This is a genomic window from Nocardioides sp. JCM 18998 (assembly GCF_055391535.1).
The window spans coordinates 2,092,296-2,207,175 of record NZ_AP043886.1; the positions used below are offsets into that span (position 1 = coordinate 2,092,296).

The 114,880-nt window shown below is 71.1% G+C and carries 97 protein-coding genes, 1 tRNA gene and 1 pseudogene (2 of these 99 only partly in view); 76 read left to right on the plus strand and 23 right to left on the minus strand.

Annotated elements, in window-relative coordinates:
• The 4 genes from ACZ5L9_RS09810 to ACZ5L9_RS09825 form a co-directional block, all read left to right on the plus strand.
• A protein-coding gene (locus tag ACZ5L9_RS09810) for a ubiquitin-like domain-containing protein (RefSeq protein WP_464536633.1) crosses the window boundary here: on the plus strand, positions 1 to 499 show its end. The gene continues 632 nt to the left of window position 1, outside the view; only the last 499 of its 1,131 coding nucleotides appear in the window; the start codon falls outside the window, past its left edge; the stop codon is at positions 497 to 499.
• Between the two features lie 294 nt (positions 500 to 793).
• A complete protein-coding gene (rsmA, locus tag ACZ5L9_RS09815; protein WP_464536635.1) occupies positions 794 to 1,645 on the plus strand; it encodes a 16S rRNA (adenine(1518)-N(6)/adenine(1519)-N(6))-dimethyltransferase RsmA in 852 nt (283 codons plus the stop codon).
• Positions 1,642 to 2,571, plus strand: coding sequence for a 4-(cytidine 5'-diphospho)-2-C-methyl-D-erythritol kinase (locus ACZ5L9_RS09820; protein ID WP_464536637.1), 930 nt, complete (start codon positions 1,642 to 1,644; stop codon positions 2,569 to 2,571). The genes rsmA and ACZ5L9_RS09820 overlap by 4 nt, the downstream gene beginning before the upstream one ends.
• Positions 2,572 to 2,631: 60 nt before the next feature.
• Entirely contained in the window at positions 2,632 to 4,446 is a 1,815-nt protein-coding gene (locus ACZ5L9_RS09825; RefSeq protein WP_464536639.1) for an ABC-F family ATP-binding cassette domain-containing protein, read from the plus strand.
• 153 nt (positions 4,447 to 4,599) lie between these two features.
• On the opposite strand, the gene ACZ5L9_RS09830 is transcribed toward ACZ5L9_RS09825, so the two are convergent.
• Entirely contained in the window at positions 4,600 to 5,085 is a 486-nt protein-coding gene (locus ACZ5L9_RS09830; protein WP_464536641.1) for a MarR family winged helix-turn-helix transcriptional regulator, read from the minus strand.
• A gap of 90 nt (positions 5,086 to 5,175) precedes the next feature.
• On the opposite strand from ACZ5L9_RS09830, the gene ACZ5L9_RS09835 reads away from it, so the two are divergent.
• The 11 genes from ACZ5L9_RS09835 to ACZ5L9_RS09885 all read left to right on the plus strand — a co-directional run bounded on the left by ACZ5L9_RS09835 (position 5,176) and on the right by ACZ5L9_RS09885 (position 17,777).
• Positions 5,176 to 5,451, plus strand: a complete 276-nt coding sequence (locus ACZ5L9_RS09835; RefSeq protein WP_464536643.1) for a metal-sensitive transcriptional regulator — start codon at positions 5,176 to 5,178, stop codon at positions 5,449 to 5,451.
• A 29-nt stretch (positions 5,452 to 5,480) separates the two neighbouring features.
• Positions 5,481 to 5,945: a hotdog fold domain-containing protein gene (locus ACZ5L9_RS09840; protein WP_464536645.1), complete on the plus strand. Its 465-nt coding sequence runs from the start codon at positions 5,481 to 5,483 to the stop codon at positions 5,943 to 5,945.
• A gap of 213 nt (positions 5,946 to 6,158) precedes the next feature.
• On the plus strand, positions 6,159 to 7,154 hold the full coding sequence (gene pstC, locus ACZ5L9_RS09845) for a phosphate ABC transporter permease subunit PstC (protein WP_464536647.1): 996 nt from the start codon (positions 6,159 to 6,161) through the stop codon (positions 7,152 to 7,154).
• The gene (gene pstA / locus ACZ5L9_RS09850; RefSeq protein ID WP_464536649.1) at positions 7,151 to 8,260 is read left to right on the plus strand and encodes a phosphate ABC transporter permease PstA; all 1,110 of its coding nucleotides are present in this window, start codon (positions 7,151 to 7,153) and stop codon (positions 8,258 to 8,260) included. Before pstC ends, pstA begins: the two co-directional genes overlap by 4 nt.
• The gene (locus ACZ5L9_RS09855; RefSeq protein ID WP_464536651.1) at positions 8,257 to 9,945 is read left to right on the plus strand and encodes a substrate-binding domain-containing protein; all 1,689 of its coding nucleotides are present in this window, start codon (positions 8,257 to 8,259) and stop codon (positions 9,943 to 9,945) included. The genes pstA and ACZ5L9_RS09855 overlap by 4 nt, the downstream gene beginning before the upstream one ends.
• Complete coding sequence (locus ACZ5L9_RS09860) at positions 9,942 to 12,941, plus strand: hypothetical protein (protein WP_464536653.1); 3,000 nt, start codon at positions 9,942 to 9,944, stop codon at positions 12,939 to 12,941. The genes ACZ5L9_RS09855 and ACZ5L9_RS09860 overlap by 4 nt, the downstream gene beginning before the upstream one ends.
• A complete protein-coding gene (locus ACZ5L9_RS09865) occupies positions 12,938 to 13,840 on the plus strand; it encodes a sortase domain-containing protein (protein ID WP_464536655.1) in 903 nt (300 codons plus the stop codon). The genes ACZ5L9_RS09860 and ACZ5L9_RS09865 overlap by 4 nt, the downstream gene beginning before the upstream one ends.
• Before the next feature lie 149 nt (positions 13,841 to 13,989).
• On the plus strand, positions 13,990 to 15,240 hold the full coding sequence (locus ACZ5L9_RS09870) for a hypothetical protein (RefSeq protein ID WP_464536657.1): 1,251 nt from the start codon (positions 13,990 to 13,992) through the stop codon (positions 15,238 to 15,240).
• A gap of 49 nt (positions 15,241 to 15,289) precedes the next feature.
• Entirely contained in the window at positions 15,290 to 15,925 is a 636-nt protein-coding gene (locus ACZ5L9_RS09875; protein ID WP_464536659.1) for a hypothetical protein, read from the plus strand.
• 54 nt (positions 15,926 to 15,979) lie between these two features.
• Positions 15,980 to 16,825 (plus strand): Ig-like domain-containing protein, encoded by an 846-nt coding sequence (locus tag ACZ5L9_RS09880; protein WP_464536661.1) that lies wholly within the window; start codon positions 15,980 to 15,982, stop codon positions 16,823 to 16,825.
• A gap of 88 nt (positions 16,826 to 16,913) precedes the next feature.
• Positions 16,914 to 17,777, plus strand: coding sequence for a phosphate ABC transporter ATP-binding protein (locus ACZ5L9_RS09885; protein ID WP_464536663.1), 864 nt, complete (start codon positions 16,914 to 16,916; stop codon positions 17,775 to 17,777).
• A 58-nt stretch (positions 17,778 to 17,835) separates the two neighbouring features.
• Here ACZ5L9_RS09885 and ACZ5L9_RS09890 read toward each other — a convergent pair whose 3' ends face one another.
• Entirely contained in the window at positions 17,836 to 18,198 is a 363-nt protein-coding gene (locus tag ACZ5L9_RS09890) for a hypothetical protein (protein WP_464536666.1), read from the minus strand.
• 57 nt (positions 18,199 to 18,255) lie between these two features.
• On the opposite strand from ACZ5L9_RS09890, the gene miaB reads away from it, so the two are divergent.
• Positions 18,256 to 19,740, plus strand: a complete 1,485-nt coding sequence (gene miaB, locus ACZ5L9_RS09895) for a tRNA (N6-isopentenyl adenosine(37)-C2)-methylthiotransferase MiaB (RefSeq protein ID WP_464536668.1) — start codon at positions 18,256 to 18,258, stop codon at positions 19,738 to 19,740.
• A 364-nt stretch (positions 19,741 to 20,104) separates the two neighbouring features.
• Here the strand turns inward: miaB and ACZ5L9_RS09900 are convergent, their stop codons facing one another.
• Positions 20,105 to 21,346 carry a multidrug effflux MFS transporter gene (locus ACZ5L9_RS09900; protein ID WP_464536670.1) on the minus strand — a complete coding sequence of 414 codons (1,242 nt, stop codon included), beginning with the start codon at positions 21,344 to 21,346 and terminating at the stop codon, positions 20,105 to 20,107.
• 136 nt (positions 21,347 to 21,482) lie between these two features.
• Between ACZ5L9_RS09900 and miaA the strand changes: the two genes are divergently transcribed.
• The 9 genes from miaA (at position 21,483) to ACZ5L9_RS09945 (ending at position 29,428) form a co-directional block, all read left to right on the plus strand.
• Positions 21,483 to 22,442, plus strand: coding sequence for a tRNA (adenosine(37)-N6)-dimethylallyltransferase MiaA (miaA, locus tag ACZ5L9_RS09905; RefSeq protein ID WP_464536672.1), 960 nt, complete (start codon positions 21,483 to 21,485; stop codon positions 22,440 to 22,442).
• Positions 22,439 to 23,056 (plus strand): pyridoxamine 5'-phosphate oxidase family protein, encoded by a 618-nt coding sequence (locus tag ACZ5L9_RS09910; protein WP_464536674.1) that lies wholly within the window; start codon positions 22,439 to 22,441, stop codon positions 23,054 to 23,056. Before miaA ends, ACZ5L9_RS09910 begins: the two co-directional genes overlap by 4 nt.
• On the plus strand, positions 23,056 to 23,892 hold the full coding sequence (gene dapF / locus ACZ5L9_RS09915) for a diaminopimelate epimerase (protein WP_464536676.1): 837 nt from the start codon (positions 23,056 to 23,058) through the stop codon (positions 23,890 to 23,892). The genes ACZ5L9_RS09910 and dapF overlap by 1 nt, the downstream gene beginning before the upstream one ends.
• A gap of 55 nt (positions 23,893 to 23,947) precedes the next feature.
• Positions 23,948 to 24,724 (plus strand): SDR family NAD(P)-dependent oxidoreductase, encoded by a 777-nt coding sequence (locus ACZ5L9_RS09920; RefSeq protein WP_464536678.1) that lies wholly within the window; start codon positions 23,948 to 23,950, stop codon positions 24,722 to 24,724.
• 137 nt (positions 24,725 to 24,861) lie between these two features.
• Complete coding sequence (hflX, locus tag ACZ5L9_RS09925) at positions 24,862 to 26,352, plus strand: GTPase HflX (RefSeq protein WP_464536680.1); 1,491 nt, start codon at positions 24,862 to 24,864, stop codon at positions 26,350 to 26,352.
• 43 nt (positions 26,353 to 26,395) lie between these two features.
• Positions 26,396 to 27,103, plus strand: a complete 708-nt coding sequence (locus tag ACZ5L9_RS09930) for an SGNH/GDSL hydrolase family protein (protein ID WP_464536683.1) — start codon at positions 26,396 to 26,398, stop codon at positions 27,101 to 27,103.
• 59 nt (positions 27,104 to 27,162) lie between these two features.
• Positions 27,163 to 28,152 carry an aldo/keto reductase gene (locus ACZ5L9_RS09935; RefSeq protein WP_464536685.1) on the plus strand — a complete coding sequence of 330 codons (990 nt, stop codon included), beginning with the start codon at positions 27,163 to 27,165 and terminating at the stop codon, positions 28,150 to 28,152.
• Complete coding sequence (locus tag ACZ5L9_RS09940) at positions 28,152 to 28,841, plus strand: class E sortase (RefSeq protein ID WP_464536687.1); 690 nt, start codon at positions 28,152 to 28,154, stop codon at positions 28,839 to 28,841. Before ACZ5L9_RS09935 ends, ACZ5L9_RS09940 begins: the two co-directional genes overlap by 1 nt.
• Positions 28,838 to 29,428 (plus strand): mismatch-specific DNA-glycosylase, encoded by a 591-nt coding sequence (locus tag ACZ5L9_RS09945; protein ID WP_464536689.1) that lies wholly within the window; start codon positions 28,838 to 28,840, stop codon positions 29,426 to 29,428. The genes ACZ5L9_RS09940 and ACZ5L9_RS09945 overlap by 4 nt, the downstream gene beginning before the upstream one ends.
• A 49-nt stretch (positions 29,429 to 29,477) precedes the next feature.
• Here the strand turns inward: ACZ5L9_RS09945 and ACZ5L9_RS09950 are convergent, their stop codons facing one another.
• A complete protein-coding gene (locus tag ACZ5L9_RS09950) occupies positions 29,478 to 30,218 on the minus strand; it encodes a matrixin family metalloprotease (protein ID WP_464536691.1) in 741 nt (246 codons plus the stop codon).
• Positions 30,219 to 30,293: 75 nt separating this feature from the next.
• On the opposite strand from ACZ5L9_RS09950, the gene ACZ5L9_RS09955 reads away from it, so the two are divergent.
• Entirely contained in the window at positions 30,294 to 31,493 is a 1,200-nt protein-coding gene (locus tag ACZ5L9_RS09955) for a site-specific DNA-methyltransferase (RefSeq protein WP_464536693.1), read from the plus strand.
• The gene (locus ACZ5L9_RS09960; RefSeq protein WP_464536695.1) at positions 31,490 to 32,578 is read left to right on the plus strand and encodes an FUSC family protein; all 1,089 of its coding nucleotides are present in this window, start codon (positions 31,490 to 31,492) and stop codon (positions 32,576 to 32,578) included. Before ACZ5L9_RS09955 ends, ACZ5L9_RS09960 begins: the two co-directional genes overlap by 4 nt.
• A 128-nt stretch (positions 32,579 to 32,706) precedes the next feature.
• On the opposite strand, the gene ACZ5L9_RS09965 is transcribed toward ACZ5L9_RS09960, so the two are convergent.
• Together ACZ5L9_RS09965 and ACZ5L9_RS09970 are read right to left on the minus strand one after the other, a co-directional pair.
• Positions 32,707 to 33,555, minus strand: a complete 849-nt coding sequence (locus tag ACZ5L9_RS09965; RefSeq protein WP_464536698.1) for an SDR family NAD(P)-dependent oxidoreductase — start codon at positions 33,553 to 33,555, stop codon at positions 32,707 to 32,709.
• Complete coding sequence (locus ACZ5L9_RS09970; protein ID WP_464536700.1) at positions 33,552 to 35,249, minus strand: flavin-containing monooxygenase; 1,698 nt, start codon at positions 35,247 to 35,249, stop codon at positions 33,552 to 33,554. The genes ACZ5L9_RS09965 and ACZ5L9_RS09970 overlap by 4 nt, the downstream gene beginning before the upstream one ends.
• Before the next feature lie 57 nt (positions 35,250 to 35,306).
• Here ACZ5L9_RS09970 and ACZ5L9_RS09975 point away from each other — a divergent pair, with 57 nt between their 5' ends.
• The 4 genes from ACZ5L9_RS09975 to ACZ5L9_RS09990 all read left to right on the plus strand — a co-directional run bounded on the left by ACZ5L9_RS09975 (position 35,307) and on the right by ACZ5L9_RS09990 (position 42,061).
• The gene (locus ACZ5L9_RS09975; RefSeq protein WP_464536702.1) at positions 35,307 to 35,888 is read left to right on the plus strand and encodes a TetR/AcrR family transcriptional regulator; all 582 of its coding nucleotides are present in this window, start codon (positions 35,307 to 35,309) and stop codon (positions 35,886 to 35,888) included.
• A 35-nt stretch (positions 35,889 to 35,923) separates the two neighbouring features.
• The gene (hrpA, locus tag ACZ5L9_RS09980) at positions 35,924 to 39,904 is read left to right on the plus strand and encodes an ATP-dependent RNA helicase HrpA (RefSeq protein ID WP_464536704.1); all 3,981 of its coding nucleotides are present in this window, start codon (positions 35,924 to 35,926) and stop codon (positions 39,902 to 39,904) included.
• Positions 39,905 to 39,953: 49 nt separating this feature from the next.
• Positions 39,954 to 40,544, plus strand: a complete 591-nt coding sequence (locus ACZ5L9_RS09985; protein WP_464536706.1) for a hypothetical protein — start codon at positions 39,954 to 39,956, stop codon at positions 40,542 to 40,544.
• Positions 40,545 to 40,741: 197 nt separating this feature from the next.
• Positions 40,742 to 42,061: an extracellular solute-binding protein gene (locus tag ACZ5L9_RS09990; protein WP_464536708.1), complete on the plus strand. Its 1,320-nt coding sequence runs from the start codon at positions 40,742 to 40,744 to the stop codon at positions 42,059 to 42,061.
• A gap of 91 nt (positions 42,062 to 42,152) precedes the next feature.
• On the opposite strand, the gene ACZ5L9_RS09995 is transcribed toward ACZ5L9_RS09990, so the two are convergent.
• Together ACZ5L9_RS09995 and ACZ5L9_RS10000 are read right to left on the minus strand one after the other, a co-directional pair.
• Positions 42,153 to 43,478 (minus strand): HRDC domain-containing protein, encoded by a 1,326-nt coding sequence (locus ACZ5L9_RS09995; RefSeq protein ID WP_464536710.1) that lies wholly within the window; start codon positions 43,476 to 43,478, stop codon positions 42,153 to 42,155.
• A complete protein-coding gene (locus tag ACZ5L9_RS10000) occupies positions 43,475 to 44,056 on the minus strand; it encodes a DUF3000 domain-containing protein (protein WP_464536713.1) in 582 nt (193 codons plus the stop codon). Before ACZ5L9_RS10000 ends, ACZ5L9_RS09995 begins: the two co-directional genes overlap by 4 nt.
• 163 nt (positions 44,057 to 44,219) lie before the next feature.
• Here ACZ5L9_RS10000 and hemE point away from each other — a divergent pair, with 163 nt between their 5' ends.
• From hemE to ACZ5L9_RS10095, 19 genes are all read left to right on the plus strand, one after another.
• Positions 44,220 to 45,242, plus strand: coding sequence for a uroporphyrinogen decarboxylase (gene hemE, locus ACZ5L9_RS10005; protein ID WP_464536715.1), 1,023 nt, complete (start codon positions 44,220 to 44,222; stop codon positions 45,240 to 45,242).
• 194 nt (positions 45,243 to 45,436) lie between these two features.
• Positions 45,437 to 46,342: a TauD/TfdA dioxygenase family protein gene (locus ACZ5L9_RS10010; RefSeq protein ID WP_464536717.1), complete on the plus strand. Its 906-nt coding sequence runs from the start codon at positions 45,437 to 45,439 to the stop codon at positions 46,340 to 46,342.
• A 196-nt stretch (positions 46,343 to 46,538) separates the two neighbouring features.
• Positions 46,539 to 47,630, plus strand: coding sequence for an ABC transporter substrate-binding protein (locus ACZ5L9_RS10015; RefSeq protein ID WP_464536719.1), 1,092 nt, complete (start codon positions 46,539 to 46,541; stop codon positions 47,628 to 47,630).
• Positions 47,631 to 47,758: 128 nt separating this feature from the next.
• Entirely contained in the window at positions 47,759 to 48,880 is a 1,122-nt protein-coding gene (locus tag ACZ5L9_RS10020; RefSeq protein ID WP_464536721.1) for an ABC transporter substrate-binding protein, read from the plus strand.
• Positions 48,877 to 49,719, plus strand: a complete 843-nt coding sequence (locus ACZ5L9_RS10025; RefSeq protein WP_464536723.1) for an ABC transporter ATP-binding protein — start codon at positions 48,877 to 48,879, stop codon at positions 49,717 to 49,719. Before ACZ5L9_RS10020 ends, ACZ5L9_RS10025 begins: the two co-directional genes overlap by 4 nt.
• Positions 49,712 to 50,623, plus strand: coding sequence for an ABC transporter permease (locus ACZ5L9_RS10030; protein WP_464536725.1), 912 nt, complete (start codon positions 49,712 to 49,714; stop codon positions 50,621 to 50,623). The genes ACZ5L9_RS10025 and ACZ5L9_RS10030 overlap by 8 nt, the downstream gene beginning before the upstream one ends.
• A gap of 11 nt (positions 50,624 to 50,634) precedes the next feature.
• Positions 50,635 to 51,996 carry an LLM class flavin-dependent oxidoreductase gene (locus ACZ5L9_RS10035; protein ID WP_464536727.1) on the plus strand — a complete coding sequence of 454 codons (1,362 nt, stop codon included), beginning with the start codon at positions 50,635 to 50,637 and terminating at the stop codon, positions 51,994 to 51,996.
• A gap of 26 nt (positions 51,997 to 52,022) precedes the next feature.
• Positions 52,023 to 53,390 (plus strand): LLM class flavin-dependent oxidoreductase, encoded by a 1,368-nt coding sequence (locus ACZ5L9_RS10040; protein ID WP_464536729.1) that lies wholly within the window; start codon positions 52,023 to 52,025, stop codon positions 53,388 to 53,390.
• Positions 53,391 to 53,427: 37 nt separating this feature from the next.
• A complete protein-coding gene (locus tag ACZ5L9_RS10045) occupies positions 53,428 to 54,795 on the plus strand; it encodes an LLM class flavin-dependent oxidoreductase (protein WP_464536731.1) in 1,368 nt (455 codons plus the stop codon).
• A 9-nt stretch (positions 54,796 to 54,804) separates the two neighbouring features.
• On the plus strand, positions 54,805 to 56,172 hold the full coding sequence (locus tag ACZ5L9_RS10050; protein WP_464536733.1) for an LLM class flavin-dependent oxidoreductase: 1,368 nt from the start codon (positions 54,805 to 54,807) through the stop codon (positions 56,170 to 56,172).
• The gene (locus ACZ5L9_RS10055) at positions 56,172 to 57,419 is read left to right on the plus strand and encodes a multidrug effflux MFS transporter (protein ID WP_464536735.1); all 1,248 of its coding nucleotides are present in this window, start codon (positions 56,172 to 56,174) and stop codon (positions 57,417 to 57,419) included. Before ACZ5L9_RS10050 ends, ACZ5L9_RS10055 begins: the two co-directional genes overlap by 1 nt.
• A 13-nt stretch (positions 57,420 to 57,432) precedes the next feature.
• Entirely contained in the window at positions 57,433 to 57,939 is a 507-nt protein-coding gene (locus tag ACZ5L9_RS10060; protein ID WP_464536737.1) for an NADPH-dependent FMN reductase, read from the plus strand.
• Entirely contained in the window at positions 57,936 to 58,445 is a 510-nt protein-coding gene (locus tag ACZ5L9_RS10065; protein WP_464536739.1) for a flavin reductase family protein, read from the plus strand. Before ACZ5L9_RS10060 ends, ACZ5L9_RS10065 begins: the two co-directional genes overlap by 4 nt.
• Positions 58,446 to 58,541: 96 nt before the next feature.
• A complete protein-coding gene (locus tag ACZ5L9_RS10070; protein WP_464536741.1) occupies positions 58,542 to 59,870 on the plus strand; it encodes a protoporphyrinogen/coproporphyrinogen oxidase in 1,329 nt (442 codons plus the stop codon).
• A gap of 78 nt (positions 59,871 to 59,948) precedes the next feature.
• Positions 59,949 to 60,689: a hydrogen peroxide-dependent heme synthase gene (hemQ, locus tag ACZ5L9_RS10075; RefSeq protein ID WP_464536743.1), complete on the plus strand. Its 741-nt coding sequence runs from the start codon at positions 59,949 to 59,951 to the stop codon at positions 60,687 to 60,689.
• A gap of 127 nt (positions 60,690 to 60,816) precedes the next feature.
• Positions 60,817 to 63,030 (plus strand): methyl-accepting chemotaxis protein, encoded by a 2,214-nt coding sequence (locus ACZ5L9_RS10080; protein ID WP_464536745.1) that lies wholly within the window; start codon positions 60,817 to 60,819, stop codon positions 63,028 to 63,030.
• A gap of 166 nt (positions 63,031 to 63,196) precedes the next feature.
• Complete coding sequence (locus tag ACZ5L9_RS10085) at positions 63,197 to 65,356, plus strand: methyl-accepting chemotaxis protein (protein WP_464536747.1); 2,160 nt, start codon at positions 63,197 to 63,199, stop codon at positions 65,354 to 65,356.
• Positions 65,357 to 65,483: 127 nt separating this feature from the next.
• Positions 65,484 to 67,694 (plus strand): methyl-accepting chemotaxis protein, encoded by a 2,211-nt coding sequence (locus ACZ5L9_RS10090; protein ID WP_464536749.1) that lies wholly within the window; start codon positions 65,484 to 65,486, stop codon positions 67,692 to 67,694.
• 185 nt (positions 67,695 to 67,879) lie between these two features.
• A complete protein-coding gene (locus tag ACZ5L9_RS10095) occupies positions 67,880 to 70,078 on the plus strand; it encodes a methyl-accepting chemotaxis protein (RefSeq protein WP_464536751.1) in 2,199 nt (732 codons plus the stop codon).
• A gap of 78 nt (positions 70,079 to 70,156) precedes the next feature.
• On the opposite strand, the gene ACZ5L9_RS10100 is transcribed toward ACZ5L9_RS10095, so the two are convergent.
• From ACZ5L9_RS10100 to ACZ5L9_RS10110, 3 genes are all read right to left on the minus strand, one after another.
• Positions 70,157 to 71,422 carry a uracil-xanthine permease family protein gene (locus tag ACZ5L9_RS10100; RefSeq protein ID WP_464536754.1) on the minus strand — a complete coding sequence of 422 codons (1,266 nt, stop codon included), beginning with the start codon at positions 71,420 to 71,422 and terminating at the stop codon, positions 70,157 to 70,159.
• A gap of 93 nt (positions 71,423 to 71,515) precedes the next feature.
• The gene (gene msrB / locus ACZ5L9_RS10105) at positions 71,516 to 71,917 is read right to left on the minus strand and encodes a peptide-methionine (R)-S-oxide reductase MsrB (RefSeq protein ID WP_464536756.1); all 402 of its coding nucleotides are present in this window, start codon (positions 71,915 to 71,917) and stop codon (positions 71,516 to 71,518) included.
• 77 nt (positions 71,918 to 71,994) lie between these two features.
• Positions 71,995 to 73,497, minus strand: a complete 1,503-nt coding sequence (locus ACZ5L9_RS10110) for a tyrosine-protein phosphatase (protein ID WP_464536758.1) — start codon at positions 73,495 to 73,497, stop codon at positions 71,995 to 71,997.
• A gap of 126 nt (positions 73,498 to 73,623) precedes the next feature.
• Here ACZ5L9_RS10110 and ACZ5L9_RS10115 point away from each other — a divergent pair, with 126 nt between their 5' ends.
• Entirely contained in the window at positions 73,624 to 74,706 is a 1,083-nt protein-coding gene (locus ACZ5L9_RS10115; RefSeq protein WP_464536760.1) for a DNA polymerase domain-containing protein, read from the plus strand.
• Here ACZ5L9_RS10115 and ACZ5L9_RS10120 read toward each other — a convergent pair.
• A complete protein-coding gene (locus ACZ5L9_RS10120) occupies positions 74,703 to 75,629 on the minus strand; it encodes a LysR family transcriptional regulator (protein ID WP_464536762.1) in 927 nt (308 codons plus the stop codon). The genes ACZ5L9_RS10115 and ACZ5L9_RS10120 overlap by 4 nt on opposite strands.
• Before the next feature lie 136 nt (positions 75,630 to 75,765).
• Here ACZ5L9_RS10120 and ACZ5L9_RS10125 point away from each other — a divergent pair, with 136 nt between their 5' ends.
• From ACZ5L9_RS10125 to ACZ5L9_RS10140, 4 genes are read left to right on the plus strand one after another with little or no spacing between them, the layout of a single operon-like run.
• The gene (locus ACZ5L9_RS10125) at positions 75,766 to 76,866 is read left to right on the plus strand and encodes an LLM class flavin-dependent oxidoreductase (protein ID WP_464536764.1); all 1,101 of its coding nucleotides are present in this window, start codon (positions 75,766 to 75,768) and stop codon (positions 76,864 to 76,866) included.
• The gene (locus tag ACZ5L9_RS10130) at positions 76,863 to 77,741 is read left to right on the plus strand and encodes an ABC transporter permease (RefSeq protein WP_464536766.1); all 879 of its coding nucleotides are present in this window, start codon (positions 76,863 to 76,865) and stop codon (positions 77,739 to 77,741) included. Before ACZ5L9_RS10125 ends, ACZ5L9_RS10130 begins: the two co-directional genes overlap by 4 nt.
• Before the next feature lie 44 nt (positions 77,742 to 77,785).
• On the plus strand, positions 77,786 to 78,829 hold the full coding sequence (locus tag ACZ5L9_RS10135) for a taurine ABC transporter substrate-binding protein (protein WP_464536768.1): 1,044 nt from the start codon (positions 77,786 to 77,788) through the stop codon (positions 78,827 to 78,829).
• Entirely contained in the window at positions 78,826 to 79,641 is an 816-nt protein-coding gene (locus tag ACZ5L9_RS10140) for an ABC transporter ATP-binding protein (RefSeq protein ID WP_464536770.1), read from the plus strand. Before ACZ5L9_RS10135 ends, ACZ5L9_RS10140 begins: the two co-directional genes overlap by 4 nt.
• 319 nt (positions 79,642 to 79,960) lie before the next feature.
• On the opposite strand, the gene ACZ5L9_RS10145 is transcribed toward ACZ5L9_RS10140, so the two are convergent.
• The 3 genes from ACZ5L9_RS10145 to ACZ5L9_RS10155 form a co-directional block, all read right to left on the minus strand.
• On the minus strand, positions 79,961 to 80,548 hold the full coding sequence (locus ACZ5L9_RS10145) for a hypothetical protein (RefSeq protein WP_464527280.1): 588 nt from the start codon (positions 80,546 to 80,548) through the stop codon (positions 79,961 to 79,963).
• 21 nt (positions 80,549 to 80,569) lie between these two features.
• Complete coding sequence (locus ACZ5L9_RS10150; RefSeq protein ID WP_464527282.1) at positions 80,570 to 81,661, minus strand: ATP-dependent DNA ligase; 1,092 nt, start codon at positions 81,659 to 81,661, stop codon at positions 80,570 to 80,572.
• Between the two features lie 105 nt (positions 81,662 to 81,766).
• The gene (locus ACZ5L9_RS10155; RefSeq protein ID WP_464527284.1) at positions 81,767 to 82,807 is read right to left on the minus strand and encodes a LacI family DNA-binding transcriptional regulator; all 1,041 of its coding nucleotides are present in this window, start codon (positions 82,805 to 82,807) and stop codon (positions 81,767 to 81,769) included.
• 90 nt (positions 82,808 to 82,897) lie between these two features.
• On the opposite strand from ACZ5L9_RS10155, the gene ACZ5L9_RS10160 reads away from it, so the two are divergent.
• Together ACZ5L9_RS10160 and ACZ5L9_RS10165 are read left to right on the plus strand one after the other, a co-directional pair.
• Positions 82,898 to 84,358, plus strand: a complete 1,461-nt coding sequence (locus ACZ5L9_RS10160) for a purine-cytosine permease family protein (RefSeq protein ID WP_464527285.1) — start codon at positions 82,898 to 82,900, stop codon at positions 84,356 to 84,358.
• Complete coding sequence (locus ACZ5L9_RS10165) at positions 84,355 to 85,968, plus strand: amidohydrolase (RefSeq protein WP_464527286.1); 1,614 nt, start codon at positions 84,355 to 84,357, stop codon at positions 85,966 to 85,968. Before ACZ5L9_RS10160 ends, ACZ5L9_RS10165 begins: the two co-directional genes overlap by 4 nt.
• A gap of 6 nt (positions 85,969 to 85,974) precedes the next feature.
• Here the strand turns inward: ACZ5L9_RS10165 and ACZ5L9_RS10170 are convergent, their stop codons facing one another.
• Positions 85,975 to 87,732, minus strand: a complete 1,758-nt coding sequence (locus tag ACZ5L9_RS10170; RefSeq protein WP_464527288.1) for a chorismate-binding protein — start codon at positions 87,730 to 87,732, stop codon at positions 85,975 to 85,977.
• Between the two features lie 92 nt (positions 87,733 to 87,824).
• Between ACZ5L9_RS10170 and ACZ5L9_RS10175 the strand changes: the two genes are divergently transcribed.
• The 4 genes from ACZ5L9_RS10175 (at position 87,825) to ACZ5L9_RS10190 (ending at position 90,175) form a co-directional block, all read left to right on the plus strand.
• Entirely contained in the window at positions 87,825 to 88,256 is a 432-nt protein-coding gene (locus ACZ5L9_RS10175; protein ID WP_464527290.1) for an FAD synthase family protein, read from the plus strand.
• Positions 88,253 to 89,854, plus strand: a complete 1,602-nt coding sequence (locus tag ACZ5L9_RS10180) for a methyltransferase domain-containing protein (protein WP_464527292.1) — start codon at positions 88,253 to 88,255, stop codon at positions 89,852 to 89,854. Before ACZ5L9_RS10175 ends, ACZ5L9_RS10180 begins: the two co-directional genes overlap by 4 nt.
• The gene (locus ACZ5L9_RS10185) at positions 89,851 to 90,078 is read left to right on the plus strand and encodes a DUF6752 domain-containing protein (protein ID WP_464527294.1); all 228 of its coding nucleotides are present in this window, start codon (positions 89,851 to 89,853) and stop codon (positions 90,076 to 90,078) included. Before ACZ5L9_RS10180 ends, ACZ5L9_RS10185 begins: the two co-directional genes overlap by 4 nt.
• Before the next feature lie 18 nt (positions 90,079 to 90,096).
• Positions 90,097 to 90,175, plus strand: a tRNA-Gln gene (locus ACZ5L9_RS10190).
• Positions 90,176 to 90,189: 14 nt separating this feature from the next.
• Here ACZ5L9_RS10190 and ACZ5L9_RS10195 read toward each other — a convergent pair.
• Positions 90,190 to 90,627 (minus strand): SRPBCC family protein, encoded by a 438-nt coding sequence (locus ACZ5L9_RS10195; protein WP_464527296.1) that lies wholly within the window; start codon positions 90,625 to 90,627, stop codon positions 90,190 to 90,192.
• A 141-nt stretch (positions 90,628 to 90,768) separates the two neighbouring features.
• Between ACZ5L9_RS10195 and glmU the strand changes: the two genes are divergently transcribed.
• From glmU to pth, 4 genes are all read left to right on the plus strand, one after another.
• Positions 90,769 to 92,289 carry a bifunctional UDP-N-acetylglucosamine diphosphorylase/glucosamine-1-phosphate N-acetyltransferase GlmU gene (glmU, locus tag ACZ5L9_RS10200; RefSeq protein WP_464527299.1) on the plus strand — a complete coding sequence of 507 codons (1,521 nt, stop codon included), beginning with the start codon at positions 90,769 to 90,771 and terminating at the stop codon, positions 92,287 to 92,289.
• Positions 92,290 to 92,333: 44 nt separating this feature from the next.
• The gene (locus tag ACZ5L9_RS10205) at positions 92,334 to 93,317 is read left to right on the plus strand and encodes a ribose-phosphate diphosphokinase (protein WP_464527301.1); all 984 of its coding nucleotides are present in this window, start codon (positions 92,334 to 92,336) and stop codon (positions 93,315 to 93,317) included.
• Positions 93,318 to 93,548: 231 nt separating this feature from the next.
• A complete protein-coding gene (locus tag ACZ5L9_RS10210) occupies positions 93,549 to 94,193 on the plus strand; it encodes a 50S ribosomal protein L25/general stress protein Ctc (protein ID WP_464527302.1) in 645 nt (214 codons plus the stop codon).
• Between the two features lie 7 nt (positions 94,194 to 94,200).
• A complete protein-coding gene (pth, locus tag ACZ5L9_RS10215) occupies positions 94,201 to 94,782 on the plus strand; it encodes an aminoacyl-tRNA hydrolase (RefSeq protein ID WP_464527304.1) in 582 nt (193 codons plus the stop codon).
• On the opposite strand, the gene ACZ5L9_RS10220 is transcribed toward pth, so the two are convergent.
• The gene (locus ACZ5L9_RS10220) at positions 94,772 to 95,455 is read right to left on the minus strand and encodes a helix-turn-helix transcriptional regulator (RefSeq protein WP_464527306.1); all 684 of its coding nucleotides are present in this window, start codon (positions 95,453 to 95,455) and stop codon (positions 94,772 to 94,774) included. The two genes, pth and ACZ5L9_RS10220, sit on opposite strands and share 11 nt — an antisense overlap.
• Before the next feature lie 598 nt (positions 95,456 to 96,053).
• Between ACZ5L9_RS10220 and ACZ5L9_RS10225 the strand changes: the two genes are divergently transcribed.
• From ACZ5L9_RS10225 to ACZ5L9_RS10235, 3 genes are all read left to right on the plus strand, one after another.
• Positions 96,054 to 97,355: a sensor histidine kinase gene (locus ACZ5L9_RS10225; RefSeq protein WP_464527307.1), complete on the plus strand. Its 1,302-nt coding sequence runs from the start codon at positions 96,054 to 96,056 to the stop codon at positions 97,353 to 97,355.
• Positions 97,333 to 98,046 (plus strand): LuxR C-terminal-related transcriptional regulator, encoded by a 714-nt coding sequence (locus ACZ5L9_RS10230; RefSeq protein ID WP_464527308.1) that lies wholly within the window; start codon positions 97,333 to 97,335, stop codon positions 98,044 to 98,046. Before ACZ5L9_RS10225 ends, ACZ5L9_RS10230 begins: the two co-directional genes overlap by 23 nt.
• Positions 98,047 to 98,139: 93 nt before the next feature.
• A complete protein-coding gene (locus ACZ5L9_RS10235; protein ID WP_464527309.1) occupies positions 98,140 to 98,793 on the plus strand; it encodes a sugar transferase in 654 nt (217 codons plus the stop codon).
• 212 nt (positions 98,794 to 99,005) lie between these two features.
• On the opposite strand, the pseudogene ACZ5L9_RS10240 reads toward ACZ5L9_RS10235, so the two are convergent.
• From ACZ5L9_RS10240 to ACZ5L9_RS10260, 5 genes and pseudogenes are all read right to left on the minus strand, one after another.
• Positions 99,006 to 99,515 (minus strand): annotated as a pseudogene (locus tag ACZ5L9_RS10240) (acyltransferase); the annotation flags it as partial.
• 71 nt (positions 99,516 to 99,586) lie between these two features.
• The gene (locus tag ACZ5L9_RS10245) at positions 99,587 to 100,612 is read right to left on the minus strand and encodes a TolB family protein (protein WP_464527311.1); all 1,026 of its coding nucleotides are present in this window, start codon (positions 100,610 to 100,612) and stop codon (positions 99,587 to 99,589) included.
• Complete coding sequence (locus tag ACZ5L9_RS10250; protein WP_464527312.1) at positions 100,609 to 101,874, minus strand: MFS transporter; 1,266 nt, start codon at positions 101,872 to 101,874, stop codon at positions 100,609 to 100,611. The genes ACZ5L9_RS10245 and ACZ5L9_RS10250 overlap by 4 nt, the downstream gene beginning before the upstream one ends.
• 1 nt (position 101,875) lies before the next feature.
• Positions 101,876 to 102,589, minus strand: a complete 714-nt coding sequence (locus ACZ5L9_RS10255) for a hypothetical protein (protein WP_464527314.1) — start codon at positions 102,587 to 102,589, stop codon at positions 101,876 to 101,878.
• A 145-nt stretch (positions 102,590 to 102,734) separates the two neighbouring features.
• A complete protein-coding gene (locus ACZ5L9_RS10260) occupies positions 102,735 to 103,877 on the minus strand; it encodes an LCP family protein (protein WP_464527315.1) in 1,143 nt (380 codons plus the stop codon).
• Between the two features lie 120 nt (positions 103,878 to 103,997).
• Here ACZ5L9_RS10260 and ACZ5L9_RS10265 point away from each other — a divergent pair, with 120 nt between their 5' ends.
• From ACZ5L9_RS10265 to ACZ5L9_RS10300, 8 genes are all read left to right on the plus strand, one after another.
• Complete coding sequence (locus tag ACZ5L9_RS10265; RefSeq protein ID WP_464527317.1) at positions 103,998 to 104,858, plus strand: glycosyltransferase family 2 protein; 861 nt, start codon at positions 103,998 to 104,000, stop codon at positions 104,856 to 104,858.
• 11 nt (positions 104,859 to 104,869) lie between these two features.
• Positions 104,870 to 109,303, plus strand: coding sequence for a DUF4082 domain-containing protein (locus tag ACZ5L9_RS10270; RefSeq protein ID WP_464527319.1), 4,434 nt, complete (start codon positions 104,870 to 104,872; stop codon positions 109,301 to 109,303).
• 72 nt (positions 109,304 to 109,375) lie between these two features.
• Positions 109,376 to 110,452 (plus strand): Gfo/Idh/MocA family protein, encoded by a 1,077-nt coding sequence (locus tag ACZ5L9_RS10275; protein ID WP_464527320.1) that lies wholly within the window; start codon positions 109,376 to 109,378, stop codon positions 110,450 to 110,452.
• Positions 110,449 to 111,498 (plus strand): NAD-dependent epimerase/dehydratase family protein, encoded by a 1,050-nt coding sequence (locus ACZ5L9_RS10280; RefSeq protein ID WP_464527321.1) that lies wholly within the window; start codon positions 110,449 to 110,451, stop codon positions 111,496 to 111,498. Before ACZ5L9_RS10275 ends, ACZ5L9_RS10280 begins: the two co-directional genes overlap by 4 nt.
• Entirely contained in the window at positions 111,495 to 112,619 is a 1,125-nt protein-coding gene (locus tag ACZ5L9_RS10285) for a DegT/DnrJ/EryC1/StrS family aminotransferase (protein ID WP_464527323.1), read from the plus strand. The genes ACZ5L9_RS10280 and ACZ5L9_RS10285 overlap by 4 nt, the downstream gene beginning before the upstream one ends.
• Entirely contained in the window at positions 112,616 to 113,260 is a 645-nt protein-coding gene (locus ACZ5L9_RS10290) for a NeuD/PglB/VioB family sugar acetyltransferase (RefSeq protein WP_464527325.1), read from the plus strand. Before ACZ5L9_RS10285 ends, ACZ5L9_RS10290 begins: the two co-directional genes overlap by 4 nt.
• A complete protein-coding gene (locus ACZ5L9_RS10295; protein ID WP_464527327.1) occupies positions 113,257 to 114,381 on the plus strand; it encodes a DegT/DnrJ/EryC1/StrS family aminotransferase in 1,125 nt (374 codons plus the stop codon). Before ACZ5L9_RS10290 ends, ACZ5L9_RS10295 begins: the two co-directional genes overlap by 4 nt.
• Position 114,382: 1 nt before the next feature.
• A protein-coding gene (locus ACZ5L9_RS10300; RefSeq protein ID WP_464527329.1) for a glycosyltransferase family 2 protein crosses the window boundary here: on the plus strand, positions 114,383 to 114,880 show its start. 570 nt of this gene lie beyond the right edge of the window; 498 of the gene's 1,068 nt are visible here — the first part of the coding sequence; it begins with the start codon at positions 114,383 to 114,385; its stop codon lies off the right edge, out of view.

Below are 114,880 nucleotides of genomic sequence, written 5' to 3' on the forward strand. Positions count from 1 at the left end.
CACCGACTACTCCACCAAGACCCAGTCGGTCACCGGCGAGACCATCGACGCGCCGGTCGTCGAGCACGACGACTCCTCGCTCGACGAGGGCGTCCGCAAGGTCACCAGCACGGGCAGGGACGGCAAGCGCAACGTCACCTACCAGCTGACGTACAAGAACGGCGACCTGATCAAGAAGAGCGTCGTCAGCCAGAACGTCGTGGTCGCGCCGAAGGCCGAGCACGTCACCGTCGGCACGAAGGTCGCAGCCCCGAACTACGCCAGCGGCGACAGCGCGTGGGACCGGATCGCGCAGTGCGAATCCGGCGGCAACTGGGCTGCCAACACCGGCAACGGCTACTACGGCGGCCTGCAGTTCAGCCTCGGCACCTGGCAGGCCAACGGCGGCAGCGGCCTGCCGTCCAACGCCTCCCGGGAGCAGCAGATCGCGATCGCGACCAAGGTCCGCGACGCCTCCGGCGGGTACGGCGCCTGGCCGGTCTGCGGCCGCCTCGCCTGATCGCAGCGGCACCCGGACGTCGAGGCTGTCGAGACGTCTCGACAGGCTCGACGTGCGGGCATGACGTCTCGACAGGCTCGACGTGCGGGCATGACGTCTCGACAGGCTCGACGTGCGGGCATGACGTCTCGACAGGCTCGACGTGCGGGCATGACGTCTCGACAGGCTCGACGTCCGCTGGGCTGATCGCTGGGGTGGGGTAACACGGTGTTACAGGTGGGTAGCAGCCTGACGCAACGGGCTGCTACCGCTGCGAACAACGTGTTACCCCACCCCACCGATAGCCTGTCCCTCATGCCCGATCTGCGTCTGCTCGGTCCCACCGAGGTCCGAGCGCTGGCCGCCGAGCTCGATCTGCGGCCCACCAAGCAGCGCGGGCAGAACTTCGTCATCGACGCCAACACCGTGCGCCGGATCGTGCGGGAGTCGGGCGTCACGGCCGACGACGTGGTGGTCGAGGTCGGCCCCGGCCTGGGCAGCCTGACGCTGGCGATCCTGGAGACCGGCGCCGAGGTGACCGCCATCGAGATCGATCCGCTGCTCGCCGGCCGGCTGCCGCAGACGATCGCCGAGTTCGCACCGGCCTTCGCGGACAGGTTCCGGCTGGTCCATCAGGACGCCCTTCGGGTCACCGAGGTGCCGGGCCCGGCCCCGACCGCGCTGGTCGCCAACCTCCCGTACAACGTCTCCGTCCCGGTCCTGCTCCACCTGATGGCGCTGCTGCCGTCGCTGAAGAAGGGCCTGGTCATGGTCCAGGCCGAGGTCGCCGACCGACTCGCCGCGAAGCCCGGCTCCAAGGTCTACGGCGTCCCGTCGGTCAAGGCGGCCTGGTACGCCGACGTCCGCCGGGCCGGCGCGATCGGACGCAACGTCTTCTGGCCGGCTCCCAACGTCGACTCCGGACTCGTCTACTGGGAGCACCTCCCGCCGCGCGAGACGAAGGTGACGCGCGAACAGGTCTTCGCCGTCGTCGACGCCGCCTTCGCCCAGCGCCGCAAGGCGCTGCGCGGGGTGCTCAAGGGGATCGCCGGCTCCGGTGAGGCGGCCGAGGCGGCGCTCGTGGCCGCCGGGATCGACCCGATGGCCCGGGGCGAGGCCCTCGGGGTCGAGGCGTTCATCGCGCTGGCCGAGCGGCTGTACGCATGACCGCTCGCGTCACCGTCCGCGCCGCCGCCAAGATCAACCTCCACCTCGGAGTCGGTGCCGTCCGACCAGACGGCTTCCACCCCCTCGCCACCGTCTACCAGGCGATCGGGCTCTACGAGGACGTCACCGCGACCGAGGCCGCGACCTGGGAGGTGCACACGATCGCCGACGACGGCATCGATCTGACCGCCGTCCCGGTCGATGCGAGCAACATCGCGATCCGGGCAGGGCAGGCGCTCGCCGCCCACCACGGACTCGGCGCACGCTGCGCTCACCTGGAGATCCACAAGGGCATCCCGGTCGCCGGCGGCATGGCGGGCGGCTCCGCCGACGCCGCCGCCGCACTGGTCGCGCTCGACCGCCTCTGGGGCGCCGAGACCACCGACGAGGACCTCCTCGCGATCGCGGCCACCCTCGGATCCGACGTGCCGTTCGCCCTGCTCGGCGGCACCGCCATCGGCGGCGGTCGCGGCGAGCTCGTCCAGCCCCTCGCGGACAACACCGACCTGTGGTGGCTGGTGGTGCCGAGCGAGATCGGCCTCTCCACGCCGCTCGTCTTCCGCGCGTACGACGACCGTACGACCGCGGGCTCCGACGAGGAGCCGATGGGCGAGACCCATCCCGCCGAGCTGGTCGCCGCCCTCGCCTCGGGTCACCCCGACGCGGTGATCGCCGCGCTGCACAACGACCTCACCGCGCCCGCGTACGCCCTGCGTCCGGACCTCGCCGTCCGGGCGGGCCGGCTGGTGGAGCTCCTCGGCCCGGAGACCCGTGTCCTGCTCTCCGGATCGGGTCCGACCCAGCTGGTGGCGTTCGCCGGCGTCGACGAGGCCCGCGAAGCCGCCGCGCTGCTCGGCGGGGCCGGGATCGCGCACTGGCTCGCCCCGGCACCAGTCGCGGGCGTGCACGTGGTCGACTACGCCTGAGCGTCAGCCTGCCCCGACGACTCCGCGATCTCAGGGCACCCCTGAGAGGATGGGCGCGCCATGGCGAACCTCCTCAATCTCGAGCACGTCTCCAAGTCCTACGGCATCCGCCCGCTGCTCGCCGATGTCTCCCTCGGCATCGGCGTGGGGGAGCGGATCGGGATCGTCGGCCGCAACGGCGACGGCAAGTCCACCCTGCTGGAGGTGATGACCGGCCTCGAGGAGCCCGACGAGGGCCGCGTCTCGATGACCCGCGGCACCGAGATCGGCTACCTCCACCAGGGCGACAGGCTCGACGACACCCACACCGTCCGCGAGGCGGTGCTCGGCGGCCTCGCCGACCACGAGTGGGCCGCCAACCAGCGCAGCCGCGGCATCGTCGAGGTGCTGCTCGCCGGGATCAGCCTCGACCGGATCGTCGACGGCCTCTCCGGCGGCGAGCGCCGCCGCTGCGCCCTCGCCCAGCTGCTCATCGGCGAGCACGACCTGATCGTCCTCGACGAGCCGACCAACCACCTCGACGTCGAGGCGGTCTCCTGGCTCGCCGAGCACCTCGTCAAGCGCAGCTCCGCGCTCGTCGTGGTCACCCACGACCGCTGGTTCCTCGACGCGGTCTGCCAGTGGACCTGGGAGGTCCACGACGGCCAGGTCGACGCGTACGAGGGTGGCTACGCCGCCTTCGTCCTGGCCAAGGCCGAGCGCGGTCGCCAGGCGGCCGCCACCGAGCAGCGCCGGCAGAACCTCGCGCGCAAGGAGCTCGCCTGGCTGCGCCGCGGCGCCCCCGCCCGTACGTCCAAGCCCAAGTTCCGCATCGACGCCGCCAACGCGCTGATCGAGGACGTGCCGGAGCCGCGCGATCGCTTCGAGCTGCAGCGGTTCGCCGCCCAGCGTCTCGGCAAGGACGTCATCGACGTCGAGGACGTCGACATGTTCCGCGGCGAGCGCCAGCTGCTCGCGCACGCCACCTGGCGGCTCGGCCCCGGCGACCGGATCGGCATCGTCGGCGTCAACGGAGCCGGCAAGACCTCCATGCTCTCCCTGCTCGACGGCTCGCTCGCGCCCACGGTCGGCAAGGTCAAGCACGGCCGTACGGTGGCGCTCAAGCACCTCACCCAGCAGCTCGACGACCTCGACCCCGAGGCGCGGGTGCTGCCGACGGTGGAGTCGGTGCGCAAGCTGACCAAGACGCTCGACGGCCAGGAGCTGACCGCCACCTCGATGCTGGAGCGGTTCGGGTTCACCGGCGACAAGCTGGTCACCCGCATCGGCGACCTCTCCGGTGGTGAGCGCCGCCGCCTCCAGCTGCTGATGCTGCTGCTCACCGAGCCCAACGTGCTGCTGCTCGACGAGCCCACCAACGACCTCGACATCGAGACGCTCAACATCCTCGAGGACTTCCTGGACGGCTGGCCGGGCACCCTCGTCGTGGTCTCCCACGACCGGTACTTCCTGGAGCGGGTCACCGACTCGATCTGGGCGCTGCTCGGCGACGGCCAGATCTCGATGCTGCCCCGCGGCGTGGACGAGTACCTGGAGCGGCGCGCGGCCGCCGAGGCCGCGGCGGTGGTTGAGGTGCGAGGCGCGCCAGCGCCGAGCCTCGAAACCACCCCGGCCGGTAGGGGGCACGAGACCCCGGCGGCCTCCAAGCCCAAGGCGGGCTCCGCCGAGGAGCGCGAGGCGAAGAAGACCGTCGCACGGATCGACAAGCGGCTGGAGAAGATCGCCGAACAGGAGATCCGGCTCAACGAGCAGCTCGCCGCCCATGCCTCCGACTACGCCAAGCTCGCCGAGCTGGGCGCCGAGCTCAACGCGCTCGCGGAGGAGAAGGGTGAGCTCGAGCTGGAGTGGCTGGAGGCCGCCGAGCTGCTCGGCTGATCTCGAGACGCCGCCTCCGCCGAGGGTCGAGCCTGTCGAGACCCGCCCGCCGGTGATCTCGATACACCGCCTCGTTCCTCGGCGGCTACTCGATCGACGATGCGTCGCTGGTCGAGTGCGTCGCGAGGAACGAGCGACGTGTATCGAGACCCGTCACGAGAAGCGGACGAGCAGCTGGCGGAGCAGGTCCGCGAGCTGCTGCTGGTCACCGTCGGAGAGCTCGGTGAGGAACGCGGCCTCGGCCTCGAGCAGCGCACCGAAGGCGCCGTCGACGGCCTGCTTGCCGTCGGGGGTGAGCCGGACGAGGACGCCGCGCCGGTCCTCCGGGTCCGGGTTGCGCTCGACGAAGCCGCGCGCGGCGAGCCGGTCGACGCGGTTGGTCATCGTCCCCGAGGTCACCAGCGTCTCGCGCAGCAGGCGTCCGGGCGACAGCTCGTACGGCGCTCCGGCCCGGCGCAGCGCGGCCAGCACGTCGAACTCCCAGGACTCGATGTCGTGCCGGGTGAACGCTTCGCGCCGGGCGAGATCGAGGTGGCGCGAGAGCCGGCCGAGCCGGGAGAAGATCGCGACCGGGGACAGGTCGAGGTCGGGCCGCTCGCGGGCCCAGTCCTCGGAAAGGTCGTCGACCTCGTCCCTCATGCCGCCGACGCTAGCAGACGGTCGAGATTCTCGATGTCAAGACAACCCCGTCGCGGGCATCGCGGAGCGCCCGCTGGTTACCGGGACACCATGATCGACGCGCCAGATCCCCGACCGAACGAAGCTCCGAACGCGGTCATCCTCAATCGGGTCAGGCGCGCGCAGGGCCAGCTCGGCGGCGTGCAGCGGATGATGGAGGAGGGGCGCAGCCTGGGCGAAGTGGTGGCCCAGCTGAAGGCGGTCACCAAGGCGCTGGACAAGGTGGCGTTCACCCTGCTGGTCGAGGAGCTCCGCAGCCGGATCACCGAGAGTGCGGACGGCGAGGAGATCGAGGAGATCGAGCGCATCTTCCTGGCCCTGGCCTGACGAAGTTACCGACAAGTAGCGTTGCGGCCATGTCGCAGCTCTACAGGCTCTGGAGCCTCACGTCGCCGATCCCCGTCGTCGGCAAGCGGATCTTCTCCTTCGCGTTCAGCCAGAAGGCGCCGTACTTCGGCTCCATCCATCCGCGCGTCGAGGACCTGCGGCCCAACTACGCCGAGGTGGTGGTTCCCAACCGTCGCGGCAACCGCAACCACATCGGGACGGTGCATGCGATCGCGGTGTGCAACGGCTTCGAGATGGCGATGGGCGCGCTCGCCGAGACCACCATCCCGGCCGGCAAGCGTTGGATCCCGATGGGGATGGATGTGCGCTACACCGCCAAGTCGACCAGCGACATCGTCTGCTCGGCCGAGACCGACCAGGAGCAGTGGGACGCCGCCGACGGGGAACTGCTCGTCCGGGTCAGGGGCACCCGCGACGACGGCGCGGTCGTCGCCGAGGGCGTGATCAGGCTGCACGTGACGCCCAAGAAGTAGGCCGCGCGACCACGCTCGCGCGATCCGAGGCCGGACGGCGACGCCGTCCGGCCTCGTCTCATTTCCGCAATGAAGTGCACTAAACCTCCAAAGTCCATTAATATGATCGAAAATGAGAGCGGCATGGGTGCTGTCCTCCAGGGTTCGGTGACCCCTGTCCTCTCTTGATGACGCGTCGGTTCGGGCCGCGCAGGACCCGAGAGAAGCACGCCGATGTCTGCAGAGCCGATCCCTCGGCGCATCGTCGCCCGGCACACGCCGAGCGACCGCGTCTTCCTGGAGGGCACCCGCGCCGTCGGCCTGCTCGTGCTGGTGATCGTCGGCTCGATCGGCGTCTTCCTGGGGCTCCAGGCCGAGCCGACCCTTCATCACTACGGCTGGCGCTTCTTCACCGAGTCCCGCTGGCTGCCGAGCCAGGACGTCATCGGCATCCGGGCGGTGCTCGTCGGCACGGTCGAGGTCGCGGCCACCGCGTTGGTGATCGCCTTCCCGCTGGCCTTCTTCAGCGCACTGTTCATCACCGACTGGGCGCCGCCGCGGCTGCGCGCGGCCCTGATCCGCACCGTCGACCTGATGGCCGCGGTGCCGAGCATCGTCTTCGGCCTCTGGGTGCTCTTCTACATCCAGCCGCACGCCGCCGAGATCGCGCACTGGATGAGCAAGCACCTCGGCTGGATCCCGATCTTCAAGGTCCACACCGACGTGGACTACCCGATCTGGAACCAGGCGCCCGGCTACGCCGCCTACGCCGGCAGCGCCTTCATCGCCTCCATCGCGGTCGCCGCGATGATCTTCCCGATGGCGACCTCGGTGATGCGGGAGGTCTTCGGTGAGGCGCCGGCCGGCGAGAAGGAGGCGGCGCTCGCGCTCGGCGCCACCCGGTGGGCGATGGTCCGTACCGTGGTCATCCCGTTCGGCCGCAGCGGCGTCATCGGCGGCACCATGCTCGCGCTCGGCCGCGCGCTCGGCGAGACGATCAGCGTGCTGCTGATCATCAACCAGGCGTTCCAGGTCAAGCCCAACATCCTCGAGTCCGGTACCTCGACGATCTCGGCCCTGATCGCCACCAACTATGCCGAGGCGACGCCGGCGCAGCTCTCCGCCCTGCTGACCTGCGGGTTCGTGCTCTTCTGCATGACCCTGCTGGTCAACACGGTCGCCGCGCAGGTGGTCAAGCGCAGCCGCAGCGGCGCAGGGACCGAGCTGTGACCGCCCTCGATACGCCGCTCGAGGCACCCGCCGCGCCGACCCGTGACCAGGTCGAGGAGGTCGTACCGGACCTGCCGCGACCGACCCGCACCCGGCACCGCGATGACGTCCTCACCCTGATCGGTGCCGCGTTCGGAGCGCTCGCGACCACCTGGATCCTCTACGCCCAGGTGCTGCCGTTCAGCGGTCGGATCGGCTTCGTGGTCTGTGCGTACGTCGTCTTCATGGCGTTCTACGCCGGCCTGACCGCGCTGAGTCGGCCGCGTGCGGTCGTCGTCGACCGCCTGATGACCACGATCGTCGCCGCCGCGCCCGCGATCGTCGGGCTGGCGCTGGCCGACATGGTGATCACCACCGTCGGCAAGGGCCTCGCGGTGCTGGTGCACCCGAACTTCTACACCCACGACATGTCCGGTGTGCGGCCCACCGACGCCTACGACATGGGCGGCATCCTGCACGCCATCGTCGGCACCCTGATCGAGGTCGCGATCTCGGTCTCGATCGCGCTGCCGCTCGGTGTCACGGCCGCGATCTATATGTCGGAGGTCGGTGGCCGCGGCGCCCGGGTGGTGCGCACCGTGGTCGAGGCGATGACGGCGCTGCCCTCGATCGTGGCCGGCCTCTTCGTCTACTCGGTGCTGATCATCCGGCTGCACATGCAGCCCTCCGGCCTGGCCGCCAGCCTCGCCCTCGCCGTGATGGGCCTGCCGATCATGGCGCGCGCCAGCGACGTCGTCCTGCGCGTCGTACCGGGCGGGCTCCGCGAGGCGTCGTACGCGCTCGGCGCCGGACGCTGGCAGACGGTCTGGCGGGTCGTGCTGCCGACCGCCCGCCCGGGTCTGGCCACCGCACTCATCCTCGGCATCGCACGAATGGTGGGAGAGACCAGCCCCCTGCTGCTCACCTCGGGCGCGACCAACTTCCTCAACACCAACCCGCTGCACGACCCGATGACGTCGTTGCCGCTCTACGTCTACACCGCGGTCAAGTCCGGCGAGCCCACCTTCGAGACCCGCGGGTACGCCGCGGCGACGGTGCTGCTCCTGCTGGTGCTGACGCTGTTCCTGATCGCCCGTTTCGTCGCCAAGCAAAGGCCCTCCCGATGAACCCCCCGCCTGTGATCCGCAGACTCCTCGTCCTCGCCGGCCTCCTCCTGGCCCTCGTGACCGCACTCGCGCCGTCGGCGGGCGCGGCCACCGCCGGCGTCAGCCACGCGCCGATCAAGGGCTCGGGCTCGAGCTGGGCGGCCAACGCGATCGCGCAGTGGCAGGCCGACGTGGCGACCAACGGCGGCATGCATGTCGACTTCAATCCCAACGGCGCCGCCCTGGGCCGCTCGGACTTCGCGCACAACCTGACCGACTTCGGCGTCTCCGACATCGGCTACCAGGGCGTCGACCCCTCGACCGGTCAGCAGGACTCCTCGCTCGGCCGCAGCTATGCGTACCTGCCGATCGCGGCTGGCGGCACGGCCCTGCCGTACCACCTCGAGGTGGGCGGCCAGATGGTGCGGAACCTGCGCCTCTCGGGCGAGACCGTGGCCAAGATCTTCACCGGTCAGATCACCAACTGGAACGACCCGGCGGTCACCAAGGACAACAACGGAAAGGCACTGCCCTCCATCCCGATCGTTCCCGTGGTCCACTCCGAGGGTGCCGGCGTGACGTACCAGTTCACCCGGTACCTGGCCAAGGAGTACCCCTCGATCTGGAGCGCCTGCAACGGCGGCAAGGCGATCGCGACCGAGTACTTCCCGACCAACTGCGGCGGCAGCGGCGCGATGAAGTCGTTCTCCGGCTCCGACGGCGTGATGAACTTCCTGACCAGCGCCGGCGCCAACGGCGCGATCGCGATGGAGGAGTACTCCTACCCGCTGGCCAAGGGCTATCCGTCGGCCAAGCTGCTCAACGAGGCCGGCTACTACACGCTGCCCACGCAGTACAACGTCGCGGTCGCGCTGACCAAGGCGCAGATCAACATGGACCCGTCCTCGCCGGACTACCTCACGCAGAACCTCGATCAGGTCTACACGAACGGCGACCAGCGGACCTACCCGCTCTCCTCGTACGTGTACGCGATCATCCCGACCTCGGCGAAGGACTCGAAGACCAACACCACGCCGGCTCGCCAGACGGTCGGCGACTTCCTCTACTACTCGATCTGTGCGGGGCAGTCCGAGATCGGTCCGATCGGCTACTCCTCGCTCCCGGTCAACCTCGTCCAGGCCGGCTTCACCCAGCTGGCCAAGCTCAAGGCCGCCGACAACGGTGTCGTGCTGACCGACCGCAACGTCTCCACCTGCCACAACCCGACCTTCATCGCCGGTCAGCCGAACCAGAATTACCTGGCCAAGATCGCCCCCCAGCCGGTCGCCTGCGACAAGGCCGGCGCCGGCCCCTGCACCGGTACCGAGGGCACCGCCAACGCCAACCCGGTCGGCGGCAAGGCGCCCACCGGCGGCGGGACCGGCACCACCGCGACCGGCTCCGGGGGCGCGAGCGGCGCCGGCGGCCCCGCGACGGCCTCCGGTGGTGGCGGCGTCGCCGTCGCGCCGGGCTCGGGGACCGTCGCGACGGGCAGCGGAGGCGGCTCGACGACGGCCGGCTCCGACCTCGGCCTCGCCGGGGCGGCTACCGCCACCGGCGCGACCGGGACGGTCGTGCCGACGACGCTGGCCGCCGATGACCACGCCGGGCCGTCGCGGCCGCTGACCGCGCTCGTCGTCCTGCTCTTCCTGCTCGCCCTGGTGATGCCGCCGGTCGTCGGCCGGCTCGTACGGGGCCTGCGATGAGCCGCCAGCGACGCGGGAGCGCGCTGCTGCTGATCGGTGCCCTGCTGATCGGCGCCGCGCTCACCGGTCTCGCCCTGGCGCCGGGCGCCGAGGCGACCAGCGGAAGCGGCCAGACCTTCACCAAGAAGGTCAACCGGGTCTTCTACAGCGCGACGGGTGCGAGCACCCCTGCCGACCCGAAGCACCCCGGCGGCTACACCGTGAAGCTGTCCGTCTCCTCGACCCAGAACCTGCGCGGCAACCAGCCGATCACCGTCAGCTGGAGCGGGGCCCACCCGACCGGTGGCGTGGTCAACGACCCGAACTACGGCTACGACGGCTCCGAGCAGGAGTACCCGTTCGTGCTGATGGAGTGCCGCGGCACCGCCAAGACCGTCACGCCCGAGACCTGCTGGACCCAGACCGCCGCCGAGCGCTTCCAGTCCGCCAACTCCGCGACGAGCGCGCCGGTCTGGCGTGCGGACGGAGCGGCGCCGAGCGCCGAGCGGGCCGCCGTGGTGGACGCGCCCCGGGGCACCCGTCCGTCCGGCTGCGCGGCGCAGCGCTTCGAGCGCTGGGTCCCGCTCAAGGCCGCCAGCGGCCGCACCTACTACGGCGGCGGCGTGGGCTGCTACAACCTGGCCCCCGAGGGCTCGGACGAGCCGACCACCGGCGTCCCGGACAACACCACGTACGGCATCACCGGCACCGACGGCAAGGGCAGCGCCCAGTTCGCGGTCTGGACCGATGAGGAGAACGCCACCCTCGGCTGCTCCTCGCGGACCGCGTGCTCCCTGGTGGCGATCCCGATCACCGGCGTCGACTGTGACCCCTATTTCACGAAGGTGAAGGCGAAGGACCCGATCCAGCCGACCAGCGGACAGAAGTCCCGGTACGCCGCCTCCTGCGAGAAGGCGGACACCTACGCGCCCGGGCAGCGCGCCGACGGCTCCGGTGACGGCTTCAACCTGGCCACGTCGGGCCGGCTGTGGTGGTCGGCCTCGAACTGGGCGGACCGGATCGTGGTGCCGCTGAGCTTCGCGGTCGCCGGCGACAGCTGCGCGCTGACGAACAAGACCGCGCCGCTGCTCGCGTACGGCTCGATCCTGATGACCGACATCGCCGCCCAGTGGCAGCCGACGTTCTGCGCGACGAAGGGGTACCAGCCGTTCCTGCACGTCCAGGCGACCGACGCGCAGGCGCGCTCGCTCGTCAGCGGCGGCAGCGTCAAGGTCGGCTTCAGCTCGCTGCCTCCCGACGGCGGCTTCGGCGGGACGGTCGCACAGGCTCCGATCGCCGTCACCGGTTTCGCGATCGCATACAACATCGACGGCGCCGACGGGCGATCCGTCACCGACCTGAAGCTGGACGCGCGGCTGCTGGCCAAGCTGCTCAGCGAGTCCTACAACGGTGATCTCCAAGGCCGCACGGCCTACCGTGCGCTGGCGGGCAATCCCCGCACGATCTTCTCGGACCCGGAGTTCCATGCCCTGAACCCGGGCGTGGACACCAGCATCCCGGGGGTGGCGAACAGCGCCGCCGCGCTGATCTCGCTGTCCAACGACTCCGACATGCTGACCGCGCTGAGCAGCTACATCGACGCCGACCCCGAGGCCCGCCGCTGGCTCGAGGGCACGCCCGATCCGTGGGGGATGGTGGTCAACCCGCACTACCGGCTCACCGCCGACGACACCGGCGGCGCGGGCGCTTCGGCCAGCGCCGCGGCCACGCCGACCGCGTCCGAGGCGCCCAGTGCGCAGCCCTCGGCGAGTGACGAGGCCACCGACGTGTCCGCCACGGCGTCGGGAGAGGCCTCCGCCGACCCCTCCGCGACGGCCACCCCGACCGACGGCCCGAGCGACGTACCGAGTGACGGCCCGACCGACGGCCCGAGTGGCAGCCCGAGCCCGGGCGACGGTGACCCGACCGGTGGCGGGCTGAGCCTGCCGGTGAGCTCCTGGCCGCTGCTCGACGACTTCACCCTCGACGGCGTGGGCAGCAACGCCTGCCTCAAGGGCCTGCCGTACCTCGCGCAGATCGCGCACCCGCTCTCCCAGATCGCCACGATCGAGGAGTCGATCGAGTTCGCCCTCTCCAACGCCCAGACCACCTGCCCGACGGTCACCGATGCGAACGACCCCAGCCAGCTGGTCCCGAAGACCGAGGGTCTGCAGCCCATCGGGCACCGTTTCGTGATCGGCATCGTGCCGCTGACCGCCGTCGACCGGTACGGCCTGCGGGCCGCCCAGCTGGAGACCAGCTCGAACGTCCCGGCCGGGAGCGCCTTCACCAGCGCCGCCGGGCGCACCTTCGCGGCACCCGACACCTCGGGGCTGCGGGCCGCGGTCAAGCTGCTCTCCCCGGATCAGCAGGCCGGGACGTGGACCTTCGACTACAGCGAGCTGAGCAGCCAGACCAGCGCGTATCCGGGACTGATGCCGGTCTTCGCCGACGTGCCGACCTCGGGACTCGCGGCCGGCGACGCCGCCCGCGTCGCCCAGCTGCTCGACTTCGCGGCCGGCCGGGGCCAGACCCCCGGTACGGCCAACGGCCAGCTGCCGCCCGGCACGCTGCCGCTCACCTCCGACAACGGGCTCGGAGACGAGGCCGCGTACACCCGCTGCGTCGCCAAGCAGGTCGGCGCGCAGTCCGGCGTCGTACCGACGCTCAGCGGCTCCTGCCCGGCCGTACCCGACACTGCGCAGCCGGGCTCGGGTTCGTCGGGCGGCGCCTCGGGCGGTACGCCGGGCGTCGTCACCGGCGGGAACGGCTCCGTGGTGGCAGCGCCGCCCGCGGCCGCACCACCGGGGGCGACCGCGGTCTCGGGCTCGACCGTCACGACGGCCGAGCCGATGGTGACGGTGGGCGCGTACTCCCGGATCGGTCGGTTCGGGCTGCCGTCCGCCCTGGTCGCCGGCCTGCTGCTGGTGATCGCCGGCCTCGTGCTGCGCTGGGGTGCGCCGGCATGGGCGCTGGCCACGGTCGTCGGCTCCCGCCGCGGACGGAGGCGTCGATGAGCACCGTCCTGCCGGCGACCCGCGTCCGCCAGGAGCCGATCGACGCCGCCTCGCTGCCGCCGCGCGATCGCACCGAGCTGCGGCTCGGGGTCTCTCAGGTCGTGCTGACGCTCGCCGCGCTGATCGGCTGGGTCTTCCTCTACGTCTACGTGCTCAGCGGATTCAGCCAAGGCCACGCGCAGCAGCAGCTGTACGGCCAGCTGCGCTCCGAGCTGGCCGAGGGCACCGCGCCGGTCGCAGCGCCGATCGCCGCCGGCGCTCCGGTGGCACTGCTCGACGCGCCCGGCCTCGGGCTGCATCACGTCGTGGTGGTCGAGGGCACCCGGCCCGGACAGCTGGACGACGGGCCGGGCCACGCGCTCGGCAGCGTGCTGCCGGGCCAGCAGGGGACGAGCGTGCTGATGGGACGCTCGGTCTCCTACGGTGCTCCGTTCCGACATCTCGCGGCCCTCGCGCCGGGCGCGAGCATCACGGTGACCACGGGGGAGGGCGCGTTCCGGTACGCCGTCGTCGACGTACGACGCAAGGGAGATCCGGTGCCGACCGCGCCGGTGGCCGGAACCGGGCGGCTGGTGCTGGTCTCCGCGACCGGCTCCTCGCCTCTGGCCCGGTCGGAGACGGTCTACGTCGACGCGACGCTGCAGGGCGCCGCCCAACCGGCCGGTGCGGTCTCGGCCGCCGATCCGGAGGGGGCGCCGATGGCGCGTGACGCCAGTGCAGGCACGCTCGCGATCCTCGCGCTGCTCCTCCAGCTGCTGGTGCTGACGGTGGCCGCGCTCGCCTGGGCCAGCCTGAAGTGGTCGCGGATGGCGGCCTGGATCGCCGGCGTGCCCGTCCTGGTGGCGGTGCTCTGGGCGGTCTCGCTCGTCGCCTCGCGGCTGGCTCCGAACCTGCTCTGACGGGGTGCGTACCCCGCGACAAGACAATTAAACGGATAAAGTTGACTAAATAGATCAACTATCCGCTAGTGTCCTCCGCGTGGCCCTCGGGGCCACCTCCACTCGCCGCTCCGAACCCGGGGTGGTCGTACACCAGAAAGGCAGACCCCATGTCGAAGCGACATGTCGCATCCGCAGCCTCCGTTCTCGGGCTGGTGGCTGCGTGTGCCCTCTCCATCGGGCAGGGCTCGGCCGTGGCTGACGCCGCTCCCCAGGCCAAGGACGTCGTCGGCGTCGGGTCCGACGTCATCCAGAACTCGGTCGACTTCCTGGCCGACGGCTCGCCGAGCGGCCTGCCCGGCTTCAACTCGGCCGGCAACGTCTACCGTCTCTTCAGCTTCGACGCCTCCGCGGACGCCAACGGCCGCAACGCGTTCACCGACCCCAGCCTCGGCACGTCGGTCGCGCTGAACCCGTCGGTCGTGCTGCGTGCCGGCACCTCGCCGGTGCTGCGCCCCAACGGCGGTGGCGCGGGCATCACGGCGCTGGAGAAGGACACCGCCGGTGCGATCAACTTCGCCCGCAGCCCCAACCTGCCGAAGGCAGCCGACCAGACCACGGCCCAGAGCAACCTGAGCTCCAAGCTGTTCACGATCCAGTTCGCCGACGACAAGCAGTACATCGCGACGGCCTCGACCACGAACGCTCCGGCCGCGGGCCTCACGCCCGCCCAGCTGGCCGGCATCTACTGCTCCAACGCGGCCAGCAGCTACAGCACCTGGGACCAGGTCGGCGGCAAGGGCTCCAGCGCGATCGTGGCCGAGCGGCCGCAGGACAGCGCGGGCGTGCTCAAGCAGTTCCAGGCCGTGCTCCAGACGGGCAACGGCGGCACCGCGTGCACCTGGAAGAGCAGCGTCAAGGCGGTCCAGCAGAACGACCCGAGCACCGTGGCCGGCAACCCGGACGCGATCGTGCCGTTCCCGCAGAGCCGCTACAAGCTCCTGCAGAAGAGCTACTTCCCGGACCCGAGCAACGCCTCGTACACGGGCAGCACGCCGAACGGCTCCGGTGGCAAGACCACCACGCCGCTCAGCGCCGCGGGCATCGCGCTGCAGGTCCCGGGCGCCAACGGAGTCGCAGCCGGTGCGTACGTCGCCGACCTGCCGTTCTACCTGATCTTCCGCGAGTCGGCGATCAGCTCGAGCACGCCGTGGCAGCCGGGCAGCTCGCTCAACTGGGTCAAGACGCTCTTCTACAACCCGGACTACGACCCGGCCGACCCGGCCGGGGCCCCGGCGCCGTGGATCGCCAGCGCGGCCGGCCAGCAGCTGTTGACCGACCTCGGCCTGACCCCGTACTACCCGGGCGTCACCAAGAACGCGGCCAGCGTCGACCAGCCGGGCGAGAACACCAAGGGCTGATCCCAGCGGGATCGGCGAGACACACGACGAGATGGTGAGGAGGACGACGATGACGACGAAGCAGACCGAGGCCGAGCGCGACGGCACCGGGGCACGCAGCCACCGGGCCAGCGTCGACGGAACGGCCAAGCGCTGGACGCTGATCTGCATCGTCGTCGTCGTCCTCCTCGCCGTCGTCGTCGCCGTGGGGACGCACCTGCGCCGTCACGACGCGGTGGGCGCCGTGCCGTACGTCGACCCGGCGTCGGTGGGCACGCTCACCCTGTGCCGTGACGGTCAGCCGGTGACCGGCGGAAGCACGATCGGGCAGCCGTTCGCCGATGCGGTCGTCGGGGGCCAGGCCGCCACGGGCGGGTACGCCACCGGCGGAACCGCCACCCTGTTCGCCTTCCAGCCGCGCACCGACGTCGGCCCGGAGAGCTGGAGCGGCCTGCAGCTCGGGGCGGCCTCCCAGATCGCCGATCCGGCTGCACCCAGCACGACGCTGGCGCCGATCGACACGACCCTGGCGCAGTTCCTCACCGCGTACCCGTCGCAGGACGACGGCTGGCTCCAGCTGCGGCTGGTGCTGGGCGCGGCGGGACAGCCCCTCCAGACGACCTCGTACGCGTCGGTCGATCTCCACGTCGATGGCAAGCACTGGACGGCGGTCGGCGCCGGAGACGCCGCCTGCCCGCAGTCCTGAGCCGCCCGGTCGCCTGAGCGATCCACCGACATCACAGCCTTCGAGAGGACAACCATGAACAAGCGGGTCACCCGCATCGCGGCCGCAGGTGCCGTGGGTGCGGCCGTGCTCACCGGCGCCGGCGTCGCCGCCGTCGCGGCCTCGAGCAACACCGTCCCGGCCGACTCCAACCGGGTCGGCGCCATCACGCTCAAGGTGAACGGCGCCACCGTCACCAAGGGCAAGCTGAGCGACAAGCTGACAGCGGTCGGCGCCGCCAACGGCGCTCTCACCGGCCAGCGTGCGCTGGTGTACGCCTACGTCCACGGCGCTGCCGTCAGCTCGGCCTCCAGCCTGGCGAAGTACAAGCCGACCGCCCAGGGCACCTGGAGTGGTGCGCAGCTGACCACGGCCGTCACCAACAACGGCCTGTCGGTGCCGCTCGGCTCGAGCGTCACGCTGCAGCAGTTCCTGGCCGGCTACAAGCCGGACGCGAGCGGCCTGGTCGAGCTGCGGCTCAAGACGATCAGCGCCGGTCAGTCGGTCTCCTCGGCCTACGACGCGATCGACATCTACGTCAACACCGCTGCCGGCACCTGGAGCACCGCCGGCCGCACGGGCGGCGGCACGCCGGTCGGCACCAAGAAGGCGACCGTCACCGAGAAGGTCGCCAAGAGCGTCAAGCACACCGCGAAGCTCAAGGTGAAGGTCACCGTCACCGCCAAGGGCGCCAAGCCGACCGGCACCGTGAGCGTCCTGGACGGCTCGAAGAAGCTCGCCTCGGCGACGCTCAAGAGCGGCAAGGCGACCGTCACCCTGCCCAAGCTCAAGAAGGGCAAGCACAAGATCAAGACGACCTACTCGGGCTCGTCCACGTTCGCCGCGGCGAGCAGCAAGACCATCACCGTCCGCTCGAAGTGATCCGCTTCGCGACGGTGTGACAGGCGACCAGCCGGCGGCGCAGCACCCAGCACCGCCGGCTGGTCTTCAACCGTTTCCAGGAGTCCCGATGTCCGCTCTGCTCGCCGACGACGAGACCGCGCCCCAGCCCGTGGTCGACGCCGATCCGGCCACCGCCGCGCTGCCGGTCGCGCTCCGCGCCCACGCGCTGAGCGCCGAGCACGTCTCCGCCTGGTTCGGACGGCGCAAGGTCCTCGACCGGGTCTCCCTGGAGATGCCTGCCGGCCAGGTCACGGCGCTGATCGGCCCGTCCGGGTGTGGTAAGTCGACCTTCCTGCGCATCCTCAATCGGATGCACGAGCTGGTGCCGTCGGCAGCGCTCGCCGGATCGGTCCGGCTCGACGGCGAGGACATCTACGACCCCGAGCGCCAGCTCATCGACGCGCGCAAGGCGATCGGGATGGTCTTCCAGAAGCCCAACCCGTTCCCGGCGATGTCGATCCGCGGGAACGTGCTCGCCGGTCTCTCGCTGACCGGGGCCAGGGCGGTCAAGGACCGCCGCGACGGGCTGGTCGAGGAGTCGCTGCGCCGCGCCGGCCTCTGGAACGAGGTCAAGGACCGCCTCGACCAGCCCGGCGGGGCGCTCTCCGGCGGCCAGCAGCAGCGCCTGTGCATCGCCCGCTCGCTAGCGGTGCGTCCCAAGGTGCTCCTGATGGACGAGCCCTGCTCCGCGCTCGACCCGACCTCGACCCGCGTGGTCGAGGAGACGATCAAGGAGATCGGCCACGAGGTGACGATCGTGATCGTCACGCACAACATGCAGCAGGCCAGGCGCGTCTCCGACCGGTGCGCGTTCTTCCTCGCCGAGCAGGGTCAGCCCGGCGTCATCATCGAGCACGGCGAGACCGAGGCGATGTTCACCGCGCCCCTGGACCCGCGGACCGCCGACTACGTCAACGGCCGCTTCGGCTGAGCCGACACAGCGTGGCGAAGCGCTCCGGCGTGCCGCGTACGAACGCTCCTGAGGGGGCTCATCGCTGCCGGCGCAGCACCAGCGCGACGATCGACACCGCCACGGCGGCCAGGGCGATGCCGCTCAGGGTCGCGGGCGGCATCGGGCCGTCGGTGCGGTAGCCGCGAACCGCCCGGCTGGCCTGGGCGGAGAGCACCGAGCCCTCGCTCTGGTGGGAGAGCACCGAGCCACCGGACTGGTTCGAGCCCCACGACGCGACCGACATCGAAGAGCCGACGGAGAACGCGGAGGCGAAGGAGCCCACGCTGGCGAGCGAGGCGAACGACCCGACGCTGCCGATCGAGAGCACCGAGCTGCTCGACCACAGGCTCAGCACCGAGTCGGTGGATCCGATCGACCAGCGGGAGCTCGTGGGCGGCATGGCTCCAGCCTCGCAGATTCCGGCGCCGCCCGCGGCGCGCCGTACCCTCGTAGGGCTATGACGCGCACGTACGAGGTCCGCACCTACGGGTGCCAGATGAACGTCCACGACTCCGAGCGCCTGTCCGGGCTGCTCGAGGATGCCGGCTACCTCCGTCATGTGCCGGCGGCCGAGGGCGAGCAGACCGCCTATCCCGACGTCGTCGTCTTCAACACCTGCGCCGTGCGCGAGAACGCGGACAACAAGCTGTACGGCAACCTCGGCCACCTGGCCGCGGTCAAGCGCGAGCACCCCGGTCTGCAGATCGCCGTCGGCGGCTGCATGGCCCAGAAGGACCGCTCGCTCGTGGTCGAGAAGGCGCCGTGGGTCGACGTCGTGTTCGGCACCCACAACATCGGGTCGCTGCCGGTGCTGCTGGAGCGTGCCCGCGTCCAGGAGGAGGCGCAGGTCGAGATCCTCGAGTCGCTCGAGGTCTTCCCCTCCACCCTGCCGACCAAGCGAGAGTCCGCGTACGCCGCGTGGGTCTCGATCTCGGTCGGCTGCAACAACACCTGCACGTTCTGCATCGTGCCGTCGCTGCGCGGCAAGGAGAAGGACCGCCGCCCGGGCGAGATCCTGGCCGAGATCTCCGCGCTGGTCGCGGAGGGCGTGTCCGAGGTGACCCTCCTGGGCCAGAACGTCAACGCGTACGGCGTGGAGTTCGGCGACCGGCAGGCGTTCTCCAAGCTGCTGCGGGCCTGCGGCGAGATCGAGGGCCTCGAGCGGGTCCGGTTCACCTCGCCGCACCCGGCGGAGTTCACCGACGACGTCATCGAGGCGATGGCGCAGACCCCGAACGTGATGCCGTCGCTGCATATGCCGCTGCAGTCCGGCTCCGATCGGCTGCTGAAGGCGATGCGCCGCTCGTACCGCTCCTCGAAGTATCTGGGGATCATCGAGCGGGTGCGGGAGGCGATCCCGCACGCCGCGATCACCACCGACATCATCGTCGGGTTCCCGGGTGAGACCGAGGACGACTTCCTCGAGACGATGCGGGTGGTGCGGGAGTCCCGCTTCTCGTCGGCCTTCACGTTCCAATACTCCCCGCGGCCCGGCACGCCGGCCGCGACCATGGACGAGCAGATCTCGCCGGAGATCGTGAAGGACCGCTACCAGCGGCTCGTCGCGCTGGTGAACGAGATCGCCTGGGAGGAGAACCAGGCCCAGGTCGGTCGCACCGTCGAGCTGATGGTCGCCGAGGGCGAGGGTCGCAAGGACGGCGAGACCCAGCGGATGTCCGGGCGGGCGCCCGACAACCGGCTCGTCCACTTCGAGGCGGTCGACGCCCGCCCCGGTGACATGGTCACCGCCGAGATCACGTACGCCGCTCCGCACCACCTCGTCGCCGACAAGGTCCTCTCGGTGCGCCGGACCCGCTCCGGCGACGCTTGGGAGGCCCGCCAGGGCAGGCCCGTCGGCGAGCCCGAGACGCGCAAGGTCGGCCTCGGCCTGCCGACCATCGGTGTGCCCGCCCCGCTCCCGGACGCCCCGGCCTGCGGCTGAACGGTCGCCGGGCGTCACCGTGAGAGCTGCAAAGTGTCACGGTGACAGTTGCCGACACGAGTGACAGTTCAAACGTTCACTCGTGCCCCGAAGTGTCACGGTGATAGTTCGGGCTCGGCCTCGTGGTCCGAACTGTCACGGTGTCAGTTGCGCGGTGCCTCGGTGACAGTTGGCGACACGAGTGACAGTTCAAGCGTTCACTCGTGCCCCGAAGTGTCACGGTGATACTTCGGTCCGGCGGCGTGCTCGAAGTGTCACCGTGACAGTTGCGAAGTGTCACGGTGACAGTTGGCGACACGAGTAACAGTTCAAACGTTCACTCGTGCCCCGAACTATCACGGTGACAGTTGCGCGCCGGCGCCCGTCAGGCCTCCGCAGCCACAGCCACGACCGGCTCCACGCGGAACGCGTGCTCGAGGTGCTCGTGGCGGGAGACGTAGCGGCGCACGGCGATGAAGCAGGCGGCCGCGGCGAGCTCGGTGCAGGTCATCGAGATGACCAGCGGCAGGGCGGTGTCCTCGCCGGCGATGCCGCCGATCGGCGAGATCAGGCCGGCGCAGAGGAACATCAGCCCGCCGCCGAGCCCGCTGCCCGAGCCGGCGATGTCGCGGCTCTGCTGCACGGCGAGCGCGCCGGCGTTGCCGGTGATGAAGCCGAACGAGCCCATCGCGACGAAGAGCGGGGCCAGCAGGAACGGGCGCGGCAGCGGCGAGATCACCACGACCAGCATGGTGAGCACGGCCGCGACCGCGACGGGCAGCGCGACCGAGATCGTCCGCGCCGGGTGGACGCGCTTGCGGGCCAGCCGCGAGGACGTGTAGTTGCCGGCCACCAGCGCCATCGAGTTGCCCGCGAAGCAGAGCCCGTAGACCGAGGCGGAGAAGCCGAGGTAGCTCTGGAAGATGAAGGACGAGGAGGAGACGTACGCCATCAGGGTGCTGAAGTTGAGCACCTGCGTGCCCGCGTGGCCGATGTAGGCCGGGCGGGTGAGAAGGGTGCCGAGGTGGCCGTACTCGATCCGTCGCGAGCGCCGCTCCGGCGGGTGCGTCTCGCGGATGACGAGCAGGATCACGGCCAGCTGGGCAGCGGTGAAGGCGACGATGATGGCGAGAATGCCGCGCCACGGGACCGCCTCGGCGAGCAGGCCGCCGACGACGGGGGCGACGATCGGGGCCACGCCGATGATGCTGCCGATCAGGGTCATCGTGCGGGCGAGCGGGAAGCCGGTGAGGCGATCGGCGACCGAGGCGCTCGTGGCCGTGACGCACGCGGCGCTGGCCAGCGCCTGCACGAGGCGCGCCGCGATCAGCACCTCGACCGTGGGCGCGAGCATCGCGACGAGCGAGGCGACCAGGGCGACCGAGGCGCCGGCGATCATCGGGCGGTAGCGGCCGTAGCGGTCGCTGACCGGCCCCCACAGCACCTGCCCGACGCCGATCCCGACCAGGAACGCGGTGAGCGTCAACTGGATCATCGACGCGTCGGTCCCGAGGCCGTGGGTCATCTCCGGGAAGGAGGCGAGGTAGAGATCGGTGGAGATCGGCGAGGTCGCCCACAGCAGCGCCATCGCGATCAGCAGCCGCCGCGGGAGATGTTCCTCAGTCACTGGGCCGATTTTACGTTGAGACCGCTCCCGCGGGCGAATGCTTAGTCCACCGGTGACCCACCGTCCGAGAGGCGGCGCGTACGGCCCGTACGGCAGCGTCCGGGGCTGCTCCGCGCACGGCTGCCACACTGAGCACGTGTCACTCAGCGGCTCCACTCCCGACCCCGACGAGACGACCGCCCCGGCCGCGCCGCTGGTGGCCGTCGTCGGCGCCACCGCCGCTGGGAAGACCTCACTCTCCCTCGACCTCGCGGAGCGCCTCGGCGGCGAGATCGTCAACACCGACGCGATGCAGCTCTACCGGGGCATGGACATCGGCACCGCCAAGCTCCCGGCTGCCGAGCGCCGCGGCATCCCGCACCACCTCATCGACATCCTCGACCTCGCCCACCCGGCGACGGTCGCCGACTACCAGGAGCGCGCCCGGGCGGTGATCGCCGACCTGCGCGCCCACGGCAGGACGCCGGTCCTTGTCGGCGGTAGCGCCCTCTACACCCGGGCGCTCGTCGACCGGTTCGAGTTCCCCGGCACCGAGGCCGCCGTCCGGGAGCGGTGGGAGGCCGAGCTGGAGCGGGTCGGGACCCGGGCCCTGCACGCCCGGCTCGCCGAGCTCGACCCGGTCTCCGCCGAGCGGATCGAGCAGGACAACGGCCGGCGGATCGTGCGCGCCCTGGAGGTGATCGAGCTGACCGGGGAGCCGTTCAGCGCACGTCTGCCCGTGCAGGAGTACGCCGATCCGGCGACCGTCCAGATCGGCGTCGACATCGACCGCGAGACGCTCGAAGCGCGGATCCTGCAGCGGGTGGACGAGATGTTCGACGCCGGTCTCGTCCTGGAGGTCGTGCGGCTCATCGACGAGGGCCTGCTGGAGACCAAGACCGCCAAGACCGCGATCGGCTACCGGGAGGTCGCCGCCTTCCTCGCCGGCGAGCTGTCGCTGCCCGAGGCCAAGCTCAAGACCGCGATCAAGACCCGCCAGTTCGCCCGTCGCCAGGACCAGTGGTTCCGCAAGGACCCGCGCGTGGTCTGGGTCGGCTACGACGACCCGGATCGGGTCGAGAAAGCACTGGCCGCGATCCATACACTTCAACCATGACCCCGATCGAGTCCGCTGCCGAGCTGCGTGCGCTGCTCGGGGAGCCCAACGAGCGTGCGGTCAACAAGGAGCGCACCCGGCTGCTCGAGATCGACCGGGACTGGCTGGCCGCCAGCCCGTTCTGCGTGCTCGCCACCTCCGACGCCGAGGGCCGCCTCGACGCCAGCCCCAAGGGCGACCCGGCCGGCTCGCTGGTCCACGTCCTCGACGACGCCACGATCGCGATCGCCGAGCGCCCCGGCAACCGGCGCGCCGACGGCTACCTCAACGTCCTCGCCAACCCGTACGTCGGGCTGCTCTTCGTCATTCCCGGCCGCAGCGACACCCTGCGGATCAACGGCCGCGCCCGGCTGGTGCGCGACGCGGACTTCTTCGACGCGATGAGCGTGCGCGAGAAGCGACCGATCATGGCGCTGGTCGTCGAGATCGAGCAGATCTTCTTCCACTGCGCGAAGGCGTTCCTGCGCAGCGGTCTCTGGGAGCACGAGACCTGGACGCCCGCCGAGGCCATCCCGCGACGCGCCGTGATCGCGAAGGAGTTCGAGAACGCGCCCGGCACCCTCGAGGAGCTGGACGCCTACTACGGCGAGGCCTACAAGTTGGGGCTCTACTGATGGCGTACGACTTCACCAAGGCGCACGCCACCGAGAACGACTTCGTCGTCCTGCCCGACCCCGACGGATCGGTCCACGGCCCGCTCGCGGACGAGCGCGTACGCGCGCTGTGCGACCGGCACGCCGGCATCGGCGGCGACGGCGTGCTCCGGGTCATCCGGACGGCCGCCTACCCGGCGGACTGGCCCGGCGCACCGGAATCGGTGAGTGGTGCCGAGTTCTTCATGGACTACCGCAACGCCGACGGCTCGATCGCCGAGATGTGCGGCAACGGCACCCGCGCCTTCGCCGCGTACCTGCGCGCCTCCGGCCTCGACACCACCGATCGGATCACCATCGCGACCCGTGCCGGCGACAAGACCCTCACGTTCGACGGCGACCTCTGGACCGTCGATCTCGGCGAGCCCCAGCTCCTCGGCTGGTCCGAGGTGAGCGTCGCCGACCACACCTGGAGCGCGCGCCACGTCGACATGGGCAACCCGCACGCGGTCGCCCTGGTCGAGGGCGGCGTCGCCGCGCTCGACCTCACCCGGCAGCCGCTGTTCGACGCGGCCACCTACCCGCACGGCGTCAACGTCGAGCTGGTCGAGCGCACCGGCGCCGGGCACCTGACGATGCGCGTGCACGAGCGCGGCGTGGGGGAGACCCGCTCCTGCGGCACCGGCATCGGCGCGACCGCCGTGGCGATCATGGCCGCCGACGGGCACGCCTCCGACGGCTCGACCTACACCGTCGACGTCCCGGGCGGGCGACTCACGGTGACGTGGACCGAGGAGGGGCACGCCCTGCTCACCGGTCCGGCGGCGCTGGTCGCCAGCGGCACCACCGCTCTCTGAGGTCGACCTCCTGAACGCATTCCACCCTGACAGTCTCGCTGTTAGGGTCCGAGGCATGGACCTCACCAGCAGCACTGCCATCGTCACCGGCGGCGCCAGCGGCATCGGCGCCGCCTGCGTGCGCCAGCTCGCCGCCCGCGGCGCGACCGTGATCATCGCCGACCTCCAGGCCGACAAGGGCGAGGCCCTCGCCGAGGAGGTCAAGGGCGTCTTCGCCCAGGTCGACGTCACGAACACCGATCAGATCACCGCCGCCGTCGAGCAGGCGGCCCAGATCGCCCCGCTCAAGGCCTGCGTCAACTCGGCCGGCATCGGCTGGGCGACCCGTACGATCGGGCGCGACGGCCAGATCTCCAGCGCGTTCGACCTCGGCGCCTTCCGCAAGGTCATCGAGATCAACCTCATCGGCACCTTCGACATGACCCGCCAGGCCGCGACGGTGATGAGCCGCAACGAGCCCGACGCGAACGGCCAGCGTGGCGCGATCGTGAACATGGCCTCGGTCGCCGCCTTCGACGGCCAGATCGGCCAGGCCGCGTACTCCGCCTCCAAGGGCGGGGTCGTCGGCATGAACCTGCCCGTCGCCCGTGACCTCGCCGCCTCCGGCATCCGGCTCAACGTGGTCGCGCCGGGCCTGATCGACACCCCGATCTACGGCACCGGTCCCGAGGCGGACGCGTTCAAGGCCAACCTCGGCTCCAACGTGCTCTTCCCCAAGCGTCTCGGCACCGGCGACGAGCTCGCCTCGATGGTGTTGGAGCTGCTGACCAACGACTACATGAACGCCGAGGTCATTCGTGTCGACGGCGGCATCCGGATGCCTCCCAAGTAGCGCGAATCTGCAGCCACGACCGCCGAGTCTGCACTTCATCTGCAAACTCGGCGGTCCTTGCTGACAAGTCGGCACGCGCCCCGGCGCACCTCGGAAACGGATAATCGCTGGCGGGCGGTCGTACTCTTGATCCTTGTATGACGAACGCATCTGACTTCAGCCTCGACAACGAGCTCGAGGACACCGCCGACTGGGACACCGAGCCCGACGAGAACGGCGACGCCCTCGGCGTGGACGAGTACGGCGAGGAGGACCCCGAGGAGCAGACCCTCGGCGCGATCGAACTCGCCGAGCGCCACGCTCTGCGCCGGGTCGCCTCGCTCAGCACCGAGCTCGAGGACATCACCGAGGTCGAGTACCGCCAGCTGCGGCTGGAGAAGGTCGTGCTGGTCGGCGTCTGGACCACCGGCACCACCCAGGACGCCGAGAACAGCCTCGCCGAGCTCGCCCTGCTGGCCGAGACCGCCGGCTCCGAGGTGCTCGAGGCGATCTACCAGCGCCGTCAGGCGCCCGACCCGGCCACGTACGTCGGGCGCGGCAAAGTCGAGGCGATCCGCGAGATCGTCCAGGCCACCGGCGCCGACACGGTGATCTGCGACGGCGAGCTCGCGCCCAGCCAGCTCAGGAACCTCGAGGACCGGGTCAAGGTCAAGGTCGTCGACCGCACCGCCCTGATCCTCGACATCTTCGCCCAGCACGCGAAGTCCAAGGAGGGCCAGGCGCAGGTCGAGCTCGCGCAGCTCAACTACATGAAGCAGCGCCTGCGCGGTTGGGGCGGAAACCTGTCGCGCCAGGTCGGTGGACGCGCGGCCAACGGCGTCGGCATCGGCGGTCGTGGTCCCGGTGAGACCAAGATCGAGACCGACCGCCGCCGGATCAACGACAAGATCGCCAAGCTCCGCCGCGAGCTCACCGAGATGAAGGGCACCCGCGACATCAAGCGGGCGACCCGCCGGCGCAACCAGATCCCCGCCGTCGCCATCGCCGGCTACACCAACGCGGGCAAGTCGTCCCTGCTCAACCGGCTCACCGACGCCGGCGTGCTGGTCGAGAACGCGCTCTTCGCCACCCTCGACCCGACCACGCGCCGCACCACCACGGCCGACGGTCGGGTCTACACGATGTCCGACACCGTCGGCTTCGTCCGGCACCTGCCCCACCAGCTCGTCGAGGCGTTCCGCTCGACGCTGGAGGAGGTCGCCGACGCCGACCTGATCGTGCACGTCGTCGACGGGTCCCACCCGGATCCCGAGGGTCAGCTCTCCGCCGTACGCGAGGTCTTCGCCGAGATCGGCGCCTCCCAGGTGCCCGAGCTCGTGGTGATCAACAAGGCCGACGCCGCCGACCCGCTGGTCGTGCAGCGGCTGCAGCGCGCCGAGCCGCACTCGGTCGTCGTCTCCGCCAAGACCGGCGAGGGCATCGAGGCCGCGATCGCCGCTGTCGAGGCCGACCTGCCGCGTCCGGGTGTCGCGTTCCACGTGCTGCTCCCGTACGGCCGCGGCGACCTGGTCAACGCGATCCACCAGCACGGCGAGATCGACGCGCTGGAGCACACCGGAGAGGGCACCGAGATCAAGGGCCGGGCCAATGAGGACCTGGCCGGCGAGCTCGCTCCCTACGCGATCTGACGATTCGGCTGCGCGGGCGCGGCCCGGGCCGCATCCTTCTCATGTGCGCGTCTCGGTCCGTCGCACGGCCTTCGTGGTCGTGGTCGTCTGTCTCCTCGTCGGTGTGTTGACCGGCGTACGGCAGTGGCACGCCCGCGCTGCCGCGGACGCGATCGGCGCTCGGTGCGACCGGTTCGCCGCCGACCAAGCGGCCCGGGCGGCGGCGGTCAGCGGCACCGGGCAACGGGTCGTGGTGATCGGCGACTCGTGGTCAGCGGGCCTCGGGCTCGACGATCCGGACCGCTCGTGGCCCTCGCGCCTGCCCGGACGGGTGTACGTCGACGGCTTCTCCGGCTCCGGCTTCAGCGCGCACGCCTCACCCTGCGGCCCGGTGGCGTACGCCCAGCGGGCCGCCGCCGACGTCCGGCGGGCCACGATCCGACGGGACGCCGGTCTGGTGGTCGTCGAGGGCGGCCTCAACGACTACGACCAGACGGATGCGGCCATCGAGGACGGCTTTCGTCGTCTGATGGTCGCGTTGCACGGCGTTCGGGTCGTGGTGGTCGGTCCGGCGCCGGCGCCGGCGCGCGCGGCCGCAGTGCCGCGGGTCGACCGGCTCCTGGCCGCGCTCTCGGCGAAGGCGGACATACCGTATTTCTCCACCGTCGGGCTCGACCTGGCCTACCAGCCGGACCGGCTGCACCCGACGCAGGCGGGCGCCGACACGTTCGGCGATGCGGTCGCCGGCTTCCTCGCCGCACACCCGGCCTGACACCGGCGCCGCAGGGGGGCACTGCCGCGTCCTGCACCCGATCGGCCAAGATGGTCGTCATGGACCAGCGCACCCTCGGAAGCACCGGCAAGGACGTCTCGATCATCGGCCTCGGCACCTGGCAGCTCGGCGCCGACTGGGGTGACGTCTCGGAGGCCGACGCCCGCGCGGTCCTGGAGACCAGCGTCGAGGCCGGCGTCACCTTCTTCGACACCGCCGACGTCTACGGCGACGGCCGCAGCGAGCAGATCATCGGCGCCTTCCTCAAGGCCTCGGGCGCCCCGGTCACGGTGGCGACCAAGATGGGCCGCCGCGTCGAGCAGCGCCCGGAGAACTACACCCTCGACGCCTTCCGGGGATGGACCGATCGCTCGCGCCGCAACCTCGGCGTGGACACCCTCGACCTCGTCCAGCTGCACTGCCCGCCGACCGAGACGATCGAGGACGAGCGGACGTACGACGCGCTGCGCACCCTCGTCGAGGACGGCGCCATCGCGGCGTACGGCGTCTCGGTGGAGACCTGCGATCAGGCGCTCGCCGCGATCCGCAACGGTGCCGCCAGCGTGCAGATCATCCTCAACGCGTTCCGGCTCAAGCCGCTCGACCAGGTCCTGCCGGCCGCCGTCGAGGCGGGTGTCGGGATCATCGTCCGGGTGCCGCTCGCCTCGGGGCTGCTGTCGGGGCGCTACAGCCGCGAGACCGTCTTCGCGCACAACGACCACCGCAGCTTCAACCGCCACGGCGAGGCCTTCGACGTGGGCGAGACGTTCTCCGGCGTCGACTACGAGGTCGGGCTGCAGGCGGCACAGGAGTTCGCCGAGCTGGCCCGCGAGCACGGCCCCGCCGGTGCGAGCACCGCTCAGGCCGCGCTCGCCTGGGTGGCGCAGCAGCCGGGCGTGACCACCGTGATCCCGGGCGCGCGCACCCTCGCGCAGGCCACCGCCAACGCCGCCGCCGGTGAGCTGCCGGCCGTGAGCGAGGAGTTCCTCGCGGGCGTCCGGGCGATCTACGACACCCATCTGCGGGCATCGATCCACCCGCGTTGGTGATGGCACGCTCCAGGCGCCGGGCGCACCTGCGCCGCCGAAGCCTGCTGCTCTGGCCGGGGATCGCGCTGATCCTGGTCGGAGTCTCGCTGCTGGGCTACGTCGCCTGGGAGTTCTGGGGGACGACCTGGGTGTCGCACCGGCACCGGGACCAGGCGCTCACCCAGATCGAGCGCGAGTGGAGCCGCTCGGACACGGGATCGGGGAGCGACGTGGTCCGGACGCCGTGGGGCGACGCCACCGCGATCATCCGGATCCCGCGCTTCGGCTCCGGCTACGCCGTGCCGGTCTTCGAGGGGACCTCCGACGAGGTCCTGGCCACCGGCTACGGGCACTTCGCCGAGACGGCCGGGCCGGGCGAGGTCGGCAACTACGCCCTCGCCGCCCACCGGATCACGCACGGCGAGCCGCTGCGGCGGATGCCCGACCTGGAGGTCGGCGACGAGATCGTCGTGCAGACCCGCACCGAGACCTACACATACCGACTCACCACCGCCGGCTCCGCACTGGTCGTCCCGTTCACCGCGGGCTGGGTGACCGATCCGCTGCCGACCAACCCCGACACCGGTGGCGTACAGCCGGCGCAGGAGCCCGGGCAGCGGCTGATCACACTGACCACCTGCAGCGAGCTCTTCCACACCGACAACCGGATGGTCGCCTTCGGCGTCCTCGAGGGGAAGGTGCCCTCGTGAGCCGCCGCTTCACCCGCGCCGAGCTCGAGTCCTACCGCGATGCAGTGGTCCCGGACCTGCTGCCCGGCCCCGATCAGGAGCTCCGGCTGCTGTTCGTCGGGATCAACCCGGGGCTGTGGACCGCCGCGACCCGGACCCACTTCGCGCACCCGGTCAACCGGTTCTACCCGGCGCTGCTCCGGGCCGGGATCATCACGCATCCGATCGACCCGGCGGCCGGGATGAACGAGACGGACCGGGAGCACCTGCGTGCCCGGGGGATCGGCATCTCCAACGTGGTCCACCGCGCCACCGCCCGCGCCGACGAGCTGTCGAAGGCCGAGCTCGTCGCCGGCGGCGTGCAGCTCCAGGAGCTGGTCCGACGGCTCGCGCCCCGCGTGGTCGCGATCGCCGGCATCACCGCGTACCGCACCGCCTTCGGCCTGCCGAAGGCCGCCGCCGGCATCCAGCCCGCCGAGCTCGACGGCGCTTGGGGCGATGCGGAGATCTGGGTCGTGCCCAACCCCAGCGGGCTCAACGCCCACGAGACGGTCGCCTCGCTCGCCGAGGCGTACGCGGCGGCAGCCCGCGCCGCCGGCGTCCTCTGACCCGGCAACGGGTGAGGAAGAGGCCCGTCCTCGCCGCCGAGGAGCGGGCTCACAGGCACTCGCCGCGGCCGAGGAGGGCGAGACCCTCGCGGTCGCCGGGACCGAGGCGGGTCTGGCCGACGTTCGCGCTCGCCATGATCTCGTTGGTGTCGTCGACGTGCCCGAGGCCGAGGACGTGGCCCAGCTCGTGCATGACCACGGCCATCTTCTGCGGGGTCGGCACCCGGGGGTCGTTGAACCAGTCCGAGCGCAGCGCGACCATCCCGGTCCGGTAGACGAGGTGGGCGACGCCGACGCTGACCGAGGTGCTGCCGCCCAGGCCGACCTTGCCGCTCTCCGTGTCGAGCTCGTCGAGGGTCCCGGGCGGGACGAAGCCGATCAGCACCGGGTCGCCGGGCTTGCGGTGCTCGAAGTTGGTGTCGTCGGTGGTGCCGCGATCCTCGAAGGCCAGGCCCGAGGCGGCGCTGATCCGGGTGATCGCCGTACCGATGATGACGCGGGCGTCGGTGGGGCCGGCGCCGAGGTTCAGGACGTACGTGATCGGTTGGCAGGGGTCATAGGTCACCGGCTTGTCGCTGCCGGGCTGGGTCTTCTCGAAGGCGTAGTGCCCGCCGGCGTGATGGACCACCACCGCCGGGAGCACACGGTGCGGCTCGCGCACGTGGACCAGCTCGCGGAACTGGCGCCCCACGGAGGTCGGTGCGACCAGCAGGAGACCGGCGCCGAGCGCGGCGCTGAGCAGCACGAGCATCAAGGTCGTACCGCTTCCGCGCCGCCCGGTCAGAGCCACCCCACCATCATGGCGCGACAACTGACATCTCGGCCTTCCAAATCTGACGCCTCGACCGTGGATAGGGTGTGCGCCGTGGCGTGGAACAGCTTCATCGAGGGCGACAACCTCGATGTCCTGCGCGCTCTCGCCCGGGCGGGGGAGACGTACGACCTGATCTACATCGACCCGCCGTACAACACCGGAAGCGCCTTCGCGTACCGCGACGACATCCGCGGTGAGGACGGCCGGCGCAAGGGCCGGCACCAGGCCTGGGTCGAGATGATGCGGCCGCGGCTCGAGGCGGCCCGCGAGGTCCTGGCCAGGACCGGCGCGATCTACGTGTCGATCGACGACAACGAGGTCGCCTACCTGCGGCTGCTGATGGACGAGCTCTTCGGGGAGGCTGCGTTCCTGGCGCAGGTCGTGGTCAACCTCAACGCCAAGGGCCGCCAGCTCGGCAAGGGCTTCGCGACGTTCCACGAGTACCTCCTCGTCTACGCCCGCGACCCGAAGCGCTGCGTCCTCGACGCCTCCTCCCCGGATCTGGTCGACGCGCGCGACTTCCCGCTGAGCACCGACGACGGCCGGCGCTACCGCCACCTGCCGCTGCGCAACACGAACAAGAAGTTCAACCCGGTCACCGCGCCGACGCTGCACTACCCGCTGTGGGGCGACCCCGAGACCGGTCGGGTCGCCACCACGCCGTTCGACGGCGCCGTCGAGATCAAGCCGGTCTTCGGTGACGGCTCGCCGGCGGTCTGGCGCTGGAGCGCGCCCCTGGTCGCCGAGCGCGCCGAGGACCTCGTCTGCCGCCCGATCGCCGGCACCCTGGGGGAGCGGGTCGACGTGTCGCAGCGCGACTGGCTCGACTCCGCGGGCGGCGGCTCGGCGCAGTCCGGCGGACCGCGACGCAAGAAGCTGCGCACCATCTGGCCGGCCGCCGAGATCGGCTCGACCGACACCGCCGTCGCGGAGCTGAAGGAGCTCGCCGGACACCTCTTCGAGTCCCCGAAGCCGACCGGCCTGATCCGGCGCATCCTGCAGACCATGCCGCCGGACAGCCGGGTGCTCGACTTCTTCGCCGGCTCCGGCACCACCGGCCACGCGGTCGCCCTGCAGAACGCCGCCGACGGTGGCACCCGCGCGTGCACCAGCGTCAACCACGCCGAGCCCGTACGCCCCGGCTCGAACGCCGACCTCGCCGGCCTGGCGACGGTCGCCGACATCACCCGTACCCGCCTGCGGGCCGTCGCGGCGACGATCGGCGGCGGCCTCGAGGAGCGCACGCTGTGAGCGCTGCCGAGCCGCTGATCGCCCGCGGCCGGACCTCGATGCGGGCACGTTGGGCCCGGCTGCGCGCCCGGCGCTGGCAGATCGCGCAGTGCGCGGTAGCGGCGGGCGTGGCCTGGATGCTCGCGCACCGGCTGCTGCACCACCCCTCCCCGGTCTTCGCCGCCGTGGCGGCGATCGTCTCGCTCGGCACGTCGTACGGTCAGCGCCTGCGGCGGGTCGCCGAGGTGACCCTCGGGGTCGCGCTCGGCGTCCTGCTCGGGGATCTGCTCGTGCTCGCGTTCGGCGTCGGCGCGCTCCAGATCAGCGTGATCGTGGTGCTCGGGATGTCGATCGCGCTCTTCCTCGACGGCGGCCAGACCTTCCTCAACCAGGCAGCCGTCCAGGGTGTCTTCGTCACCGCGCTGGTGCCGTCCGCGAGCGCGGCGTGGACCCGGTGGACCGACGCCCTGGTGGGCGGCGGCGTCGCCCTGGTGGCGGCCACGATCGTGCCGGCGGCGCCGCTGCGCAGGCCGCGCGAGCAGGCCGCGGTGGTGGTCACCAAGATCTCCGCCCTGCTGCGCGCCGCGGCCGAGGTCATCCGCGAGGCCGATGCCGTCCACGGCATGGCCGTCCTCGCCGAGGCCCGCGGCACCGACCCGCTCGTGCGCGAGCTGCAGGCGGCGGCCGACGAGGGCATCTCGGTGGTCGCCTCCAGCCCGTTCCGGGTCAGGCACCGTGGGCAGGTCCGGGCGATGAGCGAGCTCATCGAGCCGCTCGACCGGGCGCTGCGCTCCACGCGCGTGCTGGTCCGCCAGGTCGCGGTGGCCGCCTACCGCGGCCAGCCCGTGCCGGAGGAGTACGCCGACCTCGCGCTCGAGCTCGCCCTCGCCAGCGACGAGATCGGCATCGAGCTGAAGGCCAACCGGATGGCGACCGCCGTACGCCCGCACCTGCTGGCGCTGGCCGTGCAGAGCTCCGCGCTGCCCCGCTCGGCGGCGCTCAACGCGGAGGGCGTGCTGCTCCAGCTCCGCTCGGTGACCGTCGACCTGCTGCAGCTGACCGGCATGGGGCAGTTCGAGGCGACCGAGGCGCTGCCGCCGTTCTGAGGGGTGGGCGCCGAAAGTGTCACGGTGACAACTTGCGACAGGAGTGACAGTTGCAAGGGTCACTCGAGGCGCGAACTGTCACGGTGACACTTCGGAAGTATCACCGTGACAGTTTGAGACCCGAAGGCTCAGACCACCTTCTGCGGCATCGCGAACTTCGCCCCCATGGCGACGAGGTCCTGGTAGCGCGAGCCGGTGTACTTGCCGAGGTTGTGCACGATGTGCGCGTCGAGGCCGACCAGGACGCGCGCCTGCTTCCTCTCGATGCCGCGGATGATGACCTCGGCGGCCTTCTCCGGCGTGGTCTTGGCGAGCTTCTCGTCGAAGAACTTCGCCGTCGCGGCCTGGTCCTCCTTGGCCGACGTGCGAGCCGAGCGTGCGATCGCCGTCTTGATGCCGCCGGGGTGGACGGCGGTGACGCCGACGCCGGTCCTGCCGATCAGCATCTCCTCGCGCAGCGCCTCGGTCATGCCGCGCACGGCGTACTTGGCGGCGTTGTACATCGACTGGCCCGGCATCGAGACGAGGCCGAAGAGCGAGGAGATGTTCACGATGTGCGCATCGCCCGACCCGGCGCCCGACTCGAGCAGCGCCGGCAGGAAGAACTTGGTGCCGTGCACGACGCCCCAGAAGTTGATCCCGATGATCCAGTCGATGTCCTTCCACTCCAGGTCGACCAGGTCGCCGGCCAGCGCCACCCCGGCGTTGTTGATCACCACGTCCACGCCACCGAAGTGGTCCAGTACGGACGTCGCGTACGCCTCGAAGGCATCCCGGTCGGCCACGTCGAGGCGGGCGGTGTGGACCTCGGCCGAGGCCGCGGCGGCAACGGCCGCCGCGGTCTGCGCGAGACCGGCGTCGTTGATGTCGGAGAGCGCGAGTCGCGCACCGCGGCGGGCGAAGTCGAGCGCCAGGGCGCGGCCGATCCCGGATCCGGCGCCGGTGATCACCACGACCTTGTTGGTGAAGTTCTTCATGCGGAAACAGCCTCCGTGGAGTGGGGGTGGGCGTCGGCGTTCGCGGGGATGAGGGCCGTGACGTCATAGCCGGCGCGGTCGAAGCGGGCAAGGTGGCGGCGGAACGAGAACGTCTGCCCCGGCCACAGGGTGGTGTTGTTGCCGAACTGGTCGAGGTACCACGACGCGCAGCCGCCGGTGGTCCACACGGTCCGCCGCATCCGGTCGAACACCGCGCTGGTCCAGGCCTCCTGCGCGGCGGCGGTCGGCTCGATCGCGCCGAGGCCGTCGCGCCGCATCGCCCGAGCCGCCTCGACGACGTAGCGGACCTGCGACTCGATGATGAAGATCATCGAGCTGTGCCCGAGCGCCGTGTTGGGCCCGACGATCTGGAAGAGGTTGGGGAAGCCGTGGATCGTGGTGCCCTTGTAGGCGCGCATCCCGGTCTCGCCCCAGACGTCGGCGAGGGTACGGCCGGCCCGGCCCGTCACGTGCCGCGCGATCGGCGGATCGGTGACGTGGAAGCCGGTCGCGATGATCAGCACGTCGACGTCGCGGGCCGTGCCGGTGCTGTCGACGACGCCGGTGGGCGTGACGCGGGCGATGGCGTCGGTGATGAGCTCGACGTTGTCGCGATCGAGCGCCGGGTACCACTTGTTGGAGACCAGGATCCGCTTGCAGCCGGCGCGGTAGGTCGGGGTGACCTTCGCGCGCAGCTCCGGGTCCGAGATGCCCTTCGCGATGTTGCGCTTGCCCTGGGCCTCGACCGCCCTCATCGCGGCCGGGAAGCGGACGAACGCCGGCACGCGTGCCTCGAGCATCGCGTAGACGCCCGCGCGGACCAGGCGCTGGGCGCCCGGGACGTGCCGGAAGACGGCCTTCTCGGCGGAGGTGAAGAGGCGCTCGTTGCGCGGGATGATCCAGTTCGGCGTGCGCTGGTAGACGTCGACGTGGCCGGCGATCGTGGCGATCTCCGGGACGAGCTGGATCGCCGAGGCGCCGGTGCCGATCACCGCGACGCGCTTGCCGGTGAGGTCGACGTCGTGGTTCCAGCGGGCGCTGTGGAAGGTCTCGCCCTCGAAGGTGTCGATGCCGTCGATGGCGGGCAGGGACGGCTCGGAGAGGCCCCCGGAGGCCGAGATGACCGTACGGGCGGCGTAGGTCCTCGTCTCACGGGGCGCGCCCCCGGTGGTCGAGCCCGTCGAGACCCCTGAGCCCGTCGAGCCCGTCGAGCCCGTCGAGCCCGTCGAGACCGTGACGAGCCAGCGCTGCTGCTCCTCGTCCCAGGTCGCGTGGTCGACGGTGGTGTCGAGCACGCAGCGGTCGAGGATCCCGGCGTGGGTCGCGACCCGCTTGGCGTACTCCCAGATCTCCTGCTGGGGGGAGTAGACCTTCGACCAGTCCGGGTTGAGCGCGAACGAGTAGCTGTAGAGCTGGCTCGGGACGTCGCACTCGGCGCCGGGGTAGGTGTTGATGTGCCAGGTGCCGCCGACGTCGCTGTCCTTCTCGATCACGACGAAGTCGCGCTCGCCCGCTTCGTCGAGCTTGATGGCCGCGCACAGGCCGCCGAAGCCCGCGCCGACGATGAGGTGGTCGATCTGCACGGAGGTCGAGCCGGAGGTCGAGCCTGTCGAGACCGGGCCCGTCGCTCCGGTCGTCGAGCCTGTCGAGACCGAGCCCGTCGCTCCGGTCGTCGAGCCTGTCGAGACGTTCATGTCCTCGACGGTAGGTCGCCTATTGAACGGATGTCAATAGGCGTTTAGGCTGAGCCCATGACCTCCCGGACCCGGCTCTCGCCCGAGCAGCGACGCATCCAGCTGCTCGACCTCGGCGTGCGCCTGTTCGCGAGTCGCTCCCTCGAGGAGGTCTCCGTCGACGTGCTCGCCCAGGAGGCGGGCATCTCGCGCGGTCTGATCTATCACTACTTCGGCGACAAGCTCGGCTTCCGCGAGGCGGTGGTCCGTCGCGCCGCCGAGGACCTCATCGCCGCGACCGCACCGCCGCAGGCGGGGGAGCCGGTCGACCGGCTGGCCGCCTCGATGGGCGCCTACCTCGACTGGGTCGAGCGCAACCGCGAGGGCTACCTCTCGCTGGTGCGCGGCGCCGCCTCGGATCCGGTGCTGCGGGAGGTGTACGACGAGGCCCGCTTCGCGCTCACCGACCGGATCTTCGCCGCGGACGACTCCGGACTGATCCCGGACACCCCGGTGGTGCGGCTGATCGTGAAGGGCTGGGCGTCCTACGCCGAGCAGCTCGTGCTCTCCTGGGTCGCCTCGCCCGGCGAGGTCCCGCGCGAGCAGCTCGTCGACCTGCTGTCGGCGTCCCTGGTGGCGCTGGTCGTGGCGGCGGGTTAATCCGCTGGCGCGGCTGGGGGAGAATGGTCCCCGCCATGGAGATCACCTATCCGGAGCACCTGCCCGTCAGCGAACGCCGTCAGGACATCGCTGACGCGATCCGGGACCACCAGGTCGTGATCGTGGCCGGCGAGACCGGCTCCGGCAAGACCACCCAGCTGCCCAAGATCTGTCTCGAGCTCGGCCGCGGCCAGAACGGCATCATCGGCCACACCCAGCCGCGCCGGATCGCGGCGCGATCCGTCGCCGAGCGGATCGCCGACGAGCTTGCCAAGGACGGGCTGGGCGACGGTGTGGGATCGGTCGTCGGCTACCAGGTCCGGTTCACCGACCGCACGTCCGCGTCCAGCCGGATCAAGCTGATGACCGACGGCATCCTGCTCGCCGAGCTGCAGCGCGACCGCGACCTGAAGCGCTACGACACGATCATCATCGACGAGGCGCACGAGCGCTCGCTCAACATCGACTTCCTGCTCGGCTACCTCAAGCGGCTGCTCCCGCGCCGCCCCGACCTCAAGCTGATCGTCACCTCCGCGACCATCGACACCCAGCGGTTCGCCGAGCACTTCAGCGACGCCCGTACGGGCGAGGCGGCGCCGATCATCGAGGTCTCCGGCCGGACGTTCCCCGTCGAGCTCCGCTACCGCCCGCTGATGGAGCTGCCCGAGAGCGACGACGAGGGGGAGCCGGTCGTCCGCGACCAGACCGAGGCGATCGTGGACGCGGTCAAGGAGCTCTCCGCCGAGGGGCCGGGCGACATCCTCGTCTTCCTGCCCGGTGAGCGGGAGATCCGTGACACCGCGGACGCCCTGGCCGACATCGCCAAGAGCGTGCGGGGAGGCGGCGGCGGTGTCGAGATCGTGCCGCTCTACTCGCGCCTGTCCGCGGCCGACCAGCACCGCGTCTTCCAGTCCCACACCGGTCGCCGCGTCGTGCTCGCGACCAACGTCGCCGAGACCTCGCTGACGGTGCCCGGGATCCGGTACGTCATCGACTCCGGCGTCGCACGCATCAGCCGCTACTCCGCGCGCAGCAAGGTCCAGCGGCTGCCGATCGAGGCGATCTCGCAGGCGAGCGCCAACCAGCGCTCCGGCCGCTGTGGCCGGGTCGAGGCCGGCATCGCGATCCGGCTCTACTCCGAGGAGGACTTCGAGGGCCGACCGGAGTTCACCGACCCCGAGATCCTGCGTACCAACCTCGCCTCGGTCATCCTCCAGATGGCCGCGCTCGGCCTCGGCGAGATCAATCGCTTCCCCTTCGTGGAGGCGCCCGACAGCCGCAACGTCACCGCCGGCGTGCAGCTGCTCGAGGAACTCGGCGCGGTCTCGACAGGCTCGACCTCCGGTGGCTCGGCCTCCGGTCGCTCGACCTCGGGTGGGGGCGGCATGCGGCTGACCCCGGTGGGCAAGAGGCTCGCGCGGCTGCCGATCGACCCGCGCCTCGCACGGATGATCCTCGAGGCCGAGCGGCTCGGCTGCGCGCGCGAGGTCATCGTCATCGCGGCCGCGCTCTCCCTGCAGGACCCCCGCGAGCGCCCCTCGGCGGACCAGCCCGCAGGGAAGGCAGCGCAGGCCCAGGCCGACCAGTTCCACGCCCGCTACAAGCACGAGGCCTCGGACTTCCTCACCGTGCTCAACCTGTGGCGCTACATCAAGGAGCAGCAGGCCGAGCTCTCCTCCAGCGCCTTCCGGCGGATGTGCAAGCGCGAGTTCCTCAACTACCTGCGGGTGCGGGAGTGGCAGGAGTTCGAGTCGCAGCTGCGCCAGGTCTGCAAGGAGATGCGTCTCGATACGGGCCGCTCGTCCCTCGCGGCCCACTCGACGTCCGGGGACGGCCGCTCGTCCCTCGCGGCCCACTCGGCGTCCGGGGAGGGTGGCGCGCCCTACGACGCGGACGGCATCCACCAGGCGCTACTCTCCGGCCTGCTCAGCCACATCGGCATGCTCGAGGAGCGGGAGAAGGAGAAGCCTCAGCAGGGTCGCGGGGACAGGCCGCGCCGCCCCGGGCCCCGCGAGTACCTCGGTGCCCGCAACACGAAGTTCGCGCTCTTCCCCGGCAGCGTGCTGCACAAGAGGAACCCGCAGTTCGTGATGGCCGGAGAGCTCGTCGAGACCTCGCGGCTGTGGGCCCGGCAGAACGCCGCGATCAAACCCGAGTGGGCCGAGCGGCTGGCCGGCGACCTGGTCAAGCGCACCTATTCCGAGCCGCACTGGTCGCGCAAGCGCGCCGCGGTGATGGCCCGCGAGCGGGTCACGCTGTACGGCGTGCCGCTGGTCGCCGATCGGCTGGTCAACTACGGCCGGATCGACGCCGCCATCGCCCGCGAGCTCTTCATCCGGCACGCCCTGGTCTACGGCGAGTGGCAGACCCACCACCGCTTCCTGGCCGAGAACGCCGCGCTGATGGACGAGGCCCGCGAGCTGGAGAACCGCGCCCGCCGCCGCGACATCGTGGTCGACGAGCACACCCTCTTCGACTTCTACGATGCCCGCATCCCGGAGAACGTCGTCAGCGGTGCCCACTTCGACCGCTGGTGGAAGCAGCAGCGGGACAAGTCCGTGCTGACCTTCGACCTCGACATGCTCACCCGTGACCACGACGTCGACGAGACCGGATTCCCGTCGCACTGGTCCCTGGGCGGCGCGGGGGCGGCTCCGCTCTCGTTCTCGATCGGGTATCACTTCGAGCCCGGTACGGCCGCCGACGGCCTCACCATCGACGTACCGGTCGCCACCCTCAACCGGGTCGGCGACGACGACTTCTCCTGGAACGTGCCCGGTCTGCGCGAGGAGCTGGTCACCGCCCTGATCCGCTCGCTGCCCAAGGCGCTGCGGACCAGCTTCGTACCGGCCCCCGACCAGGCCCGGCGCTTCCTCGCCGAGGTCCCGGCGGGGGAGGAGCCGCTGCTCGACGCGCTGGAACGCTGGGGCCGCGCCACCGCCGGCGTGCACATCCCGCGGGAGGCCTGGGACCAGACCAAGATCCCCGAGCACCTGCGTCCGACGTACCGCGTCGTCGACGAGTCCGGCAAGGAGCGCGCCCGTGGCAAGGACCTGGCCGCGCTCAAGGCGCCCCTGGCCGGGGAGTTCCGCAAGGCGATCGCCGAGGTCGCCACGGATGCCGGGCTGGCGCGCACCGGTCTGACCACCTGGTCGATCGGCGACCTGCCGGCCACCGTCACCGAGAAGCGGGCCGGTCACGAGGTCACCGTCTACCCGGCGCTCGACGACGAGACCGGCACCTCCGGTGCTGGGACGGCCGGCGTCGTGGTCTGTGGCGGCCTGGAGGAGGCCGAGGCCCGGCACCGGCTCGGGGTCGCCCGGCTGCTGTTGCTGGATCTCGACAGGCTCGATCACCGAGGCACGGTCAAGCGAGTGATCGACGAGCTGTCGATGCAGGACAAGCTGGCGCTCGCCTCGACGCCGTACGCCAGCACCGCCGCCCTCGTCGAGGACTGTCGCGCGGCGGTGGTGCAGCAGGTCGTCGACGCCCGTCCGCGGGCGATGACGCCGGCCGCCTTCGACGAGCTCCGTGCTGCTCTGGGGTCCGCCGCCGACCACCGGGCCGCCGTCGCCGCCGTGCTCGGCGACGCGCTGCGCGCCCTCGCCTCCTGGCGCGAGGTCGACAAGGCGCTCAGCGGACGGGCCGACATGTTCCAGCTGCCCGCGCTGACCGACATGAGGGACCAGCTCTCCCGGTTGATGACCCGAGGCTTCATCCGCGAGGCCGGCACGACCCAGCTGAGGCGCTACCCGACGTACCTCGCCGCGATCGTCGAGCGTCGTCGCAAGCTGGACGCGAACGTTCACCTCGATCGCCAGACCCAGGACCGGATCGCCGATCTGCAGGAGCACTACCTGCACCAGGTCGCCGCGCTCCCACCCGGCCGCCCGCCCGGCGAGCGGCTGCGGCAGGCGCGCTGGATGCTCGAGGAGTACCGCGTCCAGCTGTGGGCCCAGCACCTCGGCACCGCCCAGACGGTCAGCGATCAGCGGATCCGTAAGGTGTTGGGATGAGCACTCCCACCGGATCCTCGCGGCGCCGCGGTTCGAACGGGGCCCCCGCATGAGCCGGCAGCACCACCGCCCGATGCAGCCCGGCGACCGCTTCCTCGAGGAGGTCGCCGGCGGGGTCGACCCGATCGAGCTGCGCGAGGCCGCCGACCGGGCCGCGGCGCTGCTCGTCCGGGGAGCCCAGGAGAGCGACGACCCGGCGGTCGCCGAGCGGCTGCTGCACCTGGCCGACACCGAGGGCATCGAGACGATCGCCGAGGTGTGGGCCGGCGCGCCCGCCGACACGCTCGCCGGCAGCCTGTGGCGGCTCTTCCTGCTGCGCAGCTGGGTCTACGCCGACCCGTACGAGCTGGCCCGGCAGTTCGATGCCGGCCGTCGTCGTGCGCCGGTCGCCCGGGTGGTCGCCGGCGTCGCCGAGCCACCGGGGCCCGAGGAGCTCAAGGCGCTGGTCGACCAGGTGCTGCGCGGCATCGCCGGAAGTGATCTTGCCGACGTGCTGCTGCGGGCTGCGGCGTTCGCCCGCGTCGTCGCCACCGGGCGTGCCGCGCTGGAGCACGATCCGACCGAGGTCCGCCACACCCTTGCGCTCTCCGAGCAGCTCGAGGCCGCAGGTCACGCAGAACTCGCCGGACGCTTGGGCTGAGCCGTAACATAGGCTCCGAGCACGTCGGGCCGTGGCAGCCCCGGGTCCCAAAATAAGCCGCTACGAGCGGCCACGCGCCGTGAGGCGCTCCCGGTCCGGCGTGCTCACTCTTGTCTGTGGTGGAGAAGCGGAAGGCGCGTGGGTTGAGGTCGGTTCGGACGGTCGCGGCAGCACTCGCACTCACCGTGGCCGGTTCCATGGCCCTGACCGCGTGCGGAGGATCCGACACGAGCGCGCCCCGGCCCACCGCCACCGTCACGGTCACCCCGAAGCCGGTCGCGCTGACCGTCGGCTTCTTCGGCAGCCCCGGGGAGATCGCCGCCTACCGCCAGGCCGTCGACAACTACGACGCCGCCAACCAGCGGGTGACGCTCGAGCTCAAGACCTGGCCCAGCGCCGCGCAGATGATGGACGATCTTGCGGCCGGCGCGAAGGCCCCCGACGTCTTCCTCGCCGACCGCGGCGACCTCGGTCTGCTGCAGCAGCGCAAGCTGACCCAGCCGCTCGACGACCTCCTCGCGGCCCGCAACGTCGACCTGGGCGACGCCTACTCCCGTGAGGCGCTCGAGGCGTTCTCCGCCGACCGGCACCTGACCTGCATGCCGTACGCCGCCACGCCGCAGGTGCTCTTCTACAACACCGACCTGGTCAACTTCAGCGCGATGCAGGCCCAGGGCCTGGAGGTCCCTGGCAACCTCGACTCGGGCAAGTGGACCCTCGAGCAGTTCGACGCTGCCGCCGACTGGGCCACCCGGCCCACCCTCGGGATCCGGGGCTTCGCGCAGCCGACCGACGTCGCCGGGCTGGCGCCGTACCTCTACTCCGGCGGCGGCAAGGTCGTCGACGACGAGGACACGCCCACCAGCCTCGCCTTCTCCGACCCGTCCAACCAGGACACCTGGGACCAGCTGCTCCCAGTCCTCAGTGACCCGGGCTCGTCGCTGACCAGCCAGCAGCTGCGTCAGCACACCCCGCTGCAGTGGTTCAAGCGTGGCAAGCTCGCGATGCTGGTCGGCGATCGCTCGATGGTGCCGGCCCTGCGCCAGCAGATCGGGCTGAACTGGGACGTCATCAGCCTGCCGTCGCTCTCCGACTCGGTGACGATCGGCGACTACACCGGGCTGTGCCTGAGTGCGGGCACCAAGGAGACCCAGGCGGCCGCCGATCTGCTCGCCTACCTCGTCTCGCGCCCCGCGGTCGCGCTCGTCTCCCAGGCCGGCTACATCGTGCCCGCCAGCACCGAGGTCGCGATGTCCTCGGACTTCCTGCAGCCCTACCAGCGTCCCGCGCACGCCCAGGTCTTCGTCAACGCGATGCGCTCCATGCACGTCCTGCCGATCGGCTCGGCCTACGTCGACCAGATCGATCAGCAGAGCAGCGGCCTGATCGCCTCCCTGCTCCGCCCCGGCGCCGACGTGGCGGCGCTGACCCAGCAGATCGACCTCAGCAGCCAGTCGGTGCTGGCCGAGCAGAACGCCGCGCTCCACCCCTCGCCCACGGCGAGCCCGACCGACTGAGCGACTGATCGTCGGGACCGCTCGAGCCACGACAAGTGACCCCTCGAGCCACGACAAGTGACCCCTCGAGCTGCGAGAGGTGATCTGGCGATCAGGCCTCGGCGCCGAGGATCGCGTCGACCAGCAGGGGAGCGGTCAGCGCGATCTGCCAGCCGCGCGCGCCGTATCCGGAGAGCTGGGCGGCGACCTCGTCGAGCAGCGCACCCGGGTCGCGGGTCTTCGGCGGGGTCCACATCGCGCGGCGTAGGAAGTCGGGGGTGAGCAGGTTCTCCAGCGGGAGCGAGCGCTCCTCCGCGAGCGCGGTGACGGACTCGCGAGCCAGGGTGAGGCGGCGGGCGGCGACCGGGTCCTTCTCGGCCCAGGCGCGCGGCGGCGGGGGACCGCCCTCGCTCTTCGGGTTGCGCGGGGGCAGCGCGGCCTCGTCGGTGGCGAGGACCTCCTTGATCGCGGCGATCCAGCGGGAGGAGTAGCGCTCGGCGCCGCGGCCGTGGAAGCCCTTGAGGCTGAGCAGCGCGGCCCGGTCGGTCGGCATCGCACCCGCGGCGACGACGATCGCTGCGTCGGGGATGATCCGGCCCGGGGTGACGTCGCGCTGCTGCGCGATCTCGTCGCGGGTCTCCCACAGCGCCTTGATCACGGCGAGCTCGCGGCGGCTGCGGACCCGGTGCATGCCGGAGGTACGGCGCCAGGCATCGGTGCGCTGCGTCGGCTCGAACCCACGCTCGGCCTCGAACTCCTGCCGGGCCCACTCCGCCTTGCCCGCGGCGACGAGCTCCTCGTTGAGCGCCTCGCGCAGCTCGACCAGGACCTCGACGTCGAGGGCGGCGTACTCGAGCCACTCCTCCGGCAGGGGCCGGGTCGACCAGTCAGCGGCCGAGTGCTCCTTCTTCATGTGGAAGCCCAGCACCGAGTCGACCAGGGTGCCGAGGCCCACCCGCGGGTAGCCGAGCAGGCGGCCGGCGAGCTCGGTGTCGAAGAGGCCGGCGGTCGGACGCAGCCCGATCTCGGCCAGGCAGGGCAGGTCCTGGGTGGCCGCATGCAGGATCCACTCGACGCCGTCGAGGGCATCGATGAGCGGCTCGAAGGTGGTCAGCCCGATCGGGTCGATCAGCCAGGTGCCGGCACCCTCGCGGCGCAGCTGGATCAGGTAGGCCCGGTTGCTGTAGCGGTAGCCCGAGGCACGCTCGGCGTCGACGCCGACCGGTCCGGTGCCGGCCGCGAGCGCCGCCGCGGCCTCACGCAGACCGGCGTCGGTGTCGATCACCTCCGGCAGGCCGTCGCGCAGGGTGAGCAGCGGCGACTCCGGGGGCTCGACGGGCTCGACCTCCGGGGTCTCGACCTGCTCGTCCGGGGTGACCGCTTCCGCGGCGCCCTGGGTGGTGGTGCTCTCCGGCGTCTCCGCCGCTTCGTCGGTCACGCATTTCCTCGCTGGCCACGCCGGGAGGGGAGCACAGCGACCCCCTCGGGAACCGGCGGCAGGCCGACGGCTGTGCACATCAGCTCCGCCCACGCCTCGACGTGGGGGCGGATGTCGACGTACCCGTTCTCGTCGGCCACGGGTGTCCACGACGCCCGGATCTCGACCTGGGCCGAGCCCTCCTCGTCGGCCATCCCGCCGAAGCTCTCGGTCGCCACGCGGGTGACCGAGCCGGAGGCCGCCTCGAAGGCGGCGTCGTTGGACGTGAGCGCGTCGGTCAGCCACGACCAGCCGACGGCGCCGAGCAGGGGGTCGCTGACCAGGTCGACCTCAACCTCGGCCCGCGTGTAGAGGACACAGCGGAAGGTGCCGCCGGCCCAGGCGTCGTTGCCCTCGGGGTCGTGCAGCAGGATCAGCCGGCCGGTGCCGAGGTCCTCGTCATCCACCGTCACGTCGGCGGAGAGAGCGCTCGCGTACGGGGCGATCCGCTGCGGCGCGGGCATCTCCTCGCAGAAGATCTCGGGTCGCAGGACCGCGGTGTGCATGCTCGCCACGGCAGCACGGAACACAGCAGGCACGGCCGCATCCGCGCCCGGGCGTGCTTCTTCCCGAACGACCATGTGTCCAGGGTAAGTCGGGGTGACTCGTACGGATGTGCGAACACGCCGGGGTGGATGCGACGATCGCAGCGTGACTGGCTCGAACACTGGCGCTGCAGACCCCCGTCCGGCTGATCCTCGTTTGGCCGACTCCGCCTTCCTCAAGGCGGCCCGCGGTGAGAAGCCACAGCACACGCCGGTGTGGTTCATGCGCCAGGCCGGGCGGGCGCTGCCCGAGTACCTCAAGGTCCGCGAGGGCGTCCCCATGCTCGACTCGTGCATGAACGCGGACATGATCACCGAGATCACCCTCCAGCCGATCCGCCGGTACGGCGTCGACGCGGCGATCTTCTACTCCGACATCGTGCTGCCGCTCAAGCCCCTCGGCCTCGACCTCGAGATCAAGCCGGGTGTCGGACCCGTCTTCGCCGATCCGGTGCGCACGCTCGCCGACGTCGAGGCGATCCCCGACCTGACCCCGGAGCACATCCCGTTCATCACCGAGGCGGTGCAGAACCTCACCCGCGAGCTCGGCGGCACCCCGCTGATCGGCTTCGCCGGCGCGCCGTTCACCGTCGCGTCCTACCTGGTCGAGGGTGGTCCGTCGAAGGAGTACGCCAAGACCAAGGCGCTCATGTTCGGCGCCCCGGACGTGTGGGACGCGCTGATGCGCAAGATCGCGGGCATCTCGGCGACGTTCCTCGAGGTGCAGGTCGCGGCCGGCGCCTCGGCCGTACAGCTCTTCGACTCCTGGGCCGGCGCGGTCAACCCCGCCGACTACGCGACGTACGTCCGCCCCTACTCCTCGGCCGTGCTCGCCCGTGCGGGCGCGCTCGGCGTCCCGCGGATCCACTTCGGCGTCAACAGCTCGATGCTGCTCGACCAGATGGGCGAGGCCGGAGCCGACGTCGTCGGCGTCGACTGGCGCACGCCCCTGGAGTACGGCATCGACAGGATCGGCCCCGAGCGCGGGGTCCAGGGCAATCTCGATCCGACCCTCGTCTTCGCGCCGACCGGCGTGATGCTGCAGCGCGCCGGCGACATCATCGAGGCGGGCAGGCGGGCCAAGGGCCACATCTTCAACCTCGGCCACGGCGTCATCCCCTCGACCAACCCCGATCAGCTCAAGAAGCTCGCGGAGTTCGTGCAGGCCTACCCGATCTGACGCACCCCCTCAGACCTCAGCCCGTCGGCCCTGCCGGCGGGCTGTCTGTCATTTCGCTGTGAGCGGAGCAGAGTGCTTGACGAGGTCGAAGGGCCATGGGAGCGTGATGAAAGTCGAGTAAATCAATCGTCTTTATCAACACGCGGGTGCGGCGCTGTTGATGGGCCGCGAACCGTGGAAACGAGTGAACACCCATGAGCATCTCCTTCGCCAAGCTGAGCGCCACCATCGGCGCTCGTGTCGCCGGCATCGACATCGCCGCCGACTTCTCCGATGCCGACCTCCAGGAGCTCCGCACGGGGCTGATCGCGCACAAGGCGCTGGTCTTCGACGCGCCCGGCCTGACCGCCGAGGGTCAGGAGCGGTTCGCCGGCCGCTTCGGCGCCATCACCACCTCGCACCCGACCGTGCCGGGCGACCCGACGATCAACATCCTCGACGTCGACTCGATGTCGTCGAAGGCCAACGAGTGGCACACCGACGTCACGTTCGTCCACAACCCGCCGTCGATCACCACCCTGCGGGCGATCACGCTGCCGCCGTACGGTGGCGAGACCCTGATCGCGGACACGGCCGCCGCCTACCGCAGCCTTCCTCGGCCGCTGCGCGCGCTGGCCGACACGCTGTGGGCGGTGCACTCCAACCAGTACGACTACGCCGACGTCGCCGCCGATCGTGATCTGTCGGAGAAGGCGCAGAGCTACCGCGACGTCTTCGAGTCCCTCGAGTTCGAGACCCGGCACCCGGTGGTGCGGGTGCACCCCGAGTCGGGGGAGAGGGGCCTGTTCATCGGTGGCTTCGCCCGCCGCATCGAGAGCCTCAACAGCAACGACTCGCGTGACCTCATCCGGATCCTGCAGTCGCACGTCACCAGGCCGGAGCACATCCTGCGCGTGCAGTGGCGGCCCGGCCAGCTGGTCGCCTTCGACAACCGGATCACCCAGCACTACGCGATCGACAACTATGACGACGCGCCGCGCAAGCTCTCCCGGGTGACCGTCTCCGGCACGGTTCCGGTCGCGGTCTCCGGCGAGCGTTCCGCGGTCCTCAAGGGCGACGCCAGCCACTACACCCCGTCGAACGAGACGGTCGCCGCCTGATCCGTGACGCGACCCGCCGCCGGCCCCTGGTGCCCGCGGCGGGTCGCGTCACGGCTGGGCGACGCATCCACGTGGCGAGCGACACGCCCAACATGTGAGACATCCGCCCGGTCGCCGTCGTTTGTCTCTAATGTCTACTGAACTACTCAACAAAATGGACAAAGACAATGTCGTCCACGAACCTCAGGAGCAACCGATGACCCGCACCGTTCGAGCCCGCGTGAAGCTGACCGCCGGCCTTCTCGCCTCCCTCGCCCTGGTCGGGAGCGCCAGCGCCTGCGCCAGCAGTGAGGCGGCCGGCGCCGGCGGCAAGGAGACGACCACCGTCCGCTACCAGTCCAGCGCCGGCGCGGTGGACCCGCTGCTGGTCGCGGACGCGCTGGGCGACCTCAAGGGGCTCACCCTCAAGCGCGTCGGCGACGTCACCGGGGGTCCGCAGGCGCTGCAGGCTCTCGCGTCCAACCAGACCGACATCGCCGCGAGCGCGTTCTACGGCGCGATCGCCCAGCTCGTGGCCACCGGCGCGAAGATCAAGGCCGTCGTTCCGACCTACGGGTCGGACGACACCGTCTTCCAGAGCCTGATCGTCCCGGACGACTCCTCTATCAAGTCCGCCCGCGACCTCATCGGCAAGAAGATCGCGGTCAACACCCTGGGCGCGAACGCGGAGGCGGTCCTCGACACATGGTTCCAGCAGCAGGGGCTCAGTGATGACGACATCAAGAAGGTCACCCTCGTCGTCCTGCCGCCGCTCAACACCCCCGAGGCGCTCGCCAAGGGTCAGATCGACGCGGCCTACCTCAGCACCAAGGGGGTCCAGATCACCAACGAAGCCGTCAAGACCCGGGCGCTGGTCAAGGACACCGACGTCGTCGGCGGCCCCTACGAGGGGGGTGGCTTCTCGATGCGCGACGACTTCATCGACGACAACCCGGACACGTCCCGGGAGCTCGTGGCCGGGGTCGCGCACGCGGTGAACTTCATCCAGAGCCACACCCCTGAGGAGATCTACGCGGTCCTCTTCCCGTACCTGGAGAAGCATGGCTACGCCGACTACGAGGACGCCATCAAGGCCAACTACCCGGGCTCGCTCGGCGTCGCCGCCGAGCCGGTGATCAAGGACAGCGACATCTCGCGCTGGACCGACTGGCTCGTGGGTCGCGGTGACATCCCGGCCGACAAGGTCACGCCGGCGGACATCTACACCAACGAGCTCAACCCGTACGCCAACGGTGAGGCTGCCTCCGGCGCCGCGTCGGCGAGCGCGAGCCCGTCCTCCGCCGGCTGAGCCCGTGCTGGGTGACACGCCCACCATCTGAGACCTTCACGCCTCGGCATCGCCCTGTCGTTAAAGTCTATTGAAGTAATAAACAAACGGGACCAACTATGGATTGCCCGCCGATCTCAGGAGTATCGATGACCCGCACCACCCGAGCCCGCGTGAAGCTCGCCGCCGGACTGGCCGCTTCCCTCGCCCTGGTCGGGAGCGCCACCGCGTGTGCCAGCAGCGAGGCCGCCGGCGCCGACGGCAAGGAGGTCACGACGATCCGCTACCAGTCGTATGCCGGCGGCGTCGACTCGCTCCTGGTCGCGGACGCCCTGGGCGACCTGAAGGGCCTCACACTCAAGCGCGTCGGCGACATCACCGGCGGTCCCCAGGCCCTTCAGGCGTTGGTCTCGAACCAGACCGACATCGGCGGCTCGGCGTTCTACGGTGCCATCGCACAGCTGGTCTCGTCCGGCGCGAAGATCAAGGCCGTCGTCCCCAGCTACGGCTCCAACGACAAGACCGGCGAGAAGGTCGTCGTGCCGGAGGGATCCTCGATCACGTCCGCGCGCGACCTGATCGGCAAGAAGGTCGCGGTCAACACGCTCGGCGCCAACTACGAGGCGGTCCTCGACACCTGGTTCCAGCAGCAGGGCCTGAGCGAGGACGAGATCAAGAAGGTCACCCTCGTCCCGCTTCCGCCCCTGAACACGCCGGAGGCGCTGGCCAAGGGCCAGGTCGACGCGGCCGTGCTCTCGTTCCTGGGCTACAAGACGGCCCAGCAGGCCGTGAAGCTCACCACCCTCACGACCGATGTCGACGTCGTCGGAGGGCCGTACACCGGCGGCGCCTTCACCATGCGCGACGACTTCATCAAGGACAACCCCGACACCGCCAAGGAGCTGGTGGCCGGTATCGCCCACGCCATCAACTTCATCGAGACCCACACCTCGGACCAGGTCTACGCCGTCCTCTTCCCCTACCTGGAGAAGCACGGCTTCGCCGACTACGAGGAAGCGATCAAGGCCAACTACCCCGGCACGCTCGGTCTCTCGCCCACGCCGACGATCGACGACCAGGACATCGCCCGCTGGACCGACTGGCTCGCGAGTCACGGCGACATCAAGCCGGGCTCGGTCAAGCCGTCCGACGTCTACACCAACGAGCTCAACCCGTACGCCAACGGCACGGGCGCCGCCACCACGAGCCCGGATTCCACGGGCAGCGTCGCGCCCGCCGCCACAGCTACCACTACCGGAGGTGCCTCATGAGCAGCCGCATCACTCTCGACAACGTCGGTCAGACCTTCTGGGTCCGCGGCAACGACGACAAGCAGCTGCGCGAGTTCGTCGCGCTGGAGTCTCTGAACCTGGAGGTCGCCGCCGGCGAGTTCCTCACCGTCGTGGGCCCGTCGGGCTGCGGCAAGTCCACCGTGCTCGACCTGATCGCGGGGCTGGCCAAGCCGACCGGCGGCCAGCTCTCGGCCGACGGGAAGCCGATCACCGGGCCCGGCCTGGACCGCAGCGTCGTCTTCCAGCAGTACACCCTGCTGCCGTGGCGCACCGCCCAGGCCAACGTCGAGTTCGCGCTGGAGGCCAAGGGCGGGCTGTCGAAGAAGGAGCGCGCCGAGCGCGCCAGGAAGTACCTCGACCTGGTCGGCCTGAGCGAGTTCGCCCAGCGCTTCCCGCACGAGCTCTCCGGCGGCATGAAGCAGCGCGTCGCGATCGCCCGCTCGCTCTCGTACGAGCCGCAGGTGCTGCTCATGGACGAGCCGTTCGGTGCTCTCGACGCCCAGACCCGCGAGCACCTCCAGGAGGAGCTCGTCCGGATCTGGGAGCGCACCGGAACCACGATCGTCTTCATCACCCACGACATCGAGGAGGCGGTCTTCCTGGGCCAGCGGGTCGCGGTGATGAGCGCCCGCCCGGGCCGCATCCGCGAGATCGTCTCGATCGAGCTCGACCGCGACGCCGCCGGCGAGCGCGACATCCGCGCGACCCGCGAGTTCGCCGACTACCGCCACCACATCTGGTCGCTGCTGCGCGAACAGAACCTCAGCGCCCCGGTCGCCGAGGGCGCCGCCGACCAGAAGGAGCTCAGCCATGTCTAGTCGACTGAGTGAGCGAGCAACGATCTCGGACGCCGGCCGCGAGCGAGGGAGGCAGCGTCTGCAGGGCGCTGGCCTGCTCGCCGAGAAGACCGAGGCGCGGCCCAACCCGCGCCAGGAGGAGTCCGTCAAGGCGAAGGGCGCCTCGCCCCGACGGACGCGGGCCGTGACGCTCAGCCGTGGCCTGCTCGGCGTGATCGCCTTCCTCGCGGTGTGGGAGATCGCGCCGCGGGCCGGCCTGGTCAACGACTACTTCATCCCGCCGTTCCACGTGGTCGCCCAGACCTGGTGGGACATGATGAAGGACGGCGAGCTGGAGAAGCACATCCGAGCGAGCCTGATCAGGTCCGCGGCCGGCTTCTTCGCCGCGATCGCGATCGCGATCCCGCTGGGTGCCGCGATCGCGTGGTACCGCCCGATCCGGGAGTTCCTCACCCCGATCCTCGAGATCTTCCGCAACACCGCCGCGCTGGCGATCCTGCCGGTCTTCACCCTGATCTTCGGGATCGGCGAGACCTCGAAGATCGCCATCGTCCTCTACGCCTGCTTCTTCCCGATCCTGCTCTCCACCATCACCGGCGTCGCCACCGTCGATCCGCAGCTCCTGCGCTCGGCCAAGGTGCTGGGGCTGAGCCCGATCGCGACCTTCCGCAAGGTGGTCTTCCCGGCCGCGATACCGACGATCTTCACCGGCATCCGGATCTCCGGTGCCGCCGCGATCCTCGTCCTCATCGCCGCCGAGATGATCGGTGCCACGGCGGGCCTGGGCTTCCTCATCAACTACTCGAACCAGAACTTCCTGATCCCGAAGATGTACGCCGCGATCCTCACCACCACCGTGCTGGGCGTGCTGATCAACTACGCCCTGGTCGCACTCGAGCGCCGCTTCTCGCGCTGGCGCGCCTGAAAGGTCCTGCGATGACTGACGCTCCACGGCACCTCGTCCTCAACGCCTTCCTGATGTCCAACGGGCATCACGAGTCGGCCTGGCGGCTCCCGGAGTCGGACCCGTTCGTCGGGACCGACGTGGACCACTGGGTCGAGCTGGCCCAGCTCGCCGAGCGCGGCAAGCTCGACTCCGTCTTCTTCGCCGACAGCCCCGGGCTGTGGGCGGGGCCCGAGTCGGTCGCCCGGCGACCGGCACAGACGCTGGAGCCCACGCTCCTGCTCTCGGCGATGGCCCAGGCCACCTCGAAGGTCGGGCTGATCGCCACCGCCACCACGACCTACGACGAGCCCTTCAACACCGCTCGTCGGTTCGCGACCCTCGACAAGCTCAGCCACGGCCGCGCCGGCTGGAACGTGGTGACCACGGCCAGCCTCGAGGCGAGTGCCAACTTCAACTACGCCGAGCCGCCGACCCACGCCGAGCGCTACGCCCGGGCGAACGAGTACCTCGACGTGGTGCTGGGGCTGTGGGACGGCTGGGAGGACGACGCCGAGCTCGGCAACAAGGCCTCGGGCGTGCACACCGATCCGAGCAAGGTCCGCCGGCTCGACCACCGGGGAGAGCACTTCCAGGTCGCCGGGCCGCTGAACGTCGGTCGGTCCGAGCAGGGACACCCGGTCATCATCCAGGCCGGTAGCTCCGTGCCCGGGATGTCGCTCGCCGCCCGCTACGCGGAGGCTGTCTTCACCGCCCAGCGGACCCTCGAGCTCGGTCAGGGCTTCTACAGCCAGCTCAAGGCCGCCACCCGGGACGCGGGGCGCAGTCCCGATCACATCAAGATCCTGCCGGGCGTCGTACCGATCCTGGGCTCGACCGAGGAGGAGGCGCGTCGCAAGGAGCGCGAGCTCGACGAGCTGATGGTCCTCGACCACCCGCTCGCCCAGCTCTCCGCCGACATCGGCATCCCCGTCGAGCAGATCGACCTGGACGCGCCGCTCCCGTCGAACATCCGATCGGCCGACGAGATCGAGGGCAACAAGGCCCGCTACGAGCTCGTCGTCGACTTCGCCCGCAAGGACGACCTCACGGTCCGCGAGCTCCTCTGGAAGCTCGGCGGGGGCCGGGGACACCGCACGTTCACCGGCACCCCCGAGCAGCTCGCCGACGACATCCAGGTCTGGTTCGAGAACGGCGCCGCCGACGGCTTCAACATCATGGCTCCGGTCTTTCCCTCGGCCCTGGAGACGTTCGTCGAGCAGGTCGTCCCGATCCTGCAGAAGCGCGACCTGTTCCGCGCCGAGTACACCGGCTCGACCCTGCGCGAGCACTACGGGCTCCCCGTCCCCGTGAGCGGTGCACGCACCCGGCGGCCGCAGACCATCGCCGGCTGATCCGTACCTCGAGAAAGGGGTCAACCATGACCACCAACGCCTCGCACCCCGAGCGCAAGCTCAGCCTCAATGCGTTCCTGCACGACACCGGCCACCACGAGGCCTCCTGGCGCCACCCCGACAGCGGCCTGGAGCGCATCGACGACATCTCCTGGTACCAGGAGATCGCCAAGAAGGCCGAGGCCGCCAAGCTCGACGCCGTCTTCCTGGCCGACGGGCCGGCCTGGTACGGCAGCGCCCACCGGCCCAGCAACCAGTTCGAGCCGATCACCCTGCTCACCGCGCTCGCGGCGGTGACCGACCGGCTCGGTCTCATCTCGACGGCCTCGACGTCCTACTACGAGCCGTACAACCTGGCCCGGCTCTTCGCCAGCCTCGACCGGATCTCGGGAGGACGCGCCGGCTGGAACATCGTCACCACGTTCTCAGCGGACGCTGCGCGCAACTTCGGTCAGGACGGCGTGCTGCCGACCGAGGCCCGCTACGAGCGTGCCCAGGAGTTCATCGACACCGTCACGGGTCTCTGGGACAGCTGGGAGGACGACGCCGTCGTCGCCGACCGGGAGTCCGGGGTGTACGTGGACACCACCAAGGTGCACCCGATCGACCATGCCGGGAAGCACCTCACGGTGCGCGGCCCGCTCAACGCCCCGCGTACGCCGCAGGGACGCCCGGTCTACGTCCAGGCCGGCTCCTCCAACGACGGCCGGGCCTTCGCCGCCCGCAACGCGGAGGCGATCTTCACCGCGCACCAGACGCTCGGGGACGCCCAGGCGTTCTACGCCGACATCAAGGCCAGGGCCCGTGGCCTCGGCCGCAACCCCGACCACGTGCTCGTGCTGCCGGGCATCAGCCCGTTCATCGGTGACACCGAGAAGGACGCCAAGGAGCTGTACGACTACTTCAACTCCCTGACCGTCCCGGCCTTCGGCCTGGGCCAGCTGGAGAAGGTGGCCGGTGTCTCACTGCGCCACCTCGAGCTCGACGAGAAGGTGCCGGCCGAGATCTTCGGCAGCGCCGGCAACGTGCTCGACAACGACCGCAGCCGCAAGCAGGTGGTCGCCAACCTGGTCGCACGCGAGAGTCCGACGCTGCGCGAGCTCCTGCACCGCCTGGCGGGCGGCCGTGGCCACAACGTCGTGCACGGCACCCCGGCCCAGATCGCGGACACCATCCAGACCTGGTTCGAGCAGGGCGCTGCCGACGGCTTCAACGTGATGCCGCCGCTCTACCCGCAGCTGCTCGACGCCTTCACCGAGAAGGTCGTCCCGATCCTGCAGGACCGAGGCCTCTTCCGCACCGAGTACACCGGCAGCACCCTGCGCGAGCACTACGGCCTCCCGCGCCCCGCCTCGGTCTACGCCGCCGACGCCCCCGCGTCGGTCCCGGCCTGAGCGCGTGCCCTCTCCGACACCCACCAGGAGCATTCCCATGTCCGCACAGCCCCAGCAGCCTCGCACGCTCTCGCTCAACGCCTTCCTGCACGACACCGGTCACCACGAGGCCTCATGGCGGCACCCGGAGTCGTCGGTGGAGCGCGCCCTCGACATCGACTTCTACGTCGAGCTGGCCCAGCGCGCCGAGGCCGCCAAGCTCGACGGCATCTTCTTCGCCGACGTGCCCGGCCTGTGGTCGGCCACCGCCTACCGTCCGGCGGCCCACCTCGAGCCGATCACGCGGCTATCGGCGATCGCCGCCCGCACCGAGCGGATCGGCCTGATCGCGACCGCGTCGACCACCTTCTACGAGCCGTACAACCTGGCCCGGCTGTTCTCCTCGCTCGACATCATCTCGGGTGGCCGCGCCGGGTGGAACATCGTCACCACCCAGTCGGACGCGGTGGCGCGCAACTTCAGCCTCCAGGAGATCCCGACGGCCGAGGAGCGCTATGCCCGGGCCCAGGAGTTCGTCGACGTGGTCACCAAGCTGTGGGACAGCTGGGAGGACGACGCGATCCTCGCCGACCGCGAGTCGGGGGTCTACTTCGACCCGGACAAGGTGCATGCGATCGAGCACGTCGGCCGGCACTACCAGGTCGAGGGCGCCCTCGCGGCCCCGCGCAGCGCCCAGGGCCGCCCGGTCTACGTCCAGGCCGGCTCCTCCAACGAGGGGCGCGCCTTCGCCGCCCGCAACGCCGAGGCGATCTTCACCGCGCACCAGACCATCGAGGACGCCCAGGCGTTCTACGCCGACATCAAGCAGCGTGCCGTGAGCCTGGGCCGCAACCCCGACCACGTCAAGGTGCTTCCCGGCATCAGCCCCTTCCTCGGCGACACCGAGACCGAGGCCCGCGAGCTGCAGGAGTACGTCAACTCCCTCACCGTGCCCGCCTACGGCCGGGCGCAGCTGGAGAGTCTCGCCGGTGTCTCGCTCGCCGGCCTCGACCTGGACGAGAAGGTGCCGGCCTCGCTCTTCGGCACCGCCGGCAACGTGCTCGACAACAACCGCTCCCGGCTCCAGGTCGTCGCGAACATCGTCGAGCGCGACCAGCCGACCCTGCGCGAGCTGCTCCACCGCCTCGCCGGCGGGCGCGGCCACAACGTCGTGGCCGGCACGCCGCTGCAGGTGGCGGACATCATCACCGAGTGGTTCCAGCAGGGCGCGGCCGACGGCTTCAACGTGATGCCGCCGCTCTATCCGCAGCTGCTCGATGCCTTCGCCGAGAAGGTGGTGCCGATCCTGCAGGACCGCGGTATCTTCCGCACCGAGTACACCGGCAGCACGCTGCGCGAGCACTACGGCCTGCCGCGTCCCGAGTCGATCTACTCCGCGGGCGCCGCCGCCGCGGCGACGGCGTGAGGTGCAACCGTGACCACGACGCACAGCCCGACCAGCAACGCGGGGCGCCGGCTCCACCTCAACGCCTTCCTGATGGAGGCCGGTCACCACGAGGCCGCCTGGCGGCTGCCGGAGGCCGACCCGGGCGCGAGCTTCGACCTCGGGCACTACGTCCGGCTGGCGCAGCTCGCCGAGTCGGCGAGGTTCGACTCGCTCTTCCTCGCCGACGGCCCGGTCGCCCAGGGCACGGGTGAGTTCCGCACCCCGGGCCAGCTCGAGCCGCTGACGCTGCTCACCGCGCTCGCCGGTGCCACCGAGCGGATCGGCCTCATCGCGACGGCCTCGACCACGTACAACGACCCGTACAACCTGGCGCGGAAGTTCGCCTCGGTCGACCACGTCAGCGGTGGGCGGGTCGGGTGGAACATCGTCACCTCGGCGACCGAGCAGGAGGCCGCCAACTTCGGCCTGGCCGGTCGCCCGCTCCACAGCACCCGCTACGAGCGGGCCGAGGAGTTCCTCGAGGTCGCGCTCAAGCTGTGGGACTCGTGGGGCGACGACCACTTCCTCGGCGACAAGGCCGGCGGCCGCTGGGGCGATCCGGCCCAGCTGCGCGCGATCGACCACGTGGGCGAGCACTTCCGGGTCGCCGGTCCGCTCAACGTCCCACGTCCGCCGCAGGGCTATCCGCTGCTCGTGCAGGCGGGTGCCTCCGAGGAGGGCAAGGCGTTCGCCGCCCGGTACGCCGAGGCGATCTTCGTGGCCCACCAGACCCTCGAGGCCGCCCAGGGCTTCTACGGCGACATCAAGGCGCGGGCGGTGGCCGCCGGCCGCGACCCGGATCACGTCGTCGTCCTGCCGGGCATCGTGCCGATCATCGGCTCGACGGAGCGCGAGGCGATCGCCCTGGCCCAGCAGCTCGACGACCTGCGCATCCCGGCGTTCGGGCTGCGGATGCTCTCGAACGTGCTCGAGGTGCCTGAGTCGCAGCTCGAGCTTGACGCGCCGCTCTCGCCGGCGATCACCGGCCGGACCTCGCGTGAGGGCTTCGACTCCCGCGCGAACCTCATCATCGAGCTCGCTGTCCGCGAGAGCCTCACCGTCCGCCAGATCCTCGGCCGCCTCGGCGGCGGGCGCGGCCACAACGTCGTGGTCGGCACACCCGAGCAGGTGGTCGACGTGATCGAGTGCTGGTTCCACCACGGCGGGGCCGACGGCTTCAACGTGATGGGCGCGGCGCTGCCGTCCGGGCTGGCGACCTTCATCGAGCAGGTCGTCCCGCTGCTGCGGGCCAAGGGCCTGTTCCGCGAGGAGTACGAGGGCCGCACCCTGCGCGAGCACTACGGCCTGCCGCGGCCGGCCAACCAGTTCTCCCGCGCCGGGGCTGCGGCCGTCTGATGGCCCTCACCGCCCCGGCGCGCGTCGAGGCCGGTCAGGATCGGGAGTCGGAGGTGGGGCTCCGCCTCCTGATCCTGCTGGCCTTCATCGCGGCCGCCTCACCACTCGCCATCGACCTCTACCTCGCCAGCTTCCCGGCCATCCAACGGGACCTGGCGACCACGCCGACGATGGTGCAGCTGACCCTGACCGCCTACCTGGTCGGGATCTCGATCGGTCAGCCGATCTGGGGTCCGATCTCGGAGCGGTACGGTCGGCGCGGTCCGCTGATCCTCAGCAACACGATCACGGTGGCCTCCTCGGTCCTGGTCGCGCTGGCCCCTACGATCGAGGTCCTGATCGGTGGCCGGCTGGTCCAGGCGCTCTCGGCCGGATCCGGGATGGTGATCGCCCGCGCGATGATCGCCGACCGGGCCCACGGCTACGCCGGGGTGAGGGCCCTGACCCTGATGATGACCATCCTCGGCGTGGTGCCCGTCATCGCCCCGACACTCGGCGGCCTGATGGCGACCTTTCTGCCCTGGCGCGGGGTGCTGGCCGTCTTCGCCGTCGTGGTCGCCGCCCAGCTGGTGGTGAGCGTGCGCTGGGTGCCGGAGACGCTGCCCGCGGTGCGTCGCACCACACGTGTCCGGTACGGCGACCTGGGTCGCGTCCTGGCCCGGCCGGCGTACCTCTCCTACGGGGTCACCCTCGGGCTCTCGGTCGCGGTGATGATGGCCTACCTCGCAGGGTCGTCCTTCATCTACCAGGAGGTCCTCGGCTTCTCGCCGATCGGCTACGGCCTGGTCTTCGCGGCCAACGCCGTCGCGATGATCACCGCCGGCCTGTTCTCGGGCCGGCTCGCGCGGCGCAAGGTCCACCCGGCCCGTACGGCCGCCCTCGCCCTGCCCGGCGTGGTCGGCTGCTGCGTCGCCCTCGCGCTGGTCGCCGAGTCGCCGTGGCCCGCGCTGATCGTGGTGCCGTCGGTGGCCAACGCGTTCTGCGTCAACCTCGTCACCGGCAACTGCATGGGGCTGGCGATGGCGCAGGCGCGTGACCTGCCGGGCGCGGGCTCGGCGGTGCTCGGCCTGTTCATGTTCGGCTTCGGCGCCGCGGTGACACCGCTGGCGAGCGCCTTCGGGGGAGTGGGGTCGGCGGTGCCGACCGCCGTGGTGATGGCCACGACCGCCCTCGCCGCCGGCTCGGTCTTCGCGATCGGGCGCCGGTGGGTGGCCCGCAACCCGCTGACAGAAGCTCAATTCGGATAAGGAGCAACGAAAGATGACAACAGCCATCGTGGTCGGCAACCCGAAGCCGAACAGCCGCACCCTCGCGGCCGCCACCCGTCTCGCCGCCGCGCTCACCGGCGAGCCCGACCTGGTCGTCGACCTGGCCACCCTCGGCCCGGCGATCCTGGACTGGGCCGACGCGAACGTCACCGACCTGGTCAAGCAGGTCGGGGCGGCCGACCTCGTGATCGTGGCCAGCCCGACCTACAAGGGGGCGTACACCGGGCTGCTCAAGCTCTTCCTCGACCGGTTCGCCGGAGGCACCGGACTCTCGGGACTCGCCGTGCCACTGATGCTCGGCGGCAGCCCTGCCCACGCACTCGCCCCCGAGCTCACCCTGCGCCCCATCCTCACCGAGCTCGGCGCCTCCGTCCCTGGACGCGGCCTCTACGTCGTCGATGCCCAGCACGACGACCCCGCCTCCTATGCCGAGTGGCTCGCCGCCACCAAGCCCACGATCGACGGCTATCTCGCCATCACACTGAACGGACACTCATGACCGCCGTGACCACTCCCGACCTCGCCACCAACCAGGATCTCGATCCGCGGGCCCTGCGCGACGCCTTCGGGATCTTCCCGACCGGTGTCGTCGCAGTCGCCGCGATCGTCGACGGGGTCCCGGTCGGGCTGGCCGCCTCGTCGTTCACCTCGGTCAGCCTGGACCCGCCGCTCGTCTCGTTCTCGATCGCCAGCACCTCGAAGACGTGGCCCGACCTGCGCCGGGCCGAGCACGTGGGCGTCACGATCCTGGCCGAGCACCACGGCGCTGTGTGCCGCCAGCTCGCCGGCGAGCCCGCGGACCGCTTCGTCGGTGTCGCCGTGAGCGTCTCCGACGACGGCGCGGTCACGCTGCCCGACGGCCTCGCGCAGTTCGACTGCACGATCTACAACGAGGTCGAGGCCGGTGACCACACCATCGTGCTGCTCGAGCTGCACGCCCTGCAGCAGAGCGTCGGCCAGCCCCTGGTCTTCCACCGCTCCGGGTTCGGCCGCCTCGCCGGCTGATCCCCTCCACGCCCCTCGTGGGGCGGTCACCCGCACCCGGAGACCGCCCCGCGAGGTCATGACGGCACCGCTTTGGCGCACCTTGGGCGGTCGTGCATGGTTAAGAACGTGAAGATCATCGTGGTCGGGGGAGGGGTCGCGGGTCTCACCGCCGCCCGGGATCTGGTCGAGGCGGGGCACGAGGTCGTCGTCCACGAGGCCTCCGAGCACCTCGGTGGCAAGCTCAGGACGGCCTCGGTCGGCGGTGTCTCGGTCGACGTCGGCGCCGAGGCGATGCTCGCCCGCCGTCCCGAGGGCACCGCCCTCGCGGCCGCGCTGGGACTGACGACGGTCCATCCCACCCGTGCCGGCTCGCGCATCCTCTCCTATGGCGCGCTGCGGCCGATGCCGCGCTCCCTCATGGGAGTCCCGATGGACGTCGAGGAGCTGGCCGCGTCGGGTGTGCTCGGCGACGAGGGCGTCGCCCGGATGCGGGCCGAGGCCACCCTTCCCGTGCCGCCCATCGGACGCGACGTATCCGTCGGCGACCTGGTCGCGCAGCGGTACGGGGACGAGGTCGTCGACCGGCTCGTCGAGCCGCTCCTCGGCGGGGTCTATGCGGGCCGTGCGCGCCGCATCTCGACCCGTGCCGCGGTGCCGCAGCTGCTCACCATGCTCGCCCAGGGGCCCCTCACCCCACAGGCGGCCGTGCTCGGCCAGGCGAGATCCAGCGCGCCTGTCTTCGCCGGCCTCGCCGGCGGGATGGGCGGACTGCCGGCCCGCCTCGCCGCGGACCTGGACGTACGGCTCTCCTCGCCGGTCGGCTCCCTCGACGAGCTCGACGCGGAGGCGATCGTGCTCGCCACGCCCGCCCGGCCCACCGCCCGGCTCTTGCGCGACGCCGCTCCCGAGGCGGCCGCGCTGCTCGGCGGCGTCGAGTCGGCGACCAGCGCGGTCGTCACCTTCGCCTTCCCCGCCGCCGACGTCCTCGACACGCTCGGGGAGGAGCGCTCGGGCTTCCTCGTCCCGCCGGTCGAGCCGACGGCGATCAAGGCGTCCACGTTCTCCTTCGCCAAGTGGGACTGGGTCCGCGACGCCGGCCGGGCCGAGGGCCTGGTCCACCTGCGCACCTCGCTGGGGCGCGCGGGGGAGACGCTCGGCGGCGACGACGCCGAGCTCGTCGAGGCCTCGCGCCGCGACCTCGAGACCATCGCCGGCCTCACCGCCGCACCCGCCGACGTCCACGTGCAGCGATGGGTCGACGGGCTGCCGCAGTACGCGGTCGGCCACCTCGACCTGGTCGAGCGGGTCCGCGCCGACGTGGCCCGTACGAGCAGGCGCATCGCCGTGTGCGGGGCCGCGTACGACGGCGTCGGCATCCCGGCCGTGATCGGGTCGGCCCACCGTGCGGCCGCCGAGATCGACTCCGGCATCATGGGTTCATGACCGAGCGCAGCGAGGGCATCATCGAACGCCGCGCGATCCAAGGGCCCCGTTGGCGCCCGGAACGAAGTGAGGACGTCAATGGGAATTGATCCGCAGGCCCACATCAAGTCCAACGCCGCGAAGATCAACGAGCTCAACGACACGATCCGTTACACGATGTGGTCGGTCTTCGCGCTCGACGACCTCTATGGGGCGGACGGCGACCAGGCCGGCGCCGAGCGCGCCACCGAGATCGCCGAGCTGGAGGCCCTCCTCACCGCCTTCGCCGAGGAGGACGTCGTCCTGCGCGGTCTCTACGACGTCGCCGGCCTGCGCGCCGACGCCGATCTGATGTTCTGGCTGCACGCCGAGTCCTCGGACAAGCTGCAGAGCGCCTACCACCGCATCCGCCGCACGGGCTTCGGGCAGCGGCTCACCCCGGTCTGGTCGCAGATGGCGCTGCACCGGCCCGCCGAGTTCAACCGCTCGCACCTGCCGGCCTTCCTCGCCGACGAGCGCACCCACGACTACGTCGCCGTCTACCCGTTCATCCGGTCCTACGAGTGGTACCTCCTCGAGGACGCCGAGCGCCGGCGCCTGCTCGCCGAGCACGGCGCGATGGCCCGCGACTATCCCGACGTCCGCGCCAACACGGTGCCGTCCTTCGCCCTCGGCGACTACGAGTGGATGCTCGCCTTCGAGGCAGACGACCTCTCCCGGATCGTCGACCTCATGCGTCACCTGCGCGGCTCGGAGACCCGCCGCCACGTGCGCGAGGAGGTGCCGTTCTACACCGGTCGGCGCATCGACGTCGCGGAGCTGCTGGGCCAGCTCCCCTGAGCTCGGCTCACCACCGGGAGAAGCCTCCCCGCGATCCTCTTTACCTGTGACGTGAGTTACGGCAGGGTTCTGCCGTAACGAGCGGGCCCTCCGGGGGTGGGCCCTGCCGGACCCTGGGGAGGGAACCATGGCCGTTGTGGCCTTCGAGCGCGGTGGCGCGCTTCCGGACGAGCCGTTCGAGCCGATCGATCCCGCCGATGCGGGGAAGGGACGCGGGGCTCGGAAGGCCCGCAAGCCGAGGCGGGCGCGCCAGCCGCGCGCTCCGCGCACCGCGCGCAAGGGTCGGATCGACCTGCTGCGCAAGACCTCGGTCAAGCAGCGGCTGTGGGGGATGACCTTCCTCGGCATCATCGTCTTCGGGCTGATGTCGACGATCAGCGTGCTGCGGCTCGCGCCGGTCAAGGCCGACATCCGGGAGAACCTCGCGACCCAGGAGGTGGCCGCGCAGATCAGCGAGGCCGACAACCGCTTCGCGCTGATGCGGGCCGATCTGCAGGCGTACGTCAACGCCACCCAGTGGAACGTCAACGGCGCACCCACCTACGCCCAGCAGCGGATCGACGCCTTCGGGGACGACTACACCGCCGCCACCGACGCGCTGGCAGCCGCCGCCAAGGCCGCCGACCCGGAGACCCGCCAGGCGATCAGCCACATCAGCGCCAACATCTCCGCGTTCCACGACCTGCTCCCGGGCGTGGAGACCGACATCACCGGAGGCCGTACGGACGACGCCCTCGCCAAGATCCTCGACGACACCAGCCCCGCGGTCGACCTGACCAAGCAGGTCCGCGACGACCTCGCCACCCTGGTGAAGCAGACCAACGCCGGCTCGACCCATCGCGCGCACGAGGTCCAGGACGCCGCCTCGGCGCTCGGCATCGTGATGACGGTCATCGCCGTGGTCGGTGCGCTGATCTTCCTCGTCGTCGCCTGGCTGGTCGTGGGGCGCATCACCCGCCCGCTCACCCGGGTGGTCACCGTGCTCCAGGCGATCGCCGCCGGCGATCGCACCAAGCGTCTCGACTACGAGCGGCACGACGAGATCGGCTCGATCGCCGACTCCATCGCCGAGGTCGTCACGTCGCTGGATGCCGCCGACGTCGCGGCTGCCGCGGCGCAGCTCGAGCGCGAGGAGCGCGCCGAGGCGGAGCGTCGTGCCGCGAGCGCGAAGGCCGAGGCGGAGCGCCGCGCAGCGGAGGAGAGGGCCGTCGCCTCGCGTGCCGCCGCCGAGCGCGAGGCTCAGATCGAGCGCGAGCGTCGCGAGGCCCAGGAGGCCGCCGCGGCCGCCGAGCGGGAGCGTGAGCAGGAGCTGGCCGCCGCCGAGCGGGCCCGGGAGCGTGCTGCGGCCGAGGTCGAGGCGGCTCGCTCCGCGGAGGCCGCGCGCGTCGCGGAGGAGACCGCGGCGCGGGTGGCGATCGTGCTGGCGTACGTGCAGCGGGTCGCCGAGGGTGATCTCACCTCGGCGCTCGAGGTGAGCGGCGAGGACGCTGTGGGCCAGATGGCCGAGGCGCTGCGCCGGCTGACCGACGCGCTGCGCCTCAGCATGACCCAGATCGGCGAGACCTCGACCTCGATGGCGGCTGCCGCCGAGGAGCTCACCGCGTTGTCGACCGACATGACCCGCGGCACCGGCCACGCCTCCGACCTGGCCGGCAACGTCTCGGCCTCGGCGGAGCAGGTCAGCGCCAACGTCGCGACGGTGGCGACCGCCGTGGAGGAGATGTCGTCCTCGATCCGGGAGATCGCGCGCAACGCCGCCGAGGCCTCGACGGTCGCGGCGGAGGCGGTCACGGTGGCCGATGACGCGCGGACGACCGTGGACTCGCTGGGCGCCTCGAGTGCCGAGATCGGCCAGGTCATCAAGGTCATCACCGCGATCGCCTCGCAGACCAACCTGCTGGCGCTCAACGCCACCATCGAGGCCGCTCGGGCCGGCGACGCCGGCAAGGGCTTCGCGGTGGTGGCCAACGAGGTGAAGGAGCTCGCCTCCGAGACCGCGAAGGCCACCGAGGAGATCAGCCAGCGGATCGACGCGATCCAGGGCGACACCACCAGCGCGGTGGAGGCGATCACCCGGATCACGAGCGTGATCGGTCAGATCAACGACATCACCGGCACGATCGCCACCGCTGTGGAGGAGCAGACCGCGACCACGAACGAGATCGCGCGCTCGGTGACCGAGGCGGCGAGCGGTGCGACCGGCATCGCCGAGGACATCACCCGCGTTGCGGGTGCCACCACCCAGGCCCAGGCCGGGGCGCAGGGCACCTCGTCGGCGGCCGGAGAGCTGGCCGGTATGGCGGCGGCCCTCGATCAACTGGTCGGCGCCTTCCAGTACTAGGCGACGGCCCCGGGTCCGAGCTCGAGGGACCTGGGGCCGAGCGGCGGATCGGGCAGGGCTCACGATGGTGACGATCCCCTCACAGGATCCATACAGAAACTGTTACTTATTAACACGTAGGTACCGATGGTCTTCCGACACCACTCGACATGTTGGGAGACGAACGATGGCCATCCTGGCCTCCGAGCACGACACCGAGGTCGCGCCCGCCCGCGCAGCGATCCGGCCGCCGTCGAACCGCGACACCACGGGGCAGCGTGCCACCGGGCAGGTCTCGCGACTGCGGCGGATCACGATCAAGCAGCGCCTCTGGGCGATGACGGCGCTCGGTATCGTCGTCTTCGCGCTCATGTCGAGCATCAGCGTGCTCAAGGTCGGCCCGGTCGTCTCGAACGTCGATGAGAACACGGGCACCATCCAGGTCAGCAACGACACGGCGAGCGCCTACCTGAGCTGGGCGCTGGCTCGTGGCGATGCTCGGAACGTCACCACGGCCGCGCAGATGAAGGACGCCGACGCGAACCTCATCAAGGCGAAGCTGGACAGCTACGACACCAACATCGCGGCCACCGAGAAGCACCTGCAGAGTGCGATCGACAACCGGGCCGTGCCGCAGGTCAACACGAAGCTCCAGGCGGTGCTGGCCCGGGTCCAGGACTACGTCACCGCCTTCGGCAAGGTCCGTGACCGGATCGACGCGGGTGACGCGGCCGGGGCGGCGGCACTCGCGGTCGACCCCGACGGGGACCTGAGCGCGATCGGCGACGACCTCAAGGTGAAGTTCAACGAGATCAACGACGTCACCAACAAGCTGGTCGTCGACCGGAACACGCAGATCCGGAGCTCCGCGACCAGCCTGCGAGCGCTGACGATCGTGATCGCGCTGGTCGGAGCGCTGCTCTTCCTCGCGGTGGCGATCGTCATCGTGCGCGGGATCAGCGGACCGCTGAGCCGCGTCGTCGAGGTGCTGCGCGCCATCGCCTCGGGCGATCGCAGCCAGCGGGTGAACCACCGCAACCAGGACGAGATCGGCGCGATCGCCACCTCGATCGACGAGGTCGTGCAGTCCCTGGACGCCGCCGACATCGCCGCTGCCGCCGCCCAGCTGGAGCGCGAGGAGCGGGCCGAGGCCGAGCGGCGGGCCGAGATCGAGAAGGTCGAGGCGGAGCGTCGCGCCGAGGAGGAGAGGGCAATCGCCGAGCGTGCCGCCGCTGAGCGCGAGGCGCAGATCGAGCGGGAGCGCCTCGAGGCCCAGCGTGCCGCTGAGGACGCGGAGCGTGAGCGTGCCCAGGAGCTCGCGGACGCCGAGCGGGCCCGTGAGCAGGCCGCCGCCGATGAGGAGCGTGCGCGTGCCGCGGAGATCGCGGCCAAGGCGACCGAGGACGCGCGCCGGGTCGCGATCATGCTGGAGTACGCCGAGGAGCTCGCCGCCGGCGACCTGACGGGTGAGCTGGAGGTCTCCGGCGAGGACGGCCTGGGTCAGGTGTCGGAGGCGCTGCGTCGTCTGGCCGGCGCGCTGCGCGCCAGCATGTCGGAGATCGGCCAGACCTCGACCTCGATGGCCGCCGCGGCCGAGGAGCTCACCGCCGTGTCGGCCGACATGAGCCGAGGCACCGGACACGCCTCGGACCTGGCCGGCAACGTCTCGGCGGCCGCCGAGCAGGTCAGCGCGAACGTGAGCGCGGTGGCCACGGCAGCCGAGCAGATGTCGTCCTCGATCCGCGAGATCGCCCGCAACGCCACCGACGCCTCGACCGTGGCCGCCGAGGCCGTCGTCGTGGCCAACGGTGCGCGGGCGACGGTCGACTCCCTCGGTGCCTCCAGCGCCGAGATCGGCCAGGTCATCAAGGTCATCACGAGCATCGCGGAGCAGACCAACCTGCTCGCCCTCAACGCGACCATCGAGGCCGCTCGGGCCGGCGACGCGGGCAAGGGCTTCGCCGTCGTGGCGAACGAGGTCAAGGAGCTCGCCGCCGAGACGGCGAAGGCGACGCAGGAGATCGGTGCCCGGATCGACGCGATCCAGGGCGACACCTCGAACGCGGTGGACGCGATCGGTCACATCACCACGGTCATCGGCCAGATCAACGACATCACCGGCACCATCGCCAGTGCCGTCGAGGAGCAGACCGCGACCACGAACGAGATCGCGCGATCGGTGACCGAGGCGGCGACCGGCACCAACGGCATCGCGGCCGACATCACCCAGGTCGCCGGGGTGACCACCCAGGCGCAGGCCGGGGCGCAGGGCACCGCCTCCGCGGCCACCGAGCTCGCCGGCATGGCCACCACGCTCGACCGCCTGGTCGGCGCGTTCCGCTACTGAGCCGAGCCTCACGGACCGCGTCGCCTCGTCTCACCGCGAGCGGCGCGGTCCGTGGCTCAGGGATAGTCACGTCCTGGGGTGTCCTGCCGATACGTACAGGAGCAATTGCCCTGACGTGAGGACAGACATGACCATCGTGGCGCCACCGCAGCGCGACACCGACTTCGCCCACTCTCCCGACGGAGCGCTCGACCCGAGCGCCGAGCTGAGCCCTCGTACCGGGCCGGAGCCCACTTCGCTCCAGGACGTCGGGGAGGGCGGCGGCGCCCGTCTCGGCCTGCTGCGCCGGGTGAGCATCCGGCAGAAGCTCATCGCGATGGCCGCCCTCGCGATCGTGGTCTTCCTGCTCATGACCGTCATCGGCGTGCTCCGGGTCGGTCCGTCGCTCAGCGCGAACACGACGAACACGGCCACCGCGCGCGCGATCGCCGAGATGAACGCCGCCTACACGGCGTGGGTCTCCAGCGACGACGACGTCCAGTCCGCCCTCGCCGGCTCGCCGATCGAGGACGAGACGCCGGGCACCGTCGAGGCGATGATCAGCGATCTGTCGACCGACTACCTCGACTCCCAGACCCACCTCAAGGGCGCCATCGCCGCCATCGCGGACCAGCACACCGCCACCGCGAAGACCGCCACCGATGGTCTCCAGGCGCTGCAGAAGCTGGTGGACTCGTACCACTCGGACATCGAGATCAAGTCGATCCAGGCCCTGCAGGCTGGTCAGACGAAGAACGCGGCCCGGATCGCGATGGGTCAGGGAAGCGACCTGTACGACCAGGTGGACGCGGCCTTCACCAAGATGACGACGCTGGCCGGGCAGGTCTCGGCGCAGCGCGCTGACGACATCCACAGCTCGCTCACGTCGCTGCGGCTGAGCCTGATCATCGTGGCGATCCTCGGCGCGGTGCTGTTCATCGCGGTGGCGCTGCTGATCATCCGCTCGATCTCGCGGCCGCTGCAGAAGGTCGTGGACGTGCTGCGAGCGATCGCCGCCGGCGACCGCACGCAGCGTGTGGGCCACGACAACCGTGACGAGATCGGCTCGATCGCGCGCTCGATCGACGAGGTCGTGGTGTCGCTCGATGCTGCAGACCAGGCGTCGGCCGCCGCCGCCGCCGAGCGCGAGGAGCGCGCCGAGGCGGAGCGTCGCGCCGATGTCGCGCGGGCCGAGGCGGAGCGCCTCGCCGCGGAGGAGAAGGCCGTCGCCGAGCGTGCCGCCGCCGAGCGCGAGGCCCAGATCGAGCGGGAGCGTCTCGAGGCCCAGCGTGCCGCCGAGGACGCGGAGCGCAAGCGTGCCCAGGAGCTGGCGGACGCCGAGCGCGCCCGCGAGCAGGCCGCCGCCGAGGAGGAGCGTGCGCGTGCCGCGGAGATCGCCGCCAAGGCGAGCGAGGACGCCCGCCGGGTCGCGATCATGCTCTCGTACGCCGAGGAGCTCGCCGCCGGCGACCTGACGGGTGAGCTGGAGGTCTCCGGTGAGGACGGCCTGGGTCAGGTGTCGGAGGCGCTGCGTCGTCTCGCGGGGGCGCTGCGCGCCAGCATGTCGGAGATCGGTCAGACCTCGACCTCGATGGCTGCGGCTGCCGAGGAGCTGACGGCGGTGTCGGCCGACATGAGCAACGGCACCGGGCACGCCTCCGACCTGGCCGGCAACGTCTCGGCGGCTGCCGAGCAGGTCAGCGCCAACGTCGCCACCGTTGCGACCGCGGCCGAGCAGATGTCGTCCTCGATCCGCGAGATCGCGCGCAACGCCACCGACGCCTCCAGCGTCGCGGCCGAGGCCGTGATCGTGGCCAACGACGCGCGGACCACCGTCGACTCGCTCGGTGCCTCCAGCGCCGAGATCGGCCAGGTCATCAAGGTCATCACGAGCATCGCGGAGCAGACGAACCTGCTGGCGCTCAACGCCACGATCGAGGCCGCTCGGGCCGGCGACGCGGGCAAGGGCTTCGCGGTCGTCGCCAACGAGGTCAAGGAGCTCGCCTCCGAGACCGCCAAGGCCACCCAGGAGATCGGTGCCCGGATCGACGCGATCCAGGGCGACACCACCAGCGCGGTCGAGGCGATCACCCGGATCACGAGCGTGATCGGCCAGATCAACGACATCACCGGCACCATCGCCAGTGCCGTCGAGGAGCAGACCGCCACCACCAACGAGATCGCCCGCTCGGTGACCGAGGCCGCCTCGGGCGCGACCGGCATCGCCGAGGACATCACCCGGGTCGCCGGTGCCACCACCCAGGCGCAGACCGGCGCGCAGGGCACCGCGTCCGCCGCGACCGAGCTGGCCGGCATGGCGACCACGCTCGACCGCCTCGTCGGGGCGTTCCGCTACTGAGTAGAAGGTGACAGGCCGCGTCGTCTCGCCTCCCCGGCGAACGGCGCGGCCTGTTCCTCATGTGTGTCCGATCGTCGATCTGTCGAGACACGTCGGTGAAATTTGTCCCAATGGCCCCGGCGGATAGTCACGTCCTGGGGTGGGCTGCCGATACGTAAGGCAAATGACCTGACGTGAGGACAGACATGACCATCGTGGCGCCGCCGCAGCGCGACACCGAGTTCGACCACCCTCGAGACGGAGCGCTCGCTCGGAGCGCCGAGCAGGACCGGAACGCCGGGCCCGCCCCGCTCATCGACGCCGGGGAGGGTGAGGGTTCGCGACTCGGCCTGCTCCGCCGGATCAGCATCCGGCAGAAGCTGATCGCGATGGCCGCGATCGCGATCGTCGTCTTCGCCGTGATGACCACCATCGGCGTCCTGCGCGTGTCGCCGTCGATCAAGGCCAACGACACCAACACGGTCACCTCCGCGTCGATCGCCGAGATGAACGCCGCCTACAACGACTGGGTCTCCAGCGACGACATGATGGAGTCCGCGCTGAACTCGCCGCCCATCGAGAAGGAGTCGCCCGGCATCACGCAGAAGAGCATCGGCTACGTCGAGGACGACTACAACGCCGCGCTCAAGCACCTGGATGCCGCCGCCTCCGCCCTCGGGGACTCCGCGAGCGCTGCCGCTGCCACGAAGGCGCTCAGCGGCATCAAGGCCGCCATCACCGACTACCACGACAACATCCAGCTCAAGGCGATCAAGGCGATGCAGGCCGGCGATGAGGTCGGCGCCTCCCGTGCCGCGATCATCCAGGCGTACGACCCCTACATGAAGATCGACGCCGGGTTCCAGCAGCTCACCACGATGGCGACCAACGCGACCCACGACAACGCGAAGTCGATCAAGGACTCGCTCACCACGCTGCGGCTCAGCCTGATCGTCGTCGCGCTCCTCGGCGCGGCCCTGTTCATCGGGGTGGCGCTGCTGATCATCCGCTCGATCTCGCGGCCGCTGCAGAAGGTCGTGGACGTGCTGCGAGCGATCGCCGCCGGCGACCGGACCCAGCGTGTGGGCCACGACAACCGTGACGAGATCGGCTCGATCGCGCGCTCGATCGACGAGGTCGTGGTGTCGCTCGACGCTGCCGACCAGGCGTCGGCCGCCGCCGCCGCCGAGCGCGAGGCCGCTGCTGCCGCCCAGCAGCGGGCAGCGGTCGAGCGTGCCGAGGTCGAGGCCCGTGCGGCCGAGGAGAAGGCTGCCGCCGAGGCCGAGCGGGTCGCCCGCGAGGCGCAGATCGAGCGGGAGCGTCACGAGGCCGAGCAGGCCGCCGCCGACGCCGAGCGCGCCCGCGAGCAGGCCGCCGCAGCCGAGGAGCGCGCCCGCGAGCAGGCCGCCGCCGACGAGGAGCGCGCCCGTGCCGCCGAGATCGCCGCGAAGGCGACCGAGGACGCCCGCCGGGTCGGCGTCATGCTGACCTACGCCCAGGCGCTGGCCACCGGTGACCTGACCAATGACCTCGACGTCGTGGGCGAGGACGCCCTCGGCCAGGTCGCCGACGCGCTGCGCGAGCTCGCCGCCGCGCTGCGGGTCTCCATCTCGGAGATCGGCCAGACCTCGACCTCGATGGCCGCGGCTGCCGAGGAGCTGACCGCCGTCAGCAACGACATGTCGCGTGGCACCGGCCACGCCTCGGACCTGGCCGGCAACGTCTCGGCGGCTGCCGAGCAGGTCAGCGCCAACGTCGCCACCGTCGCCACGGCCGCGGAGGAGATGTCCTCCTCGATCCGCGAGATCGCGCGCAACGCCACCGACGCCTCGACGGTCGCGGCGGAGGCCGTGATCGTGGCCAACGACGCACGGACCACCGTGGACTCGCTCGGCGCCTCGAGTGCCGAGATCGGCCAGGTCATCAAGGTCATCACCGCGATCGCGGAGCAGACCAACCTGCTGGCCCTCAACGCGACCATCGAGGCCGCTCGGGCCGGCGACGCCGGCAAGGGCTTCGCGGTGGTGGCCAACGAGGTGAAGGAGCTCGCCTCCGAGACCGCCAAGGCGACCCAGGAGATCAGCCAGCGGATCGACGCGATCCAGGGCGACACCACCAGCGCCGTCGAGGCGATCACCCGGATCACGAGCGTGATCGGTCAGATCAACGACATCACCGGCACCATCGCCAGTGCCGTCGAGGAGCAGACCGCGACCACCAACGAGATCGCCCGCTCGGTGACCGAGGCGGCGAGCGGTGCGACCGGCATCGCCGAGGACATCACCCGGGTCGCGGGCGCCACCACCCAGGCGCAGGCCGGCGCGCAGGGCACCTCGTCCGCGGCCGCCGAGCTGGCCGGCATGGCGACCACGCTGGACCGTCTCGTGGGGGCCTTCCGCTACTGACACGTCCCGCCATGGAACAGGGCCTGAGTCGCGCTTCGGCGCGGCTCAGGCCCTGTGTCGTTCCCAGGCCAGCGGTTCTCAGGTGGTCGAGCGCAGCCGGCTGATCGCGGTCATGCCGTGGAAGACCACGATCGCGGCAATGGTGCCGAGCGCGATGCCGGTGAAGGTGAAGTCCCCGGCGGTGAGCGTCAGGTTGCCGATGCCGATCACCAGGGCGACGGCGGCGGTGAACTGGTTGACGGGCGCAGAGAAGTCGACGCCGTTGTCGAGCCAGATCCGGATGCCGATCAGTCCGATCAGGCCGTAGAGCGCGACGGTCACGCCACCGAGCACGCCCGCCGGCACGGTGTTGAGCAGCGCGCCGAACTTCGGGCTCAGCGAGAGCAGCAGGGCCACCACACCGGCGACCCAGTAGGCGGCGGTGGAGAAGACCCGGGTGGCGGTCATGACACCGATGTTCTCGCCGTACGTGGTGGTCGCGGAGCCGCCGCCGATGCCGGCCAGCGTGGTGCCGAGGCCGTCGCCGAGCAGCGCGCGGCCGGTCACCTTGTTGATGGACGGCTCGCCCGAGAGGTGGGCGACAGCCCGCACGTGGCCGACGTTCTCGGCGACGAGGACGAGCACGACCGGCAGGAACGTCGGCACGACGGACCAGTGCACCGTCGGGTGGGTGAAGTCGGGCAGGCCGACCCAGTCGGCGTGGCGCACCTTGGCGAAGTCGAGGCTGCCCGAGAACCAGGCCGCGAGGTATCCGACGACGACACCGATCAGGATGGAGAGCCGGGCGATCATGCCGCGGAACGCCACCGAGGTGATGAGCACCGCGGCCAGGGTGATGGTGGCCAGCCACGGCTTGGCCTGGTAGTTGCCGGTCGCCGCGGTGGCCAGGTTGAGGCCGATCAACGCGACGATGGCGCCGGTGACGACCGGCGGCATCAGCACCTCGATCCAGCCGGTGCCGGTCACCATCACGATCACGCCGACCAGAGCGAGCAGTAGGCCGGTGACCACGACGCCGAAGAGCGCGCCGCCCATCCCGACCGAGGAGTCCGCCATCGCCGCGGTGATCGGGGCGATGAAGGCGAACGAGGAGCCGAGGTAGGACGGCAGCCGGTTGCCGGTCAGGACCAGGAACAGCAGCGTGCTGACGCCGGAGAAGAACAGGGTGGTGCTCGGCGGGAAGCCGGTCAGCAGCGGCACCAGGAAGGTGGCGCCGAACATCGCGACCACGTGCTGGGCGCCGAGCCCGATGGTCCGCGGCCAGCTCAGCCGCTCCCACGGCAGCACGATCTCGCCCTCGCGGACCGTCCGTCCGTCTCCGTGCAGATCCCAGCCCAGTCGCATGCCGCAACCTCTCCTCGTCCGATGTGGTCGGGGAAAGGATGGCGGAACCGCCCGCGCTCGGGAAGTCCTGGGCGCGGGCGGAGGGGATCGGCGCTACTCGCCGGCGGGCTCCAGGCTGATCGAGAGGGAGTTGATGCAGTAGCGGTCGCCGGTGGGCGTGCCGTACCCGTCGGGGAAGACGTGCCCGAGGTGGGAGCCGCAGTTGGCGCACCGCACCTCGACCCGCTTCATGCCGTACGACTCGTCCTCGATGTACTCGATCGTGTCGGTCACCGGCTGGTAGAAGGACGGCCAGCCGCAGCCGGAGTGGAACTTCGTGTCGGACTCGAAGAGCTTGGTCTGGCAGGCGCGGCACCGGTAGACGCCGACCGTCTCGGTGTCGGTGTACTCGCCGGTGAACGCCCGCTCCGTGCCCGCCTCGCGCAGCACGTGGTACTCCTCGGGCGACAGCTGCTCACGCCACTCGGCGTCGGACTTCTCCAGGTTGTAGGCCACGCTCCCAGTGTACGGATGCACCGGACGCCGGCCCCATGCTGCGGGACCGGCGTCCGGTGGAGCTGCTGGTGTCGAGGTCAGCGCTTGATCTTGACCGCCTTGGTCGAGACGGTGGCCGAGGTGTAGCCGCTCTTGGCGACGACGGCCCTCAGGGAGATGCGCTTGCCCTGGAGAGCCTTGGTGAGCTTGAGGGTGGCGTTGGTCGCGCCCTTGATCGACGTGCCGTTGGCCAGCCACTGGTAGGAGACGCTGGCGCCGGCCGGAGCCTTCACGACGGCGGTGACGTGCCCGCCGACCTTCGCCTTGCCCTTCAGCGTCGGCTTGGCGACCGAGAGCTTCGGAGCGGTGGTGCTCGCGGCGGGGATCGCGGCACCGGTCAGGAGCTTTGCGCGCAGGCCGTCGACCTGGGCCCGGCTCAGGCCGAGGCCCTTCTCGAAGTAGTTCTCCATGGAGCCGTACTCCTGGGCGACCTGGTCGAGGCCGGCCTGGAGGTACTCGGCGCGGACCTGCATCAGCGGCGTGTACGTCGCCACCATCGCCTGGGCCGCCGCGGTGGCCTGCTCCTCGGTGGCGCCCTTCGCGACGGCACCGTCGTGGGTGGCCTTCTCGATGGCGGCGAGCGACTGCTGCCCGGCGCCGGCCAGGTAGTAGGTGTTGCTCAGCAGGTAGTCGTTCATCACCGTGCCTGCCGGGACGCCGAGCAGGGTGAGCAGCGCCGCGGAGGCCCAACCGGTGCGGTCCTTGCCGGCGGTGCAGTGGTAGAGGCTGACGCCGCTGTCGCCGAGGATGCCGGTGTAGAGGCTCTTGAACGCTGTCTTGGCGGTGTCGCTGTCGACGAACGCGACCTCGCCCTGCGTCATCATGCTCGCCGCCGCGGCGGGCGTGTTGAGACCGGACGGGATCTGCGACGCCGCGGCGCAGGTGGTGGCGTCGGGGGCGGTGATGGTGCCGTCGCCCATCACGTTGAGGTGGAGGCGGGTCGTGCCGGCCGGGACGTAGTCGGGCGCGGAGATCGCCTCGCAGCTGGTGCGGAGGTCGTAGTCCGAGGAGATGCCCAGCGCGTTGAAGGCCGGCTTGTCCGCGTCGCTGATCGAGAGCGCCTGGCTGCGCAGGACCACGCCCTCCTTCACCCACTGGCCGGTGGTGGTGCGGTAGCCGCCCGCATCGCGCAGGTTGGCGTCGCTGGCCAGGCCGAGGTTGCGGCTGGAGACGACCAGCGGCGCGCCGTACGACGCGACGAGCTTCACCCATGGGCGGGTGGCGCTGGAGATGGTGACGGCGCCGGCAGCGGTCGTGCTGGTCGCGGTCGGGGTGGTCGGGAAGCTGGTGGCGCTGGTGCCGACGAAGACCTTCACCGAGGTGACGTCCGCCGGGGCGGTCCACGAGACGGTCCAGTCGCTGCCGCTGATCAGGGTGACGTCGGCGGCCGTGAACGGGATGACACCGGCGTACGCCTTCGTGCTCGCGGGGGCGACACCGGCGGCGTGGGCCGAGATCGACAGGAGGGCGGGGGACAGGAGCGCGGTGGCGGTCGCGAAGGCCGCGACAGCGGCGCGCTTGCGTGCCGAGATGAGGGACATGGCCCGCATCGTGCTGACGCCGTCTAACGTGAAGTGAACGCATGGCCCGGTTTCGGCGAACGGGCACGCAACAACGCCGACGGACGGTTCCTGGGCCATGGGGCCACCGGCGTCTACGGTGGCCCCATGGCCCAGGACGCGTACGTCGCCGCCGGTGAGCGAGAGATCAGGATCTCCAGCCCGGGCCGGGTGGTCTTCGAGGCGACCGAGCGCACCCCGGCCCTGACGAAGCTCGAGATCTGTCGCTACTTCGGCGAGGTCGGCGAGCCGCTGATGCGCGCGATCGGGGAGCGCCCGACGGCGATGGAGCGCTGGCCCGACGGCTGGCGCGAGGGGATGCGGCTGGCGCTCGGGCCGTTCGACAAGGAGGGCGACGGCTTCTACCAGAAGCGCCTGCCCAAGGGCGCCCCCTCCTGGGTCGAGACCGTGCCGATCACCTTCCCCAGCGGTCGCAGCGCCGACGAGCTCTGTCCGACCGAGCCGGGCTCCCTGGTCTGGGCCGCACAGATGGGCGCCCTGACCTTCCACCCCTGGCCGGTGCGCCGCCCACTGGTGGACAGTCCCGACGAGCTGCGGATCGACCTCGACCCGCAGCCGGGTGCGGTCTTCGCGGACGCCCAGCGGGTCGCGGACGTCACCCGCGAGCTGCTCGAGGAGCTCGGCCTGCGCGGCTACGCGAAGACCAGCGGCAACCGCGGCATCCACATCTATGTCCGGATCCGGCCGGAGTGGTCCTTCGAGGAGCTGCGCCACGCCGCGATCGGCCTCGGCCGCGAGCTCGAGCGCCGAGACGGGGGAGTGACCACGAGCTGGTGGAAGGAGCAGCGCCCGGACGGGTCGATCTTCATCGACTTCAACCAGAACAACCGCGATCGTACGATCGCCTCGGCGTGGTCCGTCCGGGCCAGGCCCGGCGCCCCGGTGAGCACGCCGATGACCTGGGCCCGGCTCGCGGAGGTGCGTGACCCGCGCGAGCACAACGTCGTGACGACCCCGGACTTCCTCGCCTCCGAGGGGGACGCGTGGGCGTCGATGGACGAGCAGGCGTACGGGCTGGAGCCGCTCCTCGAGCTGTGGGAGACGCTGCCCGGCGGCGAGCTCAACTTCCCGCCGGACTACCCCAAGATGCCGGGCGAGCCGCCCCGGGTGCAGCCCTCGAAGAAGGTCGCCGAGCATTGGGACGAGCACGGCAACCGGATCGACTCCTAGCCGGGGCAGCAGGCCTCGCCAGCGCGGCTCGCCGCCTCGGCGTGCACGATCAGCGCATCGCGCAACGCGCTCGCCGGCCCGTTGAGGGTGGTGGTGCGGCGCTCGATGAGGACGAGACGCACGGTCGGTGAGGGCTCGGCGAGCGGACGCCGGACGATCAGGCCGGCCTGCTCGAGCGGGTCGCCGGCGACGCTGAAGTCCGGGAGCAGCATCACACCCAGACCCTGGGCGACCATCAGCTTGCCGATCTCGCCGCCGTCCGCGGTGTGGCAGGTCTGCGGCAGCAGATCGCCGAAGAGCCGGTGGGCGAAGCGATGCATCAGGAATCCGGCGCGGACGAGCACGAACCGCTCGGCGCGCAGCTGGTCCGCGGTGATCCGGTCGTTCGTGGCGAGGGGGTGGCCGGCCGGCAGCACGACCGTCGGATAGCAAGCCATCAGATCGGTGCCGCGCAGCGTGGCCGGCAGGTCGTCGCTCTCCAGGATGTTGACCAGCCCGAAGTCGAGCGAGCCCTCCTCGAGGTGTTGCAGGATCTCGGCGGGGGTCAGCGCGATCATCTCCACGCCCGTGCGGGGGTGGCTCTGCTGGAAGGCGCGCAGGCTGGGCGCGACGACCGTCGCCATCGCGGTGTTGACGGTCCCGACCCGGACCACCGTGCTGCTGCGCGCCTCGTGGCCGGCGGCGCGCCGCAGTCGCTCGGCGACATCGAGGAGCTCGGTGATGAGGGGCAGGAGGTCGCGCCCCTGGCGGCTCATCCTGGCTCCCGAGCGCTTGCGGTCCAGCAGGCTCACGCCGAGCTCGCGCTCGAGTCGGGAGATCGCCTCCGACAGGGCCGGCTTGGAGACATGCAGCTGCTCGCTCGCCTGCCGGAGGGATCCGGTCCGGGTGACGGCCGCGACGTACTCGAGCTGTTCCAGGCGCACGGCTGGCGCTCCTCTCGTGGGCGGCAATGCCGACCACCGGGTCGGTGATTCACGGTCACGTGGGACTTGTGACCGCCCACGACATATGGCTAGTCTCCAATGTCTAGTGAAATACTTCAACTAGAAGGGTATGGATGTGAGCGGGCTGCGGTTCCACTGGTTCCTCCCCACCAACGGTGGTGACGGGCGGGACATCGTCGGGGGTGGGCACGGAGTCGACGTGCTGGGTGCGTCCCGTCCCCACACGATCGACTACCTGGGTCAGATCGCCAGGAGCGCCGAACAGCTCGGCTTCGTGGCGGCGCTCACGCCGACCGGCTCCTGGTGCGACGACGCCTGGATCTCCACGGCGATGCTGACCGGCGTGACCAAACGGCTCGATTTCCTGGTCGCCTTCCGCCCCGGGCTCACCTCGCCCTATCTGGCCGCCCAGATGGCCGGCACCTTCCAGAACCTCAGCGAGGGACGCCTGCTGCTCAACGTCGTCACCGGCGGCGAGGAGCACGAGCAGCTGATGTACGGCGACGACCTGGACAAGGCCGCACGCTACGAGCGGGCCGGCGAGTTCCTCCACGTCGTGCGATCGCTGTGGAGCGGCGAGACCGTCGACTTCGAGGGCAAGCACCTGTTCGTACGCGACGCCCGGCTCGAGCAGATCCCGAGCCCCATCCCCGAGCTCTACTTCGGGGGCTCCTCGCCCGAGGCGCTCGAAGTGGCGGCCCGGCATGTCGACGTCTACCTCACGTGGGGTGAGCCGCCGGCGGCGGTGGGCGAGAAGATCACGCGGGTCCGCGAGCTCGCGGACGCCCACGGTCGCGAGCTCCGCTTCGGCGTCCGGCTGCACTCCATCGCCCGCGCCACCTCCGAGGCGGCCTGGGCCGAGGCCGAGCGCCTGCTCGCGCATGTCTCCGACGAGGAGATCGCGGCGGTCCAGGACGGGTTGCGCAAGAGCGCCTCGGAGGGCCAGCGCCGCATGCTCGACCTGCATCGGGGCCGCCGCGACGGACTGGTGATCCATCCGAACCTGTGGGCAGGGGTCGGCCTCCTGCGCGCCGGCGCCGGCACCGCTCTCGTCGGTAGCCATGCCGAGATCGCGGACCTCATCGAGGAGTACGCCGCAGTCGGCGTCTCGGAGTTCGTGCTCTCGGGCTACCCGCACCTCGAGGAGGCGTATTGGTTCGGTGAGGGCGTCCTGCCCGAGCTGGAGCGCCGCGGCCTCTGGAAGCGGCCGCAGTGAGCGGCATCGCGCTGCGCGGCACAGGCGCCCGCGGCACGGAGGGGCGCCGCGTCGGCTGGGTCGACCGCCGTCTCGAAGCCGCGGAGTCGGGCCGAGCCAACCGCACCTGGTACGGCGGCCTCACGGCCGCCCTCATCGCCGTCGGGATCTGGTGGCTCGCGGCCGCGTCCGGGCGCTTCAGCGACCTCCTGCTCCCGGGGCCGGACAAGGTCTGGCATGCGTTCATCCAGTCGGTCACGACCCACGACGGGGTCAAGGGGCTGGCCGGGCACTACCTGTGGGAGCACCTCGCCGCGAGCCTGCGCCGGGTCCTGATCGGCCTCTTCTGGGGCACCCTCGTCGGTGTCCCGCTGGGACTGCTGATCGGGCTCTCCCGCATCGCCGATCGGATCCTCGGACCCGCCGTCGACTTCTTCAAGGCGCTGCCGCCCCTCGGCTACTTCCCACTGCTCATCCTGTGGTTCGGCATTGACGACGGCTCGAAGATCTGGCTGCTCTTCCTGGCCGCCTTCGCGCCGATCACCATCGCCACCGCGGCCGGCGTCAGCAACGTCCGGCACGAGCGGGTCAGCGCCGCGCTGGTGCTGGGAGCCGGCCGGTTCGACCTGATCCGGACGGTGGTGCTGCCCTCCATCGCGGCCGACGTGGTCACCGGCCTGCGGCTCGCCTCCGGCTTCGCCTGGACCACGATCGTGGCCGCCGAGTCGGTCAATGGCACCCCGGGACTGGGCGGCCTCGCCTGGGCGTCGCAGCGGCAGCTCCGAGCGGACATCGCGATCCTCGCGGTCATCGTCGTGGGGCTCACCGCCATCGCCATCGACGCGGCGCTGCGCCTCCTCGAACGTCGCGTCGCGCCGTGGCGCGGCCGCGCCTGAACACCACCGATACATCCGAGAATCCGAAAGAAAGAGAACAGACGATGTCCCGCACCACCCTGCGCCGTCCCGTGCGCCGTCTCCTGGGCCGCACCCTCCTCGTGGCCGGCCTGGTCACCGGAACCGCGCTCGGTCTGGCCGGATGTGGCAGCTCCGACGACTCCGCGAACGCGTCGGGCCAGCCGAAGACGATCCGGATCGGCTACCAGCTCGTCACCAACGGCGACCTGATCGTCAAGAACCAGCAGCTCCTCGAGAAGGCCTTCGGTGATGGGGTGAAGATCGAGTGGCAGCAGTTCGCCTCGGGCGGCGACGTAAACACGGCCTTCGCGGCGGGCAGCCTCGACATCGGCCTGGCCGGCTCGAGCCCGGTCTCACGCGGCCTCTCCACCGGCATCGCGTACGAGGTCCCGTGGATCTACGACGTGATCGGCAACGCGGAGGCCCTGGTGGCCAAGCCCGGCATCGACTCGATCGCCGACCTCAAGGGCAAGACCGTGGCGACGCCGTTCGCCTCGACCTCGCACTACAGCCTGCTCGCCGCACTCAAGGACGCCGGGGTCGACCCCAGCTCGGTCAACATCATCGACTCCGAGCCGGACGCCATCCTGGCCGCCTGGAAGGCGGGCCAGATCGACGCCGCCTACGTGTGGAACCCGACCCTCTCGCAGCTCACCGGCGGTACGACCCTCGTCGACAGCTCGCAGCTGGCGGCCAAGGGCCAGACGACCTACGACCTGGCGGTGGTCTCGAAGAAGTTCGCCGACTCCTACCCCGAGGCGGTGCAGACCTGGATCGACGCCGAGAACGAGGCGGTTGGACAGCTGCAGGCCGGTGACCAGAAGGCGTACGACTCGATCGCGGCGGAGGAGAACATCACGCCGGCCGACGCCGAGGAGCAGACCAAGGGCTTGATCTACGTCAACGCCGCCGACCAGGCGGGGGACACGTACCTCGGCAAGCAGCTGGCCGGCAACCTCTACGCCGAGGCGCAGTTCAACCAGGGCCTGGGCCAGATCGACAGCGTGGCGGACGAGCAGCAGTACACCGACGCTGTTGCTGCCACCTTCGCGGCGGCCTCGAAGTGAGTCGCTCCACCTCCGGTGCGGCCGACCTCGTCCTGGACGGGGTCGGCCACACCTACCACTCCCGCGGGGCCGAGCCGGTCACCGCGCTGACGCCGACCAGCCTCGCGATCGAGGCCGGCTCCTTCGTCGCGCTCGTCGGCCCCTCGGGCTGCGGCAAGTCCACCCTCCTGGAGATCGTCGCCGGGCTGCGGCGCCCGAGCGCCGGCGAGGTGCGCCTCGGTGACGACGTGGTGGTAGGTCCCGGCCGGCGGCGCGGCGTCGTCTTCCAGCACTCGTCCTCGCTGCTGCCCTGGCGCAGCGTGGCCGGCAACGTCGAGCTCGGACTGGAGCTGCAGCACGTGCCCAAGGCCGAGCGTCGGCAGGTCGTCGACGCGGAGCTGGCGCGGGTCGGGCTGAGCGACTTCGCCGAGCGTCGGGTCTACGAGCTGTCCGGTGGCATGCAGCAGCGCACCCAGATCGCCCGCGCGCTCGCGGCCGACCCGGAGGTGCTGCTGCTCGACGAGCCGTTCGGTGCCCTCGACACCTTCACCCGTGAGCACCTGCAGGAGGAGCTGCGCCGGATCTGGAAGGAGACCGGCAAGACGATCGTCTTCGTCACCCACAGCGTCGAGGAGGCGACACTGCTCGCGACCCGGGTGCTGGTGATGAGCCCCCGTCCCGGGCGGGTGATCGAGGATCACGCGGTCGACTTCACCCGGAGCTCGGCCTCGGCCCCCGAGCTGCGCGCCGATCCGGAGTTCGTCGCCTTCGCGTCCCGTCTGCGGGCCTCGATCGGCTCGACGGAGGCGATGGTGTCCGCCCAGGGTCGCTGACGACCCGGCCCGAGGGCCCCTGAAAATGGGGCAGGGCCCGCCGCGCTGATCCCCCGATCGCGCAGCGGGCCTCTTACGAAACACGGAGCAGAGAGTCCCCCGACCTTCTGCTCGGACAAGTCCACGGTGCTTCGAAGCCGCACGGTGCGCCTGCGTCCCCCAGGAGCAAGCGCTCATCGAACTTTACCCGCGCGTAACCCTCGATGCGGCGACAAGCCGGCGTAGATCGGTAACAGAACGGATACATTTTCTGACCGGTCGGCCGGATCGGTGCTGTGGTTCATCGGCCGGGTTCATAAGCCGGGTTCAGAGGCCGGGGTCAGAGGCCGGTCGCGCCGTACTCCTCGCCGGCCTGCTCCGCGAAGCTCTCGTGCTCCAGGAGGTGCAGCACGGGTACGCCCAGCTTGCGGCGGGCCTGGGCGGTCCAGTCGACGTGGAAGAACTCCGCGACCACGTGCGGGCGGGTCAGGATGATCACCTCGCGGCCGTCGACCTGCTGCACGGTGGCGGCGAGCGACTTGATCGCGTCCTCCACCAGGCCCCCGACGGCGGTGGCGCCGTCCTTCGTCAACACGTCGAGGGTCGCGGCCAGGTCGGCCTCCGCGCGCTCGCGGGCGTCCTTCTCCACCGCTGCCAGGTCCGCGCCCTCGGCGAGGATGCTCGGGGCGCCCAGCAGCTCGCTGCTCGGCAGGGAGCCCATCGCGGCCTCGACCCGGGCCGCGGCGTCGTCGACGGGCAGCAGCACGTGGTAGACCACCGGTCCCTCGATGCCCTCGTGGAGGGAGTGGACGCGTGCGGCATCGGCGGCGGTCAGCGCCTGCTCGACGAGGAGGACGACGTCGTACGTCCCGGTGCTCGGCTCATCGTCCGGGCCCGTGCTCGACGCGGTGTTGTCAGTGTCAGCCATGCCTCCGACACTACCCAGAACTCAGTCGCCCAGAACCTGGTTGAGGTCGTACGAGACGGGCTCGTCCAGCTGGTCGTAGCCACACGAGGTGGGGTCACGGTCCGGCCGCCAGCGCTTGAACTGCGCGGTGTGCCGGAAGCGGCGGCCCTCCATGTGGTCGTAGCCCACTTCCAGCACCCGCTCGGGGCGCAACGGGACGAAGCTCAGGTCCTTCCCGGAGGACCAGCGGCTCTGGGTGCCGGGAACGCGATCGGGGTTGGCGGTCAGGAACTCCTGCCAGCGCCCCCACGGGTGCTCCTCGATCGGCACCTCCAGGGGAGCCAGCTCGGCGATCAACTCGGCGCGCCGCTTCGCGGTGAAGGACGCGGCGACGCCGATGTGCTGCAGCTCGCCGTCGTCGTCGTACAGCCCCAGCAGCAGCGAGCCGAGCAGGGGAGTCTCCGGGGTCGACGTCTTGTGCAGCCGGTAGCCGGCGAGCACCACGTCGGCCGTACGCGCGTGCTTGATCTTGAGCATCGTGCGCTGGTTCGGCGCGTACGGCGCCGCGAGCGGCTTCGCCATCACGCCGTCCAGGCCGGCGCCCTCGAACCGGGTGAACCAGGCCGTCGCCTCGGCCGGGTCGGTGGTAGTGCGGGTGAGGTGGCACGGGCCCTCCTCGGGGAGGCCGGCGAGGGCGGCCTCGAGTGCGGCGCGGCGCTCCGAGAAGGGGCGGTCGAGCAGCGAGTCGTCGTCGAGGGCGAGCAGGTCGAAGGCGACGTAGGAGGCAGGGGTCTGCTCGGAGAGCAGCCTGATCCGGGAGGCGGCCGGGTGGATCCGCTCCTGGAGCACCTCGAACTCCAGGCGGTTGCCGCTGGCGACGAAGAGCTCGCCGTCGAGCACGCACCGCGCCGGCAGCTGGGTCCGCATCGCCTCGACCACCTCGGGGAAGTAGCGGGTCAGGGGCTTGGTGTTGCGCGAGGCCAGCTCGACCTCGTCGCCGTCCTTGAACACCAGGCACCGGAAGCCGTCCCACTTGGGCTCGAACGAGAAGGTCTCGGGCGCCGGCACCTTCTCCACCGAGGCGATCGACTTGGCCAGCATCGGCAGGACGGGTGGCATCACCGGGAGGTCCATGCCGCCGATCCTCTCATCGCCGGTACGCCGGGGTGGGGAATGACGGGCCCGCCCGCCGCCCGCCGCTCGCGCCCCCGCCGCCGTTCCGGGTGGCGTCTCCTCCTCCTACCCTCGGCGCCGCCGGTGTGTCCGGCTGGTCGAGTCGCGCTCGACCAGCCGTCCGGTGGCGGGTTCCTCCGGCTCGGGATGGTGGGTGCCGTCCAGACGGTTGACCAGCCGGATGACCGCGAGCCGGGCGAGCAGCTCGGGTTGCAGGTCGACCGCGGTGATCTGCGGTTCGGCGGCGCGCACGTGGGTGGCGTCCGACCCGCAGAGAACTTGGACGTCCTCGGGCACGGCGAGCCCACGCTCGCGCAGGCGCGCCACGGCACCGACGGCGTGCTCGCCGGTGAGGCAGTAGAGCGCATCGGGCGGGTCGTCGCCGACGAAGAGTCGGTCGACGGCTTCGCGTCCGCCGCGGCTGGCATCGCGTTCCGGGGCGCGGACGACGCGCACGGGCTGGCGGTGACGTCGCGCCCACGTCGTGTAGACCGCCTCGGTGTCGATGTTCCACGCGTTGGGCTCGGTGCCCGCGACGAGGGCGATGCGTCGGGCGCCGCCGGCGTGCAGCCGGTCGAGGACGCGCCGGGTGATGGGCTCGGTGAAGATGTCCAGGGCCGGGAGCTCGCGGCCCGGGATCCGGCCCACCGCCACGTAGGGGATGCCGTCGTTGTGCAGCACGTCGACGAGGGGGTCGTCCCGGACCGGCTCGGTGACGATGAATCCGTCGCAGGCCATCGCGGTGGCTGGTGCCCCGGGGCTGGTCGGGTCGGCGACCAGCATCAGTCCGTAGCCCAGCTTCATCGCCTCCACCGCGGCCGCCCCGGCGAACTGGAGGACGTAGTCGATGCCCTCCGGCGGCCCGCCCTCGAGGGTGCGCAGGACCAGGGCGATCACGCCGAGACGGTTGTTGCGCAAGCCGCGCGCCAGGACGTCGGGGCGGTAGCCGAGCGCGGAGGCCGCCCGCCGCACCCGCTCGCGGGTGAGGGGCGCGACGGTCCCGTTCCCGCTGAAGGTGTGCGACACGGTGGTGATCGAGACGCCGGCCTTGCGGGCGACGTCCTGGATCCTCGGTCGCCCCCTCCGCGAGGCCGGTGACTCTGACATGGCGCGAAGGTTATCTGCCCGAACCCCTTCTCCAAAACGATTTGGGTCCCTAGCGTGCTGCCTCATCGCTTCACACCTACGGGAGAACAGATGACCACCACCGCCACCCCCGAGTCGCAGGGCCGTCGCCCGGTCGACGCAGCCGACACGGCCACCCGCGTCGAGACGCACGGCATCGACCACATCCCGGAGACCGAGCGGCACGGCCGCGCCCGCGAGCTCTTCGCGGTGTGGGCGGCTCCGAACGTCAACTACCTCAACCTGCTCATCGGCGGCCTGCTGATCGCCGTCTTCGGGCTGTCGCTGTGGCAGGCGGTCGGGGTGGTGGTGGTCGGGAGCCTCTTCGCGATCTTCCCCGGCATCGTCGCCGCGAGTGGTCCGGCCGCGGGCACGCCGAGCGAGGTGATCATGCGCGCCCTCTTCGGCTCCCGCGCCAATCGCGTCGCGATCCTGGTCAACGGCTGGTTCATCAGCGTCTGCTACCTCGCGATCAACTGGGCGACGGTGGCGGTGGTCAGCTTCGAGCTGGCCCACCGGGTCGGCATCAGCGCCAGCGACCCGGTCAAGGTCGTGCTGATCCTGCTCGTCTCGGCCGTGACGCTCGTGATCAGCGTCTACGGCCACGGCCTGATCGTGCGGCTCTACCAGCCGCTCGCGTGGACGCTGGTCGCCGTCTTCGTGATCGCCTCCGTCTACGTGCTGACCAAGGCCGACTGGGGCTACCAGCCGCAGGCGCCGCTGCACGGTGCACTGCTCTGGGGCAGCCTCGCCGCCGGCGTCGCGACGATCGCCTCGTCCCCGCTCTCCTACAACAACAGCGCCGACTTCGCCCGCTACCTGCCGTCGAGCACGTCACCCGTCTCGGTCGTCTGGTGGACCACGATCGGCTCCGTCCTGCCGAACATGGCCTTCACGATCGTCGGCGTGCTCGCCGCGACCTCGCTCGACATGAGCGACCCGGTGCGCGCCCTGGACGAGGTCCTGCCCTCGTGGTTCGGTCCCATCTTCCTGATCGCGGTCATCCTCGGCACGGTCGCCAACAACGCCATGACGGCCTACAGCTCCGGGCTGGCGCTGCAGGTGGTCGGCATCCGGTGGCGCCGTACCCGCACGGTCCTGCTCGACGGGACCGTGGGCACACTGATGACCCTGTACGCCGTGCTCATCTCGAACTTCCTGGACACCGTGCAGAACGCCCTGCAGCTCGCCGTCGTCGTCCTCGGGCCGGTGATGTCGGTGTACGTCGCCGACATGCTGCTCCGGCGCAACCGCTACGACGGACCGGGCCTGTGCGACGAGAGCCCCGCGAGCCCGTACTGGTACTCCGGCGGCGTCAACGTCGTGGGCGTCCTGTGCTGCGTGCTCGGCATCGCGGTGAGCGCGATGTCTGCCGCGGTCGTCTTCTCGACCGGCGCCAGCTACACCGGCTGGATCGCGGGGTGGCTGAACGGCGTCGACGTCTCCGTCTGGATCGGGAGCTTCCTGCCCGGCCTCGCCTACCTGTTGTTGATGCCCCGCTACCGCGCCGCCCGGAGGTCCTTCGTCGCATGAGCACCGTCCACTACCGCCACGGCCGTGTCCACACCGGCGAGAACTCGTGGGCCGAGTCCCTCGTCGTCCGGGACGGGGTGATCGTCTACGTCGGCGCCGACACCGAAGCCCCACTCGGCGCCCCGCTCGGCGTCGGGGGGATCGAGGGGATCGACGAGGTCGTCGAGCTCGACGGGGCCCTGGTGCTGCCGGGCTTCGTCGATGCCCATACCCACCTGATCGGGATGGGCACCTCGCTACGCCAGGTCGACCTGCTCACCTCCGTCGATCTCGCGGACGTGCAGACGCGATTGGCCGCGGCCGCGACGGCCGACCCCGAGGCTCCCCGGATCGTGGGCCGAAGCTGGCTCTACGGGCCCCTCGACGGAGCCGCGCCGACGCGCCAGATGCTCGACGCCGTCATCCCCGACCGTCCGGTCTACCTGATCTCGAACGACGTGCACACCGGCTGGGTCAACACCGCCGCGCTGCGCGAGCTCGGCATCGACGACGACACGCCCGACCCGATCGGTGGCGCGATCACCCGTGACGCCGACGGGGTGGCGACGGGACTGCTGCACGAGACGGCGGCGCTCGGGCTGATGCGTGACTTCCTCGAGAGCGTCGAGACCGAGGAGAGCATCGACGCCGCCCTGGCCGCGGCCTTCGACCACTACCGGGCCTCGGGGGTCACCGCCGCCATCGACATGGGCCTCGGCGCGCCCGACGTCGCCGCCCTCGAGCGTGCGCTCGAGCGCGGAGGGGGCCGCCTGCCGATCCGCGTCGCCGGTCACTGGGTGATCGATCGGACGTCGTCGACGGAGGGCGACCTGGCCCAGCTGGCGCAGGTGATCGAGCTGCACCGGCGCCTGCAGGGGTCGTGGCTCAAGGTCAACGGCATCAAGATCATGGTCGACGGCGTCATCGACAGCTGCACCGCGGCGATGAGGAAGCCCTTCGCCGACGGGAGCCACCCGGGCCCGATCTGGTCGCGGGAGGCGCTGACGCCCCTGGTCGTCGCGGCCGACGCGGCCGGCCTGCAGATCGCGATGCACGCGATCGGTGACGAGGCCTCCGACATCGCCCTGTCGGCGCTGGAGACCGCGATCGCCGTCAACGGGAGCCGCGAACGCCGACACCGCATCGAGCACCTCGAGACCGTGACCGAGGAGAACGTCGCGCGACTCGCCCGGCTCGGGGTGATCGCCTCGATGCAGCCGGTCCACGCCGACCCGGCCATCCAGGGCACCTGGCGGGCGAACCTGGGCGACGAGCGGATCGACCGGGGCTTCCCCTGGCCCGAGTTCACCGATGCGGGCGCTCGCCTCGCCTTCGGCACCGACGCCCCCACGGCGCCTCACCCGCCGCTGCCGAACATGTTCATCGCCACGACGCGGCGCTCGGCCCTCGACCCGTCGCTTCCCGCGAACATCCCGGCGTACGCGCTCCCGCTGAGCGAGGCGATCGCCCACGCCACCGCGGACGCGGCGTACTCGGGTCAGTGGGAGACGGTGACCGGCACGCTGCGCGAGGGCCTGGCCGCCGACTTCGTCATCCTCGATCGGGATCCGTTCGTGCTGGGTGCCGACGCCCTCCACACCGCCCGGGTGGTCCAGGTGAGCGTCGGCTGACCGGCATCAGGGGAGCGCGGCGTACGCCTGCAGCAGCACGCGTGCCTTGAGCATCGTCTCGTCGTACTCGTCCTCGGGCACGGAGCCCCAGACGATCGCGCCGCCGGTGCCGATCGTGACGCCGTCGGGGGTGCACACGGCGGTGCGGATGACGACGGAGAGATCGATCGAGCCGTCGGCGCCCACGATGCCGAGCGCGCCGGAGTAGATGCCGCGCTGCTCGGGCTCGAGCTCGGCGAGCAGAGCGACGGTGCGCTCCTTCGGGGCGCCGGTCATCGAGCCGGGCGGGAACGCCGCTCGGACCGCGTCCAGCGGGGACGCATCCGGGCGCAGCCGTCCGGTGACGGTGCTGACGAGCTGGTGCACTCCTGCGTAGGACTCGACCTCGAGGTAACCGGGCACGGCCACCGACCCGGCCTCGCACACCTGGTTGAGGTCGTTGCGCAGCAGGTCGACGATCATCAGGTTCTCGGCGCGGGTCTTGGGGTCCGTCGTCAGGGCCGCGGCCGCGGCGGCGTCCACGTCCGGGTCCGGGTGTCGCGCGGCGGTGCCCTTGATCGGTCGCGCGGTCACGGTCCCGCTCGGGCTGACCGTCAGGAAGGTCTCGGGCGTCGCGGAGCAGATCGTCGTCTCGCCCAGGCGCAGGAGGGCCGAGCGTCCGGTGGGGGTACGGGCGCGCAGCTGGCGGTGCAGCGCCAGCGGCTCGTCGATCGGCGGAAGGTGCAGCCGGTTGGTGAGGCAGAGCTCGTACGTCTCGCCGCGGGCGAGCAGCTCCTTGCAGGCGGTGATGTCGGCCAGGTACTCCGTACGGCTGCGGACGGCCCGCGCCGCCGCGGGATCGACCTCCTCGACGGCGACCGGCGCCGTCGCCCCGCGCAGCGGCTCGACCCGTGCGGCGGTGACGCGGAGCCACTCCTCGGCACCCTCACCGGGCAGGGCCCGCAGCTCGGCTCCGGCCGAGGTCAGCGCGATCACCCGCGCGACATGCAGCCAGTGCTCGGCGCCCTCGTACTCGAGACAGCCGACCAGCCCGCCGGGCAGCGGGTCCCGCAGGAGCGGCCCGGTCTGCTCGAGCCGGGAGGTCGGCTCGCCGGTGCCCAGGTAGGTGGTCGGGCCGTCCAGCCAGAATGCGTGCGGCTCCGAGTCGTAGAGCTCCTCGAAGAGCACACTCGGATCGAAGGGCCCCGGGATCGCCCGGCGCAGGACGGCCGTGCCGCGCACCGCCTCGACGAAGGCCGCGACGATCCGGGCCCCGAGCCCGGTCTCGACGGACTCGGGGTGGAACTGGACGCCCCAGCGCGGCAGGTCGTGGACCGCGATCGCCATCACGGTGCCGTCCTCGGCCCAGGCCGTCTCGCCGAAGCCGCTGGTGGGTGTGGAGGTCACGGCGAGCGAGTGGTAGCGGGTCGCGGCGAACCCCTGGGGCAGCCCGGCGAGCAGCCCGTCGTCGCTGTGCCGGATCGAGGCGATCCTTCCGTGCGCCGGCTCGATCGGCGCCACGCCGCCGCCGTGCAGCGCCGCCAGCAGCTGGTGCCCGAGGCAGACCCCCAGCACCGGCACCGTCGAGAGCCGCGCCAGCAGCGCCGGTCCGTAGCCCACGTCGGCGGGGACGAGCGGAGAGCCGGGCCCGGGGGAGAGGACGATCCCGTCCACCTCGGAAAGCGTCAGCAGTGCCGGATCGTCGTTGCGCAGGACGGTCACCTCCGCGCCCGCGGAGGTCAGCAGGGCAGCGAGGTTGAAGGTGTACGAATCGTGGTTGTCCACCAGAACGATGCGCCCCCGTCCGCCCGGACGACGCGGGGTTGAACGTTCCATGAAAGCGAGCCTAATGCGTGTGGTTGGGTAGTCTTTCGTCCATGAGCAAGGTCGTCGGATACGTGCCCGGCGTCTTCGATCTTTTCCACGTCGGGCACCTCAATGCGCTGCGTCAGGCGCGCTCGATGTGCGACGTGCTCGTCGCGGGGGTCGTCTCGGACGAGGTCTGCGAGGAGAGCAAGGGCATCGTCCCCACGGTCCCACTGATCGAGCGCCTGGAGATCGTCAAGGCGATCGGGATCGTCGACGACGCCTACGTCGAGGTGACCACCGACAAGCGCGACGCCTGGCGCGAGGTCGGCTTCCACAAGATCTTCAAGGGCGACGACTGGAAGGGCACCGCCAAGGGCGAGCGGCTCGAGCGGCACATGGCCGAGGTCGGGGTCGAGGTCGTCTACTTCCCGTACACGATGCACACCTCCAGCACCGCGCTGCGCCGCCACCTCAACCGAGGCGACGAGCGGGTCTCGTGACCGGTCCCATGTCCGCGGACGCGGCGCCGGGGGGCGTTCGGGTCGACGACCGCGGCGTCCTCGTGACGGCGCAGGGCACCGGCCCGTTGGTGCTCAGCGTCGAGGGCCGCTACGTCTGGTCCCTGACGCCCGAGCGCGACGGCACGGCGCAGGGCGGTGGCTGGCTGGTCGCCTGGCCGCACGTCCTCGGCCGCTTCCTGCACGGCACCGGCCGGATCCGGGTCGCGGACGTCACCGGCGAGAACGTCTACTTCGACGCCGACGTCACCCTCGGCAACGGCCAGGACAAGCTCCGGATCCTGGATGCCGAGGGCAACCCCCTCTCGGTCGACAAGGTCGGCCACCTGACCCGGTCCTTCGCCGCCACCGACGAGGGGATCCGCAACGAGATCCTCGACGGCACCCAGCGGGTGCTACGCGACCTGCGGGGGGCCTGCGGCGTCGAGGCGTACCTCAACTACGGTGCGCTGCTCGGCACCATCCGCGACGGCGCGATGATCGCGCACGACTCCGACACCGACGTCTGCTACCTCTCCCGGCACGAGTCGCCGGCGGACCTCATCGCCGAGTCGTACAAGATCGAGCGGACCATGCGCGACCTCGGCTGGGTCCTGCTGCGCATGTCCGGCGGCGACATCAAGGTGCTGCTGCCGCTCAGCGACGGCCGGGTCTGTCACATCGACATCTTCGTCGCGTTCTACGTCCGCGGGACCTTCTACCAGCTCGGCAACCGCAGCGGTCAGCTCCCGCGCGAGGTGATCCTGCCGGTCTCCGAGGTGGAGCTGCACGGCTACGCCTTCCCTGCGCCCGCCCAGCCCGAGGCCATGCTGGCCTTCCTCTACGGCGAGCACTGGCGGGTGCCCGACCCGTCGTTCAAGTACGACGACCCGCCCGCCGGGGTACGACGCCTCAACGGCTGGCTGCGCGGCTTCCGGACCACCATGGGCCTGTGGACCGAGTTCTGGTCCGGCCCACGCGGCGCCAAGGTCGCCAAGCGCGGCTCCGGCTTCGGCAAGTGGGTCGCGCGCGACCTCGAGCCCGGCTCCCGGGTGCTCGACGTCGGCTGCGGCAACGGCCGCGACGCGGTCCGCCTCGCCAAGCGCGGTCACCGGGTGTGGGCGGTCGACTTCTCCCGCGGCGCGCTCCGCGCCGCCAATCGCCGGATCCAGCACCGCGGCGTGGAGGTCCGCACCGAGCAGCTGATCCTGGGCGAGCTGCGGCACGTGCTGACCTTCGGTGCGCGGCTGGCCCGGGACCCGCACCACGTCTTCGCCCGCCGCCTGCTCAACGCGATCGACGACGCCGCCCGCGAGCAGTTCTGGCAGCTGTGCTCGATGGGGCTGCGTGGCGGAGAGCACGTCCTGTTCCTGGAGTTCTCCGCGACCCTCGACGAGGACGGCACCGCCGACCCCGCCCTGGACACCGACGGCCGCGAGCGACGCCTCGACCCGGTCGTGGTCGTGGCCGAGATCAAGGACCGCGGCGGCGTGATCGAGCACCTCGAGGTCGGCCTCGGGGACGACCTGTTCGACCGACCCGATCCGGCGGTGTGCCGGATCCGGGCGACCTGGCCTTCGCCGAAGGGAAGCAACGCATGAGCAAGTTCTCCGAGAACCTCGACAAGTGGAAGGCCGAGCGCACCTCGGGCCGTACCGTGCGGGCGCGCCTGCGCGCCCTCGAGGACGAGGTCCAGGAGCTGCGCCAGCTCAACCGTCGCATCGCCGAGCTGACCGACGTCGTCGGCGAGCTGCTCATCCCGATCCAGGACCGCGACGAGGCCAAGGTCCAGGAGGTGCTCGCGCGCTACCGCTCTCAGATCTGAGAGTCTTGGTCCCAACAATCCCCAGTTGGTCTGCCGGCAGGGCCCGCCTGACTTTGAATCAGGACTAGCGACGATGGTTCGACTCCATCCTGGGGAGCCGATGCTCCGACCTCAGCGCTCGAGGTTGCGCACCAACTGCTCGCTGGTGTGCTTGATGGCGATCCCGATGAACGGCTGGACTGCCTTCTCGATCACCTTGCCGGCCGGGCCGCCGGGGAGCGTGTAGCTGATCCGGGCCTCGACGCGGGTCCGGTTCTCGCCGAGGTCGGTGAAGGTCCAGCGCTGGGTGTTGCGGACGCCGCTGATCGAGGAGATCTCCAACAGTCGGCCCGGCTCGTAGCCGGTGCACCGCACTCGCGAGGTGAGCGAGACGCCCAGCTTCATCACGCCGTCGTACGTCGCTCCCACGCCGCTGCGCTGCTCGGTGACCGGCTCGATGCTGTGCAGGCCGTACATCCAGTCCTTGGTGGTGGTGAAGTCGTCGACGTACGCGAAGACCTCGTCCACCGGCGCCGCGATCTCGACGCTGTGCTCGACGGTGCTCGGCATCGGTCCCTCCTTCGGTCGCCGGGGCGGTGCGCCCCGGACGCCGGGCTCGACACTATGTGGGCGGGCAAGGATGCCCGGACCGGAGCCGAGGCGTGACCCTTCGCCGTCGAGCCGTCCCTCCGGACACGTAGGCTCGCCCTCATGACCAGTGAGCTCACCGTCATCGTGCTCGCGGCCGGGAACGGCAAGCGGATGAAGTCCAAGACGCCCAAGGTGCTGCACACCCTCGGCGGACGCAGCATGGTGGGCCACGTCCTCACGGCGGTCGAGGCGCTCCAGCCCGACCGCACCGTCGCCGTCGTCGGGCACGCACGGGAGCAGGTCATCAGCCACCTCGAGCAGCACCACGCCGGCGTCGCCGTCGCGATCCAGGAGGAGCAGCTCGGGACCGGCCACGCCGCGCGCGTCGGGCTGGCCGCGTCGGGTGCGACCTCGGGAGTCGTCCTGGTCCTCACCGCAGACACCCCGCTGCTCACCGGGGAGACCCTGCAGTGGTTCATCGAGCGCCACCGCAGCGGCAACCGCGCCGTCTCGATCCTGACCGCCGAGGTCCCGGAGCCGACCGGCTACGGACGGATCGTGCGGGCCGGCGGCGGCGACGTGAGCGCGATCGTCGAGGAGAAGGACGCCACCGACGAGCAGCGCGCCATCAACGAGATCAACTCCGGCATCCTCGCCTTCGACCACGACTTCCTGGCCGGCGCGCTACCGCGGCTGCGCAACGCCAACGCCAGCGGCGAGTACTACCTGACCGACGCGGTGAGCCTCGCGGTCCAGGACGGCGCCCGTACGGGTGGCTACCTGCTCGCCGACCCGATCCAGACCGAGGGCGCCAACGACCGGGTGCAGCTCGCGGCCCTCGGCCGCGAGCTCAACCGCCGGATCGTGGAGCGGTGGATGCGCGAGGGCGTCACCGTGATCGACCCCGAGACCACCTGGATCCACGTCGACGTGGACCTCGGCATGGACGTCACCGTCCTGCCCAACGTGCAGCTCCTCGGCGCCACCTCGATCGGCGAGGACGCCGTGATCGGTCCCGACAGCACCCTCACCGACTGCGAGGTGGGCGCCGGCGCGCACGTCGTACGGACGCAGGCGACGCTCGCCGTGATCGGCGACGGCGCCGACGTCGGACCCTTCGCCCACCTGCGCCCGGGCACGATCCTCGGCGCGCGGGGCAAGATCGGCGGCTTCGTCGAGACCAAGAACGCCGAGATCGGCGCGGGCGCCAAGGTGCCCCACCTGTCCTACGTCGGCGATGCCACGATCGGCGAGCAGAGCAACATCGGCGCCGGCACGATCTTCGCCAACTACGACGGCGTCGCCAAGCATCACACCACCATCGGGTCGCACGTCCGCTCCGGCTCCAACGTCACCTTCGTGGCCCCGGTGACCGTCGGCGACGGTGCGGGCACCGGGGCCGGCACCCTCGTGCGCCACGACGTGCCACCGGGCGGGATGGCGCTGTCCAGCGGGCCCCAGCGGGTGCTCGACGGCTGGGCCCAGGAACGCCGCGCCGGCACCGCGATGGCCGACGCCGCTGCGGCGGCGGCCGCCGCGGGTGTCCTCGTGGTCGGCACGCAAACGCCCGGTGAACATGAGGAGTCTCACACCGGCAGGCGCGGGGTTGGGGACGCGCCCACCCGTACGACAGAATCCTGACGTAACCCCCTCTGGCGGACCTGCGAATACTGGGAGCGGCGCTCGTGACCACCGACATCAAGCGGACAACCGAGAAGCACCTGATGGTGTTCAGCGGACGAGCCCACCCCGAGCTGGCCGAGGAGGTGGCGGCCAACCTCGGCACGCCGCTCGTCCCGACCAGCGCGTACGACTTCGCCAACGGCGAGACCTACGTCCGCTACCAGGAGTCGGTGCGGGGCGCTGACGCGTTCGTCATCCAGAGCCACACCAGCCCGATCAACGACTGGATCATGGAGCACCTGATCATGGTCGACGCGCTCAAGCGCGCCTCGGCCAAGCGGATCACCGTGGTGATGCCGTTCTGGGGCTACTCCCGTCAGGACAAGAAGCACCGCGGCCGTGAGCCGATCTCGGCCCGCCTGGTCGCCGACCTCTTCAAGACCGCCGGCGCCGACCGGATCATCTCCGTCGACCTCCACGCCGACCAGCTCCAGGGCTACTTCGACGGGCCGGTCGACCACCTCATGGCGCTCCCGATCCTCACCGACTACATCAAGGAGAAGTACGGCGACCAGGAGCTCGCCGTCGTCTCCCCGGACGCCGGCCGGATCAAGGTCGCGGAGCGCTGGGCCGCCCGCCTCGGCGGCGTGCCGCTGGCGTTCATCCACAAGACGCGCCGTACCGACATCGCCAACGAGGTCGTCGCCAACCGTGTCGTCGGCGACGTCACCGGCAAGATCTGCGTCCTGACCGACGACATGATCGACACCGGCGGCACGATCGTGAAGGCCGCCGACGCGATCATGGAGGCCGGCGCCACGGGCGTGATCATCTGCGCCACCCACGCGATCCTCTCGGACCCGGCCGTCGACCGGCTCAAGAACAGCGCCGCCGTCGAGGTGATCGTCACCAACACGCTGCCGCTGCCCGCCGAGAAGCAGTTCGACAAGCTGACCACGCTCTCGATCGCCCCGATGCTGGCCCGCGCGATCCGCGAGGTCTTCGAGGACGGCTCTGTTACCTCCATGTTCGACGGCCACGCCTGATCAACGCCGCCCGGCGGAGCGTCCGCTGCGTTGTCGTCGCTCGCCGGTCGCTCCGCTCCCCAGACCGGCTTCGCTCCTCCGCCTTGCGGGCCGCACGCGCCGGACGGCGTTGATTTCAGGGAGGGTCAGCGCGCCCGTAGGATGTGGCGCGTTGCCTCGGCGAGGGAGCTTGACTCCGTTATCGACTGGGCCTTGGCAGCCGTATTCCATCGACCGCCCAAGGAGGCAACCATGAGCAGCGAGAAGATCGCCGCTGAGATCCGCACCGAGTTCGGCAAGGGCTTCGCCCGCCGTACGCGTGCCGCCGGCCGCATCCCCGCCGTCATCTACGGTCACGGCAACGACCCGATCCACGTGTCCCTCCCGGGCCACGAGACCATGATGGCCCTGCGCCACCACGGCCTCAACGCGCTCCTCGAGCTCGACATCGACGGCAAGACCCAGCTCGCGCTGACCAAGGCCGTCCAGGTCGACAACCTGCGCCGCGTCATCGAGCACATCGACTTCCTCGCGGTCAAGGCCGGCGAGAAGGTCACCGTCGAGGTTCCGGTCATCACGACCGGCGACGCCGCCCCGGGCACCATCGTCACCCTCGAGCACAACACCGTCGCGCTCGAGGCCGAGGCCACCCACGTGCCGGAGTCCGTCGAGGTCTCGGTCGAGGGTCTCGACGCCGGCGCCAGCATCAGCGCCGGCCAGCTGACCCTGCCGAAGGGCACCTCCCTGGTCGTCGACGCCGACGCCGTGGTCGTCCACATCGCCGCTGCCCCGACCGCCGCTCAGGTCGAGGCCGAGCTCGAGGCCGCCGAGGCCGAGGCCGGCATCGTGCACGACGCCCCCGAGGCCGACGCCGCGGGCGAGTCTGCGGCTGAGTGATCCACTGATGTCTGACGAGACCTGGCTGGTCGTCGGCCTGGGCAACCCCGGGCCGAACTACGCGGGTCATCGTCACAACATCGGCTACCTCGTCAACGACGAGCTGGCCGCCCGGATGCGTGGTGCGTGGAAGCGCCACAAGTCCGGGCGCTCCGACACCGTCGAGGGCCGCCTGACTCCAGGCGGCCCTCGCGTCGTTCTGTGCCGCCCGTCCTCGTACATGAACGAGCTGGGCGGACCGGTGAAGGCGGTCGCCTCCTTCTACAAGATCGAGGCCGACCACATCGTCGCCATCCACGACGAGCTCGACATCGCCTTCGATACGATGCGGCTCAAGCTCGGCGGCGGCGACAACGGCCACAACGGCCTCAAGTCGATCCGCTCCAGCCTCGGCACCGGCGACTTCTACCGGGTACGCGTCGGCATCGGCCGCCCGCCCGGCCGCCAGGAGGTCGCCGACTTCGTGCTGTCGAACTACTCCGCAGCCGAGCGCAAGGTGCTGCCGTTCCAGGTCGACACCGCCGCCGACGCGGTCGAGTGCCTGATCAGCGACGGCCTCGAGAAGGCGCAGCAGCGCTTCAACTCCTGACGAGCTGCCGGGCCAGATCCGGCTCGATCAGCGAGCCGTAGGCCGCCACCGCCGCCAACTGCGACGTCACCCCGAGCTTCTGCCGTACGGCCTTCACCTGGCTGCGCACGGTGGACGGCGAGACCTGCAACAGGCCCGAGATCTCCACGATGGTGGCGCCTTCGTAGAGCAGCATCAGCACCTCGCGCTCGCGGGGCGTCAGCGCCCGGGCGCGGCTGCTGAGCTCGGCGCGACGCTCGACGAGGTGTCGCCACTGCGTCTGGAAGCGGCGGCGCTGCTCCAGGTCGGGGCCGATGCCGATGTCGTTCGAGCCGCTCTCGGCGAGGGCGGTCAACGTCGTCACCACCTGGTCCAGGGGAGTGCGGGCGTTGAGCACCACGCGTGCGCCGTGCTCATAGACCGCACCCCACGCGGGGCCGGGTGCGGCACTGGTCAGTACGGCCCAGGGGATCGACCGGCGCCGCAGCACCAGGCCGCTGGCACGGATCTGTCGCCAGTCCTTCAGGTCGCAGACGAGCAGGCCGGCGGCGTGCTCGTCCTCGGCATGATGGCCGCGCGGGGCCGGCAGGACCCCCGGCCACGGCTCGCGGTCGCTGTCCAGGCCACAGCTGCTCAGGGCGGTGCAGACCGCCTCGACGATCAGCGATTGCTCGGCGGCGACTGAAGCGTGCACATGAACCGGTTCGTGAGCCTGATGAGTTGAAGCCATCCCCTACCCCGTCGTCGTTGGTCGCGACGGCCCGCCCCATCGGCCATCCTTTCTTCATCCTCTGCGCGGGAGAAAGTCACGGAAGGGTTGGTTGGCTTTCTCCCTATATTCGGGGATGCCAGCGGGGATTCCGGCCAAATTCTCTGGACACATGTCCTGGCCGAGTGTCCGGAACGCGGGTGCTAGACAAGAGAGGCAAATTTCTGGCGGTTCGCTCAGGTTCGCCAAATTGCGGTATAGCGTCCCTTCTGTTGGGGAGGCCCGAGGGGAGACTTCTAATCTCGGACGGGTACAACAGGTGGCCAGACAGACGCACCGGCGAGGCCGGGTCTGGGCGCTCTCGGGGCGTTGGGGAACGCGAGCTCAGTTGCGCACCTGGTCTTGCATCGGGGGCACGATGAACAAGTCGAATATCCGCGAGTACTGGAATGGTCGGTGTACGGCGCTGTTACTAGCAGTGGCCGTCTTGCCGATCCTCTCCTTGACATGGCTCTCCACGGAGCAACCGAACCGGTTGGCCGTTGCGGCGAGTCTGGACGGCCTGATCCGTGGTCCGTCGGCAGTGGTAGCCACCATCTGCCTGTACGCGGCGTGGCGCATCAGCGGTCAGCGACAGCTGGCGTGGATCGCCGCATGCACCGCGACGTTGGCGGTCCAGGCGGTGATGATGGCCGGCCTGCAGCTCTCCGACATCGATCGCGACTTCGGCGGCAGCCCGTGGCTCGTCCTCTTCGACGCGCTCACGGTGATGGTGATCGCGTGGCTCGGCTTCTCCGCCGGGCGGCGCTCATCGGTCGGCGACCCGGTGCTGATCGGGGTGGCCGCCGGCCTCGTCCTCGGCATCGGCCGGGTTCTCAGCATCTCGCTGTTCCCGTCGGGTGACTCGGTGCGGCTGAGCAGCGCGGGCCTGGTGATCGTCTTCGTGATGATCGTGGTCCCGACGGCGCTCCTGCTCGGACTGCTCCCGGACGTGCCCACCTGGGCGAGCAGCCGGATCGGCATCGCCCTGTTCCTCTACGCTCTCGGACACCTGTCCGCCTACCTCGCCGCGCCCAGCTCGTCGGTTGCGAGCAGCGTCGTCACGCTCGGCTCCGACCTCCTCGGCGCGGTCTTCCTCTCCGCCGCCGCGATCGGGCTCCTGCGGCTCGCGATCGGCGACGGCATCAACGACCGTGACCGGCTCCTGCTGCGGGTCGACGAGCTCGAGGCCGGCCTGCGCGAGGATCGAGCCCGGATCCACGAGATCAACGCGACGATCGCGGGCGTGGCCTCGGCAAGCCGGCTCCTGCACGAGGACCCCACCATCGACGAGCGGCGCCGCCGCATGCTGGAGGAGATGGTCCACGCCGAGCTCGGCCGGCTCCAGCGGCTGCTCAGCGAGTCGAGCGGGGCCCGTACCGGCGGCGCCGGACCGGTCGAGGTGGACCTCGACGCGACGATCAGCAATCTCGTCCTCGCCCACGAGGCGCGCGGCAACCGGGTCACCTGGCTGCCCAGCGGCGCCCGGGTGGAGGGCGAGCCCGACGAGGTCGCGGAGGTGCTCAACATCCTCCTCGACAACGCGGCCACGCACGGCCGCAGCGACACCTCCGTGACCGTGCAGGAGGTGGCCGACGCGATCGAGGTGGCGGTGGCCGACGACGGCCCCGGCGTCCCGCCGGAGGTGCGCTCGCACCTGTTCGAGTGGGGTGCGCGCGGTCCGCGATCGAGCGGGCAGGGCATCGGCCTCCACATCGCTCAGGATCTGACCAGGCGACACGGCGGGCATCTCACCCTCCGCGACGGCGCCGCCCGCGGAGCGACGTTCGTCGCCCGCTTCCCCCGAGCTAGACGAGGCGAGGATGAACCGGCCCACATCGCGTAGTCAGATCAAGGTCGTCATCATCGAGGACCACGTCCTCTTCGCCGAGTCCCTCGAGCTCGCTCTCACCGTTGAGGGGTATGACGTCAAGCGGGCGGAGCTGCCTCTCAACGGGGCCACGCCGAGCTCCGTGTTGGCCTCGGTGATCCGGCAGGCTCCACGGATCGCCCTGCTCGACCTGGACCTCGGACACTTCGGCGACGGCCTGCGCTTCGTCGGGCCACTGGCCACGGCCGGCATCAACGTGGTGGTGGTGACCGCCAACCCGGACAAGGTCCGATGGGGTGAGGCGCTGCGCTACGGGGCGCGCACCGTGCAGTCGAAGTCGAACCCGCTCAACGAGATCCTCGCGGTCGTCCGGCGGCTCGGGAACGGCCAGCCCGTGATGGAGATCGAGGAGCGCGAGGCGCTGCTGCGGCTGTGGCACCAGCGCAACGCCGAGCTCGCCGACCTGCAGGTCAAGGTCGACCGGCTCACCCCGCGGGAGTCGCAGGTCCTCGGCCGGCTGATGGAGGGTCTGACGGTGCACGACATCGCCGTGGCGAGCGTCGTCTCCGAGGCCACCGTGCGCACCCAGGTGAAGGCGATCCTGGCCAAGCTCGAGGTCACCTCGCAGATCGCCGCGGTCGGGCTCGCCCACCACCTCGGCTGGCAGCCGGCGATCGAGCCGGACACCCGCCGTACGGCCCGCTGATCCATCCCCAGTTTCGGGCAAGCGGACCCGCGTGAGGCGACCCTGACCTTCCCCTTCCGATGGACTGGAGCCGTCGGAAAGGGGAATGTCACCATGACAGCACTGAGTACCATCGCGGCGACTCCGGTTCGCGACGTGCACTCGCAAGTACCCGTTCAACGAGCAGTCAAACGGGCCTGGGAACGAGCAGCGGCCGTTCTCGGCGGGGTCCTGATCGTTCCGCTGCTGCTCCTGATCGCGGTGCTGATCAGGCTCGACTCGTCCGGGCCGGTGATCTTCCGCCAGACCCGGGTCGGGCGCGACGGGCGGGCGTTCACGATGCTGAAGTTCCGCACGATGAGCTGCGACGCGGAGGACCGGCGCGACGAGGTCGGCAACGACTGCGACGGGGCGCTCTTCAAGAACCGGTGTGACCCGCGGGTGACCCGCGTGGGCCGGGTGCTGCGGCGCTACTCGCTCGACGAGCTCCCACAGCTGATGAACGTGATCCGCGGCGACATGGCCCTGGTCGGGCCCCGTCCGGCACTCTTCAGCGAGCTCGACCACTATGAGGGCGACGCCCTGCGCCGCCTCGAGGTGGTGCCGGGCATGACGGGTCTGTGGCAGGTCTCGGGCCGCTCGGACCTGCCGTGGGACGAGGCGATCCGGCTCGACCTGCACTACGTCGACCACTGGTCGCTCGGGATGGACGCACGCATCCTGGCCCGTACGGCGCGCGCAGTGCTCGGCCACAGCGGCGCCTACTGACGCATACGAGCCCCGGGCTCGGGCCCGGGCAACCTGGCCGACTCGGCCCTCGGGACGTGTCGACTCGGCCCTCGAGACGTGTCGACTCGGCCCTCGAGACGTGTCGACCGGGCCCCTGGGCAGCACCAGGTCCGACGAGCGGTGCGCACGGCCGAGTCGGTGGTGCGGGAGGGCCGAGTCGGTGGTCAGGCCTCGGGGACGGAGCCCTTGGCCAGGGGGATGCCGTCGCGGCCGACCCAGCCGATCTGGCGGGCCGGGACACCGGCGACCAGCGCGTAGTCCGGGACGTCGTGGATCACCACGGAGCCGGCCGCGACCAGGGCCCAACGGCCGATCGTGACCGGGGCGACGCAGACGGCGCGGGCACCGATGCTGGCGCCCTCGAGGACGGTGACGGCGACCATGTCCCAGTCGTCCGCGCCCTTCAGCATCCCGTCGGCGGTCACCGCCCGCGGGAACTCGTCGTTGGTGAAGACGACCGCCGGGCCGACGAAGACGCCGTCGGCCAGGACGGCTGGCTCGTAGACCAGCGCGTGGTTCTGGATCTTGCAGCGATCGCCGACCACGACACCGGGCCCGAGGTAGGCCCCGCGCCCGATGACGCAGTCGCGCCCGACCCGTACGTCCTCGCGCAGCTGCGCCAGGTGCCAGACCAGCGAGCCGTCCCCGATCGTGGCGGTGGCGTCGACGTCGGCGGACGGCTCGATGCGTGGCGCGGTCATGACAGCAACCAACAACGGCCCGCGCCGGCGCGGGGCCCCGGAGGGCGCTCATCCCCCATATGGGGGATGGGTCAGCGGATGACCGCGGGCGACCAGGCGTCCGGGATGAGCACGCGCGGTGCGGTCGTCCCGTCGGTGTCCAGCGCCCACACGTCGGTCACGCCGCCCTGGCCGTCGCGCGCCAGCCCGTAGAGCAGGGTGTGATCGTCGAGCCACTCGATCTGGTCGTCGACGTTGTGCGACTCCGCGGTGAGCACGGTCCGCTTTCCGGTCGCCAGGTCGAGGACGGCAGGGGTCCACCAGCTGCCTCGCTTCGGATCGCTGCGCGCCTCCTTGAACGCGATCCGCGTCCCGTCGGGGGAGAGCGACGGGCACTCGACGTGGTCGGCGATCGTGGTGAGCGTGTGAGCGGTCATGTCGCCGCGCGCGAGGTAGGTGCGACCTCCGGTGGCGACGGTGGCGTAGAAGGTCCGGTCGTCGGGTGCGAACGTCACGCCCCAGATGTTGCGATCCGGGGGAGCGACCCGCTTGCCGTCCAGGATCAGGGAGTACCGCTCGAGGTCCTCGGTGTCGGTGCTGCCCACCCGTCGGATGACAGTGCGGGTGGAGAAGCCGGTGGTCATGTACGAGTCGCCGTTGACGAAGACCGTCGAGGCCGCGAGCGTGCCGTCGGGGGAGAGCCGCGTACGGCTCGGCAGCCCGGGCAGCGGGACCGTCGTGGTCTGGTGCCAGTCGGCGCCGGCGTCGGTGGTCAGGTCGTCGGCCTCGTAGTGGGTGACCACCCCGCGGTCGGTCTTGAGGCACGTCGCGATGCCGGGGCGCGCGTAGACCCGGTCGCAGGACACTCCGGTGAACGCGCGTGGGCCGCTGGGGTCGGAGAGCGCCACCTCGGCGACGACGCCGTACTCGGAGTCGAGACCGGTGTGGCGGAAGACGATCCGCGGCTCGGACTCGATCGCCGCCCGGTCGGCGACCGCGACCTCGGGAGCGCGGGCGGCGTCGGCCCGGGTGCGGTGCCACTCGCCGAGGCCGTACGCGGTGCTCCCGGCGACGACGGCGACCACGACGGTGCTCAGCACGATCCCGCGCCACTTCATGAGGCGGGCTCCGCGCGCCGCAGCACGACTGCGGCCAGCGGCACCGCGGCGAGCAGCGCGACGCAGACGACGAGCATCGCCTCCCGCGGCCCCATCGCGTACCAGAGCAGGCCGAACCCGGTGGACGCCAGCAGCCGAGCGATCGCGACGGTGGTCTGCGCCGTGGCGATGCCCGTGGTGCGCGCCCGCTCGGGGACCAGCCGCCCGGCAACGGCCGGGAGCACACCGTCGGTGGCGGCGTAGAAGACGCCGAGCAGGAGCAGCGCCGCCACGGTGGTGGCGAGGGCGCCGGACCCGGTCGCGGCGCAGAGGTAGGCACCGGCGAGGGGGAGGTGGCCGAGCACCAGCACCCGGACCCGGCCGACCCGGTCGGCGAGGCGGCCGAGCGGGATCGCCAGGCTCAGGTAGGCGATGTTCGTCCCGACGTAGAGCACCGGGAACCAGCGGGCCGAGAAGCTGCCGGTCTCCAGCAGGGCCAGGTAGATGAAGCCGTCGCCGACCGTCAGCAGCCCGAGCGTCCCGGCCACCGGCAGCAGGCGCAGCAGACCGGGCGTTGCCACCTCGCGCCAGCGACGGCGCTGTCGCGGTTGGCGCGGCTCGCTCGGCGAGCGCGTGACGGCTCCGGTGCGCAGCGGCACGAACAGGGCCAGCACGGTGACGCCGAGCACGGCGAAGCCCAGGGAGAGGACCAGGATGGTGTGGAAGCCTCCGGGGATCTGCCAGAGGATCGCGAACGCGATCAGCGGACCCACCGTCGCGCCGATGGTGTCGAGGGTGCGGTGGACGCCGAAGGCTCGACCCAGCCGCGCCGGCGGCGAGGAGGCGGCGATCATCGCGTCGCGCGGCGCCGTACGGATGCCCTTGCCGATCCGGTCCACCGAGACCACCGAGGTGATCGATCCGAAGCCGTGCGCGCCGAGGAGCAGCACCCGCGCGACCAGGGAGAGCCCGTAGCCGGCCAAGGCGACCGGTTGCGGCCGCCCGGTGCGGTCGGCGGCCCAGCCGGCGACGATCCGGACCAGTGCCGAGACGCCCTGGTACATGCCGTCGATGAAGCCGTACGCGACGGGGGACAGGCCCACCACCGTGGTGAGGTAGAGCGGCAGGATCGCGTTGACCGACTCCGAGGAGATGTCGGTCAACAGGCTGACGACGCCGAGGGTGACGACGACGCGAGCGACGCGCTCACGCTTGCCGGTGGCCTGCGCAGCCGCGTCGGCGGAGACGGCGCGGGCCGGGCGGTCGCTCAGGGAGAGGTACACGTCAGGCTCGCTCGGCGGAGAGCACGGCGAAGAGTGCGTACGAGACGGTGGCGCCGTGCCGGTCGGTCACCGTGACGGTGACGCTGTCCGAGCCGCGTTGGAAGGCGGCGGTCGGCCGGTTCTCGACGCTCGGCACCTGGACGTCGTTGAACCCTCGTGCGGCGAGCCGGGCACGGTACAGCCGCAGCACCGAGCACGGTCGCTGGCAGGTGCCGGTGAGGCTCACCTGCAGCACGTCGCCCGAGCTCGAGACGCTGCTGCTCGCCACGGTGTGCCCGGCCGGCGGCGCCAGGGTCGCGGGGTAGCCGGCGACCAGCGTTCCGAGGCTGCTGGCCGCCCGCGGAAGCGGGCGGGTGACCAGGGGCGCGGTCGTGGAGCGCGGCGGGTGCAGTCCGGGGAGCCCCGCCTGCGCGCTGGCCGCCGACGACGGGGACGGCAGGATCTCGGTGGCCGTCCCGAGGGAGCCGTGGCCCCGCTCACCGTTCGCCGGCGAGGAGGTCGGCGCGGTGACGGGCACGGACGGCGATGCGGTGGTGGCCGTCCCGCCCGGCGCGGCGGCGCTCGTGGGCGCGGTGCCGGGCGTACCGCCGGTGGCCGCCGGGGAACCGCCCGCCGGGACGGCGCTGTCCGAGCCGCCCAGCTGGCCCAGCGACCAGACGATGGCCCCGACGAGCACACCCACGACGGCCAGCAGGACCACTCGGCGGATCGTCACGGTCGGCTCCCTGGGATGACGTCTTGGCGGGCCGGACCCGGCATCGCCGCGGATCGAGCAGCCCGGAGGCCGGCCCGGGGAACAGTCCACGCCGCCTCCGTGCGGACTGCCTGACGAACCAGGGCCTGATCCCCTGATTTGGGGATCAGCTCACGACGTCGGGAGTCAGCTCGTCCCAGTGGATCGCCGACCATTCGGGCATCCGGTCCGCGCGCAGCGCCTGCCACAGCTCCTCGTCGGCCTTGGGCGCCAGGTTCACGATGCTCTGGCCGTCGGCGTGCCCGAAGCCGGCCACGGGTGCGGTGAGGTAGTTGATGTCCCGGGAGCGCATGTCGCGCATCGAGGCCACCAGCTTCGCCATGCTCGCCGCGGACCATGTCGAGTCGACGCTGACGTGCTTGGTCACGGTGTCGAGGAAGTCGTAGAGCATCCGCGGGTCCTTGCGCATCTTGGTGTGCAGGCTGGCCTGCATCAGGGAGCGCAGGAAGGCCTGCTGCCGCGCGACCCGGTCCAGGTCACCACCGGGCAACCCGTGGCGCTGGCCGACGTAGTTCAGCGCCTGGGCGCCGTCGAGGTGCTGGCGCCCGGCAGGCCAGGTGATGTGGCGCGCCGAGTCGTAGACGGTCACCGGGATGTCGACGTCGACGCCCCCGACCGCGTCGGTGAGGGCGATGAAGCCGGCCCAGTCGACCACCGCCAGGTGGTCGATGCGCACGCCGGTGAGGTTCTCCACCGTCTGCACCGCGAGGGAGGGCCCGCCGTAGGAGAGGGCGGCGTTGATCTTGGCCTCCCCGTGCCCGGGGATCGGGACCCATGCGTCGCGCGGCAGCGAGACCAGCGAGGCGCTGCGCCGGTCGGCGGCGATGTGCAGGATCATCATCGCGTCCGAGCGGTCCGCGCCGTAGGACCAGTCCGGCGCCTGCGCCACCTGGCCGGTGGTGGGCACGTCCGAGCGGATGTCGGTGCCGAGCAGCAGGATGTTCATCGCATCGCCGGCCGCCGCCGCCTTCGCGGGGCGGTTGGTGAGCCCGGAGAAGACCCCGTCGACCCGGTGGAGGTTGTGGTCGAGGCGCCAGCCGAGGTAGAGCAGCACGGTCATCGGTACGGCAGCGAGCACGAGCCCGCACACCAGCAGCCAGAGCACCACCCGGACCAGCGGGCTGCGGCGCCTGCGACGGGCCCGGGTCGGGTCGGCGGGCTCAGCCGGCTCCGGCGTCTCGGATGCGAGGAGGTCGTCCAGAGGCGTGCCCGGCCCGGCGCCGGCGCCGTCATCCACGGTGCTGCTCATGGGCCGATGGCAGCGCATCCGGGCGGCGCCGGTGCACGTGCACGGCGGACCGTACTCAATTGTGGTGACCGCCCTCGGTGCCACACCCCGGGCGATCCTGCGTGGGCTTAGGACGGTCTCATGCCGGCCCTTGCCCACGTGATCATCCCTGCCCACGACGAGGCTGCCGTGCTCGGGGAGACGCTGCGCACGCTGCTCGCCGACGTCCCTTCCGGCACCCTGGAGGTCGTGGTGGTCGCGAACGGCTGCACCGACGACACCGCCGCGATCGCACGCATCTTCCCGGGCGTACGGGTGGTCGAGCTCGACCAGGCCTCGAAGGCGGAGGCACTGTCCCTCGCGAGCCGGATCGTCAGCGGCCTGCCGCGGGTCCACCTCGACGCCGACTGCCCGATCGCCGGGCGCGACGTGGTGCGCCTGGTGCAGGCGCTGGACGAGCCCGGGGTGCTGGCGACCGCTCCCACGCGTCACGTCGATGTGGCCACCTCATCGCGCTGGGTGCGCGACTACTACCGGTTCTGGGAGCAGCTCCCGGGCGTCCGCGACGGACTGTACGGCCGAGGGGTCATCGCCCTGTCCGGCGCCGGGCAGAGCCGGGTCGAGGACCTGCCGCCCGTGCTGAGCGACGACCTGGCGATCTCGGAGGCGTTCGAGCCGCAGGAGCGGCGGATCGTGCCCGAGGCGCAGGTCGCGATCAGAGTGCCTCGCACGCGGCGCGACCTCGTGCGGCGGCGGGCACGCGTGGCCACCGGGAACCACCAGGCGGACCGGCTCGGCGTCCGTCGACCGGGGTCGAGCACCTCGGTACGCACGATCCTGACGGTCGTACACGACGATCCGCGGCTGCTCCCGCGGGTGCCGGTCTTCGTGCTGACCGCCCTGATGGCTCGGGCCCTCTCCCGGCGCGCTGTGCGCCGGGGTGACTACACCACCTGGCTGCGGGACGAGAGCTCGCGCGCCACGAATCGCATCGCAGGCTGAGGAGATCGAAGATGACGCTGACATGGGTGCGTCGCAGCCACCAGGTGGCCGCGGCCGCGGTACTGGCCCTGGTAGGTACCTGTCTCGTGGTGCTGGGCTCGGCGCCGCCGAGCCATGCTGCTGACCCGTGCGCGAGCGGTGGCAACCCGATCGCCTGCGAGAACTCCAAGCCCGGCAACCCGGAGAGCGACTGGGAGATCGACGGGGCCGGCGACGACGACATCCAGGGCTTCTCCACCGACATCAGCGTCAACGCCGGCTCCTCGATCGGCTTCAAGATCGACACCGACGCGAAGGCGTACTCGATCACCATCTTCCGGATGGGCTGGTACGGCGGGGACGGCGCGCGCCAGATCGCGACCGTGACCCCCTCGGCCAAGCTGCCGCAGATCCAGCCCTCCTGCATCACCGACGCGACCACCGAGGAGACGGACTGCGGCAACTGGGGCGTCTCGGCGACCTGGGCCGTGCCGAGCGGTGCGGTCTCGGGCGTCTACATCGCCCACCTCACCCGCTCCGACAACGGCGACGACAGCAACATCACCTTCATCGTGCGCAACGACGCCAGCCACTCCGACGTGGTCTTCCAGACCTCCGACCCGACGTGGGAGGCCTACAACACCTACGGCGGGGCGGACCTCTACACCGGCGGGGAGAACGGGCGGGCCTACAAGGTCAGCTACAACCGACCGGTCACCACCCGCGAGGACGAGCCGGGCGGCCAGGACTTCTTCATGGCCAACGAGTACCCGGCGATCCGGTTCCTGGAGCGCAACGGCTACGACATCAGCTACATGGCGGGCGTCGACACCGACCGCTACGGCAGCCTCATCAAGAACCACAAGGTCTTCCTCTCCGTCGGCCACGACGAGTACTGGAGCGGTGCGCAGCGAGCGAACGTCGAGGCCGCGCGCGACGCCGGGGTCAACCTTCAGTTCCTGTCCGGGAACGAGGTCTACTGGCGCACCCGGTACGAGTCCTCGCTGGACAGCAGTCACACGCCGTACCGGACGCTCGTGACGTACAAGGAGGCGTGGTCGCAGGCCAAGATCGACCCCTCTCCCGAGTCGACCTCGACCTGGCGCGACCCGCGCTACGCCCCGCAGAGCGAGGGCGGTGGACTGCCCGAGAACGCGCTGACCGGCACGATCTTCATGGCCAACTACATCGATCTTCCGCTCACCGTGACCAAGGCCGAGGCCAGCCTGAGGCTGTGGCGCAACACCGGGCTCTCGACGATGACCGGCGCCTCGACGGCACTCGCCCCGCACACCGTGGGATACGAGTCCGACGAGGACCAGGACAACGGGTCGAGGCCACCGGGGCTGATCGACATGTCGACAACCACCGGCTCGGTTCCCGCGCAGTACATGACCGACTACGGGGCGTCCACGGGCGACGGGACGACCACCCACTCGTTGACCCTCTACAAGGCGCCCAGCGGTGCGCTGGTGTTCGGCGCCGGCACGGTGCAGTGGTCGTGGGGACTCGATGACGTCCACGACACCCCGTACGCCTATGCACCGGCGGACAGCAGGATGCAACAGGCGCAGGTCAACATCCTGGCCGACATGGGCGCGCAGCCGACGACGCTGATGAGCGGGCTGGTCGCCGCGACCAAGTCGACCGACACCACCGGCCCCACGACCACGATCACCTCGCCGGCTGCGGGGGCGGGCATCGCCAACGGCACCCAGGTCTCGGTGACGGGCACCGCGAGCGATGCCGGGGGCGGCGTCGTCGCCGGCGTGGAGTACTCCACCGACGGGGGCAGCAGCTGGCACCCGGCGCAGGGCACCTCCTCGTGGAAGTTCACCTACACCCAGCACGGCAGCGGCACCGTGCCGCTGCAGGTCCGTGCCGTCGACGACAGCGCGAACATCGGAGCCACGGTCACCCGCTCCTTCGCGGTGACCTGCGGGTGCAGCGTGTTCGGCGCGAGCCCCATCCCGACGACGTGGACCGCCGTGACCGGCCCAGCGATCGCGGCCTCGGCCGACGGCTCCTCGGCCGAGCTCGGCCTGCGGTTCACCCCGCAGTCGGACGGGTTCGTCACCGGCGTGCGGTTCTACAAGGGCAGCGGCAACACCGGCACCCATGTCGGCTCGCTGTGGGACAGCTCGGGGAGGCAGCTCGCCAGCGTCACCTTCACCGGCGAGAGCGCCAGCGGCTGGCAGACGGCGAACTTCACCACGTCGGTTCCCGTATCGGCGGGGGCGACCTACACCATCTCCTACACGGCGCCGAACGGGCACTACGCCGCTCAGCCGTGGGCGTTCTCCGAAGCCGGCATCAATGCGCCGCCGCTCCAGGTGGCGGGTGGCTACGGCGCCACCCCGGCGGGCGTGTTCGGCGACTCCGGGCAATACCCGCAGAGCAGCTACCAGAACACCAACTACTACGTGGACCCGGTCTTCAGCCTCACCGACTCCGCGCCGCTGGTGGCCACCAACCAGTGGCCCGCGCCCAACGGCACGACGGCGGCCACGACGACCACGATCGGTGCGACCTTCTCCAAGCCCGTCGTCGCCTCGAGCGTGTCGGTCAGCGTCAAGGACGCCAACGGCGTGGCAGTGCCGGGCTCCACCGCCTACGACAGCTCGAGCCGGACCGTCACCTTCACGCCTGCGAGCGCCCTGAACGGCGTCGTGACCTATACCGTCGCGCTCACCGCCACCGACTCGGGCGGCCTCGCCCTCAGCGCGGGTGGCAACTGGTCCTTCACGACCGCCGCGCCGCGCGGCGCACCCGGCGTGTGCCCCTGCAGCCTCTTCGCCGACAGCACCGTCCCGACGATGCTCGACGCTGCCGACGCCCAGCAGGTCACGCTCGGAGTGTCGTTCACCTCCGACACCAGCGGCACCATCACCGCTGTCCGGTTCTACAAGGGACCCACCAACACCGGCACCCACACCGGCACGCTGTGGTCCGCGACCGGGACGAAGCTCGCCGAGGGCACCTTCACCGGTGAGCCGGCGTCCGGATGGGCGACCCTGACGTTCAGCCAGCCGGTCAGCATCGCCAAGAACACCACCTACGTCGCGTCCTATCTGACCAACGTGGGGGCGTACTCCGTCACACCCAACGGCTTCGGGGCCGCTGACCTCTCCTACGGTCCGCTGCACGTCACCTCGAGCTCGGGCGTGTATGTGTACGGCGCCGGCTTCCCGTCCAACGCCACCTCGAACAACTACCTGGTCGACGTCGTGTTCCAGAAGAGCGCGCCGGCCGAGTCCGTCGTGGCGACGAGTCCGGCGGCCGGCGCGGTGGACATCCCGCGCGGGACGCCGACGAGCATCACGCTGTCGGCACCGATCGGGTCCGGCTACACAATGGGCCTGGTCTCCGGCGGGACCGCGGTGCCGGGGACGGTGGCTCTCGACGGCACCGGCACGACCCTGACGTTCACGCCGACGGGGCTCATGCCGGCCGACAGCGACGTGACCGCCACGGCGTCGGGCATCGTCTCGACCGACGGGGTGTCACTGCCGACCCAGACGTGGACGTTCCACACACGGGCGCCGGACTCGGCGTCGGCCGAGTCGCTGTTCACCGATCAGCAGCCGGCGCAGAGCGCAGCCAACGACAGCTCGCCCGTCGAGGTCGGGACCGCGTTCGTCCCGGCCAAGGACGGCGCCATCACCGGCATCCGGTTCTTCAAGGGCACCGGCAACGGTGGTACCCACACCGGCCATCTCTGGAGCGCGAGCGGACAGCTGCTGGCGAGTGTCACCTTCACCGGTGAGACCGCCACGGGCTGGCAGACCGCGAACCTGTCGACGCCGGTCGCGGTGACCGCAGGGACGACGTACGTCGTCTCCTACCTGGCACCACAGGGCCACTACGCCGCCACGCCGTCGTACTTCACCTCGGCGTTCACCTCCGGCGATCTGACCGCCCCGGCGACCAACAACGGGCTCTACCTCTACGGCGCGTCCGGTGGCTTCCCGACCTACAGCTACAACGCCACGAACTACTTCGTGGACGTGGTGTTCGCGGTCGGATCACTGGCCAGTACGTCGCCGTCCGTCTCCCCGACGCCGACGCCGACACCCACGCCGACGCCGACGCCCACTCCTACACCCACGCCCACTCCGACGCCGACGCCCACTCCGACACCGACGCCCACGCCCACGCCGACGCCGACACCGCCGGCCCTGACGATCACCACCCGGACGCCCGCCTCGGGCGCCACCGGCAGCGCCCGCTCGACGAAGCCCTCGGCGACGTTCTCGGCGAACCTGGCGAGCGGCACCATCAGCCTCAAGCGCGGCACGACCACGGTCGCCGGTACCAGCGCGCTCTCGGGCAACAAGCTGACCTTCACGCCGAGCGCCACCTTGGGGCTGTTCACCAGCTACACGGTGACGATCACGGGGGCGAAGTCGACCGCGGGCGCGACGCTTGCGACCACCAGCTGGACCTTCACCACGGGCCTGCTCTAGCCGCTCCCCAAATGAGGGGATAGCCGCCCGGGCCGCCCCTGTTCCACTGCGACGATTCGATTCGATGAGGTCATGACCGCAGAGACAAGCGCCCCACTGGGAGTGGCCGTGGTCGGTGCCGGCTACTGGGGCCCGAACCTGGTCCGCAACTTCCGCAACAGCCCCGCGTGGACCCTCCTCGCCGTGTGCGATCTCGACCTCGACCGGGCCCGGGAGGTGGTCGGTCCGCAGAGCGGGATCGAGGTGACCGACGACCTCGCCGCGCTGCTCGCCCGCGACGACGTGGACGCGATCGCGATCGCCACCCCCGCCCGTACGCACCGCCCACTCGCCGAGCAGGCGCTGCGCGCCGGCAAGCACGTGCTGGTGGAGAAGCCGCTCGCCGACGGCGTGGAGGCGGGCCGCGCGATGGTGGAGTTCGCCGCCGCCAACGAGCTGGTGCTGATGACCGATCACACGTTCTGCTACACGCCGGTCGTGCAGAAGATCCGCGAGCTGGTCGCGGACGGCTCGCTCGGCGAGCTGCTCTTCGTCGACTCGGTCCGGATCAACCTCGGCCTGGTCCAGCCCGACGTCGACGTCTTCTGGGACCTGGCGCCGCACGACCTCTCCATCCTCGACTATGTGCTGCCCGGCGGACTGCAGCCCAAGGGCGTCTCGGCCCAGGGTGCGGATCCGCTCAACGCGGGCAAGTCCTGTCTCGGCTACCTGACGCTGCCGCTGGAGTGCGGCGCGATGGCCCACGTCCACGTCAACTGGCTCAGCCCCACCAAGATCCGCCAGATGGTGATCGGCGGCAGCAAGCGGACCCTGGTCTGGGACGACCTCAACCCGCAGCAGCGACTCAGCGTCTTCGACCGCGGGGTCGACCTGATCCAGCAGAGCGTGGACAGCGCCGATCGGCGGACCGCCTCGATCAACTACCGCCTCGGCGACACCTGGGCACCTGCGCTGCCCGAGCGCGAGGCGCTCGGGCAGATGGTGGGGGAGTTCGCCGCGGCGATCCGCGAGCGGCGCGCCCCGGCCACCGACGGCGCCGCAGGCCTGCGGGTGCTGTCGGTCCTGGAGGCCGCCCAGACCAGCCTGCGGGCGCACGGCGCGCTGGTCGAGGTCGTCACCCCGGAGCCGGCTCTGGAGATCGTCCGATGAGCGAGGGGAGCGAGCGAGTGATCCCGAGCGGTGCGGCCACCCCTCTCGACGGTGCCGAGGTGCTGGTCACCGGCGGTGCCGGCACGATCGGCTCGACCCTCGTCGACCAGCTGCTCGACGCCGGCGCCGCGAGCGTCGTGGTCCTCGACAACCTGGTCCGCGGTCGCCGCGCGAACCTCGACGACGCGCTCGCCACCGGCCGGGCCCGCCTGGTCACCGGAGACATCGGCGACCGCGACCTGGTCCACGACCTCACCCGCGGCAAGGACCTCGTCTTCCACCAGGCCGCGATCCGGATCACCCAGTGCGCCGAGGAGCCGCGGCTGGCCCTGGAGGTGCTGGTCGACGGCACCTTCAACGTCGTCGAGGCGGCGGCCGCGTCGAAGGTCGACAAGCTCGTCTACGCCTCGTCGGCCTCGGTCTACGGTCTGGCCGACGAGTTCCCCACGCCGGAGCGCCACCATCACCACCACAACGACACGCTCTACGGGGCCGCGAAGTCGTTCAACGAGGGTCTGGTGCGCAGCTTCCACGCGATGAGCGGGCTCGACTACGTCGGGCTGCGCTACTTCAACGTCTACGGGCCGCGGATGGACGTCCACGGGCTCTACACCGAGGTGCTGGTCCGCTGGATGGAGCGGATCGCGGACGGCCGGCCGCCGCTGATCTTCGGCGACGGACAGCAGACGATGGACTTCGTCTGCGTCCCCGACATCGCGCGCGCCAACGTGCTGGCCGCCGCGAGTCCGATGACCGAGGGCGTCTACAACATCGCCAGCGGCACCGAGACCTCGCTGCTGGAGCTGGCCGAGGCGCTGCTGCGGGTGATGGGCCCCGAGGGCGGCAGCCTGGGCGTCGAGCACGGCCCCGAGCGTGCCGTCAACGGTGTCACTCGCCGACTCGCCGACATCGGCGCGGCCCGGCGTGACCTCGGCTGGGCGCCGACGATCGGGCTCGAGGACGGGCTGCGACTGCTCGTCGAGTGGTGGCGGCCGCTGCGCGCCGAGATCGCCGCCGGTCGCTCCGACGAGGCGGTTGCGTCGTGAGCAGGGTCAACGTGATGCAGCCGTGGCTCGGCGAGGAGGAGGTCGCCGCGGTCGCCGAGGTGCTGCGCTCGGGCTGGGTGGCCCAGGGGCCGCGCGTGGCCGCCTTCGAGGAGGCCTTCGCCACCGCGATGGACAGCCGGTACGCCGTCGCCACCTCGTCATGCACGAGCGCGCTGCACCTCGCACTGGTCGTCGCCGGGATCGGCCGCGACCAGGACGTGGTCGTCCCCTCCTTCTCCTTCGTCGCCACCGCCAACGCGCCGACCTACGTCGGCGCCCGCCCGGTCTTCGCCGACGTCGACCCGGTCACCGGAAACCTCACCGCCGAGACCGTACGGGCGGCGCTGACGCCGGCCACGACAGCGGTGATCGCCGTCGACCAGGGCGGGGCGCCGGTCGACCTGGCGTCGATCCGCGAGGTGTGCGACCCGCTCGGGATCGTGGTGGTCGAGGACGCCGCGTGCGGCGCCGGCTCGACCTATCGCGGCCGGCCGGTCGGCGCGGGCGCCGAGATCGCGGCCTGGTCCTTCCACCCGCGCAAGATCCTCACCACCGGCGAGGGCGGCATGCTCACCACCGTGCGCCCGGACTGGGCCGAGCGGGCCCGTCGGCTGCGCGAGCACGCGATGAGCGTCTCGGCCGCGGCGCGGCACGGCAGCGTGCTGGCACCGCCGGAGGAGTACGGCGAGATCGGCTTCAACTACCGGATGACCGACCTGCAGGCCGCCGTCGGGCTGGTCCAGCTCGGCCGGCTGCCGGAGGCGGTCGCCCGCCGCCGGGAGCTGGCCGCTGTCTACGCCAAGGCGATCGGCGAGATCGACGGGCTGCGCGCCGTCGCCGACCCGGCCTGGGGGACGAGCAACTTCCAGTCGTTCTGGGTCGAGGTGGGCGCGGGCTTCCCGCTGGATCGCGAGGGCCTGATGGCCGCTCTGGCCGCGGCCGGGATCTCGGCGCGGCGCGGGATCATGGCGGCCCACCGCCAGCCCGCCCATCGGGCGGACGTCTCCCTGCCCGCCACCGAGCGGCTCACCGACACGACGGTGATCTTGCCGCTCTTCCACGAGCTGTCCGAGTCCGAGCAGGCCCGGGTGGTCGACGTACTGCGAGAGGTGTCGCGATGAGCGCCGTCGTGCTGGTTGGAGCGAGCGGGCTGGCCCGCGAGGTGTTGATGGTCGTCCGGGATCGGTACGACGACGTCGTCGTGGTCGACGACGACCCGCAGCGGTGGGGCACCCGGATCCACGGGGCCCTGGTCATCGGGCCGCCCTCGGCGGCGGCCGAGCCGGACGCGGGTGATCTGGTGGTCTGCCTCGGCTCGGGACACGACCGACGCCGGATGGTCGAGCGGCTGGCGACGATGGGCGTGACCTCGGAGCGCTTCCCCGCGGTGGTCGACCCGTCCGTACGGATCCCGGCGACGTGCCTCGTCGGCCCGGGCTCGATCCTGCTGGCCGGCGTGGTGCTCACGTGCGACGTCTACCTCCACCGGCACGTGGTGGTGATGCCGAACGTCACCCTCACCCATGACAACGTGATCGGCGACTACGCCACCCTCTGCGCCGGGGTCGCACTCGGCGGCCGGGTGACGGTCGGTCCCGCGGCCTACCTCGGGATGAACGCCAGCGTGCGCCAGGACGTCGCCGTCGGAGCCGGAGCGGTCCTCGGCATGGGCGCGGTCCTGCTGCGCGACCTACCGCCGGGGGAGACCTGGACGGGCGTCCCCGCCGCGCACCACGTGATGCCGAAGGAGCTGGTCCGATGACGACCCAGCGTCCCGTGCGGGTGCCCTTCTTGGACCTGGGGGCCCAGCACGCCGAGATCGCCGACGAGGTCCGGCACGGCCTCGAGGAGGTCTTCGAGCGCACCGCGTTCGTCGGCGGTCCGCAGGTCACGGCCTTCGAGGAGGAGTACGCCTCCTTCATCGGGGTCAGCGACTGCGTCGGCGTGGCCAACGGCACCGACGCCCTCGAGCTGGCGATGCGCGCGGTCGGGGTGCGCCCGGGCGGCGAGGTCATCCTGCCGGCGAACACCTTCATCGCGACCGCCGAGGCGGTCTCGGCGATCGGGGCGGTACCCGTGCCGGTCGACGTCCGCGAGGAGGACCTGCTGATCGACCCGGCGGCGGTCGAGCGCGCCGTCACCGAGCGGACGCAGGCGATCGTCCCGGTCCACCTCTTCGGCCAGACCGCCGCGATCGAGGAGCTGGCGCCGCTGGCGGCGGCCGCCGGAGTGCCGCTGATCGAGGACGCCGCCCAGGCGCAGGGTGCGCGCCGCAACGGCCGGTCCGCCGGCTCCCTGGGGGTCGTCGCCGCGACCAGCTTCTACCCGGGCAAGAACCTCGGCGCCGCCGGCGATGCCGGCGCGGTGCTGACCGACGACAGCCAGATCGCGGTGCGGGTCCGGGTGCTCGCGGCGCACGGCTCGCCGGAGAAGTACGTGCACGACGTGGTGGGCCGCAACTCCCGCCTCGACACCCTCCAGGCCGTCTACCTGCGTGCCAAGCTCGGCCGGCTGGAGAAGTGGAACGAGCTGCGTCGGCAGGTCGCCGACCGCTATGCGCAGCTCCTCACAGACGTGCCAGGCGTCCTCGTGCCTCGAACGGCCCCCGTGAACGAGGACGCCTGGCACTTGTACGTGATCCGGGTTGCGGACCGCGACGGCGTCGCGGCCGCCCTCGCCGAGGCGGGGGTGGGGACCGGGGTGCACTACCCGACGCCGGTCCACCTCACCGGTGCGTACGCCCACCTCGGGCTCGGTCCCGGCACCTGTCCGGTCGCCGAGCGGGCGGCGGGGCAGATCCTGTCCCTGCCGATGCACCCGCACCTGCGCCTCGAGGAGCAGGAGTATGTCGTCGCGGCGCTGCGGGACGCGCTGGGGGACTGAGATGCGACGCCTGCGACCCGTCGCGCTGCGGACGCGACCGCGCGCCTCGGTCGTCATCCCCTGCTACAACTACGGCCACTTCCTCCCCGATGCGGTGGCCTCGGCACTGGACCAGTCCGGCGTCGACGTCGACGTGCTCATCGTCGACGACTGCTCGACCGACGACAGCGCCGCCGTCGCCCAGCGGTTGGCGGCCGCTGACCCGCGGGTCGACGTCCTGCTGCACGAGACCAACCGGGGACACATCCAGACCTACAACGACGGCCTCGCCAAGGTCACGGGCGATTACGTGGTGCTCCTCTCGGCGGACGACCTGCTGACGAAGGACGCGCTGACCAGGGCGCTCGCGCTGATGGAGGCCCTGCCGAAGGTCGGGCTGGTGTACGGATGGGCCCAGTCGTTCGAGGAGGCGCCGCCGCTCGACGTCGGCCGGATGCGCAGCTGGAGCGTGTGGGACGGCGAGGAGTGGCTGCAGCTGGCGACGAAGCGCGGCCGGTGC

Coding starts and splice junctions, on each gene's coding strand:
- ACZ5L9_RS09885 (WP_464536663.1), top strand. CDS start 16,914: ATGTCCGCTCTGCTCGCCGACGACGAGACCGCGCCCCAGCCCGTGGTC.
- pth (WP_464527304.1), top strand. CDS start 94,201: ATGTCTGACGAGACCTGGCTGGTCGTCGGCCTGGGCAACCCCGGGCCG.
- ACZ5L9_RS09855 (WP_464536651.1), top strand. CDS start 8,257: ATGAACCCCCCGCCTGTGATCCGCAGACTCCTCGTCCTCGCCGGCCTC.
- ACZ5L9_RS10095 (WP_464536751.1), top strand. CDS start 67,880: ATGACCATCGTGGCGCCGCCGCAGCGCGACACCGAGTTCGACCACCCT.
- ACZ5L9_RS09840 (WP_464536645.1), top strand. CDS start 5,481: ATGTCGCAGCTCTACAGGCTCTGGAGCCTCACGTCGCCGATCCCCGTC.
- ACZ5L9_RS09860 (WP_464536653.1), top strand. CDS start 9,942: ATGAGCCGCCAGCGACGCGGGAGCGCGCTGCTGCTGATCGGTGCCCTG.
- ACZ5L9_RS09875 (WP_464536659.1), top strand. CDS start 15,290: ATGACGACGAAGCAGACCGAGGCCGAGCGCGACGGCACCGGGGCACGC.
- ACZ5L9_RS10245 (WP_464527311.1), bottom strand. CDS start 100,612: ATGAAGTGGCGCGGGATCGTGCTGAGCACCGTCGTGGTCGCCGTCGTC.
- ACZ5L9_RS10135 (WP_464536768.1), top strand. CDS start 77,786: ATGTCCCGCACCACCCTGCGCCGTCCCGTGCGCCGTCTCCTGGGCCGC.
- ACZ5L9_RS10070 (WP_464536741.1), top strand. CDS start 58,542: ATGGTTAAGAACGTGAAGATCATCGTGGTCGGGGGAGGGGTCGCGGGT.
- ACZ5L9_RS10010 (WP_464536717.1), top strand. CDS start 45,437: ATGAGCATCTCCTTCGCCAAGCTGAGCGCCACCATCGGCGCTCGTGTC.
- ACZ5L9_RS10150 (WP_464527282.1), bottom strand. CDS start 81,661: ATGGACCTCCCGGTGATGCCACCCGTCCTGCCGATGCTGGCCAAGTCG.
- ACZ5L9_RS10110 (WP_464536758.1), bottom strand. CDS start 73,497: ATGTCCCTCATCTCGGCACGCAAGCGCGCCGCTGTCGCGGCCTTCGCG.
- ACZ5L9_RS10080 (WP_464536745.1), top strand. CDS start 60,817: ATGGCCGTTGTGGCCTTCGAGCGCGGTGGCGCGCTTCCGGACGAGCCG.
- ACZ5L9_RS10145 (WP_464527280.1), bottom strand. CDS start 80,548: ATGGCTGACACTGACAACACCGCGTCGAGCACGGGCCCGGACGATGAG.
- ACZ5L9_RS10265 (WP_464527317.1), top strand. CDS start 103,998: ATGCCGGCCCTTGCCCACGTGATCATCCCTGCCCACGACGAGGCTGCC.
- ACZ5L9_RS09975 (WP_464536702.1), top strand. CDS start 35,307: ATGACCTCCCGGACCCGGCTCTCGCCCGAGCAGCGACGCATCCAGCTG.
- ACZ5L9_RS10275 (WP_464527320.1), top strand. CDS start 109,376: ATGACCGCAGAGACAAGCGCCCCACTGGGAGTGGCCGTGGTCGGTGCC.
- ACZ5L9_RS10045 (WP_464536731.1), top strand. CDS start 53,428: ATGTCCGCACAGCCCCAGCAGCCTCGCACGCTCTCGCTCAACGCCTTC.
- ACZ5L9_RS10085 (WP_464536747.1), top strand. CDS start 63,197: ATGGCCATCCTGGCCTCCGAGCACGACACCGAGGTCGCGCCCGCCCGC.
- ACZ5L9_RS09825 (WP_464536639.1), top strand. CDS start 2,632: ATGGCGAACCTCCTCAATCTCGAGCACGTCTCCAAGTCCTACGGCATC.
- ACZ5L9_RS10175 (WP_464527290.1), top strand. CDS start 87,825: ATGAGCAAGGTCGTCGGATACGTGCCCGGCGTCTTCGATCTTTTCCAC.
- ACZ5L9_RS09865 (WP_464536655.1), top strand. CDS start 12,938: ATGAGCACCGTCCTGCCGGCGACCCGCGTCCGCCAGGAGCCGATCGAC.
- ACZ5L9_RS09970 (WP_464536700.1), bottom strand. CDS start 35,249: ATGAACGTCTCGACAGGCTCGACGACCGGAGCGACGGGCTCGGTCTCG.
- hflX (WP_464536680.1), top strand. CDS start 24,862: ATGACGAACGCATCTGACTTCAGCCTCGACAACGAGCTCGAGGACACC.
- ACZ5L9_RS10090 (WP_464536749.1), top strand. CDS start 65,484: ATGACCATCGTGGCGCCACCGCAGCGCGACACCGACTTCGCCCACTCT.
- glmU (WP_464527299.1), top strand. CDS start 90,769: ATGACCAGTGAGCTCACCGTCATCGTGCTCGCGGCCGGGAACGGCAAG.
- ACZ5L9_RS10025 (WP_464536723.1), top strand. CDS start 48,877: ATGAGCAGCCGCATCACTCTCGACAACGTCGGTCAGACCTTCTGGGTC.
- ACZ5L9_RS10160 (WP_464527285.1), top strand. CDS start 82,898: ATGACCACCACCGCCACCCCCGAGTCGCAGGGCCGTCGCCCGGTCGAC.
- rsmA (WP_464536635.1), top strand. CDS start 794: ATGCCCGATCTGCGTCTGCTCGGTCCCACCGAGGTCCGAGCGCTGGCC.
- ACZ5L9_RS10230 (WP_464527308.1), top strand. CDS start 97,333: ATGAACCGGCCCACATCGCGTAGTCAGATCAAGGTCGTCATCATCGAG.
- ACZ5L9_RS09990 (WP_464536708.1), top strand. CDS start 40,742: ATGGCCCTGACCGCGTGCGGAGGATCCGACACGAGCGCGCCCCGGCCC.
- ACZ5L9_RS09890 (WP_464536666.1), bottom strand. CDS start 18,198: ATGCCGCCCACGAGCTCCCGCTGGTCGATCGGATCCACCGACTCGGTG.
- pstC (WP_464536647.1), top strand. CDS start 6,159: ATGTCTGCAGAGCCGATCCCTCGGCGCATCGTCGCCCGGCACACGCCG.
- ACZ5L9_RS10035 (WP_464536727.1), top strand. CDS start 50,635: ATGACTGACGCTCCACGGCACCTCGTCCTCAACGCCTTCCTGATGTCC.
- ACZ5L9_RS10260 (WP_464527315.1), bottom strand. CDS start 103,877: ATGAGCAGCACCGTGGATGACGGCGCCGGCGCCGGGCCGGGCACGCCT.
- ACZ5L9_RS09920 (WP_464536678.1), top strand. CDS start 23,948: ATGGACCTCACCAGCAGCACTGCCATCGTCACCGGCGGCGCCAGCGGC.
- hrpA (WP_464536704.1), top strand. CDS start 35,924: ATGGAGATCACCTATCCGGAGCACCTGCCCGTCAGCGAACGCCGTCAG.
- ACZ5L9_RS10165 (WP_464527286.1), top strand. CDS start 84,355: ATGAGCACCGTCCACTACCGCCACGGCCGTGTCCACACCGGCGAGAAC.
- ACZ5L9_RS09870 (WP_464536657.1), top strand. CDS start 13,990: ATGTCGAAGCGACATGTCGCATCCGCAGCCTCCGTTCTCGGGCTGGTG.
- ACZ5L9_RS09820 (WP_464536637.1), top strand. CDS start 1,642: ATGACCGCTCGCGTCACCGTCCGCGCCGCCGCCAAGATCAACCTCCAC.
- ACZ5L9_RS09940 (WP_464536687.1), top strand. CDS start 28,152: ATGGCACGCTCCAGGCGCCGGGCGCACCTGCGCCGCCGAAGCCTGCTG.
- ACZ5L9_RS09880 (WP_464536661.1), top strand. CDS start 15,980: ATGAACAAGCGGGTCACCCGCATCGCGGCCGCAGGTGCCGTGGGTGCG.
- ACZ5L9_RS09985 (WP_464536706.1), top strand. CDS start 39,954: ATGAGCCGGCAGCACCACCGCCCGATGCAGCCCGGCGACCGCTTCCTC.
- ACZ5L9_RS10195 (WP_464527296.1), bottom strand. CDS start 90,627: ATGCCGAGCACCGTCGAGCACAGCGTCGAGATCGCGGCGCCGGTGGAC.
- ACZ5L9_RS10065 (WP_464536739.1), top strand. CDS start 57,936: ATGACCGCCGTGACCACTCCCGACCTCGCCACCAACCAGGATCTCGAT.
- ACZ5L9_RS10295 (WP_464527327.1), top strand. CDS start 113,257: ATGACGACCCAGCGTCCCGTGCGGGTGCCCTTCTTGGACCTGGGGGCC.
- ACZ5L9_RS10270 (WP_464527319.1), top strand. CDS start 104,870: ATGACGCTGACATGGGTGCGTCGCAGCCACCAGGTGGCCGCGGCCGCG.
- ACZ5L9_RS10015 (WP_464536719.1), top strand. CDS start 46,539: ATGACCCGCACCGTTCGAGCCCGCGTGAAGCTGACCGCCGGCCTTCTC.
- ACZ5L9_RS10210 (WP_464527302.1), top strand. CDS start 93,549: ATGAGCAGCGAGAAGATCGCCGCTGAGATCCGCACCGAGTTCGGCAAG.
- ACZ5L9_RS10055 (WP_464536735.1), top strand. CDS start 56,172: ATGGCCCTCACCGCCCCGGCGCGCGTCGAGGCCGGTCAGGATCGGGAG.
- ACZ5L9_RS09830 (WP_464536641.1), bottom strand. CDS start 5,085: ATGAGGGACGAGGTCGACGACCTTTCCGAGGACTGGGCCCGCGAGCGG.
- ACZ5L9_RS10115 (WP_464536760.1), top strand. CDS start 73,624: ATGGCCCAGGACGCGTACGTCGCCGCCGGTGAGCGAGAGATCAGGATC.
- ACZ5L9_RS10020 (WP_464536721.1), top strand. CDS start 47,759: ATGACCCGCACCACCCGAGCCCGCGTGAAGCTCGCCGCCGGACTGGCC.
- ACZ5L9_RS09835 (WP_464536643.1), top strand. CDS start 5,176: ATGATCGACGCGCCAGATCCCCGACCGAACGAAGCTCCGAACGCGGTC.
- ACZ5L9_RS10100 (WP_464536754.1), bottom strand. CDS start 71,422: ATGCGACTGGGCTGGGATCTGCACGGAGACGGACGGACGGTCCGCGAG.
- ACZ5L9_RS09910 (WP_464536674.1), top strand. CDS start 22,439: ATGACCCCGATCGAGTCCGCTGCCGAGCTGCGTGCGCTGCTCGGGGAG.
- ACZ5L9_RS09935 (WP_464536685.1), top strand. CDS start 27,163: ATGGACCAGCGCACCCTCGGAAGCACCGGCAAGGACGTCTCGATCATC.
- ACZ5L9_RS10280 (WP_464527321.1), top strand. CDS start 110,449: ATGAGCGAGGGGAGCGAGCGAGTGATCCCGAGCGGTGCGGCCACCCCT.
- ACZ5L9_RS10155 (WP_464527284.1), bottom strand. CDS start 82,807: ATGTCAGAGTCACCGGCCTCGCGGAGGGGGCGACCGAGGATCCAGGAC.
- ACZ5L9_RS09965 (WP_464536698.1), bottom strand. CDS start 33,555: ATGAAGAACTTCACCAACAAGGTCGTGGTGATCACCGGCGCCGGATCC.
- ACZ5L9_RS10060 (WP_464536737.1), top strand. CDS start 57,433: ATGACAACAGCCATCGTGGTCGGCAACCCGAAGCCGAACAGCCGCACC.
- ACZ5L9_RS10290 (WP_464527325.1), top strand. CDS start 112,616: ATGAGCGCCGTCGTGCTGGTTGGAGCGAGCGGGCTGGCCCGCGAGGTG.
- hemQ (WP_464536743.1), top strand. CDS start 59,949: ATGGGAATTGATCCGCAGGCCCACATCAAGTCCAACGCCGCGAAGATC.
- ACZ5L9_RS10235 (WP_464527309.1), top strand. CDS start 98,140: ATGACAGCACTGAGTACCATCGCGGCGACTCCGGTTCGCGACGTGCAC.
- miaB (WP_464536668.1), top strand. CDS start 18,256: ATGACGCGCACGTACGAGGTCCGCACCTACGGGTGCCAGATGAACGTC.
- ACZ5L9_RS10185 (WP_464527294.1), top strand. CDS start 89,851: ATGAGCAAGTTCTCCGAGAACCTCGACAAGTGGAAGGCCGAGCGCACC.
- ACZ5L9_RS10030 (WP_464536725.1), top strand. CDS start 49,712: ATGTCTAGTCGACTGAGTGAGCGAGCAACGATCTCGGACGCCGGCCGC.
- ACZ5L9_RS10040 (WP_464536729.1), top strand. CDS start 52,023: ATGACCACCAACGCCTCGCACCCCGAGCGCAAGCTCAGCCTCAATGCG.
- dapF (WP_464536676.1), top strand. CDS start 23,056: ATGGCGTACGACTTCACCAAGGCGCACGCCACCGAGAACGACTTCGTC.